General features: G+C 70.8%; 94 protein-coding genes and 16 pseudogenes (1 of these 110 cut by a window edge). 58 read left to right on the top strand and 52 right to left on the bottom strand.

From position 1 onward, the window contains the following. The 5 genes and pseudogenes from AB0E67_RS10900 to AB0E67_RS10880 all read left to right on the top strand — a co-directional run. Positions 1-2,252, top strand: partial view of a beta-ketoacyl synthase N-terminal-like domain-containing protein gene (locus tag AB0E67_RS10900; protein WP_362024634.1) — the end only. It extends 2,257 nt beyond the left edge of the window; the window shows 2,252 of its 4,509 coding nt (coding positions 2,258-4,509); its start codon lies beyond the left edge, outside the window; its stop codon occupies positions 2,250-2,252. Further along, positions 2,242-2,562, top strand: a complete 321-nt coding sequence (locus tag AB0E67_RS10895; protein ID WP_362023902.1) for a phosphopantetheine-binding protein — start codon at positions 2,242-2,244, stop codon at positions 2,560-2,562. The genes AB0E67_RS10900 and AB0E67_RS10895 overlap by 11 nt, the downstream gene beginning before the upstream one ends. A gap of 2 nt (positions 2,563-2,564) precedes the next feature. Then, complete coding sequence (locus tag AB0E67_RS10890) at positions 2,565-3,371, top strand: alpha/beta hydrolase (protein WP_362023899.1); 807 nt, start codon at positions 2,565-2,567, stop codon at positions 3,369-3,371. Between the two features lies 1 nt (position 3,372). Then, positions 3,373-4,608 carry a glycosyltransferase gene (locus tag AB0E67_RS10885; protein WP_362023896.1) on the top strand — a complete coding sequence of 412 codons (1,236 nt, stop codon included), beginning with the start codon at positions 3,373-3,375 and terminating at the stop codon, positions 4,606-4,608. Positions 4,609-4,913: 305 nt separating this feature from the next. Beyond that, positions 4,914-5,663, top strand: a pseudogene (locus tag AB0E67_RS10880) (ABC transporter ATP-binding protein); the annotation flags it as partial. Positions 5,664-5,876: 213 nt separating this feature from the next. On the opposite strand, the gene AB0E67_RS10875 reads toward AB0E67_RS10880, so the two are convergent. Further along, entirely contained in the window at positions 5,877-6,785 is a 909-nt protein-coding gene (locus AB0E67_RS10875; RefSeq protein WP_362023893.1) for a LysR family transcriptional regulator, read from the bottom strand. A 120-nt stretch (positions 6,786-6,905) separates the two neighbouring features. On the opposite strand from AB0E67_RS10875, the gene AB0E67_RS10870 reads away from it, so the two are divergent. Beyond that, on the top strand, positions 6,906-7,262 hold the full coding sequence (locus AB0E67_RS10870; protein ID WP_362023890.1) for a DoxX family protein: 357 nt from the start codon (positions 6,906-6,908) through the stop codon (positions 7,260-7,262). A 77-nt stretch (positions 7,263-7,339) separates the two neighbouring features. On the opposite strand, the gene AB0E67_RS10865 is transcribed toward AB0E67_RS10870, so the two are convergent. The 5 genes from AB0E67_RS10865 to AB0E67_RS10845 form a co-directional block, all read right to left on the bottom strand. Beyond that, positions 7,340-8,110, bottom strand: a complete 771-nt coding sequence (locus AB0E67_RS10865) for a PaaX family transcriptional regulator C-terminal domain-containing protein (RefSeq protein ID WP_362023887.1) — start codon at positions 8,108-8,110, stop codon at positions 7,340-7,342. Positions 8,111-8,236: 126 nt separating this feature from the next. After that, complete coding sequence (locus tag AB0E67_RS10860; RefSeq protein WP_362023885.1) at positions 8,237-8,560, bottom strand: hypothetical protein; 324 nt, start codon at positions 8,558-8,560, stop codon at positions 8,237-8,239. Positions 8,561-8,613: 53 nt separating this feature from the next. After that, positions 8,614-11,211, bottom strand: coding sequence for a rifamycin-inactivating phosphotransferase (gene rph / locus AB0E67_RS10855; protein WP_362023883.1), 2,598 nt, complete (start codon positions 11,209-11,211; stop codon positions 8,614-8,616). Positions 11,212-11,956: 745 nt separating this feature from the next. After that, complete coding sequence (locus AB0E67_RS10850) at positions 11,957-12,073, bottom strand: hypothetical protein (protein ID WP_362023881.1); 117 nt, start codon at positions 12,071-12,073, stop codon at positions 11,957-11,959. Positions 12,074-12,374: 301 nt separating this feature from the next. After that, positions 12,375-12,650, bottom strand: a complete 276-nt coding sequence (locus AB0E67_RS10845; RefSeq protein WP_362023878.1) for an FAD-dependent monooxygenase — start codon at positions 12,648-12,650, stop codon at positions 12,375-12,377. A 48-nt stretch (positions 12,651-12,698) separates the two neighbouring features. Between AB0E67_RS10845 and AB0E67_RS10840 the strand changes: the two genes are divergently transcribed. Beyond that, the gene (locus AB0E67_RS10840) at positions 12,699-13,172 is read left to right on the top strand and encodes a GNAT family N-acetyltransferase (RefSeq protein ID WP_362023876.1); all 474 of its coding nucleotides are present in this window, start codon (positions 12,699-12,701) and stop codon (positions 13,170-13,172) included. Between the two features lie 36 nt (positions 13,173-13,208). Here the strand turns inward: AB0E67_RS10840 and AB0E67_RS10835 are convergent, their stop codons facing one another. Then, the gene (locus tag AB0E67_RS10835; protein ID WP_362024631.1) at positions 13,209-13,433 is read right to left on the bottom strand and encodes an Imm49 family immunity protein; all 225 of its coding nucleotides are present in this window, start codon (positions 13,431-13,433) and stop codon (positions 13,209-13,211) included. 58 nt (positions 13,434-13,491) lie between these two features. Then, positions 13,492-13,584, bottom strand: a pseudogene (locus AB0E67_RS10830) (IS5/IS1182 family transposase); the annotation flags it as partial. A 297-nt stretch (positions 13,585-13,881) separates the two neighbouring features. On the opposite strand from AB0E67_RS10830, the gene AB0E67_RS10825 reads away from it, so the two are divergent. After that, complete coding sequence (locus AB0E67_RS10825; protein ID WP_362023873.1) at positions 13,882-14,484, top strand: hypothetical protein; 603 nt, start codon at positions 13,882-13,884, stop codon at positions 14,482-14,484. 303 nt (positions 14,485-14,787) lie between these two features. Here AB0E67_RS10825 and AB0E67_RS10820 read toward each other — a convergent pair whose 3' ends face one another. Beyond that, positions 14,788-16,593 (bottom strand): ABC transporter ATP-binding protein, encoded by a 1,806-nt coding sequence (locus AB0E67_RS10820; protein ID WP_362023871.1) that lies wholly within the window; start codon positions 16,591-16,593, stop codon positions 14,788-14,790. Positions 16,594-16,640: 47 nt separating this feature from the next. Then, positions 16,641-16,831: pseudogene (locus AB0E67_RS10815) on the bottom strand (SAM-dependent methyltransferase); the annotation flags it as partial. A gap of 157 nt (positions 16,832-16,988) precedes the next feature. Here AB0E67_RS10815 and AB0E67_RS10810 point away from each other — a divergent pair. Next, a complete protein-coding gene (locus AB0E67_RS10810) occupies positions 16,989-18,617 on the top strand; it encodes a N,N-dimethylformamidase beta subunit family domain-containing protein (protein ID WP_362023868.1) in 1,629 nt (542 codons plus the stop codon). 445 nt (positions 18,618-19,062) lie between these two features. Here AB0E67_RS10810 and AB0E67_RS10805 read toward each other — a convergent pair whose 3' ends face one another. Next, positions 19,063-19,698, bottom strand: a complete 636-nt coding sequence (locus AB0E67_RS10805; RefSeq protein WP_362023865.1) for a response regulator transcription factor — start codon at positions 19,696-19,698, stop codon at positions 19,063-19,065. Further along, positions 19,695-20,918, bottom strand: a complete 1,224-nt coding sequence (locus AB0E67_RS10800) for a sensor histidine kinase (protein ID WP_362023862.1) — start codon at positions 20,916-20,918, stop codon at positions 19,695-19,697. The genes AB0E67_RS10805 and AB0E67_RS10800 overlap by 4 nt, the downstream gene beginning before the upstream one ends. A gap of 169 nt (positions 20,919-21,087) precedes the next feature. Between AB0E67_RS10800 and AB0E67_RS10795 the strand changes: the two genes are divergently transcribed. Beyond that, a complete protein-coding gene (locus AB0E67_RS10795) occupies positions 21,088-22,176 on the top strand; it encodes an ABC transporter permease (RefSeq protein ID WP_362023859.1) in 1,089 nt (362 codons plus the stop codon). After that, positions 22,173-22,856, top strand: coding sequence for an ABC transporter ATP-binding protein (locus tag AB0E67_RS10790; RefSeq protein WP_362023856.1), 684 nt, complete (start codon positions 22,173-22,175; stop codon positions 22,854-22,856). Before AB0E67_RS10795 ends, AB0E67_RS10790 begins: the two co-directional genes overlap by 4 nt. Before the next feature lie 149 nt (positions 22,857-23,005). Here the strand turns inward: AB0E67_RS10790 and AB0E67_RS10785 are convergent. Together AB0E67_RS10785 and AB0E67_RS10780 are read right to left on the bottom strand one after the other, a co-directional pair. Then, positions 23,006-23,308, bottom strand: a pseudogene (locus AB0E67_RS10785) (TetR family transcriptional regulator C-terminal domain-containing protein); the annotation flags it as partial. Continuing rightward, positions 23,304-23,434, bottom strand: a pseudogene (locus AB0E67_RS10780) (IS5/IS1182 family transposase); the annotation flags it as partial. The pseudogenes AB0E67_RS10780 and AB0E67_RS10785, both read right to left, overlap by 5 nt. A gap of 73 nt (positions 23,435-23,507) precedes the next feature. Between AB0E67_RS10780 and AB0E67_RS10775 the strand changes: the two are divergent. Continuing rightward, a pseudogene (locus AB0E67_RS10775) lies at positions 23,508-23,615 on the top strand (transposase); the annotation flags it as partial. A 99-nt stretch (positions 23,616-23,714) separates the two neighbouring features. Here the strand turns inward: AB0E67_RS10775 and AB0E67_RS10770 are convergent. Next, complete coding sequence (locus AB0E67_RS10770; protein ID WP_362024628.1) at positions 23,715-24,479, bottom strand: GNAT family N-acetyltransferase; 765 nt, start codon at positions 24,477-24,479, stop codon at positions 23,715-23,717. A gap of 58 nt (positions 24,480-24,537) precedes the next feature. On the opposite strand from AB0E67_RS10770, the gene AB0E67_RS10765 reads away from it, so the two are divergent. After that, entirely contained in the window at positions 24,538-25,044 is a 507-nt protein-coding gene (locus AB0E67_RS10765) for a hypothetical protein (RefSeq protein WP_362023854.1), read from the top strand. 95 nt (positions 25,045-25,139) lie between these two features. Here AB0E67_RS10765 and AB0E67_RS10760 read toward each other — a convergent pair whose 3' ends face one another. The 3 genes from AB0E67_RS10760 to AB0E67_RS10750 all read right to left on the bottom strand — a co-directional run bounded on the left by AB0E67_RS10760 (position 25,140) and on the right by AB0E67_RS10750 (position 29,889). Further along, complete coding sequence (locus tag AB0E67_RS10760) at positions 25,140-26,468, bottom strand: alpha/beta fold hydrolase (RefSeq protein ID WP_362023851.1); 1,329 nt, start codon at positions 26,466-26,468, stop codon at positions 25,140-25,142. Between the two features lie 338 nt (positions 26,469-26,806). Next, positions 26,807-27,451 carry a response regulator transcription factor gene (locus AB0E67_RS10755; protein ID WP_362023849.1) on the bottom strand — a complete coding sequence of 215 codons (645 nt, stop codon included), beginning with the start codon at positions 27,449-27,451 and terminating at the stop codon, positions 26,807-26,809. Beyond that, complete coding sequence (locus AB0E67_RS10750) at positions 27,448-29,889, bottom strand: histidine kinase (RefSeq protein ID WP_362023846.1); 2,442 nt, start codon at positions 29,887-29,889, stop codon at positions 27,448-27,450. The genes AB0E67_RS10755 and AB0E67_RS10750 overlap by 4 nt, the downstream gene beginning before the upstream one ends. 948 nt (positions 29,890-30,837) lie before the next feature. Here AB0E67_RS10750 and AB0E67_RS10745 point away from each other — a divergent pair. Next, entirely contained in the window at positions 30,838-31,260 is a 423-nt protein-coding gene (locus AB0E67_RS10745) for a DUF6223 family protein (RefSeq protein ID WP_362023843.1), read from the top strand. A gap of 199 nt (positions 31,261-31,459) precedes the next feature. On the opposite strand, the gene AB0E67_RS10740 is transcribed toward AB0E67_RS10745, so the two are convergent. Then, a complete protein-coding gene (locus AB0E67_RS10740; RefSeq protein ID WP_362023840.1) occupies positions 31,460-32,218 on the bottom strand; it encodes a DeoR/GlpR family DNA-binding transcription regulator in 759 nt (252 codons plus the stop codon). 49 nt (positions 32,219-32,267) lie between these two features. Here AB0E67_RS10740 and AB0E67_RS10735 point away from each other — a divergent pair, with 49 nt between their 5' ends. Together AB0E67_RS10735 and AB0E67_RS10730 are read left to right on the top strand one after the other, a co-directional pair. Continuing rightward, entirely contained in the window at positions 32,268-32,651 is a 384-nt protein-coding gene (locus AB0E67_RS10735; RefSeq protein ID WP_362023837.1) for a DUF4406 domain-containing protein, read from the top strand. Next, positions 32,648-33,334, top strand: coding sequence for an NUDIX domain-containing protein (locus AB0E67_RS10730; protein ID WP_362023834.1), 687 nt, complete (start codon positions 32,648-32,650; stop codon positions 33,332-33,334). Before AB0E67_RS10735 ends, AB0E67_RS10730 begins: the two co-directional genes overlap by 4 nt. A 375-nt stretch (positions 33,335-33,709) precedes the next feature. Here the strand turns inward: AB0E67_RS10730 and AB0E67_RS10725 are convergent, their stop codons facing one another. Further along, positions 33,710-35,524 carry a hydrogenase maturation protein gene (locus AB0E67_RS10725; protein ID WP_362023831.1) on the bottom strand — a complete coding sequence of 605 codons (1,815 nt, stop codon included), beginning with the start codon at positions 35,522-35,524 and terminating at the stop codon, positions 33,710-33,712. Between the two features lie 638 nt (positions 35,525-36,162). Here AB0E67_RS10725 and AB0E67_RS10720 point away from each other — a divergent pair. Both AB0E67_RS10720 and AB0E67_RS10715 read left to right on the top strand, forming a co-directional pair. Further along, on the top strand, positions 36,163-37,458 hold the full coding sequence (locus AB0E67_RS10720) for a cytochrome P450 (RefSeq protein WP_362023828.1): 1,296 nt from the start codon (positions 36,163-36,165) through the stop codon (positions 37,456-37,458). 27 nt (positions 37,459-37,485) lie between these two features. Next, positions 37,486-37,881 carry a transposase gene (locus AB0E67_RS10715; RefSeq protein ID WP_362023825.1) on the top strand — a complete coding sequence of 132 codons (396 nt, stop codon included), beginning with the start codon at positions 37,486-37,488 and terminating at the stop codon, positions 37,879-37,881. On the opposite strand, the gene AB0E67_RS10710 is transcribed toward AB0E67_RS10715, so the two are convergent. From AB0E67_RS10710 to AB0E67_RS10700, 3 genes are all read right to left on the bottom strand, one after another. After that, positions 37,865-38,407: a GNAT family N-acetyltransferase gene (locus tag AB0E67_RS10710; RefSeq protein WP_362023822.1), complete on the bottom strand. Its 543-nt coding sequence runs from the start codon at positions 38,405-38,407 to the stop codon at positions 37,865-37,867. The genes AB0E67_RS10715 and AB0E67_RS10710 overlap by 17 nt on opposite strands. A gap of 488 nt (positions 38,408-38,895) precedes the next feature. Beyond that, on the bottom strand, positions 38,896-39,120 hold the full coding sequence (locus tag AB0E67_RS10705; protein WP_362023819.1) for a hypothetical protein: 225 nt from the start codon (positions 39,118-39,120) through the stop codon (positions 38,896-38,898). Between the two features lie 245 nt (positions 39,121-39,365). Next, positions 39,366-40,190 carry a dienelactone hydrolase family protein gene (locus tag AB0E67_RS10700; protein WP_362023818.1) on the bottom strand — a complete coding sequence of 275 codons (825 nt, stop codon included), beginning with the start codon at positions 40,188-40,190 and terminating at the stop codon, positions 39,366-39,368. A 122-nt stretch (positions 40,191-40,312) separates the two neighbouring features. Between AB0E67_RS10700 and AB0E67_RS10695 the strand changes: the two genes are divergently transcribed. After that, positions 40,313-41,275, top strand: coding sequence for a helix-turn-helix domain-containing protein (locus AB0E67_RS10695; RefSeq protein WP_362023815.1), 963 nt, complete (start codon positions 40,313-40,315; stop codon positions 41,273-41,275). Positions 41,276-41,570: 295 nt separating this feature from the next. On the opposite strand, the pseudogene AB0E67_RS10690 reads toward AB0E67_RS10695, so the two are convergent. Further along, positions 41,571-41,953 (bottom strand): annotated as a pseudogene (locus AB0E67_RS10690) (transposase); the annotation flags it as partial. Here AB0E67_RS10690 and AB0E67_RS10685 point away from each other — a divergent pair. Continuing rightward, positions 41,953-42,203 (top strand): annotated as a pseudogene (locus tag AB0E67_RS10685) (lipase); the annotation flags it as partial. The pseudogenes AB0E67_RS10690 and AB0E67_RS10685 sit on opposite strands and share 1 nt — an antisense overlap. A 128-nt stretch (positions 42,204-42,331) precedes the next feature. Here AB0E67_RS10685 and AB0E67_RS10680 read toward each other — a convergent pair. The 3 genes from AB0E67_RS10680 to AB0E67_RS10670 all read right to left on the bottom strand — a co-directional run bounded on the left by AB0E67_RS10680 (position 42,332) and on the right by AB0E67_RS10670 (position 47,311). Then, complete coding sequence (locus AB0E67_RS10680) at positions 42,332-43,333, bottom strand: alpha/beta hydrolase (protein WP_362023812.1); 1,002 nt, start codon at positions 43,331-43,333, stop codon at positions 42,332-42,334. A 147-nt stretch (positions 43,334-43,480) separates the two neighbouring features. Beyond that, on the bottom strand, positions 43,481-44,707 hold the full coding sequence (locus tag AB0E67_RS10675) for a radical SAM protein (RefSeq protein ID WP_362023809.1): 1,227 nt from the start codon (positions 44,705-44,707) through the stop codon (positions 43,481-43,483). 1,119 nt (positions 44,708-45,826) lie between these two features. Continuing rightward, entirely contained in the window at positions 45,827-47,311 is a 1,485-nt protein-coding gene (locus AB0E67_RS10670; RefSeq protein ID WP_362023806.1) for a hypothetical protein, read from the bottom strand. Here AB0E67_RS10670 and AB0E67_RS10665 point away from each other — a divergent pair. Further along, on the top strand, positions 47,310-47,480 hold the full coding sequence (locus tag AB0E67_RS10665) for a hypothetical protein (protein WP_362023804.1): 171 nt from the start codon (positions 47,310-47,312) through the stop codon (positions 47,478-47,480). The genes AB0E67_RS10670 and AB0E67_RS10665 overlap by 2 nt on opposite strands. A 166-nt stretch (positions 47,481-47,646) precedes the next feature. On the opposite strand, the gene AB0E67_RS10660 is transcribed toward AB0E67_RS10665, so the two are convergent. The 3 genes from AB0E67_RS10660 to AB0E67_RS10650 all read right to left on the bottom strand — a co-directional run bounded on the left by AB0E67_RS10660 (position 47,647) and on the right by AB0E67_RS10650 (position 49,501). Next, positions 47,647-48,258, bottom strand: coding sequence for a hypothetical protein (locus tag AB0E67_RS10660; RefSeq protein WP_362024625.1), 612 nt, complete (start codon positions 48,256-48,258; stop codon positions 47,647-47,649). Between the two features lie 281 nt (positions 48,259-48,539). Continuing rightward, positions 48,540-49,115, bottom strand: a complete 576-nt coding sequence (locus AB0E67_RS10655; RefSeq protein ID WP_362023801.1) for a TetR/AcrR family transcriptional regulator — start codon at positions 49,113-49,115, stop codon at positions 48,540-48,542. Further along, positions 49,112-49,501, bottom strand: a complete 390-nt coding sequence (locus AB0E67_RS10650; RefSeq protein WP_362023798.1) for a hypothetical protein — start codon at positions 49,499-49,501, stop codon at positions 49,112-49,114. Before AB0E67_RS10650 ends, AB0E67_RS10655 begins: the two co-directional genes overlap by 4 nt. Before the next feature lie 552 nt (positions 49,502-50,053). On the opposite strand from AB0E67_RS10650, the gene AB0E67_RS10645 reads away from it, so the two are divergent. The 8 genes from AB0E67_RS10645 to AB0E67_RS10610 all read left to right on the top strand — a co-directional run bounded on the left by AB0E67_RS10645 (position 50,054) and on the right by AB0E67_RS10610 (position 61,972). Next, the gene (locus AB0E67_RS10645; protein WP_362023795.1) at positions 50,054-50,407 is read left to right on the top strand and encodes a hypothetical protein; all 354 of its coding nucleotides are present in this window, start codon (positions 50,054-50,056) and stop codon (positions 50,405-50,407) included. Positions 50,408-50,464: 57 nt separating this feature from the next. Continuing rightward, positions 50,465-52,576: a radical SAM protein gene (locus tag AB0E67_RS10640; protein WP_362023792.1), complete on the top strand. Its 2,112-nt coding sequence runs from the start codon at positions 50,465-50,467 to the stop codon at positions 52,574-52,576. Further along, complete coding sequence (locus AB0E67_RS10635) at positions 52,573-53,892, top strand: YcaO-like family protein (RefSeq protein WP_362023789.1); 1,320 nt, start codon at positions 52,573-52,575, stop codon at positions 53,890-53,892. The genes AB0E67_RS10640 and AB0E67_RS10635 overlap by 4 nt, the downstream gene beginning before the upstream one ends. Continuing rightward, complete coding sequence (locus tag AB0E67_RS10630; protein WP_362023786.1) at positions 53,889-55,241, top strand: TfuA-like protein; 1,353 nt, start codon at positions 53,889-53,891, stop codon at positions 55,239-55,241. Before AB0E67_RS10635 ends, AB0E67_RS10630 begins: the two co-directional genes overlap by 4 nt. Continuing rightward, positions 55,238-56,791 carry an MBL fold metallo-hydrolase gene (locus AB0E67_RS10625; protein ID WP_362023783.1) on the top strand — a complete coding sequence of 518 codons (1,554 nt, stop codon included), beginning with the start codon at positions 55,238-55,240 and terminating at the stop codon, positions 56,789-56,791. Before AB0E67_RS10630 ends, AB0E67_RS10625 begins: the two co-directional genes overlap by 4 nt. Positions 56,792-56,809: 18 nt before the next feature. After that, a complete protein-coding gene (locus tag AB0E67_RS10620; protein ID WP_362023780.1) occupies positions 56,810-60,199 on the top strand; it encodes a thiopeptide-type bacteriocin biosynthesis protein in 3,390 nt (1,129 codons plus the stop codon). After that, entirely contained in the window at positions 60,196-60,987 is a 792-nt protein-coding gene (locus AB0E67_RS10615; RefSeq protein WP_362023777.1) for a hypothetical protein, read from the top strand. Before AB0E67_RS10620 ends, AB0E67_RS10615 begins: the two co-directional genes overlap by 4 nt. Before the next feature lie 307 nt (positions 60,988-61,294). After that, positions 61,295-61,972, top strand: a complete 678-nt coding sequence (locus tag AB0E67_RS10610) for an HdeD family acid-resistance protein (protein WP_362023775.1) — start codon at positions 61,295-61,297, stop codon at positions 61,970-61,972. 266 nt (positions 61,973-62,238) lie between these two features. On the opposite strand, the pseudogene AB0E67_RS10605 reads toward AB0E67_RS10610, so the two are convergent. Further along, a pseudogene (locus AB0E67_RS10605) lies at positions 62,239-62,423 on the bottom strand (IS1380 family transposase); the annotation flags it as partial. A gap of 738 nt (positions 62,424-63,161) precedes the next feature. Between AB0E67_RS10605 and AB0E67_RS10600 the strand changes: the two are divergent. Together AB0E67_RS10600 and AB0E67_RS10595 are read left to right on the top strand one after the other, a co-directional pair. Continuing rightward, a complete protein-coding gene (locus tag AB0E67_RS10600) occupies positions 63,162-63,749 on the top strand; it encodes a TetR family transcriptional regulator (protein ID WP_362023772.1) in 588 nt (195 codons plus the stop codon). Positions 63,750-64,120: 371 nt separating this feature from the next. Further along, positions 64,121-64,375, top strand: a pseudogene (locus AB0E67_RS10595) (leucine zipper domain-containing protein); the annotation flags it as partial. A gap of 79 nt (positions 64,376-64,454) precedes the next feature. On the opposite strand, the gene AB0E67_RS10590 reads toward AB0E67_RS10595, so the two are convergent. After that, a complete protein-coding gene (locus AB0E67_RS10590) occupies positions 64,455-65,201 on the bottom strand; it encodes a GNAT family N-acetyltransferase (RefSeq protein ID WP_362023769.1) in 747 nt (248 codons plus the stop codon). Positions 65,202-65,569: 368 nt separating this feature from the next. Between AB0E67_RS10590 and AB0E67_RS10585 the strand changes: the two genes are divergently transcribed. The 5 genes and pseudogenes from AB0E67_RS10585 to AB0E67_RS10565 all read left to right on the top strand — a co-directional run bounded on the left by AB0E67_RS10585 (position 65,570) and on the right by AB0E67_RS10565 (position 70,629). Continuing rightward, complete coding sequence (locus AB0E67_RS10585; RefSeq protein ID WP_362023767.1) at positions 65,570-65,872, top strand: TetR family transcriptional regulator C-terminal domain-containing protein; 303 nt, start codon at positions 65,570-65,572, stop codon at positions 65,870-65,872. An 82-nt stretch (positions 65,873-65,954) separates the two neighbouring features. Then, a complete protein-coding gene (locus AB0E67_RS10580) occupies positions 65,955-67,100 on the top strand; it encodes an FAD-dependent monooxygenase (protein ID WP_362023765.1) in 1,146 nt (381 codons plus the stop codon). A gap of 49 nt (positions 67,101-67,149) precedes the next feature. Further along, the gene (locus AB0E67_RS10575; RefSeq protein ID WP_362023763.1) at positions 67,150-68,043 is read left to right on the top strand and encodes an NAD(P)-binding domain-containing protein; all 894 of its coding nucleotides are present in this window, start codon (positions 67,150-67,152) and stop codon (positions 68,041-68,043) included. Between the two features lie 450 nt (positions 68,044-68,493). Continuing rightward, a pseudogene (locus AB0E67_RS10570) lies at positions 68,494-68,661 on the top strand (transcription termination/antitermination protein NusG); the annotation flags it as partial. 810 nt (positions 68,662-69,471) lie between these two features. Continuing rightward, positions 69,472-70,629 carry an MFS transporter gene (locus AB0E67_RS10565; protein ID WP_362023760.1) on the top strand — a complete coding sequence of 386 codons (1,158 nt, stop codon included), beginning with the start codon at positions 69,472-69,474 and terminating at the stop codon, positions 70,627-70,629. A gap of 84 nt (positions 70,630-70,713) precedes the next feature. Here AB0E67_RS10565 and AB0E67_RS10560 read toward each other — a convergent pair whose 3' ends face one another. Both AB0E67_RS10560 and AB0E67_RS10555 read right to left on the bottom strand, forming a co-directional pair. Next, the gene (locus AB0E67_RS10560) at positions 70,714-71,613 is read right to left on the bottom strand and encodes a LysR family transcriptional regulator (RefSeq protein ID WP_362023757.1); all 900 of its coding nucleotides are present in this window, start codon (positions 71,611-71,613) and stop codon (positions 70,714-70,716) included. Between the two features lie 501 nt (positions 71,614-72,114). Then, positions 72,115-72,525 (bottom strand): hypothetical protein, encoded by a 411-nt coding sequence (locus tag AB0E67_RS10555; protein ID WP_362023755.1) that lies wholly within the window; start codon positions 72,523-72,525, stop codon positions 72,115-72,117. 122 nt (positions 72,526-72,647) lie between these two features. Here AB0E67_RS10555 and AB0E67_RS10550 point away from each other — a divergent pair, with 122 nt between their 5' ends. The 4 genes and pseudogenes from AB0E67_RS10550 (at position 72,648) to AB0E67_RS10535 (ending at position 76,400) form a co-directional block, all read left to right on the top strand. Next, positions 72,648-73,568 carry a UbiD family decarboxylase gene (locus tag AB0E67_RS10550; RefSeq protein ID WP_362023753.1) on the top strand — a complete coding sequence of 307 codons (921 nt, stop codon included), beginning with the start codon at positions 72,648-72,650 and terminating at the stop codon, positions 73,566-73,568. Positions 73,569-74,160: 592 nt separating this feature from the next. Beyond that, positions 74,161-74,514: pseudogene (locus AB0E67_RS10545) on the top strand (3-hydroxybutyrate dehydrogenase); the annotation flags it as partial. A gap of 43 nt (positions 74,515-74,557) precedes the next feature. Beyond that, positions 74,558-74,752: pseudogene (locus tag AB0E67_RS10540) on the top strand (SDR family NAD(P)-dependent oxidoreductase); the annotation flags it as partial. After that, positions 74,730-76,400 (top strand): MFS transporter, encoded by a 1,671-nt coding sequence (locus AB0E67_RS10535; protein WP_362023750.1) that lies wholly within the window; start codon positions 74,730-74,732, stop codon positions 76,398-76,400. The pseudogene AB0E67_RS10540 and the gene AB0E67_RS10535, both read left to right, overlap by 23 nt. A 346-nt stretch (positions 76,401-76,746) precedes the next feature. Here AB0E67_RS10535 and AB0E67_RS10530 read toward each other — a convergent pair whose 3' ends face one another. Beyond that, positions 76,747-78,141 (bottom strand): PLP-dependent aminotransferase family protein, encoded by a 1,395-nt coding sequence (locus AB0E67_RS10530; protein WP_362023748.1) that lies wholly within the window; start codon positions 78,139-78,141, stop codon positions 76,747-76,749. 93 nt (positions 78,142-78,234) lie between these two features. On the opposite strand from AB0E67_RS10530, the gene AB0E67_RS10525 reads away from it, so the two are divergent. Further along, complete coding sequence (locus tag AB0E67_RS10525; protein ID WP_362023745.1) at positions 78,235-79,425, top strand: aminotransferase class I/II-fold pyridoxal phosphate-dependent enzyme; 1,191 nt, start codon at positions 78,235-78,237, stop codon at positions 79,423-79,425. A 282-nt stretch (positions 79,426-79,707) separates the two neighbouring features. On the opposite strand, the gene AB0E67_RS10520 is transcribed toward AB0E67_RS10525, so the two are convergent. Next, positions 79,708-80,565 carry an alpha/beta fold hydrolase gene (locus AB0E67_RS10520; RefSeq protein WP_362023742.1) on the bottom strand — a complete coding sequence of 286 codons (858 nt, stop codon included), beginning with the start codon at positions 80,563-80,565 and terminating at the stop codon, positions 79,708-79,710. A 116-nt stretch (positions 80,566-80,681) separates the two neighbouring features. Between AB0E67_RS10520 and AB0E67_RS10515 the strand changes: the two genes are divergently transcribed. Further along, positions 80,682-81,080 (top strand): hypothetical protein, encoded by a 399-nt coding sequence (locus AB0E67_RS10515; protein ID WP_362023739.1) that lies wholly within the window; start codon positions 80,682-80,684, stop codon positions 81,078-81,080. Between the two features lie 64 nt (positions 81,081-81,144). On the opposite strand, the gene AB0E67_RS10510 is transcribed toward AB0E67_RS10515, so the two are convergent. Together AB0E67_RS10510 and AB0E67_RS10505 are read right to left on the bottom strand one after the other, a co-directional pair. Next, positions 81,145-81,951 carry an MFS transporter gene (locus AB0E67_RS10510; RefSeq protein WP_362023737.1) on the bottom strand — a complete coding sequence of 269 codons (807 nt, stop codon included), beginning with the start codon at positions 81,949-81,951 and terminating at the stop codon, positions 81,145-81,147. A 99-nt stretch (positions 81,952-82,050) separates the two neighbouring features. Beyond that, a complete protein-coding gene (locus tag AB0E67_RS10505) occupies positions 82,051-82,179 on the bottom strand; it encodes a hypothetical protein (RefSeq protein WP_362023734.1) in 129 nt (42 codons plus the stop codon). A gap of 501 nt (positions 82,180-82,680) precedes the next feature. Between AB0E67_RS10505 and AB0E67_RS10500 the strand changes: the two genes are divergently transcribed. The 3 genes from AB0E67_RS10500 (at position 82,681) to AB0E67_RS10490 (ending at position 84,864) form a co-directional block, all read left to right on the top strand. Continuing rightward, a complete protein-coding gene (locus tag AB0E67_RS10500; RefSeq protein WP_362023732.1) occupies positions 82,681-83,070 on the top strand; it encodes a DUF3995 domain-containing protein in 390 nt (129 codons plus the stop codon). Between the two features lie 230 nt (positions 83,071-83,300). Further along, entirely contained in the window at positions 83,301-83,939 is a 639-nt protein-coding gene (locus tag AB0E67_RS10495; protein ID WP_362023729.1) for a hypothetical protein, read from the top strand. A gap of 370 nt (positions 83,940-84,309) precedes the next feature. Then, a complete protein-coding gene (locus tag AB0E67_RS10490) occupies positions 84,310-84,864 on the top strand; it encodes a GNAT family N-acetyltransferase (RefSeq protein WP_362023728.1) in 555 nt (184 codons plus the stop codon). Between the two features lie 468 nt (positions 84,865-85,332). On the opposite strand, the gene AB0E67_RS10485 is transcribed toward AB0E67_RS10490, so the two are convergent. Then, positions 85,333-90,024, bottom strand: a complete 4,692-nt coding sequence (locus AB0E67_RS10485; RefSeq protein WP_362023725.1) for a cation-translocating P-type ATPase — start codon at positions 90,022-90,024, stop codon at positions 85,333-85,335. 235 nt (positions 90,025-90,259) lie between these two features. Beyond that, positions 90,260-90,835 (bottom strand): hypothetical protein, encoded by a 576-nt coding sequence (locus AB0E67_RS10480; RefSeq protein WP_362023722.1) that lies wholly within the window; start codon positions 90,833-90,835, stop codon positions 90,260-90,262. A 279-nt stretch (positions 90,836-91,114) separates the two neighbouring features. Here AB0E67_RS10480 and AB0E67_RS10475 point away from each other — a divergent pair, with 279 nt between their 5' ends. Next, positions 91,115-91,384 carry a hypothetical protein gene (locus AB0E67_RS10475; protein WP_362023720.1) on the top strand — a complete coding sequence of 90 codons (270 nt, stop codon included), beginning with the start codon at positions 91,115-91,117 and terminating at the stop codon, positions 91,382-91,384. Positions 91,385-91,678: 294 nt separating this feature from the next. On the opposite strand, the gene AB0E67_RS10470 is transcribed toward AB0E67_RS10475, so the two are convergent. Further along, positions 91,679-92,689: a hypothetical protein gene (locus AB0E67_RS10470; protein ID WP_362024622.1), complete on the bottom strand. Its 1,011-nt coding sequence runs from the start codon at positions 92,687-92,689 to the stop codon at positions 91,679-91,681. A 132-nt stretch (positions 92,690-92,821) separates the two neighbouring features. Between AB0E67_RS10470 and AB0E67_RS10465 the strand changes: the two genes are divergently transcribed. From AB0E67_RS10465 to AB0E67_RS10450, 4 genes are all read left to right on the top strand, one after another. Then, complete coding sequence (locus AB0E67_RS10465) at positions 92,822-93,478, top strand: helix-turn-helix domain-containing protein (protein ID WP_362023718.1); 657 nt, start codon at positions 92,822-92,824, stop codon at positions 93,476-93,478. A gap of 281 nt (positions 93,479-93,759) precedes the next feature. Continuing rightward, positions 93,760-93,933, top strand: coding sequence for a hypothetical protein (locus tag AB0E67_RS10460; RefSeq protein WP_362023717.1), 174 nt, complete (start codon positions 93,760-93,762; stop codon positions 93,931-93,933). Between the two features lie 815 nt (positions 93,934-94,748). Beyond that, positions 94,749-95,408 carry a DUF4232 domain-containing protein gene (locus AB0E67_RS10455; RefSeq protein WP_362023714.1) on the top strand — a complete coding sequence of 220 codons (660 nt, stop codon included), beginning with the start codon at positions 94,749-94,751 and terminating at the stop codon, positions 95,406-95,408. A 348-nt stretch (positions 95,409-95,756) separates the two neighbouring features. Then, positions 95,757-96,299, top strand: a complete 543-nt coding sequence (locus AB0E67_RS10450; RefSeq protein ID WP_362023711.1) for a class I SAM-dependent methyltransferase — start codon at positions 95,757-95,759, stop codon at positions 96,297-96,299. Between the two features lie 531 nt (positions 96,300-96,830). Here AB0E67_RS10450 and AB0E67_RS10445 read toward each other — a convergent pair. Together AB0E67_RS10445 and AB0E67_RS10440 are read right to left on the bottom strand one after the other, a co-directional pair. After that, positions 96,831-97,340, bottom strand: a complete 510-nt coding sequence (locus AB0E67_RS10445; RefSeq protein WP_362024619.1) for a DinB family protein — start codon at positions 97,338-97,340, stop codon at positions 96,831-96,833. A 27-nt stretch (positions 97,341-97,367) separates the two neighbouring features. Then, positions 97,368-97,991: pseudogene (locus AB0E67_RS10440) on the bottom strand (class I SAM-dependent methyltransferase); the annotation flags it as partial. A 108-nt stretch (positions 97,992-98,099) separates the two neighbouring features. Here AB0E67_RS10440 and AB0E67_RS10435 point away from each other — a divergent pair. Further along, a pseudogene (locus AB0E67_RS10435) lies at positions 98,100-98,346 on the top strand (helix-turn-helix transcriptional regulator); the annotation flags it as partial. 17 nt (positions 98,347-98,363) lie between these two features. Here the strand turns inward: AB0E67_RS10435 and AB0E67_RS10430 are convergent. From AB0E67_RS10430 to AB0E67_RS10415, 4 genes are read right to left on the bottom strand one after another with little or no spacing between them, the layout of a single operon-like run. Continuing rightward, entirely contained in the window at positions 98,364-99,809 is a 1,446-nt protein-coding gene (locus AB0E67_RS10430) for a sugar porter family MFS transporter (protein WP_362023708.1), read from the bottom strand. A 40-nt stretch (positions 99,810-99,849) separates the two neighbouring features. Then, entirely contained in the window at positions 99,850-100,233 is a 384-nt protein-coding gene (locus AB0E67_RS10425; RefSeq protein ID WP_362023705.1) for a sensory rhodopsin transducer, read from the bottom strand. A 36-nt stretch (positions 100,234-100,269) separates the two neighbouring features. Next, entirely contained in the window at positions 100,270-101,058 is a 789-nt protein-coding gene (locus AB0E67_RS10420) for an SDR family NAD(P)-dependent oxidoreductase (protein WP_362023702.1), read from the bottom strand. Next, positions 101,055-101,732 (bottom strand): GntR family transcriptional regulator, encoded by a 678-nt coding sequence (locus AB0E67_RS10415; protein WP_360112698.1) that lies wholly within the window; start codon positions 101,730-101,732, stop codon positions 101,055-101,057. The genes AB0E67_RS10420 and AB0E67_RS10415 overlap by 4 nt, the downstream gene beginning before the upstream one ends. A 285-nt stretch (positions 101,733-102,017) precedes the next feature. Between AB0E67_RS10415 and AB0E67_RS10410 the strand changes: the two genes are divergently transcribed. Together AB0E67_RS10410 and AB0E67_RS10405 are read left to right on the top strand one after the other, a co-directional pair. After that, positions 102,018-103,157: a mandelate racemase/muconate lactonizing enzyme family protein gene (locus AB0E67_RS10410; RefSeq protein WP_362023700.1), complete on the top strand. Its 1,140-nt coding sequence runs from the start codon at positions 102,018-102,020 to the stop codon at positions 103,155-103,157. Positions 103,158-103,159: 2 nt separating this feature from the next. Beyond that, entirely contained in the window at positions 103,160-103,495 is a 336-nt protein-coding gene (locus tag AB0E67_RS10405) for a hypothetical protein (protein WP_362023697.1), read from the top strand. 101 nt (positions 103,496-103,596) lie between these two features. On the opposite strand, the gene AB0E67_RS10400 is transcribed toward AB0E67_RS10405, so the two are convergent. Then, a complete protein-coding gene (locus tag AB0E67_RS10400; RefSeq protein ID WP_362023695.1) occupies positions 103,597-104,241 on the bottom strand; it encodes a GntR family transcriptional regulator in 645 nt (214 codons plus the stop codon). Between the two features lie 120 nt (positions 104,242-104,361). Here AB0E67_RS10400 and AB0E67_RS10395 point away from each other — a divergent pair, with 120 nt between their 5' ends. Both AB0E67_RS10395 and AB0E67_RS10390 read left to right on the top strand, forming a co-directional pair. Then, positions 104,362-105,732 (top strand): MFS transporter, encoded by a 1,371-nt coding sequence (locus AB0E67_RS10395; protein ID WP_362023692.1) that lies wholly within the window; start codon positions 104,362-104,364, stop codon positions 105,730-105,732. Next, positions 105,732-107,372, top strand: coding sequence for an amidohydrolase family protein (locus AB0E67_RS10390; RefSeq protein ID WP_362023689.1), 1,641 nt, complete (start codon positions 105,732-105,734; stop codon positions 107,370-107,372). The genes AB0E67_RS10395 and AB0E67_RS10390 overlap by 1 nt, the downstream gene beginning before the upstream one ends. 168 nt (positions 107,373-107,540) lie before the next feature. Here the strand turns inward: AB0E67_RS10390 and AB0E67_RS10385 are convergent, their stop codons facing one another. Further along, positions 107,541-108,050, bottom strand: coding sequence for a hypothetical protein (locus AB0E67_RS10385; RefSeq protein WP_362023686.1), 510 nt, complete (start codon positions 108,048-108,050; stop codon positions 107,541-107,543). A 182-nt stretch (positions 108,051-108,232) separates the two neighbouring features. Between AB0E67_RS10385 and AB0E67_RS10380 the strand changes: the two genes are divergently transcribed. Together AB0E67_RS10380 and AB0E67_RS10375 are read left to right on the top strand one after the other, a co-directional pair. Beyond that, on the top strand, positions 108,233-108,358 hold the full coding sequence (locus tag AB0E67_RS10380; RefSeq protein WP_362023684.1) for a hypothetical protein: 126 nt from the start codon (positions 108,233-108,235) through the stop codon (positions 108,356-108,358). A 296-nt stretch (positions 108,359-108,654) separates the two neighbouring features. Continuing rightward, a pseudogene (locus AB0E67_RS10375) lies at positions 108,655-108,933 on the top strand (DUF3152 domain-containing protein); the annotation flags it as partial. A gap of 144 nt (positions 108,934-109,077) precedes the next feature. On the opposite strand, the gene AB0E67_RS10370 reads toward AB0E67_RS10375, so the two are convergent. Continuing rightward, complete coding sequence (locus tag AB0E67_RS10370) at positions 109,078-110,163, bottom strand: aminoglycoside phosphotransferase (RefSeq protein WP_362023681.1); 1,086 nt, start codon at positions 110,161-110,163, stop codon at positions 109,078-109,080. 119 nt (positions 110,164-110,282) lie between these two features. Beyond that, a complete protein-coding gene (locus AB0E67_RS10365) occupies positions 110,283-110,894 on the bottom strand; it encodes a TetR/AcrR family transcriptional regulator (RefSeq protein WP_362023678.1) in 612 nt (203 codons plus the stop codon). Between the two features lie 114 nt (positions 110,895-111,008). On the opposite strand from AB0E67_RS10365, the gene AB0E67_RS10360 reads away from it, so the two are divergent. After that, positions 111,009-112,061: an alpha/beta hydrolase gene (locus AB0E67_RS10360; RefSeq protein WP_362023675.1), complete on the top strand. Its 1,053-nt coding sequence runs from the start codon at positions 111,009-111,011 to the stop codon at positions 112,059-112,061. A 669-nt stretch (positions 112,062-112,730) separates the two neighbouring features. On the opposite strand, the gene AB0E67_RS10355 is transcribed toward AB0E67_RS10360, so the two are convergent. After that, positions 112,731-114,338, bottom strand: a complete 1,608-nt coding sequence (locus AB0E67_RS10355) for an ABC-F family ATP-binding cassette domain-containing protein (RefSeq protein WP_362023672.1) — start codon at positions 114,336-114,338, stop codon at positions 112,731-112,733. Positions 114,339-114,445 lie beyond the last annotated feature (107 nt).

Here is a 114,445-nt window from a genome sequence, read left to right as displayed (position 1 = left end):
ACCCGATACGGAAGGCGGCGGACACCTACACGCTGCAACCCGCGCGGTTGCCCGTCTGGTCCGCCACCACGGCGGGGGAGTACCCCGCGCGACCACGAGAAATACGGGAGCTGTTCGTACGACACCTCCTGGAACCGGTCCGCTTCCGACAGATGATCGAGGCCATGCACGCGGCCGGCTTCCGCGCCTTCGTCCAGCTCGGAGCCGGCCAGGTCGGCTCACTGATCGCGGACACGCTACGGGGCTCCGAACACCTCGTGGTCGCCGCCCACTCCCCGCACCGTTCCGGACTCCCCCAACTGCGCCGCGTGGCCACGGCGTTGTGGGCCGACGGGGCCAGGCCGGACACGGCCGCGCTCCGCCCCGCTCCCGCGCCCGAGGTCGCGCACCGCTCGGTCCGGCTCGACCTCGGCGGTGCGCTGATCTCCCTCGACGAACCCACGCGCACGGAGATCGGCGCCGCCCTGGCGCGGCCACGCCGGGTGGCCGAAGGCACGCTGCCGTCCGTCCTCGACGCCCTCGCCGCCGAGGACCCGCTGGCCGCTGAGTTCTCCGCGCTGCTCGACGACACCGCAGCACTCGCGGCGGACGTCCTCACCGCGCGCCGGCACGGCGGCCCGCGATCCACCGCGCCTCGGGCTTCCGCGCACAATCCCCGGCCGAACAGGCCCTCCGCCGGCCCGCCACCGTCCACCCCGCGCGAGCTGCGGACCTCGCTGCGGGTCTCGATCGACACCATGCCGTACCTGCTCGACCACTGCTTCTTCAAACAACCGCCGCAGGCCGCTCCCGCAGACTGCTGGCCCGTCGTGCCCGGCACCACCATCATCGGGCACATGATGGATTTCGCCGAGCAGGCGACTTCCGGTCTGCGCGCGGTCGCTGTCCACGACGTCCGGCTCAACCAGTGGATCAACGCCATCCCCGCAGTGGACGTTCCCGTCCACATCACCCCCGAGCCCCCGCACCCCTCCGGCGCCGTCCGGGTGACGGCCACCCTCGGTCCCTACGCCCGAGCCACCGTCGAACTCGCCCGGGAATACGGTCCCCGACCGGCCACCGCCTGGACCTTCCCGAAGGAGAAGGAACGCCCCTGCGAGCTGACGGCCCGTGAGCTGTACACCCGTCGTTGGATGTTCCACGGCCCACGCTTCCAGGGCGTCACCGGACTGACCGCGATCGGCGACGCCCACGTCCGAGGAGTCATCACCACCCCACCCGCTCCGGGAGCCCTGCTGGACAACGTCGGCCAACTCCTCGGCTACTGGATAATGTCCCAACTCCCCACCCGCACCACCGTCTTCCCCGTCGGCATGCGCGAGATCCGCTTCCACGGCGCGCCCCCCGAGCCGGGCGAACGGCTCGACTGCCTGATCCGTATCGTCTCCGTCACCGACACCACGCTCGAAGCCGACATGCAACTGGTCCGGCAGGGCCGGGTCTGGGCCGAACTCGCAGGCTGGCGCGACCGCCGCTTCGACAGCGACCCGCACATCCGCCGGGTGGACCGCGAACCGGAACACCATACCCTCTCCGAGCCGCAACCCGGCGGCTGGGTCCTGCTCCACGAACGCTGGCCCGACCTGGCCACCCGCGAGCTGATCATGCGGAACATGCTGGCGGGCGAGGAGCGGACAGCCTACGGAGCGCACACGCCGCGAGGCCGCCGCCAGTGGCTGCTCGGCCGGATCGCGGTCAAGGACGCCGTGCGCCGACGATTGTGGGACGCCGGGAACGGCGGGATCTTCCCCTCCGAACTACGGGTCGTCAACGACCCGTCCGGCCACCCGCACGTCACCGGCGCCTACGGCCGTACCCTCCCCGACCTCCACGTCTCCCTCGCGCACCGGGCGGAGGCCGCGGTCGCGATCGCCGGAAACGGCCCCTGCGGAATCGACATCGAAGAGGTGGTCGACCGTCCCGGCGGAACCCTTGAGGTGGCGCTCGGCGCCCAGGAGCGGGACCTCATCGTGTCACTGGTCCGCGACACCGGCGAACCCGAGGCCCTGTGGTTCACCCGCTTCTGGACCGCCAAGGAGGCTGTCGGCAAGGCACTCGGCACGGGCCTGGCCGGAGTCCCGAAGAGCTTCGAGATCAAGGCCGCCACCGGTACGGCGCTGACCGTCCTCACCGGCGGCGACACCTACCACGTCCATCACCGGACGGTCGGCAGCCCACCCGGACTGCCCCCCAGGAACTACGTCGTCGGTTGGACGACCGCCCACGATGAGGAGAGCGACGATGACTGCTGAAGACCACCGCGCCGTACCGCCCACTCCGGCCGTGCTGGAGGAGGTGACCGGCATGCTGCGGGAGGTGCTCGGCGAGTACGAGCTCGCGGACACCGCGATCACCATGGACACCCGATTCCACGACGACCTCGAAATGGAGAGCATCGACCTCGTCACGCTCTCTGCGGCGCTGCGCGAACACTACGGCGACACTGTCAACTTCGCCGCATTCATCGCGGACCGCGGACTTGAAGAGATCATCGCCCTGACCGTGGGCGACCTTGTGCTCCATGTCGTGGCCTCCCTCCCGGTCGCGGCCGAGGCGGTCTGAGCATGGCGAAGATCCGCGTCGGCGAACTCGACGTCCACGTACAGCGCATGTCCGCGGCCGGTTCCCCGGCCGAGAGCCCGCCGCCCCTCGTGGTGCTGGTCCACGGTCTGCTCATCGACAGCCTGGCGAGTTACTACTTCTCGCTCGGCCCCGCCTTCGCCGAGAGCGGCATGGACGTCCTCATGTACGACCTGCGCGGGCACGGACGGACCAGTCGGCCTGCTGCGGGCTACCGCCTGGAGGACTTCGTCTCGGACCTGGACGAACTCCTCGACGCACTCGGGGAGGACCGCCCGGCGCACGTCGTGGGCAACTCCTTCGGCGGCGTCATCGCCTACGGGCTCGCCGCTGCCCGGCCCGACCGCGTCCGGTCCGTCATCGCGATCGAGTCCGAGCCGCCGATGAAGTCGTGGGCCGAGAAGATGGCCGCGGGCCTCACCGGCAAAGAAGGCGGCCTGTTGGTCAGGGACGTGCGCACCTGGCTCGCCGCGGACCCCCAGCGCAACCCACGCCCCTTCCAGCTCGCCGGACGGATCCTGGAGAGCACCACGCTGAGGGAGGACCTCCCGCGCAGCCGTCTCCTGGGCGACGGGCTCGTCGGCATCCGCTGCCCCGTCTTCGCCCTGTACGGCGCCGACTCCGAACTCTCGGGCCAGGCCGGCCGTTTGGCCGCCACCCTCGCGCACTGCCGCACCGTCGTCCTGCCCGATCAGGGACACTCGGTGCTCGTGGAGCGTACGAAGGAGACGGCCGACCTGATATCCGGCTGGCTCACGGACGACATCCACACACCCCTGAAGGCGGGCTAGCATGAGCCGGTTTCTGTTCGTCGTCCCGCCCCTCGTCGGCCATGTCAACCCGGCGGTCGGCACCGCAGCCGTGCTCGCCGCGCGCGGCCACGAAATCGCCTGGGCCGGACCTGCCGACCTGGTGCGCCGCCTGGCCGGACCCGACGCACGCGTGTTCCGTTGTGTGCCGTCCGACCCGAATCCGGGCAACGCCGGGGAGATCGTGGGCCGGACGGGTCACCTGAAGGGCCCCGCAGCCTTCCAGTTCCTGTGGGAGAGCTTCCTGATCCCGCTCGCCGACCACATGGCCCCCCGCATACGCACGGCCATCGAGGAGTTCCGCCCGGACGTCGTGATCGCCGACCAGCAGACCGTCGCGGGCGGCATCGTCGCCGAGTCGCTCGGCCTGACCTGGGTCACCTCCGCCACCACCTCGGCCGAACTGGTCGACCCGCTCGCGGGCATGCCCAAGGTGGCGTCCTGGCTGGACGGCCTCATCCAGGCGCTGCGTGGCCGGATCGCGGACGGCAAGGGTGCTGCCGACCCGAGGATGTCCCCGTACGGCGTCCTCGCCTACACCACCGGAGCCCTGCTCGGCCCGGTCGCACTCCCCGAACACGTATGGCTGGTGGGTCCGTCCCTCACCGACCGCCCGGCGCCGACCGACTTCCCCTGGGAATGGCTGGAAGGGGCCGAGCGCACCGTCCTCGTCAGCCTGGGCACCGCCAACGCGGAAGCGAGCGGGCCGTTCCTGAACGCCGCGGTCCAGGCGCTGTCCGGCCTGCCCGGACTACGCGCCGTCGTCGTCGACCCCGCCCACGGCGTCGCCGCGGCAGGTGAGAACATCCTGCTGCGCCCGCACGTGCCGCAACTGCCGTTGCTCGCCCACATGGACGCCGTCGTCTGCCACGCCGGGCACAACACCGTCTGCGAGGCGTTGTGGAACGGCGTCCCCCTGGTGGTCGCCCCCATCAGGGACGACCAGCCCATTGTCGCGGGCCAGGTCACGGCCGCGGGCGCGGGCGTCCGGTTGCGCTTCGGCCGTGCCGACGCGGGGCGGATCGCCGACGCCGTCGGCACCGTCCTGGACGAGGCCGCCGGATATCGCGACGCCGCGCGTGCGATCGGCCGTTCGTTCCGGGCAGCGGGCGGAAGCGAAGCCGCGGCCGACCGTCTCGAAGGCCTCCTGCCGCGTGCCACATCGCCATCCCGAGGCCACGGGGGCGGACGGCAGCAGAAGAGAGCGGGCGCCAGATGACGACCGGCACCCCATCCGACGACGGGCCTTCGGGCACCTTCGGCTCGCTCCTCGGCCATGCCCGGCCCCACTGGCGCACCCTGACGCTGTCCCCCGTCCTGAGTCTGCTGGCCAGCGTTTCAGGCCTTGTCCAGCCGAAGTTCGCGCAGAACATCCTGGACCGGCTCGCCACCGGCGGGAGCGTCGCGCAGGGCCTGGGTGCCATCGGTCGCATAGAGCACGTCACGGTCATGCCCGTGGAGGACGACATCGACCCGGCGCTCGCTGCCCGCCCCGCGTCCGGCCCGCCCCCGACGGTCGAGGTGGACGGCGTGGACTTCGCCTACGCCGACCGGCCCCCGGTGCTGCACGGCGTGAGCTTCACCGTCCCCGGCGGTACCCAGACCGCACTGGTCGGCCTGTCGGGCGCCGGGAAGACCACGCTGTTCTCACTGTTGCAGCGGTTCTACGAACCCACCGCAGGGTGCCTCCGCATCGGGGGGCAGGACATCGCGTCCCTTCCCCGCGCCGAGGTGCGCCGCCGGATCGCCTACGTCGAGCAGGACGCCCCCGCACTGGCCGGCACCCTCCGTGACAACCTGCTCCACGCGGCGCCGGACGCCACCGACGAGAACATCGCCGAGGTTCTGCGGGCCACCCGGCTCGACGGTCTGACGGCCCGGCTGGACAAGGGCCTGGACACACCGGTCGGAGCCAGGGGCATCACCCTTTCCGGCGGTGAACGCCAACGGCTGGCCATCGCACGGGCCCTGCTGCGCCGACCGGAGGTGCTGCTCCTGGACGAGGCCACGGCACAGCTCGACGCGCGCAACGAACAGGCGCTCAGCGAACTGGTCACCGGCCTGGCCCGGCACTGCACGGTGCTGCTCATCGCGCACCGGCTGTCCACCGTGATCGAGGCGGACCAGATCGTCGTCCTCGAACACGGCAAGGTCCGGGCCGTGGGCAGCCACCGCACGCTGATGGATGACGACGAGCTGTACCGCGAACTCGCCGCCACCCAGCTGTTGGCTGCCGCATCGGGCGACGCAGGCCCTCTCGACGAGGGCGTGTAGGCATCGGTCGTCGGCGGTGATCACGATGTCCTCGCGAGAAGCGCACCTTCTTCCTGGCCCCACGGCAACCGAGGGGCCGCTCATACGAGAAGTACGAGAGTCGAGACCCTTCGGTCCCTGCCCGCGTCGGCGGGCCGGTCGAACCGCTGGGCGTGGACGGCGTTCACGCAGTCGGCCAGGCCGAGCCCATGGCCGAGGTGGCGGCGCTCGACGTCAGGCGGCGGGATTCGGCTCGGATCCGCTGTTAAGGCAGCAGCGGATGAAGTCCTGGACGACCGGGTTGCCGTCGTCGGCGGGGGACCACGCCACCGCGAGTCGGCTGGGGCTGACGCCGCTGACGGGGCGGTAGGTGATGCCGGGCCGGGCGTAGAAGCGGGCGGAGGAGGCGGGGGAGAGGGCGATGCCGTAGCCGTTGGCGATCGCGCTGAGCCAGTCGTCGGGCTGGTCGGTGACGGCTCCGATGCGGACCGGGTGCCCGTCGCGCTCGTCGGCGGCAAGCCAGTACTCACGCCACTGGCCGGTCTCCGCCGGGGCCGCCACGAACGGCTCGTCCCACAGTTCCCGGAAGGGGATCACGTCGCTCGCGGCGAGCGGGTGCGCCGAGGGCAGCGCGACCCAGCGGGGCTCGGTGAGCAGGGTCTCCACCCGCATGTGCTCCTGGCCGGGGAAGGGCAGCCGCAGCAGAGCGACGTCGACGTCCCCGGTGGCGAGGCCGGCTGTCGGGTCCGACCAGGTGGCTTGCCGCATGTCGACCCGCCAGCCCGGTCGGCTGCGGGTGAATTCGGCGACGATGCGCGGGGTGGCCTCGTTGGCGGCGCTGGCCAGGAAACCGACGCGCAGCATCCGCTCGGCCCGGCTCGCCGCGCTCCTCGCCTCCCGCAGCGTCGCGTCCCACTCGGCCAGCAGCCCGGGCGCCCGCGCCGCCAGGGCCCGGCCCGCCGCCGTGAGTGCCATGCCGGCCCTGGACCGTTCGAACAGGGGTACGCCCAGTCGGCTCTCCAGCTGCCGGATCTGCTTGGTCAGCGCCGGCTGGGAGACGAACAGCCGCTCCGCGGCCCGGGTCAGGGTCCCCTCCTGCGCCACGGCGACGAAGGAGCGCAGAAGCCGACTGTCCACATCCATTCCATCAGGTTATAGAAGCTGGTATTGGACGCAAATGGGGACCCCGGCGAACCTGGTGACCAGGGGGTGCGCAGAGCGGATCGCCGCCACGCACGACCCGTTCCAGTGCGAAGGAGCCCCATGTTCACCGCATATGTGATCGTCACCGCCGCGACCATCGCGGCAAACGCCGCAATCGCCGCCGCGGACTTCGCGAAGGCCGGGTTCGTCCTGGCCAACTCCGCTGAGGTGAACCTCCCGCGGACCTGGCTCCCGCGGCTCGCCACGCTCAAGGCTGCCGGGGCGGTCGGGCTCCTGGCCGGTTTCGCGGGCTTCCGGCTCCTCGGCCTCGCCGCGGCGACGGGCCTCGTGCTCTTCTACGTGGGCGCCATGGCCGCGCACGTCCGCGCCCGGGTCTTCCACAACATCGCCTTCCCTGGCGCCTACCTGGCCCTGGCCGTCGCGTCCCTCGCCCTCGCAGCTGCCCGCTGGGCCTGACGCTGCCCGGGATCTCGGGATTCTCCGGTGCGACGGTTTGATCGAGCGGCATGTGCGGGACGGTTCGAGGTTCGGACTCAGCTGTCGGCGGCTGCCGGGCGGAACACATCGCGGTAGAGCCGGAAGAGGCTGACTCGCTCGCTCTCCTTCGTGTGCTCCTCCAGGAGTGACCAGCATTGCGCGACGAGTTCGCGGGCCCGGGCGCCGGGCCAGGGCTGGGGCAGCAGCTCCGGGGGCAGGAGGGGGTCGGGCTCCATGGCGCGGGTGAACTCGGCGGCCAGTTCGACCGCGATGGTCAGCCGCTCGGGACCGGGGAGGTCGGCGTCTTCCTGGAGTCGGCGCAGCCGCGGTCGGGCGACAGAGGCGAGTCGCTGGTAGCGGTCGGCGATCTCTTCCAACGGCCACAGGACGCGGGCGAGTGCGGCGGGGGCGTGTTCGTTGCCTTGGCGCAGGTTGTCCGTGGTCGGCAGCGTGAGGTGGTCGAGGACGCCGAGGTGACGGGCTCGGTCTTCGGCGTAGGGCTCCCAGGCGTTGGCGCTGATGTACAACCCGCCCTGCACGGCGGCGCCGCCGAGCCGGGTGAGTGCGGCCCGCAGGGCATCGCGTGCGGTGCGGGCCGTCTCGGGGACCGCGAAGGCGACCAGGTGCCAGATGCCGTCCCAGGGGGCGAGGCCCGCGTCCTGCCGGAAGGCGTGTGTGACGAATTCGACGTCGGGCCCAAGAGTCTGCCCGGTGGCGCCGGTGGCGCCGGTGGCCCGCAGTACCGCCTTGCGGCCCCTGCCCTCCTGGGTGAAGCGCCCCTCGGTGACCAGCCGCTTGACGCACAGCCGCACCTGCTGGTCGGTCATGCCGAGCAGTGGGGCGATGGCGTAGAGCTCGCCGGTGTCGACGGTGTGATCGGTGCGGATCAGCGCCTCGACGAGCGTTCGGGACCTTGACGGCCGGTTCCGGCGTGCGGGGTGAATCCGTTCCGGTCAGGAGCCGAGGTCGCGGGCCACCTGCCGCAGCGTCCGGGCACCCCCTTCGCGGCGGGCGAGGGCGACCGCCGCGGCGATCCGCTCGGCGGTCGCGAGGTCCGGGTCATGGAAGAGGGAACGCTCCGTCAGCCGTGCGTTCTCTTCATCGGGGCGCAGGAGCAGCCGCCAGAGCAGTGGCAGGTCGAGGACGCGCAGCGCCCAGGTGACCTCGCGGCCGAATCCCGCGCTGTTGAGCAGCGCCAGTGAGGCCACACGCTCAGGGGCATGGGCGGTGAGCTGCATCGCGATGGCGCCGCCGAGGGAGTCGCCCGCCACGTGCACGGCGGAGACGGTCGCGACTGGTGAGGGACCCGGAGCCCGGATCCCGTGGTCGGTCAAGGCAGGATCTCGACGTACCCGTCGGTTCCGTGTACGCGGATCCGCTGCCCGTCCCGGATCAGCCGGGTGGCCTGCTCCACGCCCACGACGGCCGGCAAGCCGTACTCCCGGGCGATCACTGCGCCATGGGTCATCAGGCCGCCCACCTCCGTCACCAGGCCCGTGATTCCGACGAACAGGGGCGACCAGCCGGGGTCCGTGCAGACCGTGACCAGGATGTCGCCCGCCTCGAGATCGGCCTCCGCCATGTCCAGGACGACGCGGGCCCTTCCCTCGATGGTCCCGGCGGAGACCGGTAGGCCGACCAGGGCACCGGCCGGCACGTCGTCGCGCCGGTACGCCCCGGTGACGGCCTCGCCATCCGATGTGAGCACCCGGGGCGGTGTGAGCGCGTGGTACGAGCGGAACGCTTCCTTGCGCCGCTGGATGAGCTGTTCATCCACCTGGTTCGAGCGCACGACGTCGTGGCACTCCTGGAACGTGAGGTAGAAGATGTCCTCCTTCTCAGGAAGCACATCGGCCCGCACGAGGCGCTCGGCCTCCGCCAGCAAGGCCTGCTTGTAGACGAAGTAGCGGCTGACGACGCCGTACTTCGGGTACTCCCGGTACCCGATGAAGGTCCGGACCCGGTCGATCATCCGCTTGGTCTCGTCGGCCTTCCGGTCCCCGTCCGGCAGGTCCCGCAGGCGTGACAGCACGTCCTGTTCCTTCTTCCGCGCCGTCTGCCGCCCTTGCTCGAAGCGCCGTTCGGCGGCGCCCGGTTCGAAGTTCCTGACGTTGTCGAGGATCACGGGCACGAGCATGGTGGGGTGCTCGCGCCAACGCGGCCTCGTGATGTCGATCTCGCCGACGCAGCGCATGCCGTACCGGTCGAGGTAAGCCTTGAGGGCGTCGCGTGCTTCGGCCCCGCCCGCGAGCTTCCCCAGCTCGTCCAGGAAGTCCTCGTCCCCGACGCCCCGCAGGAACGCCACCACCTCCGGCCGCGGGCGGATCACGTCCGCGACGTCGAGCAGCGCGAGTCCCATCTGCGAGGTGACGTTGTCGGGGGCGGACAGCGTGAGCGTGTCAGCCGCGTTCTTCTCGCCCAGCCAGTCCTGCAGCTTGTCGTTGAGCCACCACGTGGCCTCCATCCCCGCCATGATCGCCTGAAGGCTCAGCGGGTCACGAAGGACTCGCTTGTGCTCCTCGAAGGCATCCAACAGGAAGTCGAACAGTGCCGGTCCGGTCTTCGTGCGGATGTCGCGCTCCAGGGCGTCGATGGACGCCTTGCTGCGTTCGATCAGCTCGGTGACGATGGCCGGATCGGTCTCGATCGGGGCGGACGCGCCGCCGACCGGCGGCCCGCCGGGACCCGCGTCCGGGAGCGACGGGACGAAGTCGTCACGGTCGAGGACGGTCTCCAGAGCGTCCCTGGTCAGTGGATCGCCCCTCCCCATGAGGTCCAGGAGGCCGGCGCGGCTCGCGGGCGAGGCCAGGCGCCGGGTGACGTCGACGAACAGTCTCCCGCCGGCCTCGTGCATCGGTGCCATGGCCGTCAGCTGCCACACGGAGAGCCCCAGGGGTTTCATGGGGTCGGTCATCATCTGCCCGTGGCCGACGGAGACGTAGACGTGATTCTCCTGGTCGCCGGTCTCGGGGATGGGGAACAGCGTTGTGATCGGTCGGCTCTGAACGATCTGGAAGCCATCATCGACCAGGCACCATTCGATGTCCTGCGGGCGGCCGAAGTGCGCTTCGATCCGCCGCCCGAGCTGTACGAGCCGCACGGCCTGCGCATCCGTCAGCGTCGGCTGCCCCTGCAGCCGCGAGTCGATTGCCGCCTCCTGCGTACCGCCTGCCGGCAGGGCGTGGACGGCACGCTGTTTTGCGGCGATCGTTCTGGCGACGACTTCGCCGTGTCGCACCTTGAAGACGTCCGGGTTCACCAGACCGGAGACCAGGGCCTCGCCGAGGCCGAAGCCGGCGTCCACAGTGGCGACCTTCCGGTTCCCCGTGACGGGGTCGGCCGTGAACAGGATGCCGGCCGCATGCGGGAAGACCATCTGCTGCACGACCACGGCCATGTGGACCGTACGGTGGTCGATGCCGTTCCGTTGGCGGTAGGTCACGGCCCGCTCGGTGAACAGCGAGGCCCAGCACCGGCTGACGTGCTGAAGGATCGCCGCCGACCCCACAACGTTCAGGTACGTGTCCTGCTGGCCGGCGAAGGAGGCCGTCGGCAGGTCCTCCGCCGTCGCGCTGGATCGGACGGCGTAGGCGGCTTGCTCGCCGAGCCGGGCGAGCGCGCGCGTGATCGCCGCCGAGAGGTCGCCCGGGATGGCAATCCCTTCGATGGTCCGGCGAATCCGCGCGCTGAGCGCGCGGATCTCCTCCCGGTCCTCCGGGTTCAAGCGCGACAGCTGGTCGAGCCGATCACCGATCGACGGTGCTTCCGCCATGATCCGCCGGAAGGCGTCCGTCGTCACGCAAAAGCCCCCCGGCACGCGGATGCCTTCGATCCCCGACAGCCCGCCCAGATGCGCGCCCTTGCCGCCGACGACCGCGACCTGCGTCTCGTCGATCTCTCGGAGATCCAACACGTACTGCTCGATCATCGCGGAACCTCCGGCGCAGTCGTGCTCCGGTGCACTGCACTGGCAGATCGAATCACCAGCACCTCCAGCCCTGTCGAACCCCTTGTCGGGCACGTCCTCATCCCTGGCCGCCTTCCCTCTGACGAGTCAGCCGATCGCTCCGCCCCGTCCGGCGGAGCGCACCTCCGAACCTCCGCCCCGAGGCCCGCAACCGCACTGCCGGTCCCACCACCGGTTCGACGTCACCGCGTCCCCCGTACATCGACAAACGGCGCATGTGCCCCCATTTCCACAGGTTGTGACCTCGGCCGATGATTCTGCGCCACGACCCGGGTCTTGCCGCAAGCCCCCCGGCGCGCTATACGTTGAGAGTGGCAAGGAGAGATCTCCTTGCCTTTGCCTTTTGCCGTCCGCCGGAGCTGAAAAGCTCCTCGCGAAACGGTGGTGCGCCGCCTACGACTACACGCGAGATGGTCCAGAAGGCGGCGGCCTGCCGGCCGAGTCGTCCGCCGACGAACGTGGCCCATGGCAATCGGAGCAGGGTGCCGAGGCCGCACGCCCCCGAGGCACAGCACCGCACGACCACCGAGAGGCGGCTGCGCCAAGCGGTGACGAACAGGGCGTGGATCCGCGAATACGAGTGGGAGCGGGTCCGCGCCCGGCCAGCAGCCGCGGCGAAGGCCCGCGCCCAGGCCGCGCAGACCACCGTTCCGGCCCTGCCCGCACCGCTGCCCCGGTGGCCCGCCTCGGTCACAGCGACTTCGTCTCACCCAACGCGCGTGGCGGCCAGGGCCCTTCGTGCCTCTCGGGCCAGCGCTTCGTCGTCCGGCTCGTTGCTTGGCCAGGCGACATGACCGTCGGGCCGTGCGAGTGCGGCACGCACGTCCGACCACTCGGCGGGCCGTTCGGTCGAGGCGGCACGATGGCAGGGGCTTTGGAGGACGTTTCCCGGTCAGGTCGAGCAGGATGTGACGGGCCGGGCGCAGCAGCGTGAAGAGCCCGGTGCCGTCGAGCGCCAGGTCCGGTGCGCGTCGGCCGGTCAGGGGGGTGCTCTTCCTTCGCGGGGCAGGCCACCGAGAGGGCGGACAGGTTGCGGGCGAGTTCCAGGGAGAATTCGGGGACGGTGGCGATGAGTTGTCCGAGCAGGGCGCGCAGTGCGGTGGTTTCCGGCGTGCATGAGTTCATCAGAGCCGTCTGGGCCCGCGTGTTGAGCAGCAATTCGGCGCCGACCGGGTGGCGTTCGGTGTGACAGGTGTCCAGAAGGTCGCCGGGGGCTGTGCCGCGGAGGTGGCGGCGAGTTTCCAGCCGAGGTCGGTGGCGTCCTGGATGCCGACGTTCATGCCGACGCCGCCCGTCGGGCCGTGCATGTGGGCCGCGTCGCCGGCCAGCAGTACCCGGCCCGCGCGGTAGCGGAATGCCTGGCGGGTGGCGTTGCCGAACCGGGCCCAGGACCGCCGCACCGAGCCGACCCGTGCGGGCCTTCGCCTGCAACGGCCGAGGCGGCTGACATGATCGTCACCATGGGGACGCACATCGAAACGGCCGGGGTGGCCGACTTCCACCAGGTTCTGACTGATCACCCCCGTTACTGGGGCGAACGCGACCTTCGGCCGCTGCACCTTCTGGCGCTGGTGCAGGAGTTCGGTTCCACCTGCTTGGTTGCCCGAGCCGAGGACGGAATCCGTGGGTACGTCTTCGGGTTCGTCACCCCGGACGGTACCGGGTACGTGCATCTGATCGCCACGCGGGACGACGCCCGTGGCACCGGTCTCGGGCGTCGTCTGTACACGGCGTTCGCCGAAGCAGCGGAACGTCACGGTGCACGGCAGTTGAAGGCGATCACGTCGATCGGGAACACCGGCTCGATCGCCTTCCACCGCAGCCTCGGCTTCAACACGGAGATCGTCGATGACTACAACGGCCCCGGCCGGGCCATGGCCGTCTTCTGCCGGGATCTGCCGCTCAACGTCTCGTGGCCCTGATCAACCGGCTTCCCCTGGCGATCGCTCCCCGGGCCGTTACCGCTGCGGGGCACTCACCAGCGCGTCGGGCAGACAGGCGGACCGGATGCCCAACTGCCGGCCGTGCGCGAGACAGGCGAGGGCGGCCGGCGTGACGGCCCCCACCGGCAGCAGGCTCCGGGCAGCCGGGGCGGCGCCGACGCTCTCGCGATGCGCCACGAGTCGTTCCTGAAGGGCCTGCTCGAACGCGGCCTGGTCGTCGTCGAGCGGGACGCGCAGCAGCCGCTGGTCCGGCGTCAGCGTCCCGGCCGTATCGAGTTGCTCGACCGTACGCGCCCGCTCGGCGGCATCCGACGAGCCGGGGCACCGTCGTCTCCACGACCCAGCGGTGGCGGCCCGGCCGCGTGGAGCACTCGATGCCCTTGCGGGCGATGCTCCGGCAGGGCTTTGCCGCTCGACCTGGGACGGTGCGGGCGGCTTGGAACACAACAGGCCCGGGAAGCACCAGGGGCGGAACCCGCATGTGGTCCGCGGCGGCGGGGATGTCAGCCTGGTGTGCTGTCATACAGAGCAGGAAGGCGAGGTGTCGATGAGTACGTTCCGATTCTCCACGGTTGCCGGGGTCGTGTGCATTGCCGTCATCTGCGCGGGGTGTAGCTCGCAGCCGGCGGAGCAGCCGACAGCCGAGAGGCCGGCGGCAGCGGCGAGTACCGCCGCCGACCCGTCGCCGGTGACGCCTGCGACGCCGACCGTGGACCCGAACGTGGTGCCGGGGTCGGTCCTGAAGACCTACCTGCCGACCAACCACACCCTGCCCAAGGGCTGGAAGCTGTCCTCCGTCTTCAAGGAGGCGGACAGCGGCCCGACGCAGCTGCCGCGATCTGCCGCTCCCAGCCCGACGGTGCTTCCCGACTGCGCCCAACTGGCCAGCCATGGAACGGGGGCGGCCGTCGGCAGCCCGGCCGCGTACGCCAGTGTGGGGGTCGTCGACTCGTCGGCCCACGAGGTCGGGGTCGCGGTGAACTCCTATCCCGTGAGTGAGGCGGCGGAGGTGCTCAGCAGGCTGAAGGTGCTGGAGGGCCTCTGCGGAACGACCTATGAGCCGGACTCCTCCGGGCTGCTGACCAACCCGGTGACGGTGACAGTCAGCGCGGTGGACGGCCCGGGGGAGGGGGGCGTGCTCGTCAAGGTCGACCGGAAGATCTATGTCGGTCAGGAGTTCGTCGTGATGCAGATCGGCGACCGGGTGCTGTCCGTGACCTCCGACAACAAGTACGGGGGCTTCGCCGATGTCGTGGCACTGGCGAAGGCCATAGCCCCGCGGGTGAAGTGAGGCCGGGGCGGTGGCCCGCTCTGCTGCGCCCCTCCGCTCGGTAACTAGTGCCACTCCCGGCAACGTTTGCCCCGTCGCGTCGTCAAACCTTGCCGCTCACGGCACCAGGCGTGGAACGGTTCCGTGCCCGTACCGACGGGCGGCCACCCACCGGGCTCCTTCGAGGCCGGCCCAATCCGTCCTCGGTGGCGGCTCCGGCACCGCCGGGGTCGAGTTCGCGACGACGACCGTGCCACGTGCGGGACACGGTCACAGTGACCGTGTCCCGCACGTTTTGATTGCCCGTTTCGTTTCATGGGTCGGTCATTTGCGATCGTTCGTTGTGATCTCCGCATTCTCGGTCTGACCTTCGGCCAGGAAGAACTGGGTCGCCGCCAGCTCGCCGTACAGCGCGTCGGCCGCCACCAGTTCCGCGTGGGTGCCTACCGCCCGTACCCGGCCCCCGTCCATCACCACGATCCGGTCCGCCATGGTCACCGTCGACAGCCGGTGCGCCACGACCAGGACTGTCGTCTCGCGGGCCACCTCCGCCACCACGTCCCGCAGCGCCAGTTCGTTGACCGCGTCCAGCTGCGAGGTGGCCTCGTCCAGGAGCAGCAGCCGGGGGCGGCGGAGCAGTGCCCGGGCGATGGCGACGCGCTGCCGCTCGCCGCCGGACAGCTTGGAGCCGCGGTGACCGACGACGGTCTCCAGACCCTCGGGCAGCCGCTCGACGAGCGTGTCGAGCCTGGCCCGTACGAGCACGCCGCGCAGTTCCTCCTCGGTCGCGTCGGGCGCGGCGAAGGTCAGGTTCTCGCGCAGGGTGCCCGAGAGCACCGGGGCGTCCTGCTCCACGTAGCCGATGGCGGCGCGCAATTCGGCGAGCGGCCAGTCCCGGACGTCCCGGCCGTCGACCAGGACCCGGCCGCCGCCCGGCTCGTAGAAGCGCTCGATCAGCCCGAAGACGGTCGTCTTGCCCGCCCCCGAGGGGCCGACGAAGGCCGTCATGCCCCGGCCGGGGACCTCGAAAGAGACACCCCGGTGCACGGGCGGCAGGTCCTCGCGGTAGCGGAAGGAGACCTCGTCGAAGACGACGGACACGGGCCCGTGACCGGGAGCCGCGGCGCCACCCGCCTCCTCGACCTCAAGGGCCTCCGCCTCCAGGATCCGCGACACCGCCGCCGACCCCATCTGGAACTGCGTAGCCGCCTCCACCAGCTTCGACACCGGCTCGATCAGGTAGAAGAGGAACAGCAGGAAGGCGATCAGCGAGGACACCGTCGTCGCCCCGGACGCCACCCGCGCGCCGCCGATGCCGAGCACCGCGAGGAAGGACACCTGCACCGCGAGGCCGATCGAGGAGCCCGCGAGCGACTGCCACTTCGCGGACTTCACGCCGTGCCGCCAGGCCCGCTGCGCCGCCGCGTCCACCACGGCCGTCTCCCGTGCCTCCGCGCCGGACGCCTTGATCGTGCGGAAGGCGCCGAAGGCCCGCTCCAGGACCGTGGAGATCTCCCCGACCGCCTCCTGCGAGCGCCGGGTGGCGGCCGCGATCCGCGGCATGAGCAGCGCTACGGCCCCGCCGATCAGCACGATCACCCCGACCGTGACGCCGAGCAGCACCGGGTCCATGAAGCCCATCAGGACCAGCGTGGCGACGAAGGAAAGGCCGCCGGTCACCGCCGACACCACGGACTGGGTGGTCACCGCCCGCAGCAGCGTGGTGTCCGAGGTGATCCGGGACATCAGGTCGCCCGGCTGGGTCTTCTCGACTTCATTCAGCCGCAGCCGCAGCAGCCGCCCGATCAGCGAGCGCCGCGCGGCGAGCACCACCGACTCGGCGGTGCGTTCCAGCACGTACGAGCCGAGCGCCTCGACCGCCGTGCCGAACACGACCAGGGCGGTCAGGGCGAGCAGCACGGAGGCGATCGGCTCGTCCTGGCCGAGCCGGTCCACCAGGGCCTTCGCGGCCAGTGGCTGGGCCAGCCCGCTTGCCGCGCCGACCAGCGCGAGCAGCGCGCCGAGGGCGACAGCCGCCCGATGCGGCCGGACGTGCCCGTACAGGGCGCGCCGGACGAGACGAGCGGGTATGGAGGGCGTGGGGCCGGGGGCCGTTTCGGTTGCGATCACATCAAGGGGGACGCGCCCGCGCCCCGGCCACCTGACCGGTGAAGCGATCAGCTTCGTACGCCGCAGAGGCGCAGCGGTCCCACGAGCCGACGGTCAGGATCGGTGCGGCCGGCCCGGTCCTCGGCGGCGAGCAGCCGCCCGAGCTCGTCGGCGGTCGGCAGACCCATGTCCGCAAGGTGCCGTCGGTGAAGGCCCGCACCCCGTACCAGGCGTGCGGTGGGGCGGCGATCCGGGCCAGGGCACCCGTGCGTTCCAGCCATTCGCGTCCGTCGCCCGGCTCGTGCCGCAGACGCTGCGGCCCGCGCCCGCACGACGTCGAGAGGGCGCCGCCCGCCGTGCCGTGCGACGCTGCTCGCGGGGACGGTGACGCGCGATCCGGACACACGGGAGGCGACATGGGCCCCGACAGGCAGGAGACACCGCGGCACGGGACGGAACACGGCTCGGTGCTGCGCCGCAGGACCTTCTTGAGGGCGGGCGTCGGGCTCGGCTCGGCGACGGTCGGCGCCTGCGCCCCTTCCCCTCCAGGCCGCGACGGTCGCGCGGCGGCTTCGCACCGGCCCGAGACGGAACGGGAACGTCCAGGGACACCCGACTGGCGTATCCGGTCGCAGGGGCCCGCGACGGCCGTCGTCGGGTACACCGACCGGGTGAGTGCGACACCGGGCGAGGAGTGCGGTCTGTACGTCTCGACGAGCGCCTCGTCCTTCCGCGTCTCGGCCTTTCGCATCGGCTGGTACGGCGGGGCCGAGGCCCGGCTCGTCTGGTCGTCCGAGCGCATACCGGGCCGCGTCCAGGCGGAGCCGCGCTTCCTGACCGACACCCGCACGGTCCGCGCGGGCTGGCGGCGCACGCTGAGCTTCGGCACGGCAGGCTGGCCGGAGGGTGCGTATCTGCTGCGGCTCGACACGGAGGACGGTCACCAGCGCTACGTCCCGTTGATCGTGCGCTCCGCGCACGGCACGGGCCGGACGGTGCTGATGCACGCGCCCGCCACCTGGCAGGCCTACAACCGGTGGGGCGGCTACAGCCTCTACGAGGGCCCCTCCGGGGCGTACGCCGCACGGTCCCTCGCCGTGAGCTTCGACCGGCCCTACGACTCCGACGGCGCGGAGAAGTTCATGGTGTACGAGCGGGCGGCGGTGGTGCTCGCCGAACGGCTCGGCATCCCCCTCGCGTACACCACCGGGGTCGACGTGCACCGCGACCCGGGGATACTGCACGGGGCGGTCGCCGTCATCTGCCTCGGCCACGACGAGTACTGGACCCCGCAACAGCGTCAGCACGTCGCCGGGGCCCGCGACGCCGGCACCAACGTGGCCTTCCTGGGCGCCAACACCTGCTTTCGCCGGGTCCGCCTGGAGCAGGACGGGACAGGGCCCGAGCGCACGGTGGTCTGCTACAAGTCCTCCTTCCCGGCCGATCCCTACTACACCACCCACCCCTCCTTGGTGACGACGGACTTCCGCCAATCCCCGGCGTCCGACCCGGAGTCCTCGCTGACGGGCGTGCTCTACGAGGGCTATCCGACGGATGCGCCCTATGTCGTCCACGCGACGGATCACTGGCTGTACGAGGGAACGGGGGTACGCCCCGGCGACGGCTTCGACCATCTGGTCGGTGTGGAGTACGACCGGGTCACCCCGGGCGCACCCGTCCCCGAACCCCTGGAGATCACGGCCCACTCTCCCCTGGTGTGCAAGGGCCACCGCAGCAACAGCGACTCGGCGTACTACACCGCGCGAAGCGGAGCAGGCGTCTTCGCGACCGGCACCATGCGATGGGTGGAGGCCCTGATGGCCGGAACCCCCGAGGGTGGGCGTGACCACCGTATGGACGCCCGTACCCGCGTCTTCGTCACCCGCACGACGGAGAACCTCCTGCGGGCGTTCGCGCAAGGCCCCGCCGCCCACCACCGGCCCGCACCGCGTCCGAACGTGGCGAAGGTGTACAAGGACAGCTCCCACTCTCCTCCGGCGCCGAACCGCTCGACGATCCCGTACCGGCATCCGACCGGCGCGTAGCGGACGAGGGAGAGGGGCCGCCAGGCGGACCAGTCGGCGGGCAGGGTCCGCTCCCAACCCGCGTCGGGATGCCAGAAGCCGGCGGCGTCGCCGAGGGGGACGTCGAGGCGGACGTCGACCGTGGTCGTCGCCTTCGCGATGACGTGCACGAGGGACGGCCGCCCGGGGGCCGTCCCCAGCACCGCGTCGACGGCGGCGCCCGCGGGCACGGACGCCGACCGTCACGCCGTTGACATGGAGGGCGCCGGGGTCCTGCCACCACTGGTCGCCGAAGGGCGACACCGCGACGGATTCCGCCGCGCCGAGCGGAGAGGGGGTGGTGTTCACGGAAGTCCTCCGGTCGGATCAGGCGGTGAAAGCGGTGCCGTCCAAGGTCCAGATGAGGCCGTCGAACCTGCGACGAGGATCACTCAGCGTCCGACGGCGCGGCTCGCGGCCGGTCCGGTCAGCGGCGGATGAGGCCGAGGTCGGTGGCGGTCGCCACGGCGGCGGTGCGGGAGTCGACGCCGAGCTTGGTGTACACGCGGGCCAGATGGGACTTGACGGTTCCCTCGGTGAGGTGGAGCCGCTGGCCGATCGCCTGGTTGGACAGGCCCTCGGCGACCAGCGCGAGGACCTCGGTCTCGCGCCGGGTCAGGGCGGCGGCCGGGGCGCGGAGCCGGTTCATGAGGCGGACGGCAACGGCGGGGGCCAGCGTGGTGCGTCCTGCGGCGGCGGTGCGTACGGCGGCGGCCAGCTCCTCGGGCGGGGCGTCCTTGAGGAGATAGCCGGTGGCGCCCGCCTCGATGGCGGGCAGGGTGTCGGCGTCGGAGGCATAGGTGGTGACGATCACCACGCGGGGGGCTCCCGGTCGTGCGGTGATCCGGGCGGTGGCCTCGGCGCCGCCCATGCCCTTGCCGAACTGCAGATCCATCAGGACGACGTCGATGTCTCCCTCGGCGGCGCGGCTGATGGCGTCCTGGGCGGTGGCCGCCTCGGCCACCACCGTGAGGCCGGGTTCGGTCTCCAGCACGGCGCGGAGTCCGGCTCGCACCACCGGGTGGTCGTCGGCCAGGAGCAGGCGGATGAGGGAGTCGGTCACCGGCGGGCCTCGGGTTCGCTGTCGGCGGGCGGGGTGGGGAGCTGGGCGGCCAAGGCGGTGCCCCGGCCGACGGCGGATTCGACGGTGAGGGTGCCGCCGAGGGCGCGCATGCGGGCGCGCATCGAGGCCAGGCCGAAGCCGCCGCCGTCCTGGGCGGGGGCCGGCAGCCGGCCGGGGTCGAATCCGGAGCCGTCGTCGACGATGTCCACGGCGACGTGGTCGCCGAGGTAGCTGAGGGTGACCTCGGCGGTGGTGGCGTGGGCGTGGCGGACGGTATTGGCCAGGGCGGACTGGGTGATCCGCAGCAGCGCGACCTCGTAGGCGGTGGGCAGCGGCAGGGGAGTGCCGGTGAGGTGGAAGCGGGCGGTGATCCGGTGACGGGCGGAGGTGGTGGTGCAGAGGCGTTCCAGGGCGCCGGCCAGGCTGGTGTCCTCCAGGGCGGGCGGGGTGAGGGCTGCGACGAAGCGGCGGGCCTCGGCGAGGTTGTCCACGGCGGCCTGGCGGGCCTGGCCGATGTATCGGGTGGCGGCCTCGGGTTTTGCGGGCAGGGCACGTTCGGCGGCGCGCAGCAGCAGCTGGATGCTGGAGAGCCCCTGGGCGAGGGTGTCATGGATCTCGCGGGCCAGGCGTTCGCGTTCGGCGAATACCCCGGCGGTGTGCTGGGCCCGGGCCAGGTCGGCGCGGGTCGCGGTGAGTTCCTCGATCAGTCGGCGGCGCTGTTCGCTCTCGTGGTACAGGGCCTGGTACCCCCGCACCACCGCGACGGCCACGGCGCCACCCAGGGCCGGGCCCATCGCCATGGCGAAACTGAAGGAGTGCTGGTGGGCGGCGAAGGCGGTGATCGCCGCGAGTGCGGTGGCCGCGACCGCGGTCGGGCCCGCCCAGCGCGACAGCAGGTGGAGCTGGATGAAGTACAGAGGGAAAGCGACCCATACGCCGTCGGCGGACAGGGTCAGCAGCAGCAGCCAGCCGACGCATGTGCACGCCAGCCACACCGCCGCGGCACGGCGTGAGGCACGGACCCGGGGCAGCAGCGGCCCGGCCGCGTACACCAGGCCGCATGCCGCGGCAGCCGCGGTGGTCATCCCGGAGTGTGGCAGGCCGTCGGCCACGGCCCGGCCGGCGGCCAGGGCGAGCAGGCCGAAGACCAGCAGATGCAGGCACCAGGCCAGCACCCGGCTGGTCGGGGTCAGGGCGGAAACGGGGGCGGAGGCGGTCACAGTGAGTACAGCCTACGAAAACAGACCCCGCGACGGCCTCCATCGAAAGTTGCAACCGGGGTGCTGCCCTTCGATCCGCGAAGTGCCGCCTGACGCCAGATGCCCGGACAAGGGGACAGCAGCGATCGTGGAGCCATACCGATTCCACGTTGGAGGGGCAGACCAAGCCGTGTTCGTCGCCTGGAGAGACCTGAAGTTCGCCAAGGGGCGGTTCGCCTTGATGGGGACCGTCATCGTGCTGATCACCCTGCTGGTCGGGCTGCTGTCCGGGCTGACGGCCGGACTGGGCCAGCAGAACATCTCCGCGATCACCGGACTGCCCGCCGACAGGATCGCCTTCCAGGCCCCCGCCGACGGGGGGGACCTGTCGTACTCCAACTCCACCGTCACCGCCGAACAGTGGCAGCGGTGGTCCAAGGCGCCTGGTGTCGAAAGCGCCGAACCGCTGGGGATCACCACCACCAAGGCCACCGCCGGGGACAGGAGCACCGGGGTCTCCGCCTTCGGCGTGACGCCCGGCTCCCACCTGGCCCCGGACAGCGGCGAGATCGACGACCGGTCGGTGGTGCTGTCCACCGCGGCCGCCGACGACCTCGGCCTGGCCCCCGGGGACTCCTTCACCGTGGCCGGGCAGCGGCTGACGGCGGCCGGCGTGCGGGGCGATGCCTCCTTCAGCCACACCCCGGTGATCTGGACCAGCCTGAACACCTGGCAGAAGATAGCGCCGCCCGCCGACAACGGCGACCGCCCGACCGCTACCGTGATCGCGCTGAACACCACCTCCGGGGCCGATGTGGCGGCCACCGACAAGCAGGCCGGCACCAAGACCGTCTCCACCGGCGACTCGCTGTCCGCGATCGGGTCCTACACGTCCGAAAACGGCTCCCTGCAGACGATGCGCGGCTTCCTGTTCGCCATCTCCGCCCTGGTCATCGGCGCCTTCTTCACCGTGTGGACCATCCAGCGCAGCGGCGACATCGCCGTTCTGAAGGCACTGGGGGCCTCCACCGCCACCCTCCTCAAGGACGCCCTCGGCCAGGCCGTCGTCCTCCTCGTCGGCGGCACCCTGGTCGGTACCGGCATCGCCGCCGCCGTCGGCGCCCTCGTCGTCGGCAGCGCGGTGCCGTTCCTTCTCACCCCCGCCACCGTTCTCGTCCCCGCCGCCGTGATGATCCTCCTCGGTGTCCTCGGGGCGGGCCTGTCCGTTCGCCGCATCACTTCCGTCGACCCGCTGACCGCCCTGGGGAGCGCCCGATGAGCCTGAACCTGACCGACATCACTCTCACCTACCCCGACGGCGACAGCCGCCTGACCGCCCTCGACAAGGTCGCCCTGGACGTGCCCAAGGGCAGCCTCACCGCCGTGGTCGGCCCCTCCGGCTCCGGAAAGTCCAGTCTTCTGGCCGTCGCCGCCACCCTGATCACCCCCGACGTCGGCACGGTCACCATCGACGGCACCCCCACCACCGGCATGAGCCGCGGTGAGCTCACCGACCTGCGCCGTCACAAGATCGGCATCGTCTTCCAGCAGCCCAACCTGCTGCCCTCCCTCACCGCCGCCGAACAGCTCCAGGTCATGGCCCAACTCGACGGCCGCAGCCCCGCCAGGGCCCGCACCCGCGCCCTCGAACTCCTCGACGCCGTCGGCCTGGCCGACCAGGCCCGCCGCCGTCCCCACCAGCTGTCCGGTGGCCAGCGCCAACGCGTCAATATCGCCCGCGCCCTGATGAACGACCCCACCGTCCTCCTGGTCGACGAGCCCACCAGCGCCCTCGACCACGAACGCGGCGCCGCCGTCCTCGACCTGATCACCCGCCTCACTCACCAGCAGGCCACCGCCACCGTCCTGGTCACCCACGACCGCACCCACCTCACCGCCGTCGACCAGATCGCTGAAGTCCACGACGGACGCCTCCGCCCCATGGCCCTCACCCGCTGATGGCGTAGCACCGTGGGCGCTCCACGACCTGCCGCGTGAGCTGCCGTTGCTCAACTCGTTCCAGCAGCGGGGCGGTTGTTCCCGCGGCGGGCCGGCGCCGTCGACTTCTGTCCGGGGAGTGAAATCCCGAACGCGATCCAGCTCGGTCGTCAGGACGAGACCGCGCGATCGTCACTGGACGGAGGCGGGGAGGCCAGCGCGGCCAGGTAGTCGTCAAGGAGTTCGGTCTGGCGGTGCGGCGGGAACGCCTCGGGGCTGAACAGGGCCTGCACCACCAGGCCGAGCACGAAGGACTGGGCGCCGGCCGCGATGCGGGCGGGGTCCCCGGCAGGCAGTTCACCCAGTTGTTGGGCTGCGGCCACCAGGTCGCGCAGCTGGTCGCGGCCTCGGGCGTACTTGCGGGCGTAGTCGTCGCTCAGCTCGGGGTCGGCGAGCGCGGCGTCCCAGGTCGAAGGCCGGTGCCCGCCCACTGCGGCTGCCGAGTCGTTTGCGGTGCGCGGCCTGGTCGGCGGGCCGCGGGATCACGCCCGGATCCCGCACTGGCGCAGGTGAGTCCGGATGGCCCGGGAGGAGTACGCCTCCCGGGAGAACCGGTCCGGTACTTCCAGGCGATCGCGTCGATCACCTGCCGGCGATCCCGCCACCGCTCAGAAGCCTGGTCGGCCGTCGATATGGACCAGGCGACAGCTGATCGATGGCATACGGTGGCGGCCCCGGGCCGGGACGTCGTGGCGGGATGTCCCCGATCGGTACGGGCCGCTGAAGGCGATCTGTGTGCCCCGCACCGGGCCGGCCAACGAATGGTCGCGACGAGGATCGTTGTGAAAGTGGGCAGACGCCTTGTGGAGTTCGGGGTGTTCAGGGGTTGATGGTGTGCTCGGTGAACTGGCCGCAGGAGCGGAATCCCAGGCGGCGGTAGACGGGCTCGCCGTCGGTGGACGCCTGCAGGACCGCGATGTGGTGGTCCCGGTCGCGGGCCGTGTGGAGTGCGGCGAGCGTGATGGCACCGCCGTAGCCGCGTCGGCGGTGGGCGGCCAGGGTGCAGATGTTGTAGATCCCGGCAACCCCCGCGTGATGAAACACTTCGGCCGAGCAGACCGGACGACCGTCTACGTAGCCGACCAGGTATCGGGCCGGACAGTGTGCGGCCAGGGCCTGCGGGGCGGCCTGGGCGAAGAAGCGGCGGACGGTGTCGGAGGGCGGGGTCCAGTTCGCGGCGAGAACCGAGGCGTAGTCGGCGAGCTGTTCGGGCGTGGCCACCGTCTGGATGTCCAGTCCTGGGGCGGCCGGCAACGGCAGGGTGTCGTCCAGCTCGGCCCACATCGCCGTCTCGCGTTCGGATGCCAGCAGACCAGCCGCTGTCAGGCGGGCGGTGAGGTCCGGTGGCGTCGAGGCGGGCCCCACCCACCAGGAGAAGCGGCGGCCGGTGCGAGCCAGTGTTCGGGCGGTCTCGGTGATACGTGCCGCAGCGGTGGTGGTGGTGAAGCGGGCCGAGGCAACGATGTTGAAAGTGTCGTCGTCCAGGCTGCTGTCGGCGACCAGGAGGTCATCGGTCTCCGCAACGGTCGCACCGCTCATGCTCCGATGCAGGTGACAAGCATGTTCCGCCAGATTCCGCTCCATCCTGTCCGTCAAGTCCGCGTCATTGAGAAAATGGACATCCATAACGAATGATCCCAGCATGGCTGGGCGCAGGTTGCACGTGATTTTGGATCGCTCGTCGGCGGTGTCACGCCGAGCTGTTCGCGGAACTCGCCCGCCCGGCCCCGGCGCTGACGTCGGCCAGCCGGCGTTCGCGGCCCGGATCGCCACCACCGAGCCCGAAGCAGCCGGCGCCCTCGCCGCGTTCCTCTGCATCCCGGTGGCGTCGGCGGCACTGAACTACCGCCGAAACCCGGGCGGCCCCGGTACGCCCGGGGCCGATGACGCGCTGTACGCGGACGACCCCGTCAGCGGCTATCCCCCGGACATGCTCCGGCGCTTCGACATGATCGGTTTCGACCCGCGCGGCATCGGCCGCAGCCGGAGTGCCGTCTGCGACGAGACGATCACCGAATCGATCCCGGCCCGCCCCCGTGACGCGGCCGTCTCCTGGACGGCAGCCGGTCCGAGGCAGGCGCGTGATTCTCTGGAGAGGGGCGGACAGGAGCGCGATGACAAGCCTTCCGGACAGTTGAGCGGCGGATGAGCCTCCTCACGTTCCGTCAAGGCCCCTCGGCCGAGACCTGCAACACCCGTCCACAACCTCCCAGGGCAGAACACCTGGGCCGGCGACGGCCGGGGCTACGGACCGGTGAGCGATGCGTGCCCGGCCCCGGGGACTCCGGATACGGGCGTTTCCGGGGCGGGGAGGGGCTTGTCCAGCAGGAAGGCCCGCAGGAGCGCGGTGTACAGGCGCGGCTGCGCATGCGCGATGGCGTGCCCCGCGCCCCGGACGTGGACCAGCCGGGAGTCCGGCAGGGTCTGGCGGTACTCCTGGGTGACCTCGGGTCTGACGAAGTCGCACTGACCGCGCAGGACCAGCGACGGGACGTGCACGCTGCGCAGCACGGGACGCGGGTCGGGGAGCTGTTCGAAGTCCTTGACGGTCATCTGGTTGCTGTAGAAGCCCTGCGGGTTGTTGTGCGCCTCGGTGGGCGCCGCGCCCACGCACGACGTGGTGTTCTTGCCGAGAAGAGCCAACTCGTGCATCCACTGGTCGAGTTCGCGGTCGCCGGCCAGGGCGTGCGCGGCGCGCGGGTTGACGCCGAGAAGCAGGCTCGCGGTGATCAGGCGGGGCCTGCTGTCCAGGTCGTCGCGCCGGGAGCGCTGTGCCGGTGTCAGGTCGTCCCAGGGCTCACCGGCCTTGGACCCGGGATACTCCCGGCCCCATAGGGCGCCCGGCGACGCGAAGACCGCCTTCGCCACGTGCGAGGCGTGCGCCCGCAGGTACTGGGCGGCCAGGGAGCCGCCCCACGACTGGCCGACGAGGACGATCCGGTCCGCGCCGAGGAGTTGGCGGATCGCATCGAGGTCGGCGACCTGGCGGGCGACGGTGTAGCCGGTGACGTCGGAGAGCCGGGTGGAACGGCCCGCGCCGACCTGGTCGTAGGAGTAGACCTCGAAACCGTCCGCGGCCAGTTCCCGCCCGCCGGTGGGGATGCCCTCCGCCGGGGTGCCTGGGCCGCCGTGCAGGAAGATGACGGGGGTCGGCCGGGGCGTGCCGACGGCGGGCGCGTGGACGTATGCGATACGGGAGCCGGTCGGCAGGTTCCAGAAGCGGACGTCGGACGGGACCGGGCCCGCGGCCGGGGTCGGCATCGGGCGGAAGACCGTGGCCGCGGCCAGCGCCGTGACGCCGAGGAGCAGGATGCCCGTGAGGGCGGCCGTGGCCCGCAGGCCGCCCTTGCCGAGCAGGCTGAACGCCGCGCCGCCGAGCAGCGCGGCGACCACCGCGGCGACGGCGAGACCGGTGGCCGCGAGCAGCGGGACGCTCGCGGTCGCGAACGCCGCCACCACGAAGCCGGCCGCCGCGGCGGCCGGTGCCAGCGCCACGGTGACGGCGAGCAGAAGGCCGCCGCATATGCGGCGGACGAGCGGGGACTGACCGAGCGGAGGAATCCTGAGTGCCATGACTGCGAGGCTAGGTGCGGGTGCGGGGCCCGGTCGTCAGGCCGCCGGACGACCGTCCGGCCGCGAAATCCGCTGGTGGAGGGGGTGGTGACCCCCGCCGCACGGCGGGGGTCACCACCCCTCGGGGAGGGCGGCCGGACCCGCCGCGACCCTGAGGTTCCTCAGGGTCCGGCCCAGGAGTCCCGGGTGCCGGCACTCTGTGTCGGTGCGGGCGCGGGCCGCCACCCGGCCCGTACGTTCCGGCGGACACCGCGGTGCGTGACGGCCGCTGTGTGATGTGCCGCGCCCGGTACGGCCGGTTCGGCACGGGCCGACCGTCGGAGCCCCCGGCCGGTGCTTCAGCGGACCCCGGGGCGTACGAGACCGGTCTCGTACGCGGCGATCGTCGCCTGGACGCGGTCGCGGACGCGTAGTTTGGCGAGGACGACCGCGACGTGGTCCTTGACGGTGCCCGGGCTGATGCCGAGTTCGGCGGCGATCTCGGCGTTGGCCAGCCCGCGGGCCACGTGCCGCAGGACCTCGGTCTCGCGCGGGGTGAGCTGCCGCAGCCGGGCGGCGTCGGCGGGGAAATCACCGGTGGCATACCGCTCGATCAGCCGTCGGGTCACCACGGGGTCGAGCAGCGCGGCGCCGCGGGCGGCGACGTGCACCGCGTCGACCACCCGCTCCGGCTCGGCGTCCTTGAGCAGGAAGCCGACGGCCCCGGCCCGCAGCGCGGCGAACACGTACTCGTCGAGGTCGAAGGTGGTCAGGACGACGACGCGGGTGCCGGGGGCGTCCGCGGTGATTCGGGCGGTGGCGGCCAGCCCGCCGACGCCCGGCATCCTGATGTCCATCAGAGCGACGTCCGGCCGCAGTTCGAGCACGCGCGCGACGGCGGACTCGCCGTCGGCCGCCTGACCGACGACGGACAGACCGGGTTCGGCGTCGAGGATCGCCACGATCCCGGCGCGTACGACGGCCTGGTCGTCGGCGACGGTCACCCTGATCGTGATGGGAACACCTCCGGCAGCCACACGCGTACCGCGTCGTCGGTCAGGGTGAGCGTACCGCCCATGGCGTCGGCCACCGCCTGGACGTGTCGTCGCGTGCCGGGCGCGGCAGGCAGCGGTCCCGACACCTCGACACCCGCGGCGCCGCGCAGCACGGTCAGGGTGACACCCTCGGCCAGCAGCATGGCCGCGACGCGGTATGCGGCCACACCCACGACGACGGGCTCGGCAGCGCGCGATCCCCGGTAGCTGACGGTGGCGCCGTAGCAGGTGGCCAGCGCGGAGATGCCGGCAAGCGTGGGCGGCGGCACGGCGACGCCGGCGCGACCGTCGGCGCCGTCGCCGCCATGCCCCTCACCGTCGTCGCCCCCGCCGCGCAGGTCCGCGAGCAGTTCCCTGAGCGTGGCGAGGCCGGCCCGTGCTTCGGCGAGGACGGTGTCGAGCCGCCCGGCGTCGGCGGCGGCCACCACGTCGCACGCGTGCCGGTGCGCGGTGCGCAGCAGGCCCGCGGCGATCACGCGGCGCTGGTTGCGTACGGCGTCGGCGGCGTCCCGTTCGAGTAGTTCACGGCTCCGGGCTGCGGCGGCCCTGCGGCGCTCACGCCGCAGGGCCGTGCGCACTCCCAGTCCCCACAGCGCGAAGGCGGGGACAGCGAGCAGGGCGGTCAGCGCCGCCCAGGCCGCCGCCCGGCTGCCGGTGATGCCGCTGCCGCCGGCGAGTGCCAACCCGCCGATCGCGGCGACCGCGACGGGGGCGAGGGCGCCGCGGCGTACCGGCAGATACGCGCCCGCGCTGTACGCGAAGGTCAGTTCGACCCACCAGTACACGAGGAAGATGTCACTGACCGGCGGTCGCGTCCAGCCGGCCTGGTCACAGCCCCACCACAGCACCAGCGCCGACAGCACCGCGATCAGCCCCGTCCCGGGGGCGCGCGACCGCCGGCCCAGCGGCACGGCGTGCAGGGCGGACAGCAGGACGAAGGCGAGGCCGGACAGCTTGCCGTGGAACGGGTCGGGCACGTCCTCGGACAGCAGGCCCACGCCCAGCGAGAGAGCGACGGCGAGCACGACCAGGGCCCAGTCGAGGGAAGTGGGCCCGCGCCAGAGCGGGTGGCGGCGTGGGCTCGCCGGCTCGACAGGACGAGGCCGGACCCAAAAGCGGAGGGCGAGCCCCCTGGCAGGGCTCACCCGTGCCCGGGCGCGCCGGCGAACACGGCCGGTGAAGCACGCGTACGCCGCCCGGCGTGGGCTGCGAGTCCCGGCGCGGCGAGCCAGAAGCGAACGGCGCGCGGGCGCCGCACCGTTGGGGGCCCGTGTGCTGCTGGACGCGGGCGCCACGTCCTGTTCCGGGTCGCACGGCGGAAGGCCCGTGCCCGGCGTGGCGCCGGGAGCCGGGGCCGGTCGTCGGGACACGGGCAGTGGACGTCCGGGCACCGCCGGGGGACGGGACCGCCGGACACGACGGCGTGCGCCCTCCGCCGTCGTCCCGAGCCACGCGGGAACCACGCCTCGCGGTCCGCCGGGCATCGGCCCGGACGACGGCTCTCCGGGCCAGGGGAGTTCGGCGTGGACGGCCCAGCCGCCGGACGTCGGTCCGTAGGAGAGCGTGCCGCCGGCCGCGCCGACGGTGCCGCGCAGTCCGGTCAGGCCGCGGCCGGTGCCGAGGTCCGGTTCCGCGACGGTGCCGCCGTCGTCCGTCACGGTGACCCTGATGAGTCCGGGGCGGCTGTCGAGGGCGACGCGTACGGCCGCGCCGCGGGCGTAGCGGGCCGTGTTGGTCAGCGCCTCGCGAACCACGCGGTACGCGACCGCGCACGTCGCGGCGGGGACGGCCGGCACGGTGTCGGTGGCGCGGCAATGCAACTCGGCGCCACACTCGGCGGCCAGCTCGGCGATGTCGGCGAGTGAGACGTGCGCGGCGCGGTCGCCCGCGTCTTCGCCCGGGCCCGCCAGGCGGTCCAGCTCCGCCACGGCCTTGCGGCCCGCGTCCGCCGCGTGCCGGAGGGCATCGGCGATCAGGTCCGGGTCGGTGAGCCGGTGGGCCGCCGCGGCGGAGACGACGATGGCGGTGAGCCGGTGTGCTGCCACGTCGTGCAGTTCGACGGCGAGCCGGTCCCGCTCAGCGAGCGCGGCGAACCGCGGAATGGCCGCCGCGCGGGCGCGGTACGCGGCCAGGGCGGCCCGTTCGGCCCGGCGCCGCCGCTGGGACCTGCCCAGCACCCAGGCCACGGCCGCGGCGCCGGCCGCCACCAAGGTCGTGCCCATGACGTTCCACGGGCGCAGTCCGGCAGCGGCGCCCGTCGTGGCGGCCGCCACGACGGCGACGGCCGATCCCGCGACGGCGAGCCCGGCGGTATGCCGCAGCGCGAGGGCATACAGAACGACGAACGCCACCACGGCGGCGACGGTGGCGGCCACGGTTGGGCTCACGGCCGCGCTCCGCGGGCGTACGAGTACGCGCTCCCGCGAGGCGGCCACGCCGCACGCCGGAACCGTCCGGGAAGGACCCGCGGCACCGGGTCCCGCATGCCCCGCCGCATGCCCGCAGGATAGCCAACCGGCCCTGGCCTCCCGTAAATTGAAAACCGGCCAGCCACCCTCTGTCGCCCGATTCGCGACGCGTCGGCCACGCGGAACCGGCTCCTTCGGAGAAGGGCGGGCGAAAGAGCGAGCACCCGCGCGGAGATCCGGTTGCCGCAGACCACAGCGAAGACGCGGACTGCCTCGGCGGGTACGCCGCGGTTGGCACCGGACGCACATGCGTTGGCCGCGAAGAAGCGTAGAGCGTCCCGATCGGAGCCCTCGCGCCATGGCCGTGCAGCCCAGGATCGCGCCGATGCTCGCCGCCCCGGCCGTCTGCCAACCGCGCACAACACAGCGGGCGTTCGAGGTGAAGCAGACCACGATCGAGGCGCCTCGTTCCCCGCGCGGCCGCCGGGCCGCAGCGACCGAGGCCGCCGCTCTGCTTGTGCCCGGTCCCGGGCACGGAGTTTGGTCATGGCCCGGTCCCGGGGCGGTGTCCGGCATCGCCCCGCCGTCGTCGTCGATGCGTATCGCGAGGGCGTCCTGACGGCAGTCGATCCGGACCGACGCCGTGGCCGCGTCCGCGTGCCGGGCGACGTTGAAGTCGACAACCCCCCGTCCCCGTCGCACAGGTTGAAGACCAAGTTAGCTGGCCGGCCCCGCGCGCGGGTCCCCTCGTGAACGAGCGGCCGTCTACCGCACACGCGGTACTTCCGTGCCTCCTGCGGCGTTCGTGGTAGCCGGGTGCGGCATCGGCGGCAGTGCGAAGTGTCTGCGTCCGCCGGACGACCGGGGGTGGGGCCGGCAGACATGCTCGGGCGACGCCCCGTCGCAGGAAGAGAAGTAGCACCTCGCATGTCTGTTCGTCGTCTGCTCGCTGCCACCGCGGCCACCGTGCTCGGAGGCATCGGGCTCGCTGCACCGGCGGCCGCGCATGTACCGGCCCACTCCGCCGCCGTCGATGCCTCCAGCCTGACCGCCGGACGCCTCGTCGGCATCACGGCCGCGCTCGTGGCGCTGGTCGGCGTGGCCATCGGTGGGCTGGCCCTGGGCCGCTCGGCCGACCGTGTCGGCACCGGCAACGGGCGAAGCAGGGCCCTGGTGGCCCTGGTGGCCGGGGCGGCCGACGCGGTCGTCGGCGTGCTGAACCTGGCCGTCGCCGATGGTGGTCCTGGTACCGGCAACGGAGTGGTCGGTGGCGCCTCGGCGCCGGTGCTGGGGCTGACCGGCACGGCCCTCGGTGCCCTGGCACTGGCCCGCTCCCGCCGCACCACCTGACGGCAAGGGCCACGAGCAGGCGCCCTGGCCTGCCTGAAGGCCGATCAGGTGCGGCCGAGCAGCGGTAGCTGTCGAGGCTCATGACCCGTCGGGGCGAGCACCTGCCGAACTGGCTCTACGGCGTCCGGCACGACGACCTGCCCGCGACGGCGGGCGGGTGCGCCGGCCCGCCCGCGAGCCCGTGGTCGGCGCGTGGCTTTCAGCCGGCTGTCAGGACCTCCACGCCGCGCGCCGTGAGCTGCCTGACGACTGCGTGGCGGGGGTCGGCGTCGGTGATCAGTCCGCTGGTCTCCTCCCAGGGCAGGACACGGAACCGGGAGGCGGTACCGATCTTCTCGGACGAGGCGAGGATGTAGGTGTCCGCGGCCCGTGCGGCCAGGGCGCGCTTCATTGCGGCCTCCTCGGTATCGCCGGTGGTCAGCCCCGCCTCCGGGTGGACGCCGGTGACACCGAGCAGACAGAGGTCGGCGGAGATGTTCTGGGTGGCCTCCACCGCGGTCGCGCCACAGGCGACCGCGGAGTGCTTGAAGATGCGGCCGCCGAGGAGGAAGACCTCGGCCTGCGGATGGTCGAGCAGCGCGGTCGCGATGGTCGGGCTGTGGGTGATCACCGTGCAGTCCAGGTCCGGCGGAAGGGCGTGGGCTACGGCCAGGGCCGTGGTGCCGCCGTCCAGGATCAGGGCGCCGCCCGGCCGTACCAGCGCTGCTGCCGCTGCTGCGACCTTTCGCTTGCCGCCAGGAGTGACGGCCTGCCGGGCGGCATGGTCCGCCACGGCTGGAGAAACAGGCAGCGCACCGCCGTAGACCCGCTGGCAGAGCCCCTCGGCGGCGAGGTCGCGCAGGTCACGCCGCACGCTGTCCTCGGAGATGCCCAGGTCCGCGGCGACGACCTTGGCGACGATCTTTCCCTCGCGGGCGAGCAGGTCCAGCAGATGGTCCCGTCGTTCAGCCGCCAACATCCTTACTCCTTCCGGTTCTTGCATGTTTCTGCGTGTACTGTAGCGCGCCATGACCGACAGACCGACGCCCGTCCTCATCGCCGGGCCGTACCGCTCACGCGTCGACGGCAACCCGCGGGCCATGGCCGCGAACCTCGCCCGTCTCGAAGCGGCGGCGGGGCCGGTGTTCGCCGCCGGACACGTACCCGTGCTCGGCGAGTGGATCGCCCCGCCCGTCCTGCGCTCGGCCGGTGCGGGTCCCACCGATCCCCTCGGTGATCAGGTTCTCCACTCGGCTTCCGAGCGCCTGTCGGCCCACTGCGACGCCGCGCCCCGGCCTCCTGGTGACTCCACCGGAGCCGATCGGGACATTGCCACCGCCCGCCGTCGTGGCCTGCCCATCCATCACCACGTGAACGAGATCCCTCGCCACACCCTGAAGGAGACCGCGTGACCGGTCCGACGCCCCGCCCCGGCATCGACACCCCTGACCACCGCGGCCGCACCGGTCTCGACCGCGCCGGACGCGACCTGGACCGCAACCCCGACATCGTCATCCGCGATGTGGAGCTCACCTCCCGGGGCTGGCACGTGCTGCGCCGCACCACCTTCGACTACCGGCGCCGAGACGGGCGCTGGGAGACCCAGCAGCGCGAGACGTACGACCGCGGCAACGGCGCGGTCGTCCTGCCGTATGACGCCGATCGTGGCTGCGTGCTGCTCACCCGTCAGTTCCGCTACCCGGCCTACGTCAACGACCATCCCGACGGCATGCTCATCGAGGCGGCGGCTGGGCTGCTCGACGGCGACACCCCGCTCGCCGCCGTCCGGCGCGAGGCCGCCGAGGAGCTCGGGGTCGCACTCGGCCCGCTCACTCACGTCCTGGACGCCTACATGAGTCCCGGCTCGGTCACCGAGCGCCTGCACTTCTATGCGGCCCCCTACACGTCGGCCGACCGTACCGGCAACGGCGGCGGGCTGGAGGAGGACGGCGAGGACATCGAGGTGCTCGAACTACCCTTCTCCGAGGCCCTCTCCATGGTCCGCGACGGACGCATCGCCGACGGCAAGACCATCATGCTCCTGCAATGGGCCGCTCTGAACGGCCTCTTCGCCCCCACAGGGAGCACCAGCTGACACCGCCGTACCCCGGCCGGCCCCGCTTCGGCAGTACGGGTCGGCCGGGGCACGCCCTCGGGCGGCGAGCTCCGGCCACTCGACGAACTGTCCGCGTTCGCAGCGGGCTCCAGCACGGCCGCGGACACAACGGGGCACCACTGACGGTGTGCCAACGGGCCGGGCGGACTCGACCAGCTCGCATGCCATCACCGGACGGCCGCGCGCGAGCCCCCGGCCGGCTGCGCACCTGCGATCACCCACGCGGACACACCGCACTCGCAGGCAAACCACCCGCCGGCCGCGTTCCCGACCTCACAGGGCGATACGACCAAGCCGGCCGTGGCGGCGTGTGTTCGGAACTGGCGTACGAGCTCGCTCCTGAGGCTTCCGATTTCACGGTTCTTGGTGGCAAGCGCTCGGCGGGAGTGCGGCATGGTGCGCCTCCGGGGCGGCGACGCCGGTGCCCCGGCCGCGCCGCTTCCCCGTGGATCCGGTGGCCGAGGACGGGGCGAGGTGCGGCGGTCGGCCCGCAGGGGGATCCTTGCGCACGAACGCACGCCGCAGAGCGTGGTACGACGATCGCGGATCGAAGAAGATCCGCCGCATCACGGTCAGCTCCTCCGCCCGGTAGGCGGCCAGAGGCTTGTGGGCTTCGTCCCGGTCCCGTTCGGCCTTCTTGGCGGCGATACGCAACCGAGTCGCGGGCGACGCGGTGAACTGGGCCGCCAGCCGGGCGACTTCGTCCGAGAACGACTGCGCATCGCAGTCGACCGTCCGGTCGGCCAGGCCGAGCCGCACTGCGGCCTCGGCACTCACCGGCAGCGCAGTTCCCGTGAGGCGCTCCGCGACAGCGGCCCCCACCCGGCGCGGCAGTGTGTACGTCCAGTACTCGGATCCGTACAGCCCCATGAGGCGGTAGTGCGGGTTCAGCACCGTCGCCTGCCTGCACCAGACCTCGTCGGCGGCGAGGGCGAGCATCACCCCGCCTGCGGCGGCGTTGCCGGCCACGGCGGAGACCACCAGCCGGTCGTTCGTGGTGAGAACTGCCTCCACGAGGTCGTTCATGGCATTGATGTTGGCCCAGGACTCCTCGCCGGGATCGGCGGCGGCCTCGATGACATTGAGGTGGATGCCGTTGGAGAAGAAGTCCCGGCCACCCCCGAGCACCAGCACCGAGGTGGGCCGTCGGCACGCCATCCGGTAGGCGTCGAGCAGGCGTCGGCACTGCGTGGTGCTCATCGCGCCGCCGGGGAAGGAGAACGCGAGGAAACCGGCCTGTCCCTCCTCGCGATAGCTGATGTCGCTCCAGCCGCTCCGGTGCGCCTGCTCGTGCGGCGGCGCGGGACGTCGCGGAAGCGCGGGCAGACGCCCGCCGAGTGCCGTCGTCGCGGGCAGTTTGAACGTGGCGGGACCATCCGGCCGACGGCAGGCCCGGAGCTCGGGGATCCACACCGCGCCGTCGGCCGTCGCCCGGCAGACCGCCCCCGCCCGTACGGCCACCAACTCGCCCGGATTCCCGCGCAGTTCGGGCTCCGGATGCCCCCCGTGCAGAAACCACTCGTCCCCCAGCAACTCGTCACGTACGCCGGGGGAGGAGTCGGCGGCACGCAGCTTGCGAAGAACCGTTTCCGTGGAGTCGGATGCCCAGTCGATGCGCCGATGCTCCTGACGCAGGTACGGGCGCGTACGGATGAGCAACTCCGCGCCTGCGCCGCTCTGCGGACGAGGAACGTACGCACCGGAGGAGAAGCGTTCGACGGCGAGGTGCACGGCCCGCGACGCGGCGTCCGATACTTCGTTGCGGTACAGATCACTCTTGCCCACCGGGGGCACCGGAAAGGTGGCCGACGCCCAGACGGCCCCGGCGTCCATCTTCTCTTCGGCCTGCAGGACGGTCACCCCCCAGGTGTCCGCGCCCTCTTGAATGGCCCAGTCGAGAGACGAGGGCCCGCGGTCGCCCGGTGGGCCGGGATGGACGACGAGGCAGGTGTGCGCCGCCCACACGTCCCGCGGGATGGCGGTCTTCAGCATCGGGGCCACGACGAGGTCCGGCGCGAACTCCCGCACGGCCTGCCGCAACGACGCGTCGCGCACCGAATCGTCCGGCAACGCGATTTCTACCGCTACGGTATGGCCGCGGTCCCTCAACTCGGCATGAATACGCTGAGTGAGGCTGTTGAACACGCTCGCCACGAGCAGAATGCGCACAACGATCTCCCAACGCCCGGCCCGTCCCGGTCTGGACGGGTCCGGACGGTTGCGATGCTGGGGCACGGCCGACGGGGCACGGGCAGCAACCGGCTGGCGAGTCACCCGAAAGCGAACGCAGTGGCGGCCACTCAGGGGAACCCGTGCCCGGACCGCTCCAGCTCGCCCACCGACCTCACCGGATCCGCTCGCTCATGAGTGCTTCGACCGGCGCATGATGCGCAACCGCTCCCGCGGAACAGGGCCCGGCTCCGGATCCGAGGCCGGCCGACGGAGCTGAGGGGCTTCCGGCTCGGTAGGAGGCGGTGCGCGGAGCTACCGTTCCTGATCCGCGCAGTGGGTCCTCAAGGCCGGCGAGGAGCGCCGACCGCCCCCGGCCCGGGGGGGGGCATGGAGCGGCCAGGCAGCGCCGCGGCACGGCGGGGGAGTGAACGTCGGCGTCAGCGGACACCGGCTGATCCGGCTGCTCCCACCCGTGCCGCTGCCCGGTCACCCACCGGCCGAGGCCATGGCACTGACGGCGGCGCGCTCACGGCAATTACGTTCGTTCGGAGGGATTGGCGCCCTTGAAGGGATGCGGAGGACAGTCCCTGCACATGATGCCGTCACTGAACGATCACGGCGTTGGAGGCTCCGAAGTGGCTGTGCAGGACCACGGCACCACCGGGACCGGCGGAGAACCGCTGGACCTGGCCGATCAAAAGCTGGCTCGTGACCCGTTCACGGCCTACGCGCCCGTCCGTGAACGGGAGCAGATGGTGCGGGGGCGTTCGCAAGGCGTCGACCCGATGTGGGTGGCCACCCGCCACGACGACATCCGCACGATCATGAGCGACGCCCGCTTCACCATCGACGCCGCGACCGTCCCCGGCGCGCCGGTGGCCCACCGCACCGAACAGACCTGGCAGGCCCGCGGCATGTACTCGGGACACGAGAGATATCTGCGCGCCGGAATCTTCGACGCGGACGGCGCCGATCACCGCCGTCTCCGCAGCCTGGTCACCGCCGCGTTCTCCCCGGGCCGCGTGGCCGCATTGCGCCCCAGGATCGAGGCCATCGCCGACGAACTGCTCGATCGCCTGCCGGGCCACGCGGAGAACGGCGTCGTCGACCTGATCGAGCACTTCGCCCGGCCGTTGCCCATCACCGTCATCTGTGAACTCATCGCCGTCCCCGAAGCCGACCGGGACCGCTGGCGGGCACGGAGCGCCACACTGACCGCCGGTGTCTGCGGTGACGAACTGGGCGCCGCGCTCGCCGGCATGGTCGATGACGCGCACGCCCTCGTGGATCACCATGCCGGCCACCCCGGCAGCGACCTCGTCTCCGAACTGCTCGCGCCCCATCACCATGACCGGCTGAGCACCGACGAGTTGGTCGCCCTCGTCACCAACCTCGTCATCGCCGGGCACATCACCACCGTCAACCTCATCGCCAACAGCACCGAAGCACTCCTCACCCACCCCGACCAGCTCGCCCTGCTGCGCGAAGACGCCACCCTCATGCCACACGCCGTCGACGAACTCATTCGCTACTGCGGCCCCGTCGTTCGCGGGCTGCCCCGCTACGCCGCCTGCGACACAACTGTCGGCAGCACCCCCGTGCGCACCGGGGAAGCCATCCTCCCGATCGTTTCCGCGGCCAACCGCGACCCGGCCGTCTTCACCGACCCCGATCGTCTTGACCTCGGCCGCACCCGCCGCGGCAGGGAATCTCATCTTGGATTCGGGCACGGCGCCCACCGCTGTCTGGGCGCGCACCTCGCCCAGGAGGAGACCGCCGTGGCTCTGACCGCGTTGCTCGACCGTGTCCCCGATCTGCAGCTCGCCACCGACCCGAAGCAGCTGGAACGCGGAACCAACCCTGTCAACTGGTACCTGAAAGCTCTCCCCGTACGCCTGCAAGCCCGGTCCCAGGGTGTGCATCGAAAGTAGATCCCGGTCGCGGGACGATCTTGGTTCGTGGCGCGTCGAGATCTGACGGACGAGCAAGGGGCGGTGCCGGAGCCGTTGTTGCCGAGGGGCAAGAAGCCCGGCCGCCCGCTGACATGGGCCCGGCGACAGTTGATCGACGACCTACGGCTCCGGTTCCGCACCGGTGCCTGTGCCCACCTGCGGCGTCGCGGTATCCGCTGCACCATTACGGACAAGGCCGACCACGTCCGTAACCGCGAGAAGCGCGGATCCAGCGGTGGCCGGCCACGGAAGTTCGACCCAGAGGACTACAAGGCCCGGCACGCGGTCGAGTGCGGCATCAATCGCCTCAAGCGACATCGAGCCGTGGCCACCAGGTACGACAAACTCGCGGCCCGCTACGAGCCCACCGTCCTCGTCGCGGCCATCAACGAGTGGTTGTGACGTACTGGTCCGACGACAACTCGAACACCCGTACTCGCCGACCGCAGGTGGGATTGACGGTCTCACGGACCGGACGCATCCCCAGTTTGGTCATGATCCGTTCGGAGGCGTCGTTGCCCACTTGGGTGATGCTGACGATCCGTTCCAGCCCTCGCTCTTCGAACCCGAACCGTACAGCGGCCGCAGCGGCCTCGGTGGCCAGGCCCTGCCCCCAGTGGGAACGTCCCAGCCGCCAGCCGACCTCGACCGCCGGCAGTACCTCCGGCAGGAAGTCGGGCACCGAAAGGCCGGTGAACCCGGCCAGCTCGCCGGTGGACCGGATCTCCACGGCGAACAGGCCGAAGCCCTGTGACTCCCACTCGCTCTCCCACGCCTGGACCCCGCTGCGAGTCTGCTGTTCGTCGCGGACACTGCCGTCACGGATCCACCGCATGACCTCGGGGTCGGCATTGACGGCGGCCATGGGCGCAATGTCTTCCTCGCGCCAGCGACGCAGGATCAAACGGGGAGTCTTGAGCGTGACCATCCAATCATTCTGGATCACAAATGGGCTCTCCGTCATCCTCACCAGGCACTTGCGATACACGCCCTGGTGCTCCGACCGAGAGGGACCACCAGGTCGGTGGTGGCGTGGCCCGATCCGGTCGGATGCGGGCGGAGCCGGTCGAGGGCCGAAGTCTCCCGGCGCCCTGCCACCGGCTCCCACGGTGTCGCCTGCTTCCACGGCTGCTAGTGGGTCGGCGGCCTGTCGCGCCGACCGAGGCCTTCAGCGCCTCGGCGAGGTTGTTGCGACTGTCGTGGAGCTCGCTGCGCACTGACGGCTGAACCCGTATCGCAGGTCTGCGGGGCCGTGCCCGGACGGCTATGCGGGGGGAGGCTTCCGGCCCCCGCGTTCCGTTCGCGTTCGGCGCGGTCGTCGGCACCGACTGGCCCGCGGTCCCCGGCCGGGCCTTCCACAGCACGCCGGTCGACAGCGAGAAGAGCAGCAGGTTGCCGATGCTCAACTGCGCTCCTTCACGCCAGTCGTGCCGTGGACGCCGGGAGCATCGCCGCCGGCGAGACGCTGGACACGCCGTCGTAGTCGCCCAGAACGGGATGCAGGTCGGCCGACACCACCGGCTTGCCCAGCAGCAGAATGTCGCCCGCGAGCCAGGCGAACGACGCCACAACACCCGCGAGTCCGGCGAGCCCCACTCGCCCGACCGCCTTGTCGTCCATCACCATGTCATCCCCTATCATGATGAAAATTAGGTGAGGCTAGCCTTACTTACAGGTTTGGTGGGTGTGGCCCCGCCCGTGCTGTGCGGAACTCGCCGACGGTCGATTCCGGTCACCCCGCCCGCCCGCCCGACCGGCAGGACCCGGTCGAACTCTCCCGCCTGCTCGTCCTCCCCTGTCATTGCGGGCGATACAGGTCGATGGTCGGGTCGCATCGGGCAGTGGCGGCGCCCCGCCGCATCGCAGGGCGCCGGAGCGCCAGGGACTCATTCCTGCCGTGTTCCGAGCCGCTCGGTCAGGAAGGCGATGATTTCGTCTCGGGCCTGCATGGTGGGGTGACCGTCCCGATCAACGAGGTGCGCCGTGACGACACTGTGGGCGCAACCGACGACGTCGCGGAAGAACGGTGGCGGATTCGTGTTCGCCGTCCCGGCCTCGAGTACGCGACCGTCGAATGCGTCCCCGAGCAGTGCTCGGTAGGCCGCGAACCGCTGGCCAGTGCACCAGTTGTCGTTGTCGAAGCGGTAGGCGAGAACCTTCAATCCGTCTCGCGCTACGCGTTGAGCCACGGCAGCAGCGTCTTCGTCACTGAGCTCCAGGCCGCCGGCATCGTCGAGCGGAAGCGACGGATGGTTCACCACCGGTGCGATGACAGCCGGTTCGAGTGCCATGGTCAAGGCGAAGTTGCCGGTAAAACACAGACCGACGGCGCCGACGCCGGGCCCGCCGCGCTCGGCGTGCGCCAGGCGAGCGAGGCCGCGCAGCCACGTGACGACGGGGCTGGTGCCCCCGCCGGCGAACGCTCGGAACTCGGCGCTGACACATGCGCGTCGAACGATGGTCTCCTGTGCCTCGGCGAGCGGATAGGCACCGTCGACGCCGAAGAGAGAGGGCAGGTACACGGAGAATCCGGCATCCCGCACCCAACGCGCGAACCGGGCGACGTCGGGGCTGATCCCCGGCATCTCGGGCATGAGGACGACTGCCGGTCCTGACCCGGCAACGTACACGGTCTTGTCGACGTCATCGACGCTGACGACTCTTCGCGAGAAGTCGTCCAAGGGGTCGTTCTGCCCTCGCATGATTGTCATGACCGAGATGGTGGCGAGTGGCCGCCCTCTCTGAGAAGCGGCGGCATCGCCATGTATCCGGGTAATATCGCCACCTGTTCCCGAGGTGCTGGAGGGGCAGCATGAGCCCGCTGCGAGTCGGTGTGCTGGCCTACCCCGGCTGCTTCGCGTCGGAGGTGTTCGGAGTTCCCGACCTCCTGACGATGGCCACTCACGTCGCGGCGGCGCACGGGTCGGTCCAGGCGGGCTACGAGACGTCGGTCATCTCACCCCGGCGACGGGTGACCGCGTCCGGTGGCTCGGTCATCGACGTCTCGGCGGTCCGCCCGGTGGACGTCCTGATCGTGCCGGGCTTCGAGCTTTCGCCCATGCTCGATCTCGACGCCACACTCGCGAACCTGGGACCGGAAGTGGCATCGATTCGATCGCAGGCGGCCTCCGGGACCGCTGTGGTATCGATCTGCGTGGGCGCCTTCCTGCTCGCTGAAGCCGGGCTGCTCGGCGGGCGCGAAGCGACCACGTCCTGGTTGTTCGCGGACCGGTTCGCCCGCCGGTACGTCGACGTACGCCTCCGCCCGGAGAAATTGGTCGTGACCGACCGGGGGGTGACGACCACAGCGGCCTTCAGCGCCATGTACGACTTCGCGCTGCAGTTCGTTCGCGAGCACGACGGCCCCCGCGTCGCCCGCAGCACCGCGCGCATCGCGCTCGTCGATGACGCACGTTCCACGCAGGCTCCCTATGTCGACTCGCGGCTCGTACCCACCGCGGGCGGGGAGTTCTCACTCAGCGTCAAGCGGTGGCTCGACCAGAACCTCAGTGCTCGCTATGACCTGTCCGCCCTCGCCCAGGAGTTCCACGTGAGCACGAGAACCATGCTCCGTCGCTTCGGCGACGAAGCCGGCGAGACGCCACTCGCGTATCTGCAGACGGCCCGGGTGCGTCGAGCCAGACACCTGCTGGAGACGACCGACAAGACCGTCGCAAGCATCGCCGCCGATGTCGGGTACCTCGACCCCGGGGCGTTCGGCGGCATCTTCGCCAGGCACACGGGCCGGCGGCCGGGGGAGTATCGCGCGATGTTCCGTCGTCGCCGCGACGGGTAGAGCAGCCGCACCGCTGCGCCGTCGGCTTATCTTGCAGACTTGGCCTCCACCCTGATGGATGCGCGCCGGGCCTTGCCGATGACGCTCTCGGGGTAGCCGTAGCTCACTCGGTGCTCGGCGAATCGTCCTCGTCCTCAATCAGGACGGTTCCGTCAGGTTCCCACTCGGGCGCTGCGCACACGTCGCAGTACAGCTCGGGGCCCGGATCCGCACAGAAGGTGGCCGTCCACCACTCGCCGCGCGGGACCGACATCACGTATGTGAACCGGCTTGTCCAGCCGCCCGGCGCCCGAGGCGGCTTCGGCAGCCGCAGCACCCCGTCCGAACGGATCCGGTCGAGCATCTCGACGGGCAGGTCGGCCAGCACGAACGCGAGTCGGGTGACGTCGTAGCCGGCGTCCATCACGATCAGGATGTCGGGATCGCCGTCGGTCCAGTGCCCGGCCGCGACCAGGCGCTCGTCGACGGCGCGTAGTTGATCGGCGGTCACTGCGGTGGCGTCGTCCCGGGGCCCGAGCCGGGCCGCGTCCGAGATCCCCGTCCACGATGTGTGCCCGGACTCCAGCGCAACCACGAAGGAGTAGGGCGCCGGCCCGGGATGAACTGCGAGACGCTCTTTGCCCGGCCGTAGATGTGGCAGAACAGCCGCTCCGCGCTCGTCGACGCGCCGGATCGCAGTCAGGCGCCTGCGCGCCTTTGCCCCTGTGATCCACGGCTTCCTCGACACCATCCGCGAGGGCCATCCGACGACACCGCCGCTGGTCGTGTCTCCCGTTCTGCACCCGGTGCACCAAGGCACTCCCGGCCCCTCGCGCCCGACTTCGACGGCGGGACCTTGCGGTTCACGGGCACGGGGGATCCCGCCGAACGTGCCGCCGGACGCCTGACGCTCAACGCCATCCGCGACGAACTCGCCCGGATCGTCGAGTAGGGGGCGGCTGACGACCGAACCGGTCCGCACGACCGGCCGGCCGCCCGGGGGACCGATTCGGCCCCGGACCGGTCCCCGGGGCACCTACGGGCGGGCCCCGTGCGGCTCACCCGTACGCCGGGCACTCAGCGGTTCAGAAGGCGGCACAGCCAGCGGAACCGGGTGTGACGGGCATCCCTCGCGATGTCGGTGTGAGGTGCCAGTTGATCGAAGCCGTGGAATCCGCCGGCCCAGACGTGCAGTTCGGCGTCACCGCCCGCTTGCCAGATACGCGTCGCGTACAGGACGTTCTCGTCGCGGAAGGTCTCCGCGGCACCGACGTCGACATAGGCGGGGGGCAGCCCCGAGAGGTCCGCCGCGCGGGCCGCAGCGGCGTACATGGAGAGGTGTGAGCTCCCCCGGGCCTCACCGAGGAGAGAGCTCCAGCCCAGATCGTTGGCGTGCCGATCCCACACTCCGAGGCCCGCCATCTGATGGGCGGAATGGCTGTCGTTACGGTCGTCGAGCATCGGACACATCATCAGCTGGCCTATGAGCACGGGGCCTTGACGATCTCGCGCCATCAGCGCGAGCGCTGCGACAAGACCCCCGCCGGCACTGCCACCCACGATGACAATGCGCTGCGGATCCCCGCCGAGGGCTGCGGCATGGCGGGAGAGCCACATCAGCCCGGCGTAACAGTCCTCGATCGAGGCCGGGTACGGGAACTCCGGCGCCAGTCGGTAGTCGACGGAAACCACGACGAGTTCGAGGGGTTCGGCCCACTCCCGCAGTATCGTCGCCATCCCTGTCCGGCTGGTTCCGCTGATCATGCCTCCGCCGTGCATGTGGTAAATGACCGGTGCGCCTTCGTACAACCCGGCGGGCCGTGCGACGAGCAGTGACACGTCCGGCGCCCCGGCCGGGCCGGGCACCGATCGTTCGTGGATTTCGAACCTGCCCCGGTCGCGCAGCTCGTCGAGTGTCGGGTCCGCTTTCGCGAGGTGTGCGCGCCATCGGGGAATCTCGTCGGCCGATGCGGGCGCGTTCTCGTGCGGGGGCCCCAGTTTTTCCAGGGTGGGGTTCAGTTCCGGAGCGAAGGGCACGGGCGGGATCACGTGCTGACCTCGGTCACGGTGGTTGTTCATACGTCCTCCAGGACTGTGGGCGGATATCACGGGTGCCGGGGCGGGGCATGGACCACCGACGGACCGTTGTGCTGTGCATGATGTGGACGGCCGATGCCGGGACGGAAGCGCGCCTCCGGTCGTCGTACCGATGCCCCGTTCCGCGCTTCAGCCGGTTGCCGTCCGGCGAGACTCCGACCGACCCGGCCGTCCGATCTGCAGCAGTCGGTCCTCGGCGGGACTCATCGGCGGAGGAGCGGCGAGGAGGCCGCCGGTAGGGGCAGAGGCGGCGTAGCGGGCGTGCAGTTGGCCGCAGGCGGCATCGATGGACGAGCCGAGCTGGCGTCGTCTGGTGGCGTGGACGCCACGTTCGCGCAAGCCTGCGACGAACTGACTGACATGTGTCTCCGAGGGCGCCCGGTAGGCGGGATGTGCTCCTAGAGCTTGGTTGTACCGGATGACGCTCACGTGGAAGAGTTCCGGCCGGGATCGCGACGCCACCAGTCGGGCAAGCTGATGCAAATGTTCTTCGGTGTCGTTGACGCCGGCGATCAGCAGATAAGCGAGGTAGATCTTGCGGCGTGCCGTGCCCGCATGCTCATCCAGAATCGCCAGGTTGTCGGTGAGGGGGAATCTCTTCTCCAGTGGAATCAGTTGCGCACGTTCTTCCGTGAACGGTGAATGCACGGAAAGTGTGATCGTGATCTGCGGGTATTCCTTGGTGAGCCTGGAAAGATTGGGCGCGAAGCCCACGGTGGAAACGGTGATGCGGCGTTGCGACATTTCCCCGTAACCGGTTCCCGAAAGCAGGCACAGTGCATCGAAAATGTGCGGGTTGGCCAGTGCCTCGCCCATGCCCATGAACGCCACGCTCTCCGGCAGGGATCTGTTCGGAAGCCGCCAATGCGGATGCATGACCTGCGCGTAGATCTCGTCGGCCGTGAGATTTCTGGCGAGGCCGACGGCGGCCGTGGCGCAGAAAGTACAGCCCAGTCCGCACCCTGCCTGTGACGAGACGCAGAGAGAAGTCCATCCGGCCCTGTAGCGGGAGAGAACAGTCTCGAAACGGGTTCCCGGGTCGGACTCGAAGACGACCTTTTCGACCTGGTCCTCCGACTGGCGGGCGACCGGCACGATGGGAAGCAGACGCGGCCCGAACTTCTCGGTGAGTCCCGCTCTGAGCTCGGCGGGCAACTCGCGAACGGTGTCGAAGGTCTCGGCTTCCGCGCGGCGAAGGGCACTCAGGAACTGCCGGTAGCGGAAATCGGGCGCCCCCAACGATTCGAGATGCTCTCGGATGCGCGCGAGTCGGGTGCCGGGGGGAGGGTTGGCGAGTGCGACGCGGGACCGTCGAGCCCGGTCGCTCGATGTGTTCGCATGGTGCTGGTTCGTCATGAGGTGATGCTCACAATCTTCCACGTGAAATCTCTCCCGGCGGACCGGGCGCGCTGCTGACGAGAAACAGTTCTCGAAAGGAATGGGCACCGTCCGACGCATGACGGGAACACAGGACGGACTGCATATTGCATTCCTCGAACGACGTCAGATGTTCCAGACCGGAGGCATCACGGCTTGAAAAGAACTTCTAAGTCTTTGCAAGGAGTCAGTGCATGCTGTGAACACGCCACGAAGAGAGGCTGATTCGAGAACTCCGGCAGGAGGCAAAAGAGAATGCGAGGCGCGCTGGTCAAAGCCAGAGTATGCACATCCAAGAATGGAGGTGTGCAGCCATGTGCGTAGCCCACATCCTGGCCATTGCGGACCGGAGTCAGTGGCACGGGCCGAAAGCGTCGTCGACGCTCGGCGGCTACGGTCTGTCAACCTCGATAAGCATGCCGGTACTTTACCACGAAAGAAGACTTGGTCCGGTGAATATCCCTGGGGCTCCACGGCCGGGCCCTGCGACGGGCTTCGCGCACTCACGCCCCGGCGCGTGATCAGCTTGTCAAACCGACGAGCTGTCGATCCGGCAAGGGCCCGGCCCGGTGAACGGGGCCGTCCAGAACGGCTCCGACACTGCGCACAAGCCCTCGCGCGGACGTGTGTCCGCCGAGCGGGCCCACAGACCGGAGGCCCCGACCCTGGTTGCTGTTTCGAGGGCAGTTGGTGTGTGCCCATCAGCTCGGTGCCGCGCTGGTCACCGTGACCCTGGATCCGCCCGAAGCCCAGGCCTCGGCCGTGCTGCTCGCTCGGCACGACCGAGTTACCCGCCGAGCGCAGCGTTCTGATGACCGGTGGGGCGAACGATCGGCCGAGACCGCAGCAGCCGCGCTCGCCGATGCCCTCCGTGCCCACGGGGGCGCGTACGCATGAGTCCTGTCCTTCGGACAGGTCGGCGCCGGGCTCACCCCGCAGTCCGCGCGAGCCGTAGTGGCCTGGCTCACCTCCCGGTCGATCACCGTGCCATGCCGTCGACGCGGGGCCTCGGGCCCGGCTTCAAGGGTGTGGCGGGCCCGTAGAATCCTGCAGGTTCGGTTCGACGCCATGACGTCGTCCTCCCCTCGTAGTCGTGCGTCAGCTGTTGTGCAGGATCTCCAGGCGCTGCCGTGCCACGGACAGGTGTCGGTGGTCGAGCGTCGGCAGGGTGCGCAGCAGGCTGATCAGCTCGGGGCCGCACTCGCGGGCCTGCCGCGGGTCTCTGATCTGCGTCCAGCAGTAGTGGGCGCTCTTCACTGCGGCGATGACCTGCGGCGCGTCGGGCGACTGGTGGGCGAGACGGGTCCGGCAGGCAGCGATCCACAAGTGGGTGGCCAGTATCCAATTGCCCTGCATCTTCGAGAGGTCCGCGCGGATCTCGGTCCACTGGGTGGCCTGGGGAGAGGTGACACCGTAGGTGGTCAGGGCATGCTGCTCCCACAGTTGGGCCAGTTGCATCGCCTCGGGATACCGGTGCTGCTCGGCCAGTGCGCGGATGTACGGACGCGGGTCGGTCTCGGGCGGCGCAACCGGCTGCTTGACCGCTGGAACGTGCTGCGTTGCGGGAGTCGAGGCCGCCACGGGGACCGGGTGCGGAGCCCGTACCGGGGCAGCGGGTTCCGCACGCTGCCACTGGTGGTCGACGTCGTCGTGACCGGGCCCGGGCGCCGACGGCGTGGGCGCGGTCGGCTGGGACTGCTGAGGTACGGGCGGCTGTGGCACGAAGCCCGGGCTGAGCGCAGCAGGCTGCGGCGGCGAGCTTTGGAACAGGGAAGGGGAGCAGGGCGAGGGCGGGGCCGGGTGCCGGTCGGGGCCGGGCAAAGCCTCACCCGGCTCCTCCTGCTGCTGGTCGTCCGCGAGCAGCAGCAGGTTCGTCCTTGAATGCCGGGGTTCGGTCTGCGGGGCGCTGATCTCCGGGATGTGCGGGAGGACCAGGGCACCGGGTGGGAGCGCCACGGAGCCGACGGTCTGTGCGTGCAGTCGGGCGTTCGTGGGCCGGTCGGGGGTGAGGCGCAGTTGCTCGACGAACCCCCGGGTGTAGCTGCTCACGCCGTTGCTGCCGGCGCAGCCGGGAGGGGTGATCACCCCGTAGACCTCGGCGGCCGGGGGAGTGGCGAGCGCCCCGGGCTCCTGCAGGTGGGGCCATGCGTGCTTGTCCGCGGCGAGGTCGACCAGGACGGTCGTCAGCCCTGCGGGGCGGTGGCGCAGTTCCGTTCCCAGCCATTCCCAGGGCAGTGCGGTGTAGCGGATGGTGGATGACGTGGTGTGCGTCAGTGCGAGGTAGAGCTGGTGGTCGCGGCGGGCGAGGGTGAGGCGGCCGGAGAGGTAGACGAGCAGCGGTCCCGGCGTGGCGGCGGCGCTGCGCAGTTTCATCAGCAGGGCCTGCTGGTCCTTGACGCCGTCGAGGTACGTGGTGTCGGCGGGCACGTTGCTGGCGAGCAGCACGGGCACGGGCACCATCGACAGGGCTGCGAGGTTGGCGCTGGGCTCGACCTGCACGGCGCGCCGTCGTATGGCGGTGTCACCCGCGATGAGGAGGACGTGCCCGCGCTGTTCCTGGCCCGCCCCGGTGGTGGTTTGCATGTACTGCACCGTACTCATCAACAACGGTGATTCCGGCGGGGTTTCCCATGGCGACAAGCAGATCCTGCTGGAAGGGGCGGCGGCCGCCGGCGCGGTCCCGGTGCCGCCTTCCAGTCGCGCAAGCCACGCATCGGCGCTGCCGGGCCCCACCGCCGAGCCACGGCCTTGACCACCGGCGTCTCTGTGCGCGATCCGCACCTGACGAGCATGAAGTGCTGGGTGCAGATCGCTGTGACGTGAAGGCGGGCAGGTGCGGTTCGTGCGGATCAGTGGGCGCTGCATTCGGTGAGCAGTACATCGTGGGGACGAGTCGGGGTCGGAGGGCGCTGAGCGGCTCAGTCGTGGAGGGTGACATGGGGCAGCGGACGGCCAGTGGCGTCGAACAACGCGGCTCCACAATCGCAGCGCTCGTCGGCCAGGGTCTGGTCCGCCGACAATCCCCAGACCAGCATCTGCGAGCAGCTCGGGCAGTCCAGGCTGACCAGGGTCTCTTCGGGTTCCGAACCCCAGGCCCGCACCGGGAGGCCCTGGTGCATCAACCCGGTCGGCTCACGCTCATCGGTCAGCGCGACCAGTACCTCGTAGGTGTCGGTGCCGTTCTCCCACACCATGAGCGTGCAGCCGAGATCTGCCAGCACACCGGACAGGTGATCGAGCTGACGGACCGGCAAATCACCGCGGCGCAGGGTCGGGTCGGTCTCGGCCGCTTGGTGGACGACTGTGGTGTCGACGTCTGTCGGTTCCGCCCCGAAGGCCCGTACTCGACCAGCCACGAACGCAGCCAGCTGGCCCGGGTAGTCCTCACCGGTCCAGTCCATCGTGAACATCACGCCGTCGACTTGAACCCCCCGGGCCCGTTCGCCGGGGCTCAGGACCAGCTCTTCCAGTTCTGTCACGACGATTACGCTATCAACTGCCGGGCGGCGGACAGTGCCGTTGTCGTGCATGACCAACACCAGCCTCTCCACCTACCTGCGCGACCGCTGAGCCGAGGACTGCGGCCACACAGGCACTACGCCCGACCCGATGACGAGGCGGGACGCCGACGCGGCCGGGGTACGGGAGCGGTCGGCGCCCGTCCCGCTCCCGGTACGGGCGCCGGAGCCCGGAGCGTGACCGGGATCGGGAACGGGAACGGGAACGGGGTCAGGCGTCCCAGGTGGTGCCCGGGGCGGCCACCTGGGCCACGCGCTCCACGCTCAGGTCCTGGCTAGTGCCGGGAGCGGCACTAGGCCGGCGGTCGTACGAGGCTGGCCAGTGCCTCGATCAGGAGGCCGGGTTCGAGCGACGGGTCGAGCGCTCGCTGGAGCAGATATCCGTCGATGGCCGCGGTGATGGTGACTGCGGCCGCCGCAGGAGCGGCTGCGCCCTGTTCGGTGAGCCATTCGAGCAGCCGGGTCCGCAGTTCGGCGAGAGAACCGGCGATCTCCTCCCGCAACTGGTCATCCCGGCCGGCGGCGACGAGCGACTCGAAGAGGAGCAGCAGCTCCGGGTCTCGTGGGCCGCTGGCGGACAGGCTGTTCAGCAGGTTGCCGATGGCCGTTCGCGGATCCGTCTCCAGCAGGGCTTCATGGGCAGGGCCCTCGAAGAACGCCCGGATCCTCCGGATGGCGGCGATACGCCGGAGTTCGGCGATGCTGTTGACGTGATAGTGGACGACGCCGAGGTTCACGCCGGCGCGGTCCGCCACCCGGCGGCTGCTCACGTTGTCCCACCCGAGCTCAGGGATCAGGGAGGCCGCGGCGTCGATGAGCTTCTCGCGTGTCTCCGCCGGGCGGGACACACGCCGGTCGTCGGCGTTCACAGCCGCATCCCCTGGATGCCGATCACCACGATCACCCCGGCCGAAGCCAGCGCGATCGCCTCCAGTACGAGCAGCTGAACCGGAATGGGATCCGGCACAACGGGGAAGACCTCGCCGAGGTCGGCCGCGAAGACCGCGATGTAGAGCAGGCCCAGTACCAGTGCCGCCACGAACGCCCAGCCCTGGTTGGCCAACGCGAAACCGGCCACGACAAAGCTGGCCAGCCCGAGCGTGGTCAGGAACACGTTGAAACAGTTGTACTGCCACCGGGGCAACGGCGCGAAGTCACGCGTGTCGATCAGTTTGCCCGGGACCATCGGAATCAGTAGAAGGGCCTCCCATACCAGCAGTGCCGCAATCAGCGTCGCCAAAGAGGAATGGCTCATCGTGCTGTTCACCTCCAGCTAGTGCCGTGACCGGCACTCGTTTCATCCACCTGTTTGGACGGTAGTCCAGGACGGTCGTCCAAACAAACCGGCGGGCGAGTCGGCAAGGGAGGGGTGGGCGTTGCTGTGCGCGCAGAGCGGCCGGAGCGGGAGTGCGGCCGCCTTCGATACGGGGACCGCCGTGCAGTGGATCGATCGCGTGTGCACGTGCGCCCCGCAACCGCCCGCCGTGTGCCCTCGCTCCGCATCCGCTGACCGGGCGATACCGCACACCGCCACCCACGCGTGGGTGGAGGACGTCGACCATGCCCTCGGCCTGGCCGCTGCCGGAGCCGATGCTCGCCACCCCCACATCGGAGCCCCTCGCCCCGGGCACCCACGGACGGCTCCCCGGGGGAACCCTCATTCCGCGCCGCGGGGCCCGGCTGTCGGGTCAGAGCCGTCCTTTCACCCGAACCGCCCCGCACAACGGACCCATGTCCGTGGAATACCTGAGGCGTTCACATGTGGACCGTCCGTGAGACGGACCCGCCGACCAGGAAGGACACGAAAATGACCGACAACAAGAGCTACGACGAAGGCGGCACGATCATCCGCGGCGAGGACGGGTCGCTCTATTTCCTGCGCGACGAGATGCTGGATGCCTGCAAGGTGACGGAGCCCGATATGGCGCAGTTCTGTACGAATCTGCTCGACGCGGTGCAGGTGGCCGGCGGCGAGGAGATCACGGGCAACGGCTTCCGGATGGGCACGGGCAAGGCGGCCCAGGCGCAGTCGTTCGTGGGCCCCTTCCAGCGGGCCGACCTGGCCGAGGACGTGAACTGGAAGGCCTCGGGGACGGTCATGTGCCCGGGCACGATGGGCCTGGCCAAGTTCAGGGTCAACCCGAGCACGGTCTCGCGCTGACCGGGCCACCGCTCCCACCGTCCTGCCCCTGTCGTTCGGCCCCTGGAGACCGCCCTCGTGCACGCAGTACTCCTGTTCCCGCCAGCAGCCGACCCCCGCAGCCCGCACCTGGCCCTTCCGTCCCTCACGTCCCGCCTGCGCCGCAATGGCGTCGAGGTGACCCAGCGGGACCTCGATGTGGAGGCGGTCGACACGCTGCTGCGCCCCGCCGCGCTGGAGCGAGCGGCCGGGGTCTGTCGCGACCGCCGGTCCCGACGGGTCCCGGCCGACGAGCGGGACCGGCTCGACCGGGTCCTGGCCATGGCCGAACGGACGCTGGAACTCGCCCCGGGAGCCGCCGACACGCTGCGCGACCCTGTGGCCTTCTATCATCCGCTGGCCCTCGTCGAAGCACGTGAGGCGCTGTCCCACGGACTGCGCATGGTGGGGGCCGCCCACGCTGTGGACTGGGACATCGCGCCTGTGACCTACGCGGTCGACGCCATCGACCCGGCCCGGCTGCCGGACCTGGACCGCGCGACCGCCGACCCTGCGGTCAACGTCTTCGAGGACCACTGGTCGCACGGGATCCTCGCCGAGCTGGAAGCCGTCCGTCCGGACCTGGTCGGCATCTCCATCCTCAACCACCAGCAGGTGATTCCAGGTCTGACGCTCGCGCGGCGGTGCAAGAGCGCGGGCCACACCGTCGTGATCGGCGGCACCGTCTACGCGAAGTTCGCGTCGGCGCTCCTGCAGCGGCCCCGTTTCTTCACGCTGTTCTGCGACGCGCTGGTGCCATACGAAGGGGAGACCGCCCTGCTGGGCGTCCTGGAACGCCTCGCGGACGGCCGGGACCTGGCCGGCGTGCCGAACACCGTCGCGCTCGACGCGTCCGGGGCCCCGGTGGCGGGGCGGGTGGTGGCCGAGGACGTGCCGGCCCTGCCGACCCCCGACTTCGAAGGCCTTCCCCTGGACCGCTATCTCACCCCTGTCCCGGTCCTGCCCATCCTCACCGGCAAGGGCTGCTACTTCAACAAGTGCCGGTTCTGCGACATCCCGCACATCAACCGGGTCGCCCCGCGGCCCTACCGCACGCGCCCCCCGGCCGTCGTGGCCGAGGACATCGCCCGGCTGACGGAACGCCACGGCTGTCGGCACTACGAGATCACCGACGAGGCGCTGTCCCCCCGCTTCCTCCTCAGACTGGGCGAGGCCCTGGCCGAACGGGACCTGGACGTGTCGCTGGTCGGCTACGCCCGGCTGGAGCCCGGCTTCGACGCCGCCACGTGCGAACGCCTGGCCGCCATGGGGGTGCGCAAGCTGTTCTTCGGCCTGGAGTCGGGCTCCCAGCGCATGCTCGACCACATGGACAAGGGCGTCCGCCTGCCTGTCGCCTCGCAGGTCCTGCGCGCGGTGCACGAGGCCGGGATCTGCCTGCACCTGTTCAGCATGGTGGGGTTCCCCCAGGAGACCGAGCAGGACGCACAGCGGACGCTGTCCTTCCTTCTCGATCACGCCGACGTGCTCGCCGACCCCCGGCACAGCTTCGACGTGCACGGCTTCAGCCTCGACCTGCGGACCGACTACTTCGAACAGGCGGACCGCTTCGGCATCGAGATGGACGCGGAGGAACTGGCCGGTGCCGACTTCCCGCTGTCGGTGCGGTCGTGGACATCGGCCGGGGGGCTGTCCACGCAACGGGCACAGCAGCTCATCGCCGACTTCCAGGCCGTCCTGCGGGCCCGTTTCCCAGTGCACCGGCAGTTCCCCGCGCACCTGTGGCCGAGTTTCGAGGAGTACGCCATGTTGTACGCCGAGCGATACGGAACCGACCGGTTCCCCTGGCAGCTGTGCCTGCCGCCACCCGGGGATCCGCTGCTGTTCCGGCTGGAGTGGCCGCGCAGCACGCGCTTCCGGCCCACCGGCGAGGGCTTCGTCGCCGAGTCGTTCACGGGACGGGTGCGCACGCCGCGGCAGTTGCTGCAGTTGCTCGCCCGCCCCGCCGAACCCTGCCGGGTCGACGACCTGCTGGGCGCGCTCGCCTCCCAGGTCGCTCCGGGCGGCGACCGCGACACCCACGACCGGGCGGTGATCGCCAAGGAACTGCGCGGCATGATCGACGAGATGCTGGCCGCCGGCGTGCTGTGGCTGGTGCCGGCCGCCGGCACCCGGATCGGAGCCGCCGCGTGAGCGACGCCAACGCCGCCCTGCGGGACCTGCTCGCCGCGGGCTCGGCCCCCGTCCCCAAGCTCTTCAAGGGTGGGACCCACCGCTGTGTCCCCCCGGACGACACCGTCCGCCGCGTGAGCCCCCTCTTCGACATGATGGGCATCACGCGCGTGGCGGACGTCACCGGACTCGACCACATCGGCATCCCGGTCGTCGTGGTCAGTCGGCCCAACTCCCGTTCGCTGTCGGTCTCGCAGGGCAAGGGCGTCGACCTGCCCGCCGCGCGGGCCTCCGCCGTCATGGAGTCCGTCGAGGCCTGGCACGCCGAGCGGATCGCCGCACCCGTGAAGCTGGCCACGTACGAGGAACTGCGCTGGAGCCACACCCTGGCCGATGTCACCGCGCTGCCCGCCGACGCCGGCTCGGGGTTCCATCCGCATCTGGACCTGCTGTGGACGGAGAGCTGGGACCTGCTCGGACAGACCCCGACCTGGGTGCCGTACGAACTGGTCCACACCCGCTTCACGCTGCCCCGGCCCACCGGCGCCGGCTGCTTCCTGGCCTCGTCCAACGGCCTGGCCTCGGGCAACCATGTGATCGAGGCAGTGATCCACGGCATCTGCGAGGTGGTCGAGCGCGACGCCACCACCCTGTGGCACCTGCTGGACCCGGACGCGGCCGCCGCCACCCGCGTCGACCTGGCGACCGTGAGGAACCCGGACGCACGGACCGTGCTGGACCTGTACGAGCGGGCCGGTGTGGACGTGGCGGTGTGGGAGACGACGACCGCCGACATCGGTGTGCCCTCCTTCTTCTGCGTCATCACCGAGGGCGACGACCCCTTCCGCCGTATGCACTCGGCAGCGGGCATGGGCTGTCATCCGGTGCGCACGGTGGCCCTGCTGCGGGCGCTGACCGAGGCGGCGCAGAGCCGGCTCACCGTCACCGCCGGGTCCAGGGAGGACGTGGCCCGCGACGACTACGACCGGGTGCGCAACCCCGATGTGCTGGCCCGGGAGCGGGCGCTGCTGCGGGGGACGCCCGCCCGGTCCTTCGACTCCGGTCCAGGCTTCGACGCCGACACCTTCGACGCGGACCTGGCCTGGCTGCTGGAACGGCTCAAGAACGCCGGCATCACTCAGGTCCTCGCCGTCGACCTGACCCTGCCACATCTGCGCATCCCGGTCGTGCGGGTGGTGATTCCCGGGCTGGAGTCGGCGAGCATGCTGGACGGCTGGGTGCCCGGGCCACGGGCCCGGGCACTGCGCGGCGGCGTCGCCGGCCCGCCTCCCGTCGCCTCCGACCACGCCTGCGACAGCGAAGGGGGCGCCCGATGAGCGGGCTGAGGGGCGCCGTCTGCGTCTTCGTAGGGCCCACACTGCCGGCCGGGACCGTCACCGACACCCTCCCGGACGCCGTCGTCCTGCCGCCCGCCGCGCAGGGGGACGTGTACCGCGCGGCCAGGGAACGGCCGCGGGCCCTGGCCGTCGTGGACGGCTACTTCGAGCGGGTGCCCTCGGTGTGGCACAAGGAGGTCCTCTGGGCCCTGCACGAGGGCATCCCCGTCTACGGCGCCTCCAGCATGGGAGCGCTGCGGGCCGCGGAGCTGCGGGCCTTCGGCATGGTCGGGGTCGGCTGGATCTTCGAGCAATTCGCCGCCGGCACGCTCACCGACGACGACGAGGTCGCGGTGGCGCACACCGAGCAGGCTCTCGGCTACCGGGCGGCGTCCGAGGCGATGGTCAACATCCGCCGCACCCTGGAGGCGGCGGCAGGCGAAGGAGTCATCGGCGACGACGACGCCGACACCCTCACAGCGCTCGCCAAACGGCGCTTCTACCCCGAGCGCTCCTGGTCCGCCCTCCTCGGAGAGGCGAGCGCGCGGGGCCTCGCCGACAGCGCCGCCGCTCTGCGCGCCTGGCTTCCGCACGGCCGGGTGGACCAGAAGCGGCAGGACGCCCTGGCACTGCTGGACCTGCTGCGCACCGATCCGCCGGAACCCGTCAGCGTCCCCTGGACCTTCCAGCACACCCTTTGGTGGGACGACCTCGTACGGAGCGCCGGCCCGGCCCCCGCCACCGGCGACCACGGCGCGCTCACGATGCACCTGATCCTGGAGGAACTGCTCCTGGAGCCGGAGGACTTCACCGACGTCTACCGCGGGGCCCTCATCCGCACCCTCGCCTCCGCCGAGGCGGAACGCTGCGCGGTGCGGCCCGACGCCACGGCAGTACGCGAGCGCGCCAACGACCTGTGCACCGCCCTCGGCCTGACCGACCAGGCGGCCTTCGACGCCTGGCTGGCGCACAACCACCTCGACCTGGACGGATTCAACGCCATGGCCAGGACCGACGCGGCGGCCGCACTGGTCGCCACGCGTGCCGGGGCCGACGTCCTCGCCCACCTGCCCGATCAGCTCCGGGCCACCGGCCGCTTCGGCCGGCTGGCGGCGCGGGCCGAGGACAAGCAGCGCACGCTCGCCGCCGCCGGCCTGGAGAACCCCTCGGCCGAAGCAGCCGGAGGCGGCACGCGCGAGCTGTACCAGGAGTGGTTCGACCGCCATGGCATCCCCGTCCCGCCCCAAGTCGACCGATGGGCCAAGGCCGCCGGCTACCGCGACGAGGACGCCTTCCGGCGGGTGCTGGCCCGCGAAGCGGCGTACCGGAGTCTGAAGGAGAACGTATGACGCGGACGTGGCTGCGTGCCGATGTGAGCATCAACGTCACCTACGAGGACCGGACACGCTTCGGCAGCCCGGTCACGGCGAATCCGGAACTCGCGGCGCGTCGGCTGTACGCGCCCCTCGCCGAGCACGCCGAAGCCCACGGCCACGCCTCGCTGGTCGCGGCGGCCCCTGGGCTGCTGGCCGAGGTGGTGCGGGGGCAGGCGTTCCGGGCGGTCGCCGACGTGGCGGCCGACGGCGGCTGGTACCTGCACGAGGACGTCCGCCACCCCGACCCTGCGCTGGCCCGGCCGCGCCTGCTCACGCTGGGCCGCGAGGACCTGCCGTACGGCGAGGCACTCGTCCGGCTCCGCCTGCCGGACAGCCACTGGGCGCCGGCCCACGCGCTGATCGCGGACCTGAGCAACGGCGGCCTGACCGAGGCGGCCGCCCGGGAGCTGCATCCCGACCTGCGCACCCTGCTGACCGGCCTGCGCGAACAGGGCCTGCTCGCCCCGGCGCCACCCGGCCGCCGCGCCCCGGAACTGGAGGAGGCCGACGTCACCTTCTGCGGCCACAACACCGTCCTGGTGCAGGGACGCCGGGCCCGGGTGGCGGTGGATCCCTGGCTCCCCGCGCGCCGCGCCGTCTACCCGGAGACCTATCAGCCGATGCAGCCTGCCGACCTCGGCCGGCTCGACGCGGTCCTGCTGACGCACAGTCACCCGGACCACTTCGACCCCGCGTCGCTGCTCCGGCTGCCACCGGACACACCCGTCGTCGTCCCGGTGGTCGAACGGGAGAGCATCCTGACCGCCGACCTGGCCCTGCGCCTGACCGAGCTCGGCTTCACCACGGTCGTACCGCTCGCCTGGCACACGTCCTGGCAGGTCGGCGACATCACGGTGACCGCCCTGCCCTTCTACGGGGAACAGCCCACCGACGCCAAGCGGCTGCACCCGGAGGTCACCAACGTCGGCAACACCTATCTGGTCGAAACCCCGCGCTCCCGCTCCGTCTTCCTGGCCGACGCGGGGCGCGACGACCGCGGGGACATGCGCGATGTGGCCCTGGAGGCGCGCGCCCGGCTGGGCGATCCCGACCTGGTCTTCGCCGGCTACCGCGGCTGGCGCATGTACCCGGTCCAGTTGCTGTTCTCCTCCATCGCCCGCTATCTGCCCTTCGTGCCTCCGGAACTGTGGGCCTGCCGCATGCAGCTGATGACCGACGCGGACGGTGCGCTGGACCTGGCCGAGCGCTGGGGCGCGCGGGCCGTCGTGCCGTACGCCGACGGCGGAGCGCCGTGGCACTGGAACCTGGGTCTGGGGCCGCGGCTGGACGGGCACGGCGAGGAGATCGCGGGAATCGACCCGTTCCCCGAGTGCGTGGCGCGGACAGCGCGGTGCCGCTCGTCGCTGCTCGACGGTCAGGTGAGCTCCACCGGCGTGGAGGTGTGCCTTCTGCGCCCCGGCGACTCCCTGGCGCAGGTGCGCGGCCGGCGCCGACTGGTACGGGTGCCCGGCCACAGCTGGCCCTGGCAGGAGGGGACACCGGAGCCGGCGGATGTCCACTGACCGCGGACGGGCCGGGACATGGACGTGAGGGTGATCGGCGCGCCGGTCCTGCGAGTCGCGGCCTGGCCGATCGACCTGCTCGAATCCTTCGCCGCCGACGCTCTCGCCCGCCGCGCCGACCAACTCCTCGCACTGCGCGAGGCGATCACCGCCCGCAGCGGTGAGCTCACCGACGCCCTGTTCCCGGTGGTGCCCGCTCTGCCCCGGCGCGAACGCCGCGCCGTGCTGGCCCTGCGCCGCGCCCTGCACGCCGGCCCGGAGCCGGTACGGTGCGACGCGTCGGTGGCGACGCTCCTGGACGCCCACGGCGACGTGGGCCGGCGGATCCGGGACGACCTGGAACAGCGGCGACGCCTGGCCGCCCTGACCGAGGAGTTCGCCACCGCCTGGGCGGCCGAGGACGGCCGGCAGCGCGCCCTGCTGCGGCGGATCGCCCGCTCCGACAGGTTCCGTACCGCCCTGGCGGTGGGCAACCCCGCCGTCCACGACGCCTTGGAACGGTCGCGGCGCGACGACGGTGCCCCGGCCAGACGCAGACGGCTGGAGCACACCCTCTGGCGGCTTCTGAGCCGGGCCTGCGCCCGCCCGACACCGCAGGGCCTGTGGTCCGGCGTGGTCCACCCGCACCGCGCGGAACGCCCGGAAAAGGTCCGTTACGAGGTCGGGGTACGCCTGGCCCCCTTCCGCGCCGCCGCCGAGACACTCGCCCACCGGGACCCCCTGCGGGGCCGGCTGCGCCGCGACCCGAGCGTCCACCGCGAGGGGGACGCCTGGTGGTGGCTGTCGTTCGGGCCGGACGGCCCGGTGTGGAGCCGCGTCGGGGGACAGCCGCTGATGGACGCCGTCCTGACCGCCTGCGACGGCGGCCGGAGCGTCGACCCCGGGGATCTGCTCGCGGCCCTGGCCGGGGACGACACCGCGGCGCGGCCGGCGCTCGAACGTGTCCTGCGGGTCCTGGTGGCGCGCGGGCTCCTCCAGCCGTGCGCGGGACTCCCCGGCACCGCCGAGGACGTGTGGCAGGCCCTGGAGGCCGTCACCCCCGGACTCGGGGCCGGAGACGCGGAGATGTGGGCGCTGTCGGTGAAGCGGATCCGGGCGCTGTGCGAGGAGTTGGCGCTCGGCCTGGCCGAGTGGTCCCCGCGGCGGGTGCGGGAGCAGGTGCGGGCCTGTGACAAGGAGGCAGCAAGGCTGTTCGCGTTCGCGGACGTCCCCGCGCCGGAGGACACGGTCGTCACCGTCGACTGGGAGCCGGGATCCGCGTTCCGCCTCTCCTGGACGGCCGCCGACGACCGCGCCGCCGAGGAGACGATTGCCGAGGCGCTGGCGAACGCGGAGGCCGACGCGACCGCCGAACGGTACCGGCACGCGTCGGTCGGGGAACTGGCCGAGGCGCTCGCGGGCCTGCCACCCGTACCGCTCGGGGAAGCGATGCGCCGCTGGGACGCCGTACAGGCCGCACGGCACCACCCCGGCGGGCGGCCCGCCACCGCGGACAGCCCGGACACCCGGCCCGGCATCCTCGACCTGCGGTTCGGCCCGCGGCCGTTCACCGCCCTGGGGGTGCAGGAGGACTGCGATCTGTGGGAGGAACGCCTGCTCGCCGACCGGCGAAGCCCCGTCCACACACTCGCCGCGATGGCCCGCCCGACAGGCGGCGGGCAGGGCGCGGCCGTGCTCACCGCGGACGGCAGGGGGCACCTGGCCTTCCTGTGGGGACGCCCCCAGCCCGCCGTCTTCCACGCCCGGCACCGGCCGGGAGCGGCGGACCGGGCGGCGTTCCGCGCGGCCCTGCTCGGCCGGGCGGTGGAGGTCGTCGGCCGCGACTGCGCAGAGCCGGGCACGGCCGTCCGCCCCGACCTGACCGGCGCGCGGCTCGACCTGACGGCCGCCGGGCAGGCCTCGGCCGACCGGTGGCTGCTCACGGTGGACCACGACGGCCGCGTCTGGTGCGTGGACGCCCGGGAGCCCGCCCGGCGCCTGATGCCGGTCTACAACGCGGCGGCCGAGACGGGCCATCGGGATCCGCTCAGCCATCTGCTGTGGACGGCCGCCATGAGCCACGGCTGGGAATGGCTGTCGCTGGGGCTGCCGGCACTGCCGGCCGAACGCGAGGTCTGGCGGCACCACCCCGAGGTCAGGACACACGGCGGCATCCGCATCGGCACCCGCCGCTGGACCGTCCCCCCGGCGGCGGTGGCCGGGCTGGTCCGCCTCTGCGGTCCGGCCCGCTACCTCGCCTGGAGACAGGCGGTACGGGACATGGGGCTGCCCGCCCTGGTGCAGGTCCGCCCGGAGCACCCCGCCGCCACCCCCTTGGCCGTGCCGCCGTCGAGCCCCCTGGCCCTGGACGCACTCGTCCCCCTGGTGTCCCGGGCGGACCCCGGACCGCTGGTCATCACCCCCGTGTCCGGCCGGAAGGACCCCCGGCGCCGACTGGTCGACGGCGAGCGACGCGAACACCTGTGGGAGGCCGCCGTGGCATGGAGTACGTCCGACGCGCCCGCCGGGCACCGCCCCGGCGCGGACAAGCGGCCCGTGCTCGATCCGTACATCGCGCTGTGCGGGCCGGAGAGCCTGCGGGCCACGGGCGAACCCTGGGTGCAGTGCGACTGCGACCTGCCGGCCGACCGGGCCGAGTGGTCCCGGCTGCGGGAGGGAGTCGCGCGGTGGCGGGACGAAGGGCTCGTCTCCCGGTGGTGGTACCTGCACAAGCCTCCGGGGATCCGGCTGCGGCTGGAGTCCCCGGACCCCGGCTCGCTGCGCCGCGCGATGGCGGACGCGACGCCGCCCGCCCGGCTCCCGGGGCTGCGGACGACCGGCGTGTACGAACCCGAGACGTATCGTTTCGGCGGACCGGCCGGCCTCGATCTGGCACACACCCACTGCGCGGCCGACAGCCGCCTCGCCTTGTCGTGGAACACCTGCCCGGACGGCGGAGAGACCTCGCTCGTCCCCTTGGTGGGCCTGGTCACCGCGCAGACGCTGCTGTCCAGGATCGCCGAGGACGCGGACGAGCTCCGGGACCTCTGGCTGCGACTCGACCACGCCCTGCGCACGGCCCTCGGCCCTCACGTCGCACCCGACGGTCCGCCGTACGTGGACCCCGCCGTGGCGGAATCGCTCCTGGCGGGGCGGGTGCCGGTCACCGGAGACGCGGTGGCCGACACCCACCTGGTCCGTGCCAGGCGGTGGGCGGCACGCACGGGCGACGCCGCCACCCTGCTCCGGCGTGCTCAGGGCTTCCCCGTACGGGCCTGGGCGACGGCGCTGGTGCTCTTCCACTGGAACCGGTGGGCGCTCACGCCCGAGCGTCTCCTTCCGGTGGTGCGGGCCGGACTGTCCCCGTACGAGGACTCCGCCTGCCGCCAGGAGTACGGCTCACAGGTGCGAGGGAGCGGGACCGAGTGACGCTCTCCCGTCCCCGGCAGGCCCGGCGCGACTGGCCCGGCCGGTCCCACTGGCACGCCTGGAGGGTCCGGTGCGCGTCGGCGTCCGCGAGGGGGCGGCTGCTGGCCCTGGTCGGCGGTGCGGCGCGAACCCCGTGGTTCTGGGCCGACCTACTCGACGGGGGCGCCTCGATGGAGTTCGCCGTCCCCGTCGCCGAACCCCTCGACGCCCAACTGGACTGGGTCACCGGCGCCCTGCGGCGCGGGCTCGTCACCGCCGCGCAGCCCCGCTCCTGTGCGGCGGTGTGCAGCCCGGGCCTGTTCCCCCACGGCCGCCCGCCTTTCGTCTGGGGCGATCTGCTGGCGGCGACCAGCGACCGTGCGCACGGTGTCCTGACGTCCGGCTCCGGTGACCCGAGCGGGTACGTGCCTCAGGACATGATCGCCGACGAAGTGACGAGCCTGTACTCCTGGCTGGTTCCGGAGCGTCATCGGCCCGCCGCGGCCCATTGGCACCTGGCCTGGCTCGAAGCCACTGCCGGCCACCGTGCTTCCGGCGCTCCCCCGCCCACACCGCCGCCCGCCGCTTCGGCCTTCCCCCGGCTTCCCGGCCCCATTCTGCCCACCGGCCTCGCGGTGAGCCTGCACACCTGGTCCTCCTGCGTCGCCCGTATGGCAGGCGTCCCGGTCGAGGAGGTGTGGACGCCGGTGGTCGCCAGGCTCTGCCACATCCAGGCCGTCCGCCTCGGCGGTACGGACGCGGGGCGCCGCGCGGAGACGGCAGCTCTGCTCGCGTTTCCGCGGAGATGACGCCGACGGGGCCGGGAGGCCGACCACCGCGCACAGGCCGTCGACGCCGTTCCCCTACTCGATGCCTGCGCAGCCATGATCCGGGACTTCCCGGCCACCGGAGGCTGAGCGGGACTCCTCACTCAGCCTCCGGCCGGGAGCCGAAAAGACGCCGGTCCGCCTCTCACACGGATTCCCGGCTGACGGGATCCGGTTGGACACGGCCTGTGGTTCATCGGGTTCCGTGCGGCGCGGTCCGCGCCTTCGCCGTCAGCCGGTTGGACCGGCAAAGGTGGCGGAGCGCCCGTGCCCGGTACAAGCATGGATCATGACCGACGCACCGAGCGGCTCCCCCCAGGGACCGGAATACGACGACCGCCACACGCATGCCGCAGGTGACGTGCACGCGTCGGAACTGCACTCGGGCTACATGGAGCCGCCCTTCGAGGGGTTCCTGCACCGCCTCTCCCGCACTGCCTGGCAGGTCGTCCTGACAACCGGCGTCGCCTCCCTGATCCTTGGGATCGTGATCCTGGCCTGGCCGGGCCCGTCCCTGCTCGTCGCCGGGATCCTCTTCGGCATCTACCTCATTCTCAGCGGCGTGCTCCAACTGGCGGCCGCCTTCGGCACGCACAAGGCGACCTCGCTGCGTGTCCTGGCCTTCATCAGCGGCGCCCTCTCGATCCTGCTGGGCCTGTTCTGCTTCCGGGGCCGGTTGGAGTCGATCCTGCTGCTCGCGTTGTGGATCGGCATCGGCTGGCTGATCCGCGGGATCACCCATACGCTGGCCGTCGTTCACGACTCCACCATGCCCGCGCGCGGCTGGCAGGCCATCCTCGGCATCGTCACCCTCATCGCGGGGATCGTGCTGATCATCTCGCCGTTCACCTCGATCGCCGTGCTCACACTGGTCGCCGGCTGGTGGTTGGTCGTGGTCGGCATCGTCGAGATCGTCACGGCGCTCCGGCTCCACGGCCGTGCGCAGCGGATCCCGCGCACGGCATGAACCCCGTGCCGTGCGCCAACTCCGTGCCGCACAGGTAGCCCGAGAGGGGTTGTCGGGGTCGGCACACCGAACGGTGCGTGCACCGTCGGCAGATGCCCCCTTGTGAGCCCAACCCCGCAGCCCCGACGGCGTCGGATACCCGCTTTGTCGTCCAGGGGCCGAGGGCGGGTGGGCCGGGGACCCGGGTGTCTCTCGGGCGGGCACCCGGGTTCCACTGCTCCGGGCTGGTTCCTCGTTCTCGTACGGGCAGGTGAATCCGCTGGTCGGCCGGGATCCGGTGGGAGCGCGAGCCGTTCGAGGGCGACGGTGATCTCGTGGGTCCAGGGCCAGTGGTGGGCGAGGCGGAGGACACGGTGCCGGCCGGTGGTGACGAGCTGACCGGCCGCGGAGAGCAGGCGGAACCTCGAAGGCGTGGTTCCCAGAGCCGGGCCTGGCCGGTCAGGGCGGGCATGGACGACCGACGCGGGGAGGGCCGCGCGGGAGCGGCTACGGCTTCAGGCCGTGGAACGCTCTCCGGCCGGACAGAAGGTCTCGGAGGTCGTTGCCGTGCTGTGGGTGAGCGAGTGTTCCGCAGAGCGATGGTGCTGGGCATGGTGCGAACACGGGGGTCGGGTTCTGTCGAAGAGCTCCGGGAGCTGACCATGGCTCAGCCGGGCCCGGACGGCGAGGCCTGGGCATGAGTTGGGGGAGCGCTTTCTGGCCCACAGGTGGGTGGAGCAGCGGTGGACGCTCGCGCGGCTCCAGACGTTGATCGGTCGGCTGTTCCATGTCTCCCGCACGGTCGAGGGCGCCTGGCGGCTGCCGAAGGGATCGGCACGGCTGGAGGCGGCAGCAGTCGGCCAGGCGGGCCCGGATGCCCGCCTGAGTCTCGATGAGCGGACGCAGTCGTGTGTGGCTGTTCAGCCCCGGTACGTCCAGTGCACGCACGCAGTTGGACCACACCGAGAGTCCGGCGCCGACTGTGTGAAGGTTGCGGCGCGTTCCAGCACCTGCAGCCGCCATCCTGCCGGATCAGCGCGACGACGGCGGCCGGACCGCCGATCCCCCTCTGGTCGCGTTTGTGCTGAATGCGTTGCAGATTGCCGCGCGGACTTCTCCTCTGTATCTGTGGCAATCGTGGACATGCTGCTTCGACAGGGGAAGGTATACTACATCTGTAGAGTGGGGGTGGTCGCACGAGGAGGAAGCAGTGGCCGAACGTACGACAAGGCGGCAAGAACTGGCCAATGCGGCGATCAGCACGCTGGGCCGGGCGGGGATGCGCGGTCTGACGCACCGCGCGGTCGACGAGGCCGCCGGTGTGCCGACCGGTACGTGCTCGTACTACTTCCGCACCCGGCAGGCGCTCCTGCAGGCGACGGTCGAGCGGTTGGCCGAGGCGGATCTCGCCGACCTGGCCGACCGCCCCGTCATCACCGAACCAGCGGACGTCGCCCAGGTCGCCACGGTCGCTGCCGACCTCGTCGAACGCTGGGTCACCGACGGTCGCGAACGCATGCTTGCTCGCTACGAACTGTCCTTGGAGTCCACGCGGCGGCCCGAGTTGCATACCGTCCTCGTTGCCGCAGGCGAGGCGTACCGGGCTGTAGCACGGGATTGGCTCACCGCCGTGGGCGCATGCGATCCACCGTCACAGGCGCCGATATTCGTGGCCTTCCTGGACGGCCTCGTCTTCGATCATCTGGCAGGCGCGGGTGCGCTTGGTCTGACGTCCGACGAACTTCACAGACGTTTCCTCGATCTGCTCTACGGCTTCACCAGGCCGCTTCATCCATGAGCCACCGGGGAACGACCTGACGGGCCGGTTCCCATGGCTGCGGCTGCGGGGGCGCGAAGGGCGGGGAAGCGTCCCGCGCCGCTGCCTTCGCAGCGATGGAGCAGGGCTCCGCGGACCTTCTCACCGAGCTCGGCTTACCAGAACAAGACGTGACCGCGTTGGCGACGATGGTGGTTGCCGCATATGAAGGCGCGACACTGCTGGCTCGTGTGCGCCGCTCTGTGGCGCCACTGCACACAGTGTCCGCACAGTTGGAGATCCTGATCCTGATCCTGATCCTGATCCGCACCGCACCGCACTCGACGCGGCCGCTGCGGTCTGAGGGCTGTCCCACCAGCCGAAAGACCCTCGCGCCCCGCCGCAACGCACCCCTGACCGAGACCGGCCGTCTGCGTCTGGCCCGCTGCGTGGTCGAGGACGGCTGGACCCTGCGCAGGGCCGCCGAACGCTTCCAGGTCTCGCCCACCACGGCCCAGCGACGGGCCGACCGCTACCAGCAGTTCGGCGAGGCCGGGATGTGCGACCGGCTCTCCCGCCCGTACACGGGCCCGTGCCACACCCCGACCCGCACCGAACGCCGGATCATCAAGGCCCGCGCCCTGCGCCGGTGGGGACCGGCCCGCATCGTCATTGCCGCACCCGTGAGGCCCGTCGCCTGGAAATGCCGCACCACACCGGCTGCAGGGCGGGGAAGCGTTCCTCGGCCTACGGCACTACGACAGTCAGTGATGTGCCGGTCAGTTGGAAACCGAGCTTCTCGTAGACGTGGCGGGCCGGATTCGCATCGCTCACGACGAGTGAGACATCGGCCAGTCCGTCGGCCGCGGCACTGCCGAGCACCCGACGCAGCAGATTGGAGCCAAGGCCCGCGTAGCGGGCTCCGGGCCGGCGGAATACGTCCGCGATCCACGGCAGGCCGTCGCGGTTGGTGACAATCGCCCCAGCGACCACGCGGTCCGTCTCGTCCACCACCAAGGCGCTGCACGGAAGCACCGGTCCGAGAACGGAACCCGCCAGCATCGGTGCCAGGCGCTCGTTGAGCGCTTCTTCGTCGCTGCCGCGGTGGTGGTCGGGGTGGTCGGCAGGAAAAGCAGCTCGCCAGGCCGGGAACACCGCATCGGCATCGAGGTCGCAAGGAACTGCCCGAAGCCCGTTGCCCAGGGCGCGTGATGACCAATCGGCCGGCGGCGGACACGCAACCAAGTCTCTCCGCATCTCGTGGGCATGCCGCATGACGCGGGCACCACGGCGCAGCAACTGCTCGCCGAGCTCCACGGATCCTGAAACAGCCCATCCGGACATGCCGGCGACGATGGATTCCACGGGGTCGGGGCCGACCACTTCGGCCAGGTCCGCCCATGGGTGCCCCTCCCGAACACCCTGCAGATAGGTCAGGACCGGCACGCCTTGCCCGTTGGTCAGGGTTTGGCGCTGCTCGTCGTTCTCAGTCACTTTCCATCCTTGATAGATCACGTGTGCCTCAGCGCGGGCATTCTGCAGTTCCGCACCCGGTGCCACAACAGAGTTTCCGCGGTTCGGGATGGTTCATACGGCGGCTTGATGGTCTCCGGTCGTTGTGCACCGGCCCTCAGTCGCAGGCGGCCGGCGGATGGCCGTGCCCGGGGAGGTTCTGGGTCCGGCGCACTCTGACCACGATCCGATACCAGTGGGCCCACCTTCGGTCCGCGCGCGGGTGGAACCCGGACACACCGGAGGAGGGCTGGCGGTTTCACCGCACTCAGCCTTCCCTTCACGCCTTCCCTTCGCCCCGCCCTCTACAACTGTAGTAACGATGGTACTCTACTTCTGTAGAGGATTGGGTGTGTGAATGGGCAACGACTGTGCCGGAGAACTCGACACGACGGAAACTGCTGGCCGACGCGGCGATCGGGAGGCCCGAACTGCGAGCGGTACCGAAGGCTGCGGCCGGGCAGGTGCGACGGCCGGTCGTCGACCTGCTTGCGGCGACCGGTGTCGCCGAGCCGGAGCAGCGCGCGAAAACACTCGTTGCCTCCATCGACGGTCTGCTCTTCGAGTGTCTGGCCGACCCGGACGGACTCGACCTCGACCCGGCCGAACTCCGTCCCACGCTGCTGAGCCTGTTGCGCACCTTCACCGACTGACCCCCGCACTTCCGCCCACGGGGCGGAATCTGCCGCAAGACGGTTCCAGAACCTGGCAAGAAACCGAAAGAGAAAGCACCTTATGGACCCCGTACTCATCGCCGGAGCAGGCATCGGCGGACTCACTCTCGCGGCCGGACTCGCCGGCCGCGGCATTCCGGCCGTCGTCCTGGAGCAGGCCGAACAGCTCGCCCCTGTCGGGGCCGGCCTGACCGTGCAGCCCAACGCGCTGATCGCGCTGCGCCGTCTAGGCCTGGCCGAGCCTTTCGAAGCCGCCGGCGCGCGGCTTTCCACGGCTGCCGTCTACGACACTCGCGGCCGCGTGTTGCTGCAGCCCAGCCCCGCCCAGGCCAGCGCCTTGCTGGCGGATATCGGTGCCCCCACCCTGGGCCTGCACCGCGCCACCATCCACCAGGCGCTGGTCGGCCAGCTCGGCACCAGCGAGCTGCGGCTCGCCTCGACCGTCACTGCCGTTGACCTCGATCAGGCCACCGTCACCCTCGCCAACGGGCAAGAAGTACGCGGCTCCGTGCTGGTCGGTGCGGACGGCCTGCGCTCCACCGTCCGAACCGCGCTGCTGGGCGCCCAGGCACCCAGCTACAGCGGCTACTACTGCTGGCGCGGCGTCACCGATACCAACCCCCTGCCCAGCGACTGGGTTGGAGAGATGTGGGGAGCGGGCCGCCGCTTCGGCGGATGCGTCATCGACGGTGGCCGCCTGTACTGGTTCCTGTGCGCCAACGGCCCCGCCGACGGCGAGGACAGCGACACCCGTGCCGCGCTCACCCGGGCCACGGCCGAGTTCCCCGACTACGTCCGCCAGGCCGTCAAGGACACCCCCCTCAGCGCCATCCGCCGCGACGACATCCGTGACCGCCCACCGGTCACGCAGTGGGGCCGGGGCCGCACAACCCTGCTCGGCGACGCCGCCCACCCCATGACCCCCAACCTGGGCCAGGGCGCGTGCCAGGCCATCGAGGACGCTCTCGCCCTCACCGACCTGATCACCGAGCACGGCCCCACCCCCGACGCACTGCGCCGCTACGAACGCTTCCGCCAGCCCAGGGCCAACGCTGTCGTCAAGACCGCCCACCGGGTCGGACGCATCGCCCACTGGAGCACCCCCACACGCACCCGGGTACGCAACACCCTCGTCCGCCTGACCCCGGCCTCCGTCCTGGTGCACCAACTGCGCGCCTCCTGGCGGCTGCCCAGGACCACGAGCTGACCCCCAGGCACCCCTCCACCCACGCCGATTCACCGGAAGCGAGCACAAGATGCACGACCTCGACACCGACACCGGCCGTACCCCCCTCTCGGTCCTCGGCCTGGGCCTGATGGGCCAGGCCCTCGCCCGGGCCCTCCTGGGCCAAGGCCATCCGACCACCGTGTGGAACCGCACCCGCGCCAAGGCCGAACCCCTCACCGCGCAGGGCGCGCAGCTCGCCTGGACCGTCCGTGACGCCGTCACGGCCGGCCCGCTCGTGGTCATTTGTGTCTCCGACTACGACAACGTGCGTGACATCCTCGGACCCGTGGGCCGGGACCTGACTGGCCGCACCGTGGTCAACCTGACCTCGGGCACCTCACGAGCGGCCCGTGAGACGGCCCAGTGGGTGGAGCACCAAGGCGCCGCCTACCTCGACGGCGCGATCATGGCTGTACCCCCAGCCATCGGCACCGCGAACGCCACCATCCTCTACAGCGGTCCAACCACCGCATTCAGCCAACACCAACAGGTACTCAGCAGCCTCGGCAGCCCGGTGTACGTCGGCGCAGACCACGGCCTGCCGTCCCTGTTCGACGCGGCCGCCCTGAGCTTGGTGTGGAGCACTCTCAACGGCTTCCTGCACGGCGCTGCCCTGCTCGGCAAGGCAGGAATCCCCGCGACCGCATTCGCCCGACTCGCCAAGACGGGCATCGAAACCGTAGCCGACTGGGTGCCCGGTTACGCGCAGCAGATCGACGACGGCACCTACCCGGCCACCGACTCCACCGTCAACACGAACCTGACCGGAATGAACCACCTCCTCCACGAAAGCCATGCCGCCGACATCAACACCGAACTACCCGAACTCCTCGCGACCCTGGCCGAACGAGCAGTTGCCGACGGACACGGAAACAACAGCTACGCAGCGATCACCGAACAACTCCGCCGGCCCACACCGTAACTGACAGCCACCAGCCGCTCCTGACCGATGGTGACGCGTTGATCGCCTGAGAGCGCCTTCGTTTGCCGGCACCCGCTGACCAGCCGGACGGCGTAGCGGTCGCCGCGACGCACTTCCTGCGGATCACCACCGGGACCGCACCAATGGTCGTGACCGGAAGGTCTTGGTTCTGATTCTCGCTCGCGGGGCCGCCGCGCCGACGGCAACGAATGGCTGTGACGACGTGTACTGCGACCCGACTCAGTCGCCAAGAAGCGGAAGGAGCAGGCCGACGCCAGCGGTGACGGCGTTGCGTGACGTCTCGACCCGGACCGGGTACACCAATGGCCGGTGGCATGGGGACGGTTCCAGGCCGAGTACCCCTGGGTGCGGGGGAGCGCGGAGGAGTGGTTGTCCCGATTGTCCGGGGCGCTCACTTCCATTTTCGCGTCGGCGGTCCCCACCAAGGCCGACATCGAGGTTGGCGACTCCGTGACCATCAGCAGTGGCCCCTTCGCGACTTTCCGGGCGACCGTCAACGAGGTCCGTCCCCACTCGAAAAGAGTCAAGGCTCTGGTCCAATTCTTCGGCCGGGAGACCCCGGTCGACCTCTCCTTCGACCAAGTGCAGAAGAACTGAAGAGCAGGTGGGTGAGCGGGGCCGAGTATGCCGCGCGGGAGCCGCTGAGGCGTCGGCCGCCGGGGCACGGCACCGCGGCGCGAAGCCGTGAGCAGCTGCGCCCGCGCAACCGTCTTGGTCTCGGACGCGTCGAGGCCGGCGTCTTCGAGAAGTGAGGCCAGGTCGGTTGGGGTGGAGGCCGGGCCCACCCACCAGGAGCCCGATATCGACTCCCCTGACGGACAACCGGATCAGACGGTGCCGACCGGCTGTTCCAGTTGCTGACCGCCCCGACGCCGCAGGCGGTTCAAGGACTTCGCCGAGGGCTATTACGAGACGACAGTGAACATCGGCGCAGTGCACCGTGTGTACGGCCGTCGCCCGCTCAACCGGCAGACGGTTCGCGCTCTGAACGGCACCGTGCTCCTGAGGGCCATCGCGGGTGCGGCCATCGAGATCGGCTGTTCCATCGATGCTGATCGGTCGGGCTGACACAGGTGAAGCAGGGTACGGGTGCGCCAGGTCAGGAGGGCATGCAGCGCGTCGAAGTCGTACTGCCGGAGAGGCGCGGTACGAGCACGAACGTCGTGGAGGACCCCCTCGACCAAGTCGCTACGAGGGCGCCGACGTGGCCGCGCAGGCAGTTGTCGAAGCCGAAAGCGCCGGACAGGCCGGGCTCCCTGATCGATGAGTCGTGGTAATGAGTGGATGAGATCATCGATCTTGTTCGGCCCCACAAGGGGGTGGTGATCTGGCCATATGCAAAATACGGAAGCTCTCACACCCCCCACAGCGGACGGCGGCGCAACTCGCTGGTCACCGGTCATCGCCGTGGCGCTCAGCACTTTCACGGTGGTCTCCTCCGAAATGATGCCGGTGGGCCTGCTGACGCCCATGTCGGAGGCGCTTTCCGTCTCCGCCGGTGTCACTGGACTGTCCCTGACGATCACCGGGGTCATCGCTGCGGCCGTGTCCCCCTTCGTTCCGGCGCTCATCGGGCTCCGCGATCGCAAGGGAGTGCTCGCCGTCTTCATGGTTCTGCTGTCACTGGCGAATGCACTGACCGCGATCGCGCCCAATTTCCCGGTCCTGGCTTTGAGCCGAATCCTTCTCGGCATTGCGATGGGCGTCGTGTGGGGACTCGCCGCAGGACTGGGCCCGCGACTCGTCGGCGGACCACGAGTCGCGCTTGCCACCACGCTGATCTTCTCGGGGGTCTCCATCGCCTCGGTTCTCGGCGTGCCGCTGGGGACCCTCCTTGCGGCGCTTCTCGGCTGGCGTGCCACGTTCTGGGCACTCGCGCTCATCGGTGTGGTGGCCGCCGGCGTCCTGGTCCTCACGCTTCCGGCCCTCCCGGTTCACCAGCGGATCCGCCTCGACGGAACCGTCGACGCGCTGAGAAACCGCGCTGTCGCGGCCGGGTTGGCCATCACGGGGCTGATCGTGCTCGGCCACTTCACCGGCTACACGTACGTGCGCCCGGTCCTTGAGGTGGACGCGGGCATGAGCGCCGGCCTGATCGCGAGTTGCCTGCTGGTGTACGGCCTGGCCGGTGTCGCCGGCAACTTCACCCTCGGCCCCCTGGCCGGCCGGTACACGAAGGAGGCTGTGATCACCGCCGTGGCGGGCGTCACACTGGCCGCAGCACTGTTGCCGTTCGCCGCCGCGAGCACTGTCACTGTACTGATCGTGCTCGTCGTCTGGGGCGCCTCGTACGGCGGGGTCTCGGTCTCGACGCAGACCTGGGTCCGCACGGCCGACCCCGCGCGTACCGAGGCATCGGCCGCGCTGTGGGCCGGCGTATTCAACGCGAGCATCGCTCTCGGCGCGTTCGCGGGCGGACTCGTCATCGACCGTGCGGGAAGCCGGGCCGTCCTCCTCTCGGCGGCGCTGATCACGGCGGCCGGACTGATCATCGCCGCCGTCTCGCGGCCTCGACCAAAGGCTCCACACGCGCGGTTGCCGGAGATGGATGCCGCCGATCATTGAGCGGTCCGTCCGCTGCCCCGGGCCGACAGCCCTTGGTCCGGCGGGTGGATCTGCTCCGCTCACAGCCGGGACAGTGACGGCGTCTCAGCCCACGTTCTGCGACAAGAGCTCCACGAATCTGTCGGCGAGGCCGTGCTGCTTCCGTTCGCCCTGCAGGACGAGCAGTGTGGTCGGCTCCAGGTCGGGAGCCGGCAGGTAGCGTATGTCCGGCCGCGGGACGTACCTGGTGCTCGCTTCGCACAGCAGCAGACCGAGGCGGGTGCTGGCCACGGTCGAGAGCCCCTCCTGAATCGTGGCAGCGGTCGCGGAGTAGGTCAGCTCGATCCCGTCACGTGTCCGCCTCGGCGCATTCGCCTGGCGCCAGTAGTCGGGGACGGGGCCGCGTGGCTCGATCAGTGTCAGTTCCGACAGCTCGCCGGCGGAGACACTCGACGCACCGGCCAGGCGGTGCGCCGTGGAGACGGCGAGATACATCGGTTGCCGCGAGAACTCCAGCATGGGCTGCAGGCCTTTCTCGCGGCAGGGCGAGAGCACGATGGCCACGTCGATCTCCGCCCGGCTCAGGTCGGAGAACGGATCCCCCCAGGAAAGTTCGACGAGCTGGGCGGAGCCCTCGGGAAGGCACGCGATCGCCTTGGCAACCGGCTCGTACACGGCGCACTGGAATCCCACGCGCATGGGCCGGTCCGTCGCCGCGGCCCGGGCGGCGTCGAAGCCCTCGCGAAGCCGGCGGAAGGCGGGCACCACCTGTTCGGCCAGTGCTCGCCCCAGATCGGTCAGCTCGACCCGGCGGCTGGTTCGAACGAACACCGGCGCACCCAATCGGTTCTCCAGGCGCTTGATCAGCTGGGAGACGCGTCCCTGGGTGACACCCAGGATTTCGGCCGTGCGGCCGAAATGGAGTTGGTGAACCAGCACGGAGAAACACTCAAGTTCCTGGAGCGGAAGATCCGGGATTACGGGCCATGGCGGTGTGCGATCCACCTGTGCATTCTATGCCGGTGCCGCGCGGCGCCCGGTCCGGCCAGTGGTGATCGTCCCCCCCACGAGGTGTCGAGGTGAGATCATTCCGGCCCGTCGGCCAGTGCCCCGCCAACGCACAAAGCAGCCCGCCCTCTGTAGGGGAGCGTGCCGTGGTGACCTTGTCCATGGCGAGGGCGAGCGTGTCGTAGGCGCGGCCGGCGACAGCCTCCTGGTCGCGGGAAGTCCGGCCCCAGCCGGCCAGGGTGGGCGACCTGGTCCAGCTGGTCGAAGCAGGTGACGAGCTGGGCGCCGGTGAGCGTGATCCGGACCAGGCCGTGCTGTTCCCGCGCTCACCGTCGACAGGAGGGCGTGACCTTTTTCAGCCCGTCCGGGCGGGTGCTCTCCCGGATGTCCTCGTTGCAGACGATGGACAGGGAGCCGATACCGGCATCCTCTCATCCGCGAGCTCGGCGGAACAGCGGCACCGATCCACATACGAACCCGGACGCCGCGCGGCAGTGATCAGCCCTCCGGAAAGAACCGCGCAATGGCCGGTCGTAGCCGGGTGTTTTCGAAGTCGTCGATGGGCAGGGCGAGTTGCTCCAAAAGCAGACCATTGATGACGGTCAGCAGATCCGCAGCGTCGGCCTCGGGGTCTGCGGATCCGGCCCCGCGCAGTTCGCCGGCGAAGGCCGCTCGCTGGGTGACTCCCCATTCGTTGAGGCTGTCCTGCAGCTGGCGGCGGCGAGCGACTTCCAGGAAGAACTCGTACCGGGCGATGCCGGCGTCCCGGTCATGGGCCAGGGATCCGGTCACGTACTGCACGATGCGGGTGATCCGCTGCGGGATGTCGACGTCGGGCAACTGGTGGAACAGTACGCGCACCTCCTCGATCTGCCGGGTGGCCAATCGCCGCAGGGCCTCGTCGAGCAATTGGTCGAGGGTGCCGAAGTAGTAGCGGGCGATGCCGTGGGTGGTGCCGGCTCGAGGCCGAATGGGTCGAGAGCCGAACGGACCCACTGTTCGAAAAGGGCCAGTTCACCATCGGTCTGAACGTGGTCGACGGCGCCGCGCACGGCAGCCGCAACGTCGCGTTCATCCCCGACAGGACGACCCTCGAATACGCGATCTTCTACCCGCCCGCGACGGGCGTGTCCGAGGCCGACATCGCGGGCGGGATGCGAGACCGCCCGGTCGAGCTCGTGCGATGCGAGACCGTCGACCTGATGGTTCCGGCCGATGCCGAGATCGTGGTCGAGGGCACGGTCTCCCCGGGTGACGTGCTGCCCGAGGGGCCGTTCGCCGAATATCCCGGATATCTCGTCTCCGACCCGGCCCCGGCCCCGGTCGTCCGCGTCACAGCCATCACCTATCGTGACCATGCCATTCTGCCCACGTGCAGCATGGGCATCCCGATGGACATGGTATTTCCGCACATCCAGATGGCGGCGAACTTCAAACGCGTCCTCCTGCAGGCCAGGCTCCCCGTCGCCAAGGTCGGCGTGCCCGTAGCGAGCAACGGCATGGCCGTGGTGGTGTCCACCGACACTCCCATCGCCGGACTGCCACAGCGCATCGCCGCCGCCATCTGGTCCGACGCGACGGGTAGCAAACTCACGCCCTATGTCATCGTCGTGAACACCGACGTGGATCCGATGGACACCGACGCCGTCATGCACGCCATCGTCGCCAAGTGCCACCCGGCTCGCGACATCCACGTCTACCCAGGCTTCTACAACGCGCCTCTCCAACCGTATCTGCCGTCCGGGCCGCACAAGGCCCTGGGCGTCGGCGGCGCCAACGTGCTGCTCGACCGCACATGGCCCGTGGATCTCGCGCCGCAGGACATTCCACTGCGCAGCGACTTCACAACCAGTTGCCCGGACGACCTCAAGCGGCGGGTCGAGCAACTCGTCGCCGGATGGAACCTGCCCTCGATCACCGCAACGGGAAGTGGAAAGAGAGAACGGGCATGAGTTCCCTGAGTCGACCTCTATGCCGCCGACGGCGTTTCTTCGGGCTTGTTGACCGTGCTGTTGGTCTGGTGGATCACGTGGCGCAGCAGACATCGTCGCACCAGCAGGCACACATCACGCGAAGCCAGGCGGAGGCGAGGACGCGCATCGCGTGGGGATGTCGCCTCTGGCGGACCCGGGCAGGGTTGTAGACCTTGGCGGCCCAACGACCACAGGGCGAGCCAGGCGGCGTTGGCATGGAAGCGCCCGGAGGGCAGGTGCGCCAGGGCGGAGGCTCCGCTGTCCGCGATGACCTGCCCGATCTCCGCCAGATCGCCCCCTCGACCTGCCGCCGCAGCCGCTCGGGGAACGGGCCGTACCGGCCGATCGGCGGGTACGGGCCCGATGAACTCCCGCTCTGCACGGGTCAGTTGCGCTCGCGTCACCCAAGACGATCCACCGGATCAGGCTCCGCCACGAAGCCGAATCCCGCAGATTGATCACAACCCGATACACACCCTGGTCGAGTAGTTGCCTTCACAATGAGGCCAACGCTCTTTGTGGCTGGCGCATACATAGGTGTAACAGGGCGGGGTCCCTACTGTATCCGGCCATGACAAGTGAGTTTCCATCCCATTCCCGCTGGGCGGCGGTGGAAGGCAGGGATCCGACATCCCGTTCCGCCCTGGTCACGGATGGTGGCGGCGGTATCGGCAAGGCGTGCGCCGCGGCGCCGGCGGCGGCCGTCGCCGACATGCACGTTGTGGACCGGGACGCCGAGCCGGCCACAGCGGTCGCGGCCGGGATCGGCGGCGGAGCGCCCGTGGCCGATCGGGCCGACCAGGCTGCCATCGACGGCCTGCCGGCCGGTATCGGCATCTCCGTCAACAACGCCGGACCCCGGCACATCGCACAGCTGATCGAGTTCCCGTCCGAGCGGTTCGCCCTCGTCCAGCAGGTGACGATCAACGCCCCGTTCCTGCTCCTGCGTCACAGCCTGCCGCACATGTATGCCCAGGGACGGGGGGCGGATCGTCGACGTCTCCAGCGTGCATGGGCTGCGGGCCGGCGCGTACAAAGCCGCCTGCGTCGCTGCCAAGCACGCCCTGGAAAGGCTGAGCAAGGGCGCCGCGATCGAGGGAGCCGCGCACGGCGGGACCAACAACTGCCTCCACCCCGGCCATGTCCGCACCGTTGATCGAGAACCAGATCCACGACCAGGCCGCCGCACATGGCATCAGCACCGGGGACGTCCTGAGCGACGTACTGCTGACCCGCTCTCCCATCAAGCGCCTTCTGAAAACGGACGAAGCCGCAGTGGCCGCAATGTGGTTGTGCTCGGACCGCGCGAGTTGCACCACCGCTGCCTCGCTGCTCCTGGACGGCGGTTGGGGAGCCGACTGCCCCCGTCCCGCACTTCACTTCCAGTTCCCGTACGCACACGAGAAGCCGGTGACTGACCCCATGACCGAGACCACTCCAGCCCCGTCCGGCGTGCTCCGTTCCAGCGGCATCGCCCGGATCGTCAGTGCGAGTCTGATCGGCACCACCATCGAATGGTACGACTTCTTCCTCTACGGCTCCGCTGCCGCACTGGTGTTCAACGCCTTGTTCTTCCCGTCCAGCGACCCGCTGGTGGGAACCCTGATCGCCTTCATCACGTATGCGATCGGATTCGCCGCCAGGCCGCTCGGCGGCGTGGTCTTCGGACACTTCGGCGACAAGATAGGCCGCAAGAAGCTGCTCGTGGTCAGCCTGCTGATGATGGGCGGTGCCACCTGCGCCATGGGGCTGCTGCCCACATACGACACCGTCGGCATCGGTGCCCCGATCCTTCTCACCGTGTTACGACTGATCCAGGGCTTCGCGCTGGGTGGCGAGTGGGGCGGTGCCGTGCTCATCGTCTCCGAGCACGGTGGTGACAAGCACCGCGGCTTCTGGGCTTCCTGGCCGCAGGCCGGCGCACCGGGCGGCAACCTGCTTGCCACGGGTGTCCTCGCGCTGTTGGCCGCCGTGCAGTCCGAGGAGGCGTTCCAGTCCTGGGGCTGGCGCATTCCCTTCCTGCTCTCCGGTGTCCTGGTCGTGATCGGGCTGTGGATCCGCGTCTCGGTGTCCGAGTCTCCGGTCTTCCTCGCCGCGCAGGCCAAGGCCGAAGCGGAGATCGCACCAGGGGCCGAGGAGAAGCCGCCGGTCGTCGAGGTGTTCCGGCACAGTTGGCGTGAGGTGCTCGGTGCCATCGGCACCCGGTTCGGCGAGAACATCTCCTACTACATCCTCACCTCCTTCATCCTGGTCTACGTCACCACTCACCTGGGCCTGCCCAAGAGCACCGCCCTGAACGCCGTGCTGATCGGCTCGGCGGTCCACTTCATCACCATCCCGTTGTGGGGCGCGCTCTCCGACCGGCTGGGCCGCAAGCCCGTCACCCTGATCGGCTCGATCGGCATGGCCCTGTGGGCCTTCGCATTCTTCGCCCTGGTCGACTCGGAGTCGTTCACTGTGATCACCTTGGCGGTCACCGTCGGACTCCTGCTGCACGGCGCCATGTACGGGCCCCAAGCCGCCTTCATCTCCGAGATGTTCGACACCAAGGTCCGCTACTCGGGCGCCTCCATGGGATCGCAGCTCGCCTCGATCGTCGCGGGTGCCCTCGCCCCGATCATCGCCGTCGGACTGCTGAAGGACTACGACTCCGGGACGCCGATCGCCCTGTACCTCTGCGCCGCCGCGGTGATCACCACGATCACCGTCGCTGTGATCAAGGAGACCCGCGGCCGTGGCCTGACCCGCTCCACCACGCCCCGGACGTACAGCGGGCACGAAGCACCGGTCGCAGACGTCGACCGGCGCTGATCGAGGCACGTGCACAACCCGTGCGGGTGGTACTTCGCGCCACGCGCGATGTGGTGCTCCGTGCCTCAGGGCGCAGATCCGCGCGAGATGCCTCATTCTCGTGGGGCTGTGGTCCCGCGCCTCCGGACCGGTCCTCGCCACTCCGGTCCAGCGGAAGGCGACGGATGTCATCGACAGCTTTGTGGTTCCGGACGCGGTGGGGGCGTGTCCCGTTTGGAGGCCGGCCACCACGGGCTTCAGGGCGAGCGTGTGCCGCATCCGGATACGGTCAAGGCCGGGTCTCCCCATGTGGATTGGGAGGCCCGGTCCGGAACCAACAGCTATCCGTACGCCAGCTCGTAATGGTCTAGACCACGATGTCGAAGGAGGGTCGGCCCGAGCCGTCGAGGGACTCGAACGCGGTCCAGGCTTCGGCGAGTCGGTGGACGGCGATCCGCAGGTCGGCGGGTTCGGCCACGAAGGACAGTCGGAGGTGGTCGGCGAAACTGCGGTCGGGCGAGGTTCTGGAGCCTGGGAGTACCTGCACTCCGTGTGTGAGCGCGAGTTGAGCAAAGGACTCTCCGTCGCCGTACGGGAGCCGGACCCACAGGAAGGGGCCGCCTGACGGGCGGGTCCACGACCATGTCGGCAACCGTGACCGCAGGAGGTCGCTCATCAGGTCCAGGCGTGCGGTCAGTTGCCCTCGCCGTGCCGTGGCCATGTCCCCGGACACCGGCAGGAGACGGGCGGCGAGCTGCTGGCCGACGTGTGAGGACCCGAGGTCTGCCACGACTTTCAGGCGGGCGAGCCTGGTCATCAGCGTTCTGGGTGCCCGCAGCCAGCCGATCCGCAGGCCGGGCCAGAACAGCTTGCTCAAGGATCCGACGACGACACCGGAGGCGGCGGGCGGCAGGGGATGCCAGCGTCCTTCGAAGACCAGGTCGGCGAGCGTCGTGTCGTCGACGACCGGGACACCGGCGTGCTCGGCGAGCCGGGCGATCTCGGTGCGCCGTTGGGTGCTCATGACCGTGCCGGTGGGGTTCTGGCAGGTCGTCATCACATAGAGCAGTGAGACGGAGGACCGGGCGAGTGTCTCGCGCAGCGGACGTACTTTGATGCCCTCGGAGTCGGTGGGCAGCGCCAGAAGCGTCGCCCCTGCGGCGCGGGCGGCGTCGAGGGCGCCGGCGTAGGTGGGGTTCTCGGTGGCGATGACGCCGCCGTCGCGGCCGAACAGCGTGAAGAGCAGACTGATCGCCTGTTGCGCTCCGCTGGTGACGAGCACTTCGTTGGCCGTGGTCGGCAGTCCGAGCGCGGTGTAGCGGGCGGCGATCCGAGCCCGCAGAGAAGGAAGGCCGAGCGGCTGGTAACCGAGATCGGTGGCCGACTCGCACAGGTCGATGGGGTCCGGTGTCAGGTGGGGTACCGCTTCAGGGCCGACGACGAGCGATCCGGACAGGTCCACGACACCGACTGCCAACTCGCCCGTCAGTTTGACCGACGGCATGGTCGCGGCGGGCACCGCCGGACCGATCCGGTGGCCGGAGGCGACGACCCGGGTGCCGCTGCCGCGCACGCTTTCCAGCAGGCCCTCTTCGCGCAGCAGCCGGTAGGCGCCGATCACGGTGGTCCGGCTCACACCCAGCCTCCGAGCGAGGGCGCGCTCGGAGGGCAGCTTGGAGCCGGCACCGACCTCGCCCCGGCGCACGGCGTCACGAAGGCCCTCGGCCAACCGCTGGTAGAGCGGTCCAGATGAGCCACTCATAAGACCAGTGGGCAAGATTGAGGCATCCATGCGGTCCAATGCTGCCCTGATTGGATATCGAAAGCAATGCCAATGGATCTGCATGCTCGAACCATGGACTCTTTCCAGACCTTTGAGACACTCCTCGCCCATGCCGATGTCGATCCGGACGAACTGGGCGTCGCGCCCCCGATCCATCAGGCGGTGAACTATTCGGCCCCCACGGCAGAGGACTTCCAAGCACTCAATGAGCAGTCCCAGCCTCAGCGCTACTACCGGCGATACGGCAACCCGACGCAGGCCCGGCTGGAGCGTGTAGTCGCGGCCGTGGAGGGCGCCGAGGCTGCCCTGGCCACCGCGTCCGGCATGGGAGCGATCACGACGAGCCTGTTCGCCCTGCTGTCCCAGGGCGAACATGTCGTCGCCCAGCGCAGCATGTACGGCGGCACACTGAGTCTGCTGCGGGATGTCGCGCCCCGTTTCGGTGTCCAGGTGACCTTCGTGGACCAGACCGACACCGATGCCTTCGCCCGGGCGCTCACGCCGGACACCAAGCTGATCATGCTGGAGACCCCCAGCAACCCGCTGCTCCAGCTGACCGATGTGAAAGCGGTCGCCGCGCTCGCCCGCGCCCGGGGCATCCTCACCTTCGCCGACAACACCGTTGCGACCCCCTTCAACCAAAGGCCACTGGAGCAGGGTGTGGACCTCGTGATGCACAGCGTCACCAAGGCCATGTCCGGGCATGCGGACGTGCAAGCCGGGATCGTGCTCGGCAGCAGCGAGCTGATCGAACGGCTCTGGAGGGCTCACACCATCGTGGGTTCGGTCGTCAGCCCGTTCGATGCGTGGCTCGCGCTGCGTGGCCTGCGGACCCTGGCGTTGCGGGCGGAGCGGCAGAACCAGTGCGCGCAGGCCGTGGCCGAGTACCTGGTCGGTCACCCCGCGGTACGAGCGGTGAACTACCCTGGGCTCCCCGGCCACCCCCAGCATGATCTCGCGATGCGGCAGATGCGGGGCTTCGGCGGACTGCTGAGCTTCGAGCTTCGTGGGGGCCAGTCGGCGGCCGAGCAACTCATCTCGACGCTGCGCCTTCCCGTGCGTTCCCCCAGCCTGGGCGGCACCCGCTCGACGCTGGTGCGGCCCGCCGCGATGTGGTCGAACGAGTTGACCGAGGAACAACTTGCCGAGGCCGGAGTCCCCGGTGGTTTGATCCGCTTCGCCGTCGGCCTTGAGCACGAAGCGGACTTGATCGCCGATCTCAGTCAGGGGTTCGCCGCACTGGCCTCGGAGCATGCCGAATGATGGCGGAACCGCGGCCGATGCGCTCTTTGTAGCCCGGCTGCTGTGCTATCGCGAGGGTGTCCGGGTCGTTCGTCACACAACGACCTCGGGCGCCCTCGTCCACGTCTCCACGGACACCCCCAGCCGCCCCGGCGGAAACCTGTGCCATCCGCATCCCAGCCTCACCGAGGAAATCTGACAGGGCATCAAATAATTCATGCCGCACATGCGCTTCGTACCTGATGAGACGGACCGTCGGGCAAGGGTGGGCCGCGTGGGACCGGCAGCCGACGCGGAACCGGGTCAGCCCCAGAACTCCCGAAGGACGGCGTTGACGGCGGCGGGCTCCTGGGTGTGCGGGTAGTACCCGGGCACCCGCAGGAGGCGGCCCCGGAGGGAGTCCGTGAGGGACTCGGCCACGGCCATGAGGGGGAGCCCCACGTGCTCGCGGTACGCGGCCGGCGCGCGCTCCCAGGTTCCGCAGATCACCAGAATCGGCAGGGCGGCGCCCCGGATCACCTCCAGCGGGATCTCCGCCTCCCAGATGGGCCGCTCCCTCATGGAGGTGGCAACGGCACGGAGCCGGCGCGACGTGGGCTCGGGCATAGCCATCCCCAACCCCGCGGTAGACGCACGTAGATACTGCTCCGGCGTGACGCCGTCCGGAATGCCCGAGGCACCGTCGCGCACCCGGTCGAGGAGGTCGGCGACGACTGGATGGTGCGCGGCGGCGGTGAAGGCGGAGGGCTGGATGAGAGCGAGGGAGCGGACGAGGTCGGGCCGGCGCGCGGCGGCGATGAGCGCGGCGACGGCGCCGTTCCCGTGCCCCACGAGGTGGGCGCCGCCGGGCCCCACGGCGGAGGCCCCGTCGCCAAGAACCTCCACGACGTCCTCGGCGTCGACGTCGAAGTCGCTGCGCGCGGTGTCCGGGCTGTCGCCGTATCCCCGGCGATCTATCAGGAGGAGCCGCCGGCTGTCCGCGAGGGGCCGCTGCCCGGCGAATCCGTACGCGGAGTCGCTGCCCCAAGTGAAGATGTTGTGGATGAAGAGGGCGGGGGCGGCAGACGCCGCCGGGGTCGCCGGAGCCCTCGAAACTGTTGGGGCCCGGCCTCCTCCGACCTGATCGCGGTCATCCCACACGGTCACGTGCACGGCTGCCATAGGTCATCCTCCCGAAGCTGAGGAACATCAACTCCCTTGAGACTAGGCCCCGATCCACGACCAATGCCTGTGGATGACGTTTGGGAAGATGAAGGAGTGCCTTGTGACCTGCGATGATGGGAATTCTTCACGCTTCCGGCGCGCACGATCAGCAAGGCACTTCCGAGATGCGGGTTTCCCGTACGCCGGCGGCGGTCTCCGCTGCGTTCGACGACCCGAACCCGATCGCGCAGGCCGGGCTGGTCCCGGTGATGCGGCTGGCCGAGCAGTGTGGTCTGCCGCGACTGGTGACGGAGAAGGTCAAGTTGACCGGGGTGAGGAACGGCGTGGGTGCGGCGGCGGACGCGAAGGTCACCAGCAGCATGGGCATGGGCATGGCCGCAGGCGCAGACAGCCTCGACGCCCTCGACGACCTGCGGCACGGTGCGATGGCATCAGGCGAGGCCGGGGCTGACGACAGGGCTATTGAAATTCCCCACCCTCGACCAAGGCATGGGGCGAACCTGCTCTGTTGAATTCCCACCCTTTGATGTGACCTCGTTCGGCGTGTCGAACTGGGCCGGGTACGCATCCCCGAGCTCACCGGTCGGTCTTCGGCCTCGCGCCCCGTGGAGAGCGGCTGGGAAACCCGTGCTGGTTCGCGGCAACGGTCACTGTCGGACCGACTGCAAGCAGAGCCAGTGCCGTCCATGGCAGCGCCTCGGGCCCTTCACGGCCCAGCAGCATTCCGTCGGCCACGCCTGCGCCGGCGACGCCGACGTTCCAGCAGGTCACGAGGAGCGACTGAGCGATGTCCGAGGCGTGGGCCGCCGCGTCGGCGACGGCTGTCTGCAGGAGAGTCGCTGCACCGCCGAAGGACAGCCCCCACAAGGCTGAGCAGGCGAAGATCAGCCAGGGTATGTGGGCGAAAACGCCGAAGCCGAGTGCCGCGGTGCCGAACAGCGCGACTGCCGCGATCATCAACGGTCGCAGGTGCCGATCGATCAGCATTCCTGTGATCCGGATGCTCGCGAGCGAGCATGCTCCGAAAGCCAGCACCGCATCCACACGGTCCTCGATCCGCGCCGCCGCCGCGAGAGCCGCGATGGAGGTGTAGAGGATGTTGTGTGCCAGAACGAACGCACCCGTCACGAGGAGGACGGGCGCCACGCCCGGGATTCTCAGCACCCTGCCGACCGGCGTGGCCCGGGCATGCTCGCTCTGCCCCCGCAGGTCCGGAAGTTCCCGCAGAATCCAGACGACCAGCATCAGGGCGAGCACACTCATCAGCCCGAATGTGGAACGCCAGCCGATCAGCCGGGCCAGGAGCGTCCCCGCCGGTACCCCGATGGACAGCGCAACGGGCGTGCCGGCCATGGCGACGGCCATCGCTCGGCCGCGTCGCACGGGACTGCCGCAACACGCCCTTGTACTGCAACGTTGCTTGCCGTGACGGGTGAGCAGGTTGGTCGATCGGTGTGGTTGTGGGTGGGGATCCCAGTGACGTCAGGCCGTGGACAGGTGAGTGGCGACCCAGTCCGTCAGCCGGCCGGCCTGCTCCGTGGTCAGCAGCGCGTCGACCAGCACCGCGTCGCGCTCGCCGGTGACGAGCGTCGCCGTGATCGGCCACCACATGCGTAGGGGCAGGTCGGGTGACAGGTCGGCGATCTCCGTGGGGATCGACGGTGCGGTGTGGATACTCCGGCTCAGCGGTGCCCCGGGCGTGATCAGCTCCTCCGGGTCCTTCCGGTGCGCTCAGATCGCCTGTACGGGTGGGTAGTTCGGCTGCCAGGGGGCGCCGCTGCCGACCTGGACAGCACCGCCGCCGTCGCCCAGTTCATCACCGAGTGGAGCACACCGCCGAGGTGCACGCGGACCCCGAACTGTACGCCGCGCTCACCGCCGACTCCGACGACGACTACGGACCGGTGCCCGGCCCCGGGGCCGCCGCGTGAGCCCGGAGTGCGGAGACCGCGCGCGGACGACTGACCTCGTCGAGACAGGACAGCTGCTGGGCGATACGGAACAGGGAAGGCGCAACCTGGGCACTACCTGGTCGAATGGCCGCTCGGCGTGGGCGGTAGCGTGAGCGCCATGAATATCGAGCGTGCTGCCGGTCGGATTTCTGTCACGGCGTTGACCGCCCTTTCCGGTCTGCACGTCGCGTGGGGTCTGGGTTCGCCTTGGCCGCTGCCCGACCGGGAGACCTTCTCGGATGTGGTGGTCGGCCGCCCGGAGGCGCCCGGCCCCACGGCGTGCTTCGCGGTGGCAGGCGCGTTGGGAACCGCGGCGTTGCTGGTCGCGGGACGGCCTCGGCGGCACCCGGCGCTGTCCCGGCTCGGCGCGGCCGGCGTCGCGGCCGTACTCGGCGTGCGCGGTGCGGCCGGGCTCTCGGGTCGGACCGACCTGCTGTCCCCGGGATCGGTCTCACCGCGCTTCAGGCGCCTCGACCGGCTCGCCTATTCGCCACTGTGCCTCGCGATCGCGGCCACGACCGCGGTCACCACCACCCGGCGCGGCCGGTAGGCGACATGGAACCGCCCGCCTCTGACTCCCGACAGGAGCCGTCGGGGTTGTCCAGGTCGGCCGGCCGGATCACAGGCTCCGGCGGGACCACGTCGGCGCGGGTCGCGTAGGCAGGTTCTCCGGAATGAAGACTTGGCGGACCGTCTCGTCGGCCGACCTCGCGGCAACCGGCTGCCATCCGCTCATTTTTGGGTGGCGGACACCTGCCCTGGATCACGAAGATGGTCTGCATGGGGTGTGACATACACGGCTTCATCGAATGCCGCCGAGCCTATCGCGACTACGAGAACGACTCCTGCTGGCAGGCCGCCATCAACCTGGACCACCTGAACGATGTGCGGGACTACGACGCCTTCGGGTGTCTCTTCGGGGTCCGCAACGACTTCGGGATCACCAACGACAAGGCCTTCGAACCGCTCGCAGCCGCCCGCGGCCTTCCGCCCGATGTGTCGAAACGGGTCCGTGATCTGTACGAGGACCACGAGGGGCACAGCCCGACGTCGATCAGCTGGGCAGAAGTCGAGAAGGCCGACTGGGACGAGCTGTCCTTGCAACCGGACCCCTACGTACACGAGCACCGTCGCAATGCCGACGGCAACTGGCAGTTGTACAAACGGCACTTCGGGGCCCCGCAAGCCTTCCTCGATCTCTGCGGCTGCCCCCAGGACATCGCCGACAGGGCCGGCCTCCATTTCCCCGAAGGCACCGAATGGCACGACGGCGACCGGCTGTTTCGTATAGGTCGCCTCAGGCGTAGAGACGTCGTCCGCCCGGACGGACAGTGGAAGCCGGTCTGGACAGTCATGCGCACTCTCGCGGGGGTGCACGGGAACGAGGCGGTCAGACTCGTCGTCTGGTTCGACAGCTGAACAGAGCCAGACCAACAGGCCGCAGCCTCCAGGACCTCATCGGCATGGTCGCCGAACCACGCGACCGCAGCGTCGGTTTCACCTCGCTGCACCGGAACCTCGACACCCCCCGGCCATCGGCTCGGACGGCGGCGAGTCGGTCGCGCACGTCCGCCTCGTCCGCCGGTGGGCCGTCGACGGCCTCGACCATGAGGCGGGCCCGGCACCGGCAGGGAATACAGCATCCCTCTGAGGGCATCACACCGCACCACGGTCCCGGATGACGGTAAGTCACCCTGGCAGAATCCGGTGATCGTCGTCACGGACCGGGTGCCGGAACCGAGTGGTGAGAGCAGATGCTGCTCGGCGAGCGTGCGATAGGTTCCCCGCCATGACTGAACCAGGGTTGGGGTCCGTCGCCTGGCCACCCGCCCCGATCAAGACCGAGCGGCTCGTGCTCCGCGAGTCCGAGGCCCGGGACCGTGCGGCGTTCATCGAGCTGTTCGCCTCGCCGGAGGTGGGCGCCTACGTGGGCGGCCCTCGACCGCGTGATGAGTGCGAGCGCGCGTTGCCCGAGACGCCCGAGAGACGTCCCGGCCTTTTCGTGATCGAGCTCGACGGAGCGATGATCGGCACCATCGAGCTCAACCGACGCGACGCGGAGCGTCGGAGTCAGGTCCGTCCGGATGCCGGGGAGGCCGAGCTCGGCTACCTGCTCCTGCCGGAGGCATGGGGGTACGGGTACGCCGCCGAGGCGTGCGCGGCGGTGCTCGGTTGGTTCGCCGACGCGCTTCCCGGCGAGCCGGTGGTGCTCTGCACCCAGACCGCCAACGACCGCTCGATGCGCCTCGCGGCAAAGCTGGGGTTCACCGAGGTGCAACGGTACGAGGCGTGGGGCGCCGAACAGTGGATGGGGGTGTGGTCCCCGGGCACGCCGCCCGCTTGAGCGCGTTCCCGGAAGGGGTGGCATGCCGGCTGTCGGTCCTCGTCGTTCTCGACGGCGTCCGGTTCCCGCCTGCCCTCCGGTCGGAAACTCCGTCGGCACGACCGGACCGTAGCCACCGGCGACGCCCGTCCAGCGGCCTTTCCGTGAACCCCGGCGGCAGCCACACCCGGTGTGCTCGGACCTGTCGTCAAAGTGTCAGGCCGCGCGGTGTCCGGTGCTTCCCCGAGTTCTCGGCTTCGTTCGAACAGGGGAGACCCCATTGATCGAGAGGTGGAGGATCGTCCTCAGTACCGGACGTACGAGGACGGGTCCGACAACGCCGCGAGCGTGTGCGCCGGGCGTCGCACGGCAGGCGGCACTTCGCCGACACGGCCCAGGTGTTCCTGGGCTTCCGGTCCTGGACGACGATCCGGCTGAGCCACCGAGCGCCCCGAGCGGTGGTCCGCGACGGCGGTTCGCGGACGGCCCTCAGCGGACGAAGCGCACCGCGGGGCGCACTCGCGCCGCGAGGTCGGACAGCAGCCGGTCGGCCTGTGGCAGTACGCGGGGTCCGAGGGCGGCGGTGCCGACGGCGACGGCCACGCCGGTCCACGCCACCGGTCCCAGCGGCGTGCACCCGAAGAAGTGGCTGACTCCCGGCGTCTGGACGAGGGCGACGAGCAGCACGGCGGTCCCGAGGACGGTGACCAGGACCAGCGGGCTGTGTCGGCGCCCGACGACGGTCTGGGTGAGCTGGGCGCCGACCACACCGCACAGGGCCATCGTGCTGGTACGCCGGACCGAGCCGGGGGTGAGCCCGCCGAGCAGCCACGCGACGGCCGCGCCGACCCCGGTGATCACGCCGCGGTGGCGGATCTGACGGGTCAGCGGCGGCCCGAGGACGGCGAGACCCACGGGCTCGCCGACGGCGGCAGACTCGCGGGCGGGCTCCGGATCGAGCGGGGTGACCGCGACTGCCATGGCGGGGAACATGTCGGTGAGCAGGTTGACCAGCAACAACTGTCGTGTCGACAGCGGTGAGGTGCCCGACAGCAGGGTGCCCAGTACGGAGAAGCCGACCTCTCCGGCGTTCCCGCCGAGCAGGATGCTGATCGCGTCGGCCACGCTCCGCCACAGGGCGCGTCCCTCGCCGATGGCGTCGATGAGCACCGACAGCTCGTCGGTGGTGACCACGAGGTCCGCTGCGTTGCGCGCGGCCGCCGACCCACGCGCCGCGATGCCGACCCCGACATCGGCGGCACGGATGGCGGCGGCGTCGTTGGCGCCGTCCCCGACCATGCCCACGACGCTCCCCGCCTCCTGGAGCGCCTCGACCACCAGCAGCTTCTGCTCGGGCGCGACGCGGGCCACCACGCCGCAGTCCCGGAGCAGGTGCGCCCGCCCCGCCCGGTCGAGCGCGGCGAGTTCGTCGCCGGTGACGACCGTGACGTCCGACGGCCAGCCGAGGGACAGCGCCACGGAACGGGCGGTCTCCGGGTGGTCGCCGGTGAGCATGACGGGTCGTACGCCGACCTCGCCGAGTCCGGCCACGAGCGGGGCCGAACTGGCGCGAGGGCGGTCGGCGAGCGCCACGAACCCGACGAGTTCCAGCAGTTCGAGCGGCTTGTCCAGTGCCTCGGCCGCCTCCTCCGCCGCGAGGCGGCGCCGGGCGACGGCCAGCAGCCGCAGGCCCCGGGCGGCGAGGGCACGCGCCGTGCCGACGGTCGCCGGATCCGCGTCGGGGCAACACTGAAGCATGACCTCGGGGGCTCCCTTGACGACCAGGGTGTCCGCGCCGTCCGCGTCTCTTCCGACGGCGGCCGCGTAGCCCCGGCTCGCTTCGAAGGGCTGGGCCCGCAGGACGGTCCACCCGGTCTCCCGCGGGGCGGCGGCCAGGACGGCCTCGTCGGTGGCGTGGGCGTGGACGCCCGGCTGCTCGGCGGCGCGGGGGCAGGCGCGGGCGGCGATCCGAAGGATCTGTTCCGCTTCGGGCGCCGAGGCCTGGCGCTCGGCGCCGGTGGCGGTGACCAGGCTGACGACTCGCAGCCGGTTCTCGGTGAGGGTCCCGGTCTTGTCGAAGCACATGGTGTCCACCCGGCCCAGGGCCTCCAGGCTGCGCGGCGTGCGGACCAGGACGCCCAGCCGGCTGAGCCGCCGCGCCGCGGCCATCTGCGCCACCGTCGCCACCAAGGGCATGCCCTCGGGAACGGCGGCCACCGCGACCGCCAGCCCGCTCTGGAGCGCGGTACGCACCGGGCGGCCGCGCAGCAGGGACAGAGCCGCCACCGCGGCGCCGCCCGCGAGGGTGAGGGGAAGCGTCCGACGGGTCAGCTGGTGCAGCCGCGCCTGGACCCCCGCCGACGGGGGGACCCGGGCGGCGAGGGACGCCGCGCGGCCGGCCTCGGTCTGGTCGCCGGTACCCACTACCACGGCGCGGGCGTGCCCGGCCACTACCGTGGTGCCCTCGAACGCCATGGAACTGCGGTCCGCGACGGACGGCTCCGTCACGGGCGCCACCTGTTTGGGCGCGGGCAGCGACTCACCGGTCAGCGAGGACTCATCGACCTCGAAGCCGCTGACCTCCAGCAGACGTGCGTCGGCCGGCACCACGTCATTGGTGCGCAGCTCGATCACCTCGCCGGGTGACAGTCGTCCGGCCTCGACGACGGTCGGTTCGTCCGCCGACACGTCCGGCAGGCGCCGGGCCGTGCTCCGCTGCCCCGTGGCGAGTTCGGCCAGTGCCCGCTCGGCGCGTAGCCGTTGCACCCCGCCGACCAGGGCGTTCCCGGTGACAGCGCCGACGACGAGGAACGCGTCCACCACGGACCCCAGCAGCGCGGACGCGGTGGCGCCGATCAGCAGGACGGGGGTGAACGGGTCGTCGAGTTCGGCCCAGGTGGCGCCCGCCAGCCGCGCGCCGATCCGGACCGGCGCGAGGACCGGGTGGGCGGCAGCGGCGTTCAGGGCGTGGCCGGCCCGGCCCCGCACCACCTCCCACGTCGTGGGCGCGGCCCGCGGAGCCCTCGCCAGCCGGGCCATGACCTCCTCCGGATGCAGGGCGTGCCACGGCACCCGCGGCCCGGGGTGCGGGGGCTCGCCGGAAGCGGCGCCCAGCGCGCCGCACCAGCCGGACACCAGAGCCGCGGCGGTGGCGATGGTGACCGGGCTGATCCGCAGTTCGAGGGGGAAGGGGACCGGCTGGGTCCGGGCCCCACGGGTGAGCACCAGGAGTTCGGAGAGCGTGGCACCCGCCTCGGCGAGGAACTTGGCCCGACGGCCGGCCGCCCGTGCCGCGGGCACGGCGGACAGCAGTCGCCACGCACCCTCCAGACCGTGCAGAGGCAGGACGTCCGCACCCCAGACGACGGCCCCGCGCTCGTCGGCGAGGGCCACGGCGATATCGCTGCCGAGCAGCCCTTCGAGCACGTCGCGGGCGGCGTCGGTCGGCACCCCTTCCGCCGCCGTGCCGGTCGGCACCCCTTCCCCGGCGATGTCGGCCGACGCTCTTTTCCCCGCCGTCCGGTCGGTCGGCGCCCCCTCCGCCGCCGTCCGGTCGACCGGTACGCGCGCCACCGTCAGGACCGTCCGCCCGCCGCTCCGTAAACCGGCCACCACCTCGGCCAACGGAAGCCCCGGAGGGGTGAGTTGGTCGGCCAGGGTCCCGAACTCGCTGAGCGAGCGGTCATCCGGCACGACGACGTGCAGACCGGCCCGGCGCGCGGCGTCCAGCACGGCCTCGGCCATCGGGTCGAGTTCCCGGCCGACCAGGACGGTGCCGACATCCCTGCCGCGCACCGACGCGATCATCAGGCCGGTGTCGGGCGGTTCCGCGTACGGCGCCGCCTCGTCGGGCGCCGGCCGCAGGCCGAGCCCCTGCTCCCCGGCCCGGGACACCAACGCCCCGTCCTCGGGTGTGCGCAGGGCCGCCGTGGCCTCCTGCCACAGTCGACGGTGATCCCATCCGCTCGTGCTGGGATGGACCTCCAGCACGGTGCGCCGGGTGCTGCGCAGTGCTCCGGGATGCAGGACGACGGTGTCCACGATCTCCAGTCGACGCAGTCGCTCCGGGCTGCGGACCAGCACGTCCTCGCGTGCCAGGACGCTGCCGAGCGCTGCGGTGAAGGCCGCCGGGCCGTAGCGCGCGGCTTTGGGTGAACCGGCGAGTGCGGTCTCCGCCGCCCCGTCGAGACTGCGGGTGAACAGGAGCGCGGTGACGGCACCGCCCAGCATTCCGTTGATCGCGGCGTCGGCGTACTCCTCGCCGGGGCACGAACGCAGCGGCGGGCGCACGGTGTCGTCCCGGCCCACCGTCGGCCTGCCCGGGACGCACAGCGTGTCGTGCACCGCGTCGAACGCCGCGAGCTGCGCGACGGACTCCGTCAACTGGGCGATCCGCAAGGCCGCGTCGAGCAGCGGCGGGCTCGGCGACTGCCCGATCCCGCAGGCGGCAGCATGGGCTGCGGCGAGTGCCAGGTCGGCCAGGTCCGGGCCCAGCGCCCGGTTCAGCGCCCCTCGTACGCGGGAGTCCTCACGCATCACGACGGCTGCGGCGACGACGATCTCCGGCACGGATCTCAGCGGGATCGTCCTGGCCACGAGGGCGGTGGCGATGCCCACCGCGTCGCAGGCCACGGCGATCGCATTGACGCGCACACCTCCGGTCGTCCCCGGATGCGTGTGCTCCAACGCCTGGTCGTCGACGCGCACCAGCCCGTGCCGGGCGGCGATCTCGGACACCCGTTCCACCAACTGCTCATCGACCGCGGCCTCGGCGGTCTGCACGACCAGCCGTTCCAGGCCGCTGTCCCAGTAGGCGACCAGCACATCGGGGTGTTCGGCCAGTTCGACGGCCAGCTTCCCGCACGCGGCCTCGAACTGCTCCAGGGCCGGTCTCCGCGTCTCCGGAGACCGCTGCAGCGCGAGGTGCATGCGGGACCCGGCACGCCAGTGACCGGTCTGCGGGGTCATGGCGTTGCGGGCGACCCTGCCGACCCGCACCGCGGTCTGCGACACCTCCGCCGCACCGCTCAAGACGCCACGCGCACCGGCGCTCACGAGTTCGGCGGCCATCCGTGCCGTGTTGGTGGCCGGCGGGGCGATCCGGCGTGCGGCCCCGACCGGGGCCGTCAAGGCGTTCTGCAGGACCACGGCGGGCAGCCCGGTCAGCAAGCGGAGCAGCATGTGTCACCTTCGCGAGCCTGCCGCAACGGGCTGGGGCGGTACGGACGGAGGGTCGTCGGAACGGAGCGGGGGAGCGAGGATCGTCGAACGGGGCCGCCGAGCGCGGGCACCGAGCGGGTTGCGGTCACGGCGGCCGGTCGCCGAGCGCGTGATGGTCGTGGTGATCGGCCGCTGTGGCGGACGGCGGTCGCGATCCGGCTCCCATGTTCGCCCGCCGAAGTGGGCGGGGGCGTCGTCAGGTCTTCTTCCGTCCACCCGCCCGGGTACGTGAGGTGCCCGCCCCGGTGCTCTTGGTGGTCCGCCCGGACGGGCGGGCCTTGGCCTTGGTACTCGCCGACTTGGGCGTGCGGCTCTTCGCCGTCCCCGCACGTGCCTTACTGGGACGGGTCGTCGCCTTGCCGGAACGGGACTTCGCCTTGCCTGCGGCGGTTGACGCCTTGGCCGACCTGGCGGTGCGCTTCGTCTGCGCTCCCTCGGCACGGGCTTCGTCGGCCGCCCGGGCCGCCGCGGCGTCCTTCGGGCGCTGCTGGGTGAGCCACACGGCTGCGGCGCCCGCCGCGGCCAGCGGCCATTCGATCACACCAGCCACACCGAGCAGCCCGGCACCCGTGTACGCAGCGACGCGTCGCGCGCGGGGCGAGACGATCCCGACGGAGTCCAGCACACCGTCGACGAACTCCTTGGCCCGGTCCGCGCCAGGAACCTTCTCGACCGCCGCCGTCATCATCTCCACGGGGTGCGTGAGCGTCTCCTGGACGGGATGCCGCTCCTTCGTGTCCGCTGAGCCGTGCGCATGGGAACTGTCAGTCATGGTCCGCACTCCCTCCGTAGGACAGGTGAGGCACACATCGAGGCTGTGACATACCTCATATTCTCGACAACCTTGACCAGATCCGGCAATTTCGGCAACTCTGAAAATGTCTGCCCCGCCGGAGGACGGACTCGACGACACGGCGCTTCGCCGCCCGATTCCCTCCGCCGGACGAGCCGAGGAAACGTCCGCCGCTCGGGGGAGACGCCTCACAGGCACAGCGATGGCGACGCCGTCCGGGCCTCGGGCCACGATCCCCACTTCCGCGGAGGCCGCCTCATGCGCATCGAACTCACCTGGCCGCGTCCCGACACGGACGATCGGACCCTGACCCTGGTCCTTCCCGACCTCCCTGACCTGCCCGCCCGGCTGTGCGCCGCTCCCGCAACCCTGCTGCGCGCCGTCGTGTGCGCGGAGCCCCTGCTCTCGGCCGCGGCCGGCGTTGTCGGTGCCGGCCCGCTGACCCGGGCCGCGCTGCCGTACGCCCTGCGGTTCGCCCGGCAGGCGCTCGACACCGGTACGACCGACCGTCGCCCCCGGCACGACTGACCACCGCCGACGGGCCACCGTTCGACGAGGGCGTGGGCCGCTTGGTCGCGTACGTCGTGTACACCGCGACGATCACGTTCTCGACCCGGCCCATCGTGCCGGAGCAGTGCCCGACCTGCGGCCTCGGTCTTCGTCCCCGTTCTGGCCTGCCCCGTCTCGTCGGAGATCAGGCCCCGCTATCGGTGTGACCGGCGCGAGGTGTGCGGCGCGTCCGGCGCATACCACTTCCAACTGCTCGGATCCGTGCTGCGCCGCAGTGCGGATCCGAGCAGTGACCACCGTGCGCGGGGTCCGTCACCTCTGATACCGCTGCGCCACTGCCGCGAAGGCGGCCTTGGGTTCCCATTCCATATCGGGGTAGGTCTGCCCCCGGCGTCCTTCGAGGAGCTTGACGATGCCCAGGCCGGCCCGGTCCAAGTCGTCCCTGGGGTCGCCGTCCGGGCGGTGCAGGTAGCCGGGCAAGGCGAACAAGAAAACGAACGCACTGTCCACGCCCTGAGTCTCGAAGATCTCCAGCAGTTCGCTCAGATACGCGGCCTGGCCGGCCTCGTCACGCTCGTACACGCCGTTCAGCCGTACAGGGACCTTGGTCTCCGGATCGTGCTCGACCACTTCCAGCACTCGCCCACCGCGGTCTCCCGCGCCGCGATAGGCCGCGGTGCCGAACCCGGTGATGGCGAGCGGCTTCGGGCTCTGGGCCAGGGTGCGCACCGCGTCCCGGAACCGGTCGGCGACCTCGGCGGAGCGGATCAGCTCGAACGTCACGATGTCGAAGGGGGTCCAGTCGACCTGCTCGAACTGGATGGACGCGTAGGTGAGCCTGCCCTGGAAGCGCTCACGGACCGTGGCCGCGGCGCCGCGGAGGAATGCGTTCATGCGCACGCCGAGCTCGCGCATCGCTTCGGCGCGCCGCTCGGGTCGGCCCATCAGCTGCTCGACCCGCTCCTCGGGGCTCTCCCCGGGCAGGAACCCGCGGTTCATCACGCTCAGCTCGACCCCTGCGACGAACACGACCGCGGCCCCCTGCTGCCGGAGCCGCTCCGCCCGCTCGGCGCAGTCGCGGAAGAGCGTGAGGATCTGCTCCGGATCCAGCTCCAGCGGATAGGGCGAGAACCAGACCTCCAGGCCGAGCTCGGCGGCGGCACCGGCGGCCAGCTCCAGTCGGTCCGGGGCGCCGCCGATGATCTGGACCGCGTTGCAGTGCAGGTCGTCGCGGATGATGGCGAGCTCGCGCCGGACCACCGCGGGGTCCCAGTGCTCGCGGGACATCTGGTCGTGCACGACGAACCCGGTGTCGTAGGTCATCCCTCTTGCTCGCATGGTGCCGTCCTCTCTGTCGGTCTCGATCGGTTCGAAACTGACAGAAAAATTGCGCCTACGCAAGTTTTCCTATGCGCAAGTTTGCGTGTACGCAGCCCTGTGTGGAACGCTGACACCGTGACGAAACCATCGCCAGGACTGCGGGAGCGGAAGAAGCAGGCAACGCGCGAGGCGCTGCGCGAGGCGGCCCTGCGCCTGGCCATGGAGCGGGGACCGGACCAGGTGCGGGTGGAGGACATCGCCGAGGCGGCCGGGGTCTCGCCGCGCACCTACAACAACTACTTCGCCAGCCGCGAGCAGGCGATCGTCTCCGCTGTCACCGCGGACCGGGAGGCGCGGATCGCGGCGGCGGTCGCGGCCCGGCCCGCAGGAGTGTGCCTGGCCGACGCCGTCACCGAAGCAGTGGTCGAGCAGTACACGAACACCGGTGAGCGCGAACACGAGGCGCTGCTGCTGATCACCACTCGGCCCGCGCTGCGCGACGCGTTCCTCGATACCACCGTCGGCATCGAGCCCCCTCTCACGGCAGTGATCGCCGAACGCCTGGCTGACGCCGGAGCGCACACGGCCCGCGTCCTCGCGGCAAGCGTGGCCGTGGCGGTTCGCATCGCGTTGGAAGGCTGGCTCCGGCCGGCCGGGAACGCAGAGGCGGCCGGGAGTTCCGGCGCCGGAGGACTGGTCGTGCCCTCGGGCTCACTGCGCGACCAGCTCCGTGCGGCGCTGGCCCCGCTCGCGCCCGCGTTCGACGCCGCCGAGCGACGCGTCCAGCAGTGAAGTCGACCCGACCGTCGAAGACGCTCAAGCGCAGGGAGACCCCGTCGTCACGCTGAAGACGGCCGTGGGTTCACCCGCCACCGGCAGCCCCGCGCAGGCCGTCACCGTGCGCTGAGACTCCGTCAAGTGGCATCACGACCAAAGAGGGCGGCTGTGTCCACCTCGCTCCGCCGGTGTCTTCAGCCGCAGGATGATCAACGAGAGCGCGGGGTCGCCCATGTGTGGGCGTATGCCCGTCACCTGCTCTCCGGCACCGATCCGGGCTGCACCCCTCGGAGACGGTGCGGTGCAACGTTGTGCTGGACGGGCGGGTGGTCGGTGAAGCCGACGCCTCCGACGCGGACGGCGAGCGCGTCCAGAACGTCCTGATCTCACTGTCCGTCATCCTGCTCGGTGCCATCCCGTTCGGCACGCTGCTCTGGAACGGCTTCCGCGCTGTACGCCGCCGAAACTGACACGAGCCGCAGGCATTCACCATCCGGGCATGAACCGATGAAGCAGAACAAGCTCGGACACGGGCCTGTCGGGCGGCCGGGACGCTCGGAAAGGGCCGGGAGAGGCGACTTCGCCGGTCTCGGCCCGGCCCGCAGATACGGAGAACGACGGAGGCATGAGCGAGCACGACCAGGACCAGGGCCAGGACGACAGCACCGAACCGGCGCGGCCGCCGCTGGACGCGGCGCAGGCCCGGGACATGACGGCCGGGCTGCGGGAGGCGATGGACGACGTCCGGCGCTCCGTGGCGGTGCTCGCAGCCCGGGTCCGCGACGCGCACGCCGCCCGGGTCCGGACCCGCTCGGTCACGAGTCGTTTCCCTGTTGGACGGACGCGTTGGAGCGGACGGACAGGGGGTGGAAGCGTGCCGGGTTGGTGTCTCGCCCGGTGGGCTTGTCACCGGTTGTGGTCAAGATCTGCCGAGTCACGGGTCTGTCCCAGCGGGCGTTGGCCGCGAGCAGGTGCGGGGTGGTGGCGGGAACCGCCGTCCCGGCCCGTCGGTGGCGTGCCTGTGAGCGGTGTGGCGTGTTGTGTTCGGGCCCTGTCTTCCGCGCCGGACGCTGCAGGGGCCGGGTGCGGCGGGGCGGGCGCGGGCGGGGTGCGCCCGGCGGATGGTGCGCGCTGTGTCCGGCTGCGTGTGTAACAGGGGTGTATTAGCGGGTGGTTGGGCGGAACGCCTCGTCGGGCCGGGCGGCTCTAGGTGGGAAGAAACGCTCGCTCGTACCGACCCGTACCGAGCGGCCGACACCCCCCCACCGACACTGAGGAAGAAACGATGCGCGTACACAAGTTCACCTTCGCAGCCCTGGCCGTTGCCGCGGGTCTCTCGCTGACGGCTTGTCAGAACGGTGACGACATGGGGCAGACCGCCCCGCCGTCCGCGTCCGGCGCGTCTTCCGCGAGCGGTGGTTCGGGCTCGGGCGGTTCGGACCAGGGCGGCGGGAAGGACTCCGCAGGGAAGGGGGCCGGCGGGCAGGGCACGGCCGCCGGGACCGGTTCCAACGAGAACGGCAAGGCCGGCAAGTGCCGCACCGACGAGCTGGAGATCACGGCGACGGACAGCACCATCGACGGCGACCCCGACGGCACCGTCGCGGTGGAGCTGAAGAACGGCGGCGGCCGGGACTGCGTGCTCTCCGGGTACGCGGGCGTCGACCTGAAGACCGGCTCGGGGACGCTGTCCGCGAAGCGCACCGGTGAGAAGGCCACCCCGATGACCCTCAAGGACGGGAAGTCGGTGTACTTCGGCATCAACTACCCGATCAACGAGTCGGGCGGCTCCGGCGTCCGCATCACGGGCCTGGTGGTGACCCCGCCGGACGAGACGAAGTCGGTCACCCTCGACTGGCCGGGTGCCGACACGCTGCCCGTCACGGACGGCTCCGGCTCCCAGGTGAAGGTCGGCCCGATGGGGAGCACCGGTCAGGGCGGCTGACCCGCACGTCCCAGGGTGCTCAGCCGCACCGCGCCGCTGTCCGAGCGCCCCACGCGCGGAACGCGAGCCCTCTCCAGCCCCCGACGCGCCGAACTCGACACGGAAGTCGTCGACGGCGTACTGCGCCGCGGAGTCCGGTATCTCCCGGGCACAGGTGCACCGGCTACTCGACCTCGCCCATGTTCTGGCACCGCTCCTCGAACCCGCTGGAGCGGGACACGCAGACCACGGGGCCGTCGAAGCCCTCGTCGGCGCAGGCTCGCACCCCCGCCAGGCCGACCGCGGCAGGTGACGGAGGTTTCGGAGGCCGGGCTGCGGTCGGAGCGGGGAGTGTGCCACGGTGAACGCATGACGTGGAACGGTGACGAGTATCAGGCCCGGTTCGATCGCATCGCCGCGGAGGGCGGGGACGTTCACGGTGAAGCCGCGCTGGTCCGCTCCTTCGAGCCCACCACCGTCCTGGACGCGGGCTGTGGCACTGGCAGGGTGGCCATCGAGTTGGCCCGCCACGGGATCGCCGTGGTCGGCGTGGACGTCGACGAGTCGATGATCGCGACCGCCCGGCGCCTGGCGCCGGAGATCCGCTGGCACCAGCACGACCTGGTCGGCCTCGACCTGGGCTTGTTGTTCGATGTCGTGGTGATGGCGGGCAACGTTCCGCTGTTCACCCCGCCGGGAACGGAACCGGCCCTGGTGGCCGGGGTGGCAGGCCACGTCCGTCGGTACGGCCGTCTTGTTGCGGGCTTCTCCCTGGACCGCGGATACACGCTGGACGACTACGACGCTCACTGCCGTGCGGCGGGACTCACCCTTGAAGCCAGATACGCGACCTGGTCCCGAGCTCCTTACACCGACGGGCAGTACGCCGTTTCCGTGCACCGCAGATGCTGACCGTCCGTGGCCGGGCCGGCGGTCAGCAGAGCGAGTGCCGGAGGGCCTCGGCCGACTCCGCTGGTCAGTCGCGCAGCAGGTGGGAATCGGATCCCTGATCGACATCGACAGTTCAAGTGCCGCTGACCGAGGCCGCCAACCCGTCCGGCTCGCCGATGAGTTCACCTCTCGGGCCGTGTTCGCCGACGCTGAAGATGCCGACGGGTCCGGCACTGCAGGCGCCGATCAGCGCGCATGGGATCGCCCGACCGGGGTGGTCCCAGCGGGGCGTTTGTCGGCGAGGTGTCGCGGTCGTCGGCGAGGTGCCGAGACGAAATCAGTCGAACTTCATGCCGAAGCGCGCGCATCCGGTACGCATGGGCCGTCGGCGGCCCGACTCTCGGCGATCGCGTCGACCTGCTCGCCACGGCCGCTCGATGTGATGCAGATCCGTATGGATGCCGGACGGACCGGTCCGCTGCGCCGTGCGCACTGCCGCCTGCAGCCACGTAGCCAACGGGGAGCAGGCGGCACGGGAGAAGAACAGGCGGATCAGCGGCCCGTCGAACCGTCGATGAGTTCGCGCAGGATGTCCGCGTGCCCCGCGTGACGGCCGGTCTCCTCGATCATGTGGGTCAGCGCCCAGCGGACGCTGGGAGCCGGGCGCCCGGGCCGCGGTCGAGGGACGGGTGCGCCGAGATCGGTGCACCCGTCGAGTGCGTCGTTGGCGCGACCGACCGCCTCCTGGTAGCGGGCCACGACATCGGCCACACTGTCAGCCGACGCGGCCCGGAACGTCGCTGGCCAGTCACTGACATCCTCTCCGAGGAACACCGAACGCTCGACGAACGTCAGGTGGTTGAGCAGCCCGAGCAGGTTCGTGCCCGACGGCACGGCGGCCGCTCGCGCCTGCGGCTCGGGCGCACCGTCGACCTTCGCCACGATCGACGTCCGCAGATAGTCGAGGAACCCGCGCAGGACCTCGGTCTCGCTGCTCCCGGTCCGGGGCGGCGGGGTGTCGCGGCGGCGGTTGCGGGGTGTGGCGCCGGCAGAGCCGGACATCAGGGGTCGCCTCCCTCGCACCAGGGCGGTACGGCGGATGACGAGCACATGGTCGGTGACCTCGGCGGTATGCCCGTCCGGCCCGGTCGCGATCCGCCGGGGTGCGTCGGCCCGCTCGACCGTCCATGTGTCCGGGGCCAGTTCGATACCGGCGGCCACCTCCTGCGGGCTCGGGCAGCGGGTGTCGGAGGTCTGGTTCCACGACCACGGCGCGGTCGAGCCGTGGTCGACGACCAGCAGCCGCCCGCCCGGGCGCAGGGCGTGCGCGGCCAAGCGCAGGACGGCGGCGCGGTCCAGGTCATGGGGGGTGTGCAGGTAGTGGGCGCTGATCAGGTCGAACGCGCCAGGCGGGAAGGACGTGCGCAGGTCGTGCTGTACAGGGGTGAGACGCTCGCCCAGGCCGCGCGAGCGGGCGAGGGCGGCGAGCCGCTCGACCGCCACGGCCGAGATGTCGACGGCGGTGACCTGCCACCCCTGCCCGGCGAGCCACAGCGCGTCGCCGCCGTTGCCGCATCCGAGATCCAACGCGTCACCGGACGGCAGGCCCGCCACCGTCTCGGTGAGGCGGACGTTCGGCCGCGGGTCGTCGGCCGTGGGCCGGGAGGCATGGACGCCGTCCCAGAACGCGACCGCAGCATCGGTGGTGCTCATTTCAAGACTCCTCGTGTCGATGGACGCTCAGTCTTGCCAGGCACACCACAACCAGGCACGAAACCTTGCGGTAACGGCAAAACGGGCCTCGACGGCAAGACGGGCTCCGTGCACCCCGCCCCCAGGACGGACGACGACGTACTCGACGCGGTGGGGCCACGGCTCCGCGTCCCGCGCCGCGGCCGCGACATCACCCTCGCCGACGTCGCGGCGAGGACGGGCGTCTCGGAGAGCACCCTGTCCCGGCTGGAGAACGGGCAACGCCGACCGCCCCTGGGAACTGCTGCTGCCGCTGTCCCGTATCCACGAGGTCCCGCTCGACGACCTCGTCGGCACCCCGCGCACCGGCGCCCCCGGATTCTCCGACGCGCATCACTTCAGGGGGCTCGTCACCGGCGCGGCGCGTTCCTGCATGTCCTCCAACGAGCGCCCCTTCGTCTCGCCGACGAAGAAGAACACGAGCAGCCACGAGAGCAGGGCCATGAATGCGTAGACTCCGTAGCTTCCTGCCAGAGAGAGGTCGCGCAGGCTCGGGAACGTGAAGTTGAGCAGGACGCCCGCGAGCCAGTTGGCGGCGGCGCACACCGATAGCGCGACGCCGCGTATGCGGTTGGGGAACATCTCGCCGAGAAGGACCCAGACGGCCGGACCCCAGGAAACCGCGAAGGCCACGACGAACAGGTTGGCGCCGACGAGAGTGACCGGCCCCCAGACGCCGGACAGCGTCGGCTCGCCGTCCGCGGCGATGGTGGCGGTGGAAAATCCCACCGCCACTGTGACGAGACTCAGGAACATGCCGGTTGATCCGGCGAGCAGCAGCCGGCGGCGGCCCACCCTGTCGATGAGAAGTATCGCGACAACCGTCGCGGCCACGTTCACGAAGGAGCTCAGTACCGACAGGGCGAACGCTGCCGACTCGTCGAAGCCGACCGACTGCCACAGTGATGTGGAGTAGTAGAAGATGACGTCGACGCCGACGAGGGCTTGAAGGGCGGCGAGCCCGATCCCCACCCAGACGATGGGGAGGAGAGCGCGCCGTCGGTCGAGGAGGTCCCGGAAGCGGGCGGAACGGTCGGTCCGCAGCGTCGCGGCCATGCGGTCGGTCAGTGTGGTGGCTTCTTCGTCCGTGATGTCCTGGAGCCTTTGCAGCACGTCGCGTGCTTCGGCGGTTCGTCCGCGGGCGACGAGGAACCGCGGCGACTCGGGGACCACGAGCGCGATGACCAGGTAGATGAGGGCCGGCACGGTTCCGGCGATGAACATCCACCGCCACGCGGGGAGACCGAGGAATGTCTGCGAGTCCGCGCCCCCGAGCGCGAGCGCGAGCGAGCTGTCGGAGAGAAGAGCGGCGAAGATGCCGAGGACGATCGCCATCTGCTGCAGGGACGCGAGGCGGCCGCGCACGTTCGCCGGCGCGATCTCCGAGATGTAGAGGGGCCCGATCACTGTCGCGAATCCGACCCCGTAGCCGGTGAGCAGGCGCCAGATCGCGAGGTCCCAGAGGCCCTGGGCGAGGCCGGAGCCGATCGCGGCGACAAGGAAGACGGCGCCGGCGACCGCCATGGTGCGGGGGCGCCCGATGCGGTCGGCGAGCCGGCCGGCGCTGAACGAGCCGAGTGTGGCGCCCAGCAGGGTGACGGCGACGATGGTGCCGAGCCCGATGGAGTCGAGCCCGAAGTTGCCTTCGATGGCGTTCACGGCGCCATTGATCACGGCGGTGTCGAATCCGAAGAGGAAGCCGCCGATGGCGGCGGCCACGGCCATCGTGGCCACGCGGCGGGTCAGGCGGCCGCTCTCCCCGGAGCATGAATGGGACATGATGGGGTCCTTGTCGATTGTGGATTGTCGACCAAACTGCTCACAGGGCGGAGGGGTAGGCGATGGTGGACATCAGGGCGTTCTCCGCCTGTCTCGAGTCGAGACGGGTGTGCTGGACGACGATGGGCCGGTCGCTTCGGATCACGAGGCAGTAGTCGACGCCCGGAAGGATCGGCTCGGGGCCGCGGAGGTCGTTGATCCGCTGGTGGTGTGCGCGGCGTGCGGGAACGGTGAGTTCATAGGGGCCGACCGGCTCGCGATCGGTGTAGAAGACCTCGACGGAGACACGCGCGGGGTCGCCGCCGGCGTTCAGCATGCAGATGCTGTCATGGCTGGTCATCGCGGGTGCCGGTCCGGTGCTGCCCGGAGGGATGTAGCCGTCCGCGACCACCCATGTCGTGGTGCCGATCGCCCGAGTTGTCATGTGAGTCCGTCTTTCTGTGGTGGGTTTCGGTTCTTGTCAGAAGTCGTTCGCGCTCTTCGCCGTGAGGCCGCCGTCGCATACCAGGTGACTGCCGGTGACATAAGAGGCGTCGTCGGAGAGCAGCCAGACGGCGGCACGTGCGATCTCGGCGGGGTCGGCCATCCGCCCGAGCGGGATCTGGCGTGCTGCGGCATCCCTGAGGCGTGCGCGCTCCGCTTCGAGGTCGTCACCGTCGAGGCCGAAGTAGAGCATGGGTGTGTCGGTGGCGCCGGGGACGACCGCGTTGACGCGGATGCCGTGCGGGGCGAGGTCGATGGCGGCGGCCCGCACGAACGCGGAGACTCCGCCCTTGGACGCTCCGTACGCGCTGTTCGAGCCGCCCGCGAAGCCGACGAAGGCGGAAGGGGACGACACGCACACGACGGAGCCCGGCCTCCCGGCGCCCCGCAGGGCTTGGGCCGCTGTACGCACAGTCAGGAAGGTGCCGGTGAGATTCACGTCGAGAACGCGGCGCCATGTGTCGAGGGGCATCTGCGGCAGGGGCGCGTTGATCTCGATGCCGGCGCTTGCGGTCACCCCGTCCACCGGGCCCAGTGCGGCGCTCGCCGCGCCGAACGCGTCGACGAGCTCCTGTTCGTCGGTGACGTCCGGCGCGGCCGACCAGACCTTGCGGGCGCCGACGCGCCGGGCTTCGGCCGCCGCCCGCTCGGCGCTCTCGCCGTCACGGTCGAGGATGCCGACAGCCCAGCCTCGGCGTGCGGCTTCGAACGCGGTGGCACGGCCGATGCCGCTTCCACCGCCGGTGATCAAGATCGTCCTGGTCATTCGGAGGGGTCCTTGGTGGCTCTGAAATGGGTGCTGATGTGGGCGGTGACGGTGCGGTCCAGTGCGTGCTCGTCGCCCGCGCGGAGTGCGTCGATGAGCTCACGGTGCTGCCCGGCGACGACGGTCGCGTCCGAGTAGTGGCTGGCGTCGCGCCGGAAGTAGGCGCGCACGCGGGGCTGGATCGACCGCCAGATCTGCAGGCAGTGCTGCTGCCCCGACAAGGTCACGACCGCCTCGTGGAAGCGGATGTCCTCGTCGGCGAGCAGCGCCGCATCGGCCGCGTCGGCCGCTGCCTCCATGTTGTGGACGAGCGACTGGAGATGGGCGTAGTCCGCGTCGGTCAGGCGGGGCATCGCCTTGCGGAAGGCGAACTTCTCCAGAGAGATGCGGACCGGTACGAGTACGTTCTCGATCTCCTCCTGGGAGACGCCGAGCACCTCCGTACCGCGGTAGGGGTAGGAGATCACCAGGCCCTCCTGCTCCAGCTGGCGCAGCGCCTCGCGGACCGGCGCCCGGCTGGTTCCCAGCTGTTCGGCGACTCCCGACTCCGTGAGCTTCTGACCGGCTTGGAGACGGCCCGAGGTGATGGCCTCGCGCAGGACGTCCGCGACGGTTTCGCGGCGGGAGGCGAGGGAGGCGAAGGGGAGCGGGGGAAGCTCGGGAAGACCAGACATGGCCGGAGCGTAACAGGATCGTACTTTGTCGACAATCGAGTGTGGTGCTCCCGTGGCCGGTGGATGCGAGCCGGGGGGCGACAGGCCGGTCGGGGGGTGGGGGAGTGGCGCTTCGTCGCATGGGTGCTCCCGTGGTGGTGCGGTGCTCCGCGGTGGGGCGTTCGGCAGACTGTAGCCGAATGGTCGATTGTCGACAATGGCCCTCTCGGTCGGGTACGGTCCCGAACACAGCCGCCGCCGCTTCGTCGGCGCCCGCGGCGATGGCACCCGTTACGAGAGGCACTCATGAGAATCACCAGGGTCGAGACATGCGGTCTTCGTGGGGCGACCCCCGAGGGCGGCTGGTCGAACGAACTGCGCCCGGACGATGTGGTGCACACGCTCGTCGCCGTCCACACCGACGAAGGCGTCACGGGCATCGGAAGCGCGTTCACCACCGAGAACCTCGTCCGGGGGGCGATCGACCTCCTGCTCCCGCACCTCGTCGGACAGAACCCGGTGGAGGTCGAGCGGATTACCGAAACGCTGCACCAGACCGCTTTCTGGATGGGCCGGGGTGGCGCGCTCACGCACGCGACGAGCGCGATCGACATCGCCCTGTGGGACATCGCCGGACAGGCGCTCGGCCAGCCGGTCGGTCGACTGCTCGGCGGGCGCCACCGCACCCGGGTGCGCCCCTACGCGTCGGTGCTGATGGATGAGGCCGGACCCATGACGGAGAACCTCACCCAGCTCGTGGAGCAGGGATTCACCGCGTTCAAGATCGGCTGGTGGAAGTTCGGACGGGTGGACGCCGACACCGACGAGCGCACCGTCGCCGCCGCCCGCGCCGCGATAGGCGACCGGTTGCTCGCTGTCGACGCCGGCGGCTCCGAAGGCTTCTTCCCCGGCGGTCTGGCATGGGCGAAGCGAACCGCGCGGATGCTCGCCGACTACGACGTCGCCTGGTTCGAGGAGGCACTCGCGCCGGACGACCTCGACGGTTTCGTCGAACTGCGCGCGGGCTCACCCGTCCCCATCAGCGGTGGCGAGGTCCTCACCCGCAGGCAGAGTTTCGCCCCCTACCTGCGGCGCCGCGCCTTCGACATCGTCCAGCCCGACACCACGAAGGGAGGCGGTCTGAGCGAGTCGCGCCGGATCGGCTGGGAGGCCCAGGACCTCGGCATCCGGCTGATCCCGCACGGATGGAACACGGCCATCGGTCTCGCCGCCGATCTGCAGCTCTCGTCCGCACTCGCGGCCACCGACCTCGTCGAGTACAAGACCGGGTCGGCCTATGTGGACGACCTGGTGGCGGGGGGCTGGCGACTCGACGCCGACGGATACCTCGACATTCCCTCCGGCCCCGGACTCGGAGTGTCCCTCGACCCGGAAGCGGTCGAGAAGTACGGCACGCGGCCCGCGTTCGCCGACCCGCGGGCGTGAGCATGCCGAAAACACCCCTGTCGAAGGTCATCGCGGTCCTCCGCGCCCCGTCGGCGGACCGCTACCGCCCCGTCGTCGACGAACTCGTCGCCGGAGGCGTCCGCGAGATCGAGCTCACGCTCACCACGCCGGGAGCGCTCGACGTCGTCGGCCGCCTGCGAGCGGACATCGGCGAGGTCGCACGCATCGGCGTCGGTACGGTGACCGACGGCGTGCAGGCCCGAGCCGCGCTTGTCGAGTTGCGCGGCGGGGCCGGGGCGGGTGGCGTTCAGGGGGGCGACGGGCGCGGCGGGGTTGTCCTGGGCGAGGGCCGCGCGTGGAGCCGGCCGAGCGGATGATGGGCGGCGGTGGGCAGGCCGGTGATCTGGCCGACACTCTGTCAGTGGGGGTGGCCGGGTCCGCCGACCGGCTGCGCCGTCACCCGCGCCACCCACCGTCGTCAGCCGCCGAGATAGATCCCGATGTGCTCTGTGATCTCGCGCCCGACCCGCTCCGGATCCGCGGAACGCAGAGCATCGAGCAGAGATCGGTGCTGGTCGACGACGCCATGGGGGTTCTCGTGGTGCGGGGCGTCGCGGAGGAAATAGGCCCGCACCCGGGGCTGGATGGTGCGCCAGATCCGCAGTGGCTGCATGTGCCCGGCGGCGGTGATCACGGTCTCGTGGAACGCGACGTCGAGGTCGGCGAGCGACTTGACGTCCAGGGGCTCGGCCGCTGCCGACTCCATTTGTCCCACGAGTGCGTCGAGGGCTTCGAACAGTTGCTGGTCGGCTGCCTCGGCTGCGGCGCGGAAGGCAGCCTTCTCGATCACCAGCCGGATCGGGACCAGGATCTCCTCGATCTCCTTCTGGGAGACCTCGGTGACCACGGCGCCGCGATAGGGATGGGTGATGACCAGCCCCTCCTGCTCCAGGACCATGATCGCCTCGCGGACCGGGCCCCGGCTGATGCCGTAGTGCACCGAGATGTCTCGTTCGATGAGCCTCTCCCCTGCGGGGAGTTCACCGTGCGCGATGCGTTCGCGCAGGTTGCGCAGGATCCAGTCGCGCCGGGATTCGGGCGGATGGGGAGGCGATGCCGCCATCGTGTAGGGCTCCTTCGGTCGTCCCGCCAACGATAACAAATGGCGGATGGTTGACCATCTGCCATTTGCTCGTCTACGTTCGTCGCCCTGGGCCACAGGCCCCACAGGAGAGGCGGAGCTATGGAGCTGACGAAGCCGACGACGCCGTCCGCGCGTGCGGACGGCGGCCGGGGCGTTCCCGGCAGGGTCACGGCGGCGGCGGTGCTGGGCACGGTGCTGGAGTGGTACGACTTCGCGATCTACGCGTCGATGGCGGCCGTGATCGGGCGGCTGTTCTTCCCCTCGGACGACCCGACGGTCTCGCTGCTGGTGACGCTCGCGTCGTACGCGGTCGGGTTCGTGTGCCGTCCGCTGGGGGCGATCGTCCTGGGTCGGCTGGGCGACCGCGCCGGACGCCGGAGCATGCTCGCGGTCACGATGGTGACCGTCGGTGTCGCCAGCGTGCTCATCGGGCTGCTCCCCACCCACGCCTCCGCCGGGATGCTCGCCCCGACACTGCTCGTGGCGCTGCGGATGGTCCAGGGACTGGCTGCGGGCGCGGAGTGGACGGGCGGCGCGACGTTCCTGATCGAGTACGCACGCACCGGCCGCCGCGGTCTCTACTCCGGCGTGCTGCAGGCCTCGACAGTGGCGGGCTTCCTGATGGGAACGGGCGTCGCCATGGCGGTCGTCCGGCTCATGCCTGAGGCGGCTGTGGACAGTTGGGGGTGGCGGATCCCGTTCCTCCTCGGTGGCATCGTCGCGGCGGTCGGGCTGTTCATCCGCCTGAAGCTGGACGAGTCCCCGGCGTACCGCGAACTGCACACCCCCCGCGAACCGATACGCCACCAGGAGGTGGAGCCCGAGGACACCACGGTCGGCGACAGCCGCATCAGCAGTGCCGACGCGGACAACGGCATCGGCGCGGCCACGGAAACGCGGCGCAACTGGCTGCTCGTGCTGGGCATCGTCTTCGGCGTGACTCTCTACGGGTACACGGCGACCAGCTTCCCGGCCTTCCTCCACGCGGTCGGCGCGCTCTCGTTGGCGGACGCCCTGACGACCAACGCCATCGCACTGCTGATCGAGGTGCCGCTCATCGTCGCGGCCGGCGCGCTCTCCGACCGGGTCGGACGCAAGAAGGTGATGGGCGGCGCACTGGCGCTCTACGCCCTGGCCACGTATCCGGTCTTCCTGCTCGCCACGAGCGGCACCCTCGCCGGGGCGCTCGCCGGGCAGGTGGTCTTCGTCGTCCTGTTCGCCGCCGTCTCCGGGCCGATGGCCGCGCTGTTCGTCGAACTGTTCCCCACCCGGGTCCGCTCGACCGCGTTCTCCAGTTCGTACAACATCGGCGCCGCCGTCTTCGGCGGCACGGCGCCCTTCGTGAACACGTTTCTGGCCACCCGAACCGGTGTCTCCGTCGCCCCGGCGTTCTATCTGGTCTGCGGCGCACTGGTGTCGCTCGCCTTCCTCAGCCGGGTCCATGACCGCCACCAGGAGGAGCTGCGCTGATGCCCGTCTCTGCCTCGTCCACCACTGTCTCGTCAGGCGTCGACCTCCTGCTGTCCGGCGGTCAGGTCGTCGACGGCACCGGAGCGCCGGCCCGCCGGGCCGATGTCGCGGTGCGGAACGGCCGCGTCGTAGCCGTCGGCGCGCGCCTCCGCCTGGAAGCCGCCCGGCGCATCGACGCGACCGGCCTGACCGTCACGCCCGGATTCATCGACCCACACAGCCACAGCGATTGGTCCGTGCTGGGCAACCGGGACGCCCAGAGCACCGTTCGCCAGGGAGTCACCACCGAGATCGTCGGGAACTGCGGAGTGACCTACGCGCCCCTGGCCGAAGCGGGCGCCGACGAGGCCCGTCGCGCCCTGCGTGCCTACGGGTACGAAGGGCCGGTCTCCTGGCGCACGTTCCCCGAACTGCTGGACGTCGTGCACCGGCAGGACAGGGGCACGGCGCAGAACCTCGCCTGGCTCGTCGGGCACACGGCCCTGCGCGACGCCGCCCGGGTACGGGGCGGGTCCGTCGGCGCCGACGGACTCGCACGGATGGCCTTCCTGCTCGAAGAAGCCATGCAAGCCGGAGCTCTGGGGATGTCCAGCGGCCTCGAGTACGGCTCCGGGCGGGACGCGACCACCGGTGAACTCGCCGATGTGACAGCCGTCCTGAAGCGATATGACGGGATCTACGCCAGTCACATCCGCAACCGGGACGCGCACCTGCTCGACGCCGTCGAGGAGTTCCTCACCGTAGCCCGGCACAGCGGGCTGCGCGCCCAGCTCTCCCACCTCAACGTCCGCCACGACACCGGTGCTCCCGACGGCGCCTGGCACGATGCCGTCACTCGGCTCGCCACCGAGCGGGAGGCGGGGCTGGACGTACTCGCCGACATGACGCCGTATCCGCACGGCATCGGACTGGCCGCCGGGCTGCTGCCCTCCTGGCTGCTGGCCGACGGCCCCGGGAGCGCGGCGTGTCGGCTCGGCGACCCCGACGTGCGGCGGCGGTTGCGCCAGGACTGCGACCGCTACTGGCGGTTCGTGCACAAGGGCCAATGGGAAAGGGTCGTCCTGGCGACCAGCCCCGCCACACCGGAGCTGGAGGGCCTGTCCTTTCCCGAGATCGCCGCGATGCGTGGCCAGGACTGCTGGGACGCATTCTTCGACGTCCTGCGGGAGGCCGGGTCCGACATGCCCACTGTGCAGCTCATGGGGCGGCTGTTCACACCCGAGCACGTCTCCGAGGCGGTCGCGCACCCGCTGTTCTGTCTCGGCGTGGACGGCTTCACCAGCCGCACGGAGGGCCCGCTCGCGGCGCGGACCCGCCATCCGCTGTTCTTCACGGGCCACGTCCACTACCTCGCCCACCACGTGCTGCGCGCCAAAACGCTCGGTCTGGAGGAGGCGGTGCGCAAGATGACCTCGATGGTCGCCGACCGCTTCCGGCTGTCCGAACGCGGCCGTATCCGTCCCGGGCAGCATGCCGACCTGGCCGTGCTCGATCTCTCGGTCCTCGCCGCGCAGGACACGTTCGCATTCACCGGCACGTACACGGCCGGCGTTCCGCACGTGCTGGTCAACGGAGAGCTGGTCGTCCATCACGGCCGGCACCTCGGCACCCGTCCCGGCCGGTACCTGTCCGGGCGCTGAACCATCCCTGGCTCCCCGTTGCCTTCTTCGTGGCTCCGCAACGGGGGCCTCCGGCCTCCGAGGTCGGCAAGACCTCCCCCTTGTCCTCCACCGTTTCATGTCGATCCCGGACGGCTCGCTGCGTTGCTCCGCGAGGTCGACGTCGCGCCGCGGTCATAGGTCCAGCCTTCAAAAGCCGAGTGGTCGGTGGTGCGGCTGAGCGCTTCGGCGGCGGCTTTCGCCGACCGAAGCGCTCAGTTGCCCGGGAACGGGCCCGCGCCGTCGGCCGCAGGATTCGGATCCGGGCCAGGAAGCGACCAGCAGGTCGCTGGACGCGTCGGTGCCGTGGGCGGCTCGATGCCGGCCAATGGTCGAGTCGTGGACATTGGCCGTCGGGGTGGACGATCCCGCATCGGCTGCGGTGCTGTACTTCACGATCTCCTGAAGGTCGTGGCCCGGGTGAAGTGCCGCGGCCGGAATGCTGCGTGGCGAAGGGCGGAGGGGCGATGTGCGCGGCCCGGGCCGGCTCGCCGATGACGGTCGGACCATCGCGGACACGAGCGAGAGCGATCCGGGCGTTTCGATCGGGGCGGCCCCATCCAGCTCGGGCCGCCCGGCATACCACCCCCTCGGGCGCTCGGCGTGCACCGGGCGCAGCTTCGTGCCGTCCTCGGCGACCTCGTACAGCTCCGTCGGCACCGGCCGACGAGACCGAGAGGGCGGCGCCCTCCGGCACCGCCCCCTCGGCCCGGCCTGCTGCCGCACAGCGTGGGGTGTGCCCGGCAGCCTCCCCATGACCATCAGCCGGCAACCGGCACACATGCCTTGGACAAGGTTCTGCCGGTCCGGTGATGTCGGACCCGGCCTCTAGGCTACGAGGCATGGCCCGTTCCTGGACACGACTGCATGAGCACCTCGGCGCTGCTCCCGGCCCACCGGACTCCGACATGGTCCGCCGGGCCGCTGCCGACCTGACGAAGCAGTTCGGCCTCGACCCGCAGCTTTGACCGTTCCACCGCCTTCGCGGGGTCCCCGTCCCGCAGACGGTGACCAGGAAGGCGCCGTCGCCACCACCAGAAAGCAGATACTGCCCGTGTTTCACGAGACCCCGATCTACAACCGCCTCATCGCAGAGCAGGGAGATGTCCCCGCCCAGGTGCGTGGCGAAGCCCAGAGACTGGGAAGAGAGCTGGAACAGGTCATACCGCCCTCGCATCTGTCGGCCCGTGCTGCTCAGAGCGGTCCTCTTCCAAGCCCGCGCCCCTGACCGCCGACGCCACGCGGGCTGCACTGACCGGCCAAGGGCGAATACAGCTGCGAGGTCCCCGACGGGGTGGTGGTCAACCTCAAACGCCGGGTCGAGGGCTCGCCCACGTTCGACGGTCCGATCCATGACTACCGGGCGCTGATCGTCAACCACGAGATGGGACACTTCCTGGGCCACACGCACATGACCTGCGCGGGTCCCGGGCGACTGGCCCCCGTGATGATGCAGCAGATCAAGGGTCTGCACGGATGCGTCGCCAACGCCTGGCCCTATGACAAGAACGGTCGCCTCGTCTCCGGGCCGCACGTGACGTGACGCGGCGGCCGTTCCCGCAGGCGCGCCGATCGAGGTACCGGACCGGCCGTTGCAGCTTGGCCATGAGCGGAGCCGATGGCCATGAGTTGTGGGCGCCGGCCCGAACTCGGCGACAACCCCGTGGCCGTCAAGGCGGTCAGGGTTTCACCGTGCCGTGTTCCTTCCCGGCACGCCGGTGCTGTCGTCGTGAACGGAGTCCCACGATCGCCCCGCATCCCGGCGGAGGCCGCCCGGCTGCTCGGCCGAGGGGCATCCGGTGATGTCCGACAACTCCTCGTACAGCCCTGCCAATGCGGTGCGGTCGTCGTCGGTGCCCGTGTGCGGCGCGGCGAACCAGCGCGCGTATTCAGCGATCTCGGAAAGCCGCCAGTCGAGCGCGAACAGCTCGACCATCGCCGGGTCAGGGTTCAGCCCGGCGCCGGCGGCCGCGTCGAGCAGATCGGCGTAGTCCCGCTCGCGCGGCGCGAGAGCCAGCGACTCCCAGTCGACCAGCTGCAGTCCGCGGACGCTCATGACCTGGTTGGCGAAGTGCGGCTCGCCATGGGTCGGCACCCAGGTGTCCCGACGGGCCCGTGCGATGTCCGCCAGCTCCAGATAACGAACGGTCCAACGCCTGATCGCGTCGCAGCGGGCGGCGAGCGCGCCCCTCGCCTTCTCTGCCAGGGGTCCGGATGCCCAGGGCCGGGCAGTGCGAACGCGCACCTCGTCGGCGAACTCCGGGCCCACCTGTGGAGTCCAGTGCGGCAAGCCGTCCGGCGGAACCGTCCGATGCAGAGCGGTCAGCGCGGCGACGACCTCACGGACGTGCTGGGGCTCTCGGGCCTCCGCCGCGGTCGGAGACCGCCCGTCCAGCCACGGCGTCACGCTGAGCACGCCGGGCCCGACATCGACGGTAAAGCCCCCGGACCGGGCGGGCACCGGTGCGCACACCACATCCAGACCGCCGGCCGCCAACGCGGCGGCCCCCGCATAAGCAGCCTCCAGCGAATTCGCGGTGTGCCGGGGCGCCAATCGGTCCAACGTGACGAACAGAGTCCTGCCGGCGCCACACACTCGCCAGTGGTATGCGCCGAACCCCCAGGGCAGGTAGTCGACTTCGGCAGCCCGAGGCAGCCAGTGGGCGGCGACCGCACGTACGACCGCGTCGTCGCTGATGAAAGAGGGAGGGGAAAACACAATGCCCGATCCTAGGCGCGGTAGGTCACCGCCATGCAGCGGACTCGTCCTCACGGCTTTCGTGCTGGACAGGTGTTCCTTGGTCGGAGCACATGTTCGGACGAAGGCCGCTTTCACGTACGTCGATGACCGCACCGAGTGATCAAGCGCGACGTATCGTTCGGCGCCCGAGGTTAAAGTCCACGCTGACCCCTCCCCCTCAGGCCGTCCAGCACCAAGTCCGTCAAGCGCTCCGGAAGGTCCGGCTCGATCGGGCGATGGCCGAGCAGAGAGCGGGTCTGGAGCGGGGAGCAGAGCAGTTCCAGTGCCAGGGCCGCGTCCGTGTCCGCCGGGAGTTCCCCGCGTTCGACGGCCCGGCTGACGATGGCGCCGGCCTGAGCGAGGCGTGACTGCCAGAAGGTCTGCCAGGCCTCGGCGAGGTCCGGGTCGTCGGAGCTGAGCGAGGCCGCCCGGACAACGGAGCGGCCGGCCGGGGTGGCCAGGTACTCGGCCAGCGCGCGGGCGAAGGCGGCCAGGTCGGTGCGGACGGCTCCGGTGTCGGGGACGGGGATGCCCTCGTCACTGCCGACCAGCATGGCGTCCAGCACGAGCTTCTCCCGACTGCCCCAACGCCGGTACACCGTGGTCTCGTTGACCCCGGCGCGGGCCGCGACCTCGGCGATGCTGAGCCGGGCGATGCCCTCCTCGGCCAGCACCTCCATGGTGGCCGTCAGAACGGCCTGGCGGACACGCGCGGCGCGGCCGCCAGGGCGGCGGCGGATCGGCTCCGGTTCTTCCTCGGTCATATGTCGATCACCTCGACCACCACCTTAACGCAAGTGCGCTTGCATTAAGAGGTGCCCGGGTGCATAGTCGCTAATGCAAGAGTTCCGGCTTTAAGTGCAGCAGGAGGCATCACCATGTCCTTCACCTGGCCCCTGGACCCGCAGGACCTGTTCGTCGAGCGCTACCCTCAGATGACCCTCGGCCTCCCCGTCGACGAGGTGGACGCGGTCCGCGCCGCCGTCACCGAGATGTGGCCCGACCGGCCCGGCAGCTGGGTGTACGAGTGGTCCGCCCTGGCCGCCCGGCACGCCGAGGCCGGGCGCCACCGCCTGGCCGCGCAGGCGTACGGCTGGGCCAAGTTCCCCTCACTGGCCGACGGCCCGAAGCGCACCGCGCTCGCCCGCCAGGCCGAGCAGTACGCCCTCGCCGCCCCCGGCTTCCCGGTGGAGTTCGAGCGCCGCACGCTCACCGTCCCGTACCGCGGTGGCGAGGCCACCCTGCCGATCCACCTGATAGCCGCCCCCGGCCTGCCGGCCGACGCGCCGGTCGTGCTGGCCAGCGGCGGGGTGGACTCCTGGAAGACCGACCTGCACGGCATGTGGGAGCAGCTCGCGCTCGCGCTGCCGGCACGGTTGCTGCTGTTCGACATCGTCGGCACCGGCGAGACCGCCCACCTGCCGATGACCCCGGACGGTGGGGCCGAGGTGATCGCCGGACTGGTCGCCTTCGCCCGCACGATCGGCAACGGGAAGGTCGGCCACTTCGGCATCTCGATGGGCGGTTACTACTCTGCCCGGACCGGACTGACCGGGGCGGTGGACGCCTCCGTGGTGCTCGGCGGCCCGGTGGAGCGCTCCTTCGCTCCGGGCCGCGGCTTCGCCTTCGGCATGGACGGCATCGTCGGCAACGCCCTGGGCTTCGACGCCATGCCGAGCACGGCCGAGCGTGACGAGGCCTTCGCGGCCTTCGACCTGCGCCCGCTGCTGGACCAGGACACCAATGGGCCGATGCTGGTGGTCAACGGCACCGAGGACGTCCACGTCCCACTGGACGACACCCTGGTGTTCGAGGGCCGACGGGACACCCGGGTCGAACTGATCCCGGACACCGGCCACTGCGCCATCTCATGCTTCGACGAGGCGATGGCCGTGATCGCCCCCTGGCTGAAGGACACCCTGATCGGCTGATCCGACGGTCCTGTCGCGACACGAAGCCGCCAACCCGCGAGCGCCGCGCGTGGCGTCGCCACCAGACACGGTTCTGCCGGCAGCCGCTGGGTGTGATGGAGCGGCGCCGAAGGGGGGGCGGCCGAGTGACGACCTGCTGGGCCAGGTGTTGCGGCCGTCCTCGCAGTACGGCGTGTTCACCGACGGGGCCGTCTTCGACGCCCTGACCGGACTCATGGTCGCCGTGAGCGAGGTCCCCATCCGGGCGGTCGGCCGACTCCTGCTCGCGCCGGCGCAGCACCCCCGGACAGCCGACCGCGTCGCCACGGAGGCGGCGGCTCTGCCCTGGGATCCGCATGCGGTCACCGGCGAACATGACGGCGACCCGGCCGGGATCACGGCCGGTCCCACGCGGCCGCAGCGGACACAACACGGTGGAGTACGCACTCGTCGACCCGGTTGCATCGGCGAGATCGGCCAGCGGACGCGCTCCGGCATGCCCGACCACCCCCGTTCCGTCAGCGGAGACACGAACCCGGGGACGCGAACCGACAGCCCTCACGCGGAAAGTGCCTTCCACCCGGGCCGACAGAACCCCTCGACAAGGTTCAGCGTCCCAGTTCAGAAGGCACTTTCGCGTTCCGGGCCACCGCTCGACTCCGCCCGAGCAGAAACGGCGAGGTCAAAGACTCAGCAATTCAGGTCGCGTCGCTGGTGCATGCGTCCATTCTCGTTGAGCTCAATGACTGTGTCGATCCCGATCCGCTCGAGGAACGCGAAGTCATGACTGACGATGAGGAGCGCACCGCGGTAGACGTCGAGTGCTTCCGCGAGTTGCTCGACACTGGTGATGTCGAGATTGTTGGTGGGCTCGTCGAGCACCAGCAACTGAGCGGGGGGTTCGGACAGGAGAAGTTTCGCAAGGGAGACACGGAACCGCTCCCCACCCGAAAGGGTGCCGACGGGACGATCGGCGCCGGCTCCGCGGAGCAGCAGCCGGGCAAGTTGGTTGCGAATCGTCCCGGCTGGCGTTCCGGGAGCAACGGCCTGCACGTTCGTCAGAGCGCTCGCGTCCTCGTCAAGCCCGTCCAGCCGCTGCGGCAGGTATCCCACGAGGTCCGTCAGGAGACGACCATAGGGCCGTCCGGGAGCCTGAGCCGCACCATGGACGAGTTGCTCAATGAGCGTCGACTTTCCGGACCCGTTCGCCCCCACAAGTGCGACTCGCTCCGGCCCCTGGATGACGACGGTGTGGTCTTCGTCGTACAACTCGGCGATGCGACGCCCACGCGGCACGTCGGGATCGGGAAGGGCGAGGTTGATGTGTTCCTCCTCGCGGACACGGGCACCAGCGGCGTCGACTGTGGCCTGTGCTGCCTGGACCTTGTCGTCGAGGGTGGAGCGCAACGACCCGGCAGATGCCTGGGCCTTGCTGGCCCGGTTGCCCGCCAGAATCCTCGGGATGCCGCCATCCTTCTGGGTCTTCCTGGCAGTGCGCTCTCTGCGCGCCAATTTCGTCTCGGCCTCGATGCGCTGACGCTTCTCGACTTTGAGCGCCTGCTGAGCCGAGCGGGCCGCCTGCACAGCAGCGGCCTGGTCTTGTTCCATGTGCTCCTTCCATGCGCTATATGGACCCCCGAACGTGTTGAGGTCTCCGCCGTAGAGCTCGGTGGTGCTCTCCATGTGCTCCAGAAGTTCGAGATCGTGGCTCACGACAACGAGCGTGCCGGGCCATTCGTCGACGAACTCCGCGAGCTTGGCACGGGTGGTCCGGTCCAGATTGTTGGTGGGCTCATCGAGCAATGTGATCGGCGTGCGGCGGATGCGCAGACCTGTCATGGCGATGAGCATCGCCTCTCCGCCGGAGACCTCGGCAACGCGGCGATCGAGGTCGCCGGCGGTGAAGCCGATCCGGTGCAGGGCTTCATCGGCTCGCGCCTCGATGTCCCAATCGTCGCCGATCGTGTCGAAGTGCCGCTCGTCGACGTCGCCGGCTTCGATCGCCCTCATCGCGGCGATGATGTCGTCGATACCGAGGAGCCCAGCAACGGTCGTCTCCTTCCGAAGAGTCAGCGTCTGCGGCAGATATCCGACCTCGCCGATCGTGTCGATATGGCCGGAGGTCGGGGACAAGACGCCTGCGATCAGCCGTAGCAGGGTTGATTTTCCGGCGCCGTTGCGGCCGATCAGGCCAGTGCGACCAGTTGCGAACGTGCCGTTCACGTCCGAGAGCGCGGTACTGCCATCGGGCCACTCGAATGTCAGGTCACGGAGAGTGATGGCGGACTTGCTGAACATAGTCGGTGGTTCGGAGCCGTCAGTAAATTACTGACGGTTTCGATGCGGCTGCTGTACGTGCCGTGATACGTGGACTGTTGTGGGGATTTCTGAGGAGGACCTGGCGG

Source organism: Streptomyces sp. NPDC032161 (genome assembly GCF_040636995.1).
GTDB lineage: Bacteria > Actinomycetota > Actinomycetes > Streptomycetales > Streptomycetaceae > Streptomyces.
The sequence above is the reverse complement of the archived record's forward strand: the minus strand, read 5'-3'. Positions and strand labels throughout refer to the sequence as shown.

Coding starts and splice junctions, on each gene's coding strand:
- AB0E67_RS10895 (WP_362023902.1), top strand. CDS start 2,242: ATGACTGCTGAAGACCACCGCGCCGTACCGCCCACTCCGGCCGTGCTG.
- AB0E67_RS10890 (WP_362023899.1), top strand. CDS start 2,565: ATGGCGAAGATCCGCGTCGGCGAACTCGACGTCCACGTACAGCGCATG.
- AB0E67_RS10885 (WP_362023896.1), top strand. CDS start 3,373: ATGAGCCGGTTTCTGTTCGTCGTCCCGCCCCTCGTCGGCCATGTCAAC.
- AB0E67_RS10875 (WP_362023893.1), bottom strand. CDS start 6,785: ATGGATGTGGACAGTCGGCTTCTGCGCTCCTTCGTCGCCGTGGCGCAG.
- AB0E67_RS10870 (WP_362023890.1), top strand. CDS start 6,906: ATGTTCACCGCATATGTGATCGTCACCGCCGCGACCATCGCGGCAAAC.
- AB0E67_RS10865 (WP_362023887.1), bottom strand. CDS start 8,110: ATGACCGACCAGCAGGTGCGGCTGTGCGTCAAGCGGCTGGTCACCGAG.
- rph (WP_362023883.1), bottom strand. CDS start 11,211: ATGATCGAGCAGTACGTGTTGGATCTCCGAGAGATCGACGAGACGCAG.
- AB0E67_RS10840 (WP_362023876.1), top strand. CDS start 12,699: ATGATCGTCACCATGGGGACGCACATCGAAACGGCCGGGGTGGCCGAC.
- AB0E67_RS10810 (WP_362023868.1), top strand. CDS start 16,989: ATGGGCCCCGACAGGCAGGAGACACCGCGGCACGGGACGGAACACGGC.
- AB0E67_RS10790 (WP_362023856.1), top strand. CDS start 22,173: ATGAGCCTGAACCTGACCGACATCACTCTCACCTACCCCGACGGCGAC.
- AB0E67_RS10770 (WP_362024628.1), bottom strand. CDS start 24,479: ATGGAGCGGAATCTGGCGGAACATGCTTGTCACCTGCATCGGAGCATG.
- AB0E67_RS10765 (WP_362023854.1), top strand. CDS start 24,538: ATGGCTGGGCGCAGGTTGCACGTGATTTTGGATCGCTCGTCGGCGGTG.
- AB0E67_RS10760 (WP_362023851.1), bottom strand. CDS start 26,468: ATGGCACTCAGGATTCCTCCGCTCGGTCAGTCCCCGCTCGTCCGCCGC.
- AB0E67_RS10745 (WP_362023843.1), top strand. CDS start 30,838: ATGTCTGTTCGTCGTCTGCTCGCTGCCACCGCGGCCACCGTGCTCGGA.
- AB0E67_RS10740 (WP_362023840.1), bottom strand. CDS start 32,218: ATGTTGGCGGCTGAACGACGGGACCATCTGCTGGACCTGCTCGCCCGC.
- AB0E67_RS10735 (WP_362023837.1), top strand. CDS start 32,268: ATGACCGACAGACCGACGCCCGTCCTCATCGCCGGGCCGTACCGCTCA.
- AB0E67_RS10710 (WP_362023822.1), bottom strand. CDS start 38,407: ATGGTCACGCTCAAGACTCCCCGTTTGATCCTGCGTCGCTGGCGCGAG.
- AB0E67_RS10705 (WP_362023819.1), bottom strand. CDS start 39,120: ATGATAGGGGATGACATGGTGATGGACGACAAGGCGGTCGGGCGAGTG.
- AB0E67_RS10700 (WP_362023818.1), bottom strand. CDS start 40,190: ATGACAATCATGCGAGGGCAGAACGACCCCTTGGACGACTTCTCGCGA.
- AB0E67_RS10680 (WP_362023812.1), bottom strand. CDS start 43,333: ATGAACAACCACCGTGACCGAGGTCAGCACGTGATCCCGCCCGTGCCC.
- AB0E67_RS10675 (WP_362023809.1), bottom strand. CDS start 44,707: ATGACGAACCAGCACCATGCGAACACATCGAGCGACCGGGCTCGACGG.
- AB0E67_RS10665 (WP_362023804.1), top strand. CDS start 47,310: ATGTACTGCACCGTACTCATCAACAACGGTGATTCCGGCGGGGTTTCC.
- AB0E67_RS10670 (WP_362023806.1), bottom strand. CDS start 47,311: ATGCAAACCACCACCGGGGCGGGCCAGGAACAGCGCGGGCACGTCCTC.
- AB0E67_RS10660 (WP_362024625.1), bottom strand. CDS start 48,258: ATGCACGACAACGGCACTGTCCGCCGCCCGGCAGTTGATAGCGTAATC.
- AB0E67_RS10650 (WP_362023798.1), bottom strand. CDS start 49,501: ATGAGCCATTCCTCTTTGGCGACGCTGATTGCGGCACTGCTGGTATGG.
- AB0E67_RS10645 (WP_362023795.1), top strand. CDS start 50,054: ATGACCGACAACAAGAGCTACGACGAAGGCGGCACGATCATCCGCGGC.
- AB0E67_RS10630 (WP_362023786.1), top strand. CDS start 53,889: ATGAGCGGGCTGAGGGGCGCCGTCTGCGTCTTCGTAGGGCCCACACTG.
- AB0E67_RS10625 (WP_362023783.1), top strand. CDS start 55,238: ATGACGCGGACGTGGCTGCGTGCCGATGTGAGCATCAACGTCACCTAC.
- AB0E67_RS10620 (WP_362023780.1), top strand. CDS start 56,810: ATGGACGTGAGGGTGATCGGCGCGCCGGTCCTGCGAGTCGCGGCCTGG.
- AB0E67_RS10610 (WP_362023775.1), top strand. CDS start 61,295: ATGACCGACGCACCGAGCGGCTCCCCCCAGGGACCGGAATACGACGAC.
- AB0E67_RS10580 (WP_362023765.1), top strand. CDS start 65,955: ATGGACCCCGTACTCATCGCCGGAGCAGGCATCGGCGGACTCACTCTC.
- AB0E67_RS10575 (WP_362023763.1), top strand. CDS start 67,150: ATGCACGACCTCGACACCGACACCGGCCGTACCCCCCTCTCGGTCCTC.
- AB0E67_RS10535 (WP_362023750.1), top strand. CDS start 74,730: ATGTCCGCACCGTTGATCGAGAACCAGATCCACGACCAGGCCGCCGCA.
- AB0E67_RS10530 (WP_362023748.1), bottom strand. CDS start 78,141: ATGAGTGGCTCATCTGGACCGCTCTACCAGCGGTTGGCCGAGGGCCTT.
- AB0E67_RS10525 (WP_362023745.1), top strand. CDS start 78,235: ATGGACTCTTTCCAGACCTTTGAGACACTCCTCGCCCATGCCGATGTC.
- AB0E67_RS10520 (WP_362023742.1), bottom strand. CDS start 80,565: ATGGCAGCCGTGCACGTGACCGTGTGGGATGACCGCGATCAGGTCGGA.
- AB0E67_RS10515 (WP_362023739.1), top strand. CDS start 80,682: ATGGGAATTCTTCACGCTTCCGGCGCGCACGATCAGCAAGGCACTTCC.
- AB0E67_RS10505 (WP_362023734.1), bottom strand. CDS start 82,179: ATGTGGTGGCCGATCACGGCGACGCTCGTCACCGGCGAGCGCGACGCG.
- AB0E67_RS10495 (WP_362023729.1), top strand. CDS start 83,301: ATGGGGTGTGACATACACGGCTTCATCGAATGCCGCCGAGCCTATCGC.
- AB0E67_RS10490 (WP_362023728.1), top strand. CDS start 84,310: ATGACTGAACCAGGGTTGGGGTCCGTCGCCTGGCCACCCGCCCCGATC.
- AB0E67_RS10485 (WP_362023725.1), bottom strand. CDS start 90,024: ATGCTGCTCCGCTTGCTGACCGGGCTGCCCGCCGTGGTCCTGCAGAAC.
- AB0E67_RS10480 (WP_362023722.1), bottom strand. CDS start 90,835: ATGACTGACAGTTCCCATGCGCACGGCTCAGCGGACACGAAGGAGCGG.
- AB0E67_RS10475 (WP_362023720.1), top strand. CDS start 91,115: ATGCGCATCGAACTCACCTGGCCGCGTCCCGACACGGACGATCGGACC.
- AB0E67_RS10470 (WP_362024622.1), bottom strand. CDS start 92,689: ATGACCTACGACACCGGGTTCGTCGTGCACGACCAGATGTCCCGCGAG.
- AB0E67_RS10455 (WP_362023714.1), top strand. CDS start 94,749: ATGCGCGTACACAAGTTCACCTTCGCAGCCCTGGCCGTTGCCGCGGGT.
- AB0E67_RS10450 (WP_362023711.1), top strand. CDS start 95,757: ATGACGTGGAACGGTGACGAGTATCAGGCCCGGTTCGATCGCATCGCC.
- AB0E67_RS10445 (WP_362024619.1), bottom strand. CDS start 97,340: ATGTCCGGCTCTGCCGGCGCCACACCCCGCAACCGCCGCCGCGACACC.
- AB0E67_RS10430 (WP_362023708.1), bottom strand. CDS start 99,809: ATGTCCCATTCATGCTCCGGGGAGAGCGGCCGCCTGACCCGCCGCGTG.
- AB0E67_RS10425 (WP_362023705.1), bottom strand. CDS start 100,233: ATGACAACTCGGGCGATCGGCACCACGACATGGGTGGTCGCGGACGGC.
- AB0E67_RS10420 (WP_362023702.1), bottom strand. CDS start 101,058: ATGACCAGGACGATCTTGATCACCGGCGGTGGAAGCGGCATCGGCCGT.
- AB0E67_RS10415 (WP_360112698.1), bottom strand. CDS start 101,732: ATGTCTGGTCTTCCCGAGCTTCCCCCGCTCCCCTTCGCCTCCCTCGCC.
- AB0E67_RS10410 (WP_362023700.1), top strand. CDS start 102,018: ATGAGAATCACCAGGGTCGAGACATGCGGTCTTCGTGGGGCGACCCCC.
- AB0E67_RS10405 (WP_362023697.1), top strand. CDS start 103,160: ATGCCGAAAACACCCCTGTCGAAGGTCATCGCGGTCCTCCGCGCCCCG.
- AB0E67_RS10400 (WP_362023695.1), bottom strand. CDS start 104,241: ATGGCGGCATCGCCTCCCCATCCGCCCGAATCCCGGCGCGACTGGATC.
- AB0E67_RS10395 (WP_362023692.1), top strand. CDS start 104,362: ATGGAGCTGACGAAGCCGACGACGCCGTCCGCGCGTGCGGACGGCGGC.
- AB0E67_RS10390 (WP_362023689.1), top strand. CDS start 105,732: ATGCCCGTCTCTGCCTCGTCCACCACTGTCTCGTCAGGCGTCGACCTC.
- AB0E67_RS10380 (WP_362023684.1), top strand. CDS start 108,233: ATGGCCCGTTCCTGGACACGACTGCATGAGCACCTCGGCGCTGCTCCC.
- AB0E67_RS10365 (WP_362023678.1), bottom strand. CDS start 110,894: ATGACCGAGGAAGAACCGGAGCCGATCCGCCGCCGCCCTGGCGGCCGC.
- AB0E67_RS10360 (WP_362023675.1), top strand. CDS start 111,009: ATGTCCTTCACCTGGCCCCTGGACCCGCAGGACCTGTTCGTCGAGCGC.
- AB0E67_RS10355 (WP_362023672.1), bottom strand. CDS start 114,338: ATGTTCAGCAAGTCCGCCATCACTCTCCGTGACCTGACATTCGAGTGG.